This is a genomic window from Paenibacillus sp. CMM36, from assembly GCF_053570945.1.
This window is the reverse complement of record NZ_JBSEDY010000015.1, coordinates 1-115343: the sequence shown is the minus strand read 5'-3', so window position 1 is coordinate 115343 and position 115343 is coordinate 1. Positions and strand designations below refer to the sequence as shown.

Genomic DNA, 115343 nt, shown 5'->3' with positions numbered 1-115343 from the left:
TCTCTTTGCTTTCTTAATCATTATGGTAGATGGGTATACTCGGCGCTAGCTTTCAAAGGTAGTTTTAGTTAACGGAAGACGATAGTTCAAATAATATAGACTGCTGGCATGATTCGCCAGTCTATTTAGCTAACGGGCAGGTTAGTTCAAATATGCGTTAATATTGATTATTTATGTAAGACCAATAAATTAATACGGGCTAACCCAGGTGATTTGTATAAGTTTAACCCACGAATTTTTCCTTCTAAGCAACCATTTTGATTTGAATTACTGATATGAGATTATAGGGGTGTAAAAAACGCCGGTGACCTTAAGCAGGTGACCGGCGTTTTCATATTAGCGTTTCGGCATTTTGCTCTCATCCATGTACAGCAGGTTCCAGCGGTGACCATCCAGGTCGGCAAATCCTGCGCCGTACATCCAGCCGTCAATTTCACTCGGCTTGCCAAAGATGTTTCCTCCGGCAAACTCTACTTTTTGAATAAAGGCATCTACCTCTTCTCTGCTTTCAGCGCCAATGGAAAATATTACTTCTGCGGTATTGGAAGTATCTGCGGTTTTTGAACCTGTGAATTGCTCAAACGCCGCATCCGGGAACAGCAGAATCGTTGTTTGGCCTATGGCAAGCTTGGATCTCTCGTTACCAACGCTCACCGCATGGAATCCAATCTCATTGAAAAAGGCAGTTGACCTCTCAACATCTTTGACCGGCAGGTTAATCCAGATATCCTGTGACATGGCTGTAGCCTCCTGGAATATTTTTTCAACTACTCCTACTATACTCTACTTCTGGCAGCAGAAGCGAATCTTATAAAAGAAACTGCAAGGTATGACATTCCTGTCATGCATTCTGCGGTTTCCTTAGTAAACTTATTTACTTCTCTGTTCCAGCATCGTCTCCGTCAAGGTATCGATCTAGCCAAGAAATGGATTTCGCATCAAAGTAGAAATGCGTTTTGTAATCCAGTCTATAGATAAGCACCCTCAGCGCGAAACATATAATTACTGAAATTAAATTTTTGGGACTAAAGTAGAATTAAAACATTGAACTAACGAGAAACGATAGTTCAATGATAAAGTGGTGGTCTCGAAAGGTTGAAATCCTATAAAAATCGGTTGAAAATGTTGATTTCACCAGTGGACAAGGATTTGTACAATAGAGTTGTAACGCTTACATTTCCAAGGAGGTTGCGGCGAAATGAAGAGACTTCAGGTGATTGGCAAGCAAATCAGGACCCCGAAATCCAAAAGGAGGCCGTGTTGATGAAATTTAAGGGAATATTGGCGGCGTTTTTATTTTTAACCACAGCGTCTGTGTTGTTTGGAGTGCATACGGCAGAGGCCCATGAACTATCCAATGACAAGCTGACGATTCAGACAGGCGAGCATGGCGAAATTTCATCCATACGTATCAAGGGAGATGCTTTTCCGACAGAGTATGTCATGAACGCAACGGTAACACCTGAACAGAACACCGCAGATCATCAGTGGCTAGGGGAGCTGATGTTCACGTATCGATTGGATGGAGGTAGCTGGACGAAAGCATGGACGAACAAGTCGGCAGACGCACGCAAGATCACAATCAGTGGTAACCGTGTCACTGTCACGTACGAGAACTCTACTAATGCAGAAGGCATACGCAATTTTAAAGTCATCGAAACGTATTCGGCAGAGTCGAATGGTTCGGTGTTGTGGAATATACAGGTACAGAATACAAGTGGGAAAAAATTGGAGATTGGCGATTTCGGTTTGCCTCTGCCTTTTAATGAGCAATGGACTAATGGTGATGCGATCTACGAAACTAGAGTGGTGACGCATTCCTTTGTCGGCAATAACAGCTCCTATATTACAGCTGGGCGTCCCAGCGGCATTGGCTCTTCCCTTTTGCTGATTCCTGATTCGACAACAGGTGCGGGTTTTGAATATCAGGATCACTGGCGGGATGAGGAGCATCCGGGCAGCAAATGGGCCTGGAATCCGGCCAATGAAGGTAAATGGCTGGAAGGGCTGAATGTATTTTATATTCATTCCAATGTCATCAAGTCCACCAACCGGGGCTATTTGCCCAATACAAGCCTGATCCTGAATCCCGGTCAAAGCAAAAACTATGGCTTCAAGTTTCTGGCTGTGAAGGACGAGCATGATGTAAAAGATACGTTGTACCAAGAAAACTTGGTGGATACAACAGTCGTACCCGGCATGATCGTGCCTACGAATCAAAAGGCGAAGGTGGACCTGCGCTCCAAGCAGGCGATCAGCAAAGTAACCTATCCCGACGGAACCGTTATTCCAGAGACGGATAGCAAGGCTGGAGGACACCACATTTATGAATTGAAATTTACTAAATTGGGTCCGAATTTCATAACGGTAGAATACGGCAATGGCAGCAAAACGGTTCTACAATTTTATGCCATCGAGCCGATTGATCAAGCGCTGCAACGGCACGCTACATTTATGGTCGACAAAACCCAATGGAATGTACCGGGTGATCTGCGCGACAAGGTATTTGACGATTGGATGATGCATACCAAATCCAAACGGAACATTTTCAACGGCTACTGGGGCTGGGGAGACGATTGGGGTCTGACGCACGGACAGTTTCTGGCTGAGAAAAACACACTGTCTCCGGTCGCTAAAGAGGTGCGGGCCGTAGACGATTATTTGGAAACGGCGATCTGGACGAATCTGATGAACGGACATCATGAGGATTATTTAATTCATGATTTCTTGATGCCAGAGCCTAACGATACACCGACCTATCGAGGGTATGCTTATCCGCATGTATACAACACGTATTTCAGCATGTACAAGATTGCCAAGGAATACCCGGATCTTGTTACTTACAAGCATCCAAAGGAAACGTATTTGCTGCGGGCGTATAACATTTTCAAAGCATTGTATGAAGGGCCAGTCGCGTACAACTGGGAAACAGGTTTGATGGGCGAACTGACCACACCGGATATTATTCAGGCACTTCATGATGAAGGCTATGATGATGAAGCGAATGATCTTAAGGAAAAAATGGATCGTAAATATAACAATTTTAAAAATACAAAGTATCCTTATGGTTCTGAATATAGCTATGACAATACAGGGGAAGAAGCTGTATATACGTTAGCCAAGCAGAATATAGATACAGAGGGCGAGCAAAGTAAAGCCCTGGAAATGATGGGTAAAATCAATGCCAAAACCCGTGCGGCACGCGGTCATATGCCCGTATGGTACTACTACACCGATCCGGTGACGATTACCGGGGAGAACTGGTTTAACTTCCAGTACACGACTTCGCTTGCTGGATATGCGATGGATGACTGGATTCGCCATCATGAGGACAATCACCGTGAGGAACAACAACGGTTGTCCTATGCAGCTAAAATTGCCAATGTCGGAGCGATTAACTCCGGGCAAATCAGCTCGGACCCTGAAAACATCGGGGCGGTCGCATGGACGTATCAAGCGGAAAAAGGCAATAACGGCACGAACGGCACTGGCGGCGGTAAAAATGTTCCGCTCTTTAACGGCTGGCGCGGCATGAGTGGTGAGGCTGATCTCGGATTGTTCGGTGCGCTCAAAACCTTAAGCGCTGATATCGCGATGGATCCGATTTTTGGATTGACGGGCTACGGTGCAGAGGTGAGCAAAAGTGGCAACGTGTATACGATCAAGCCGCTGGACGGTTTGTTCAAGCGAATCAATCTGATTACGGAAAAGATGTATATCGAGCTGGAAAAGGATCAGTATACAGAAGCCAAGCTGGCAACTTCCAAGGATTATGTATGGCTTCAGTTGAAAAATCAAACGCCAGGCCAAGCTCATTCCACGTACATTACATTTGACGGTTTGAAGAAAGGAACGTATTTGGTTAAAGTAGGCGGTCAATCACAAGGGAAGTTTAATGCATATGCGCCTTCCAACAAGCTTAAATTGGAGATGGGTACAGCATCCTCCTACACGGTAGAGCTGACACCAACCACACCTGATCCGAACAAGGCACCTGTTGTAGACGCTGGCAAAGATTCGAAGGTGAAGCTGCCGGATCAAATTATTTTGAAAGGCACAGCTACGGATGATGGACTTCCGCAAGGAAAGGTGACGAGCGAGTGGAGTCTGGTCGAAGGACCACAGGACGCGAAGGTCACATTCAGCAGCAAAACATCGCTTCGCACGAAGGTGGACGTTTCCGAGCCAGGAACGTATGTGTTCAAGCTGACAGCCAGCGATTCTCAGTTGTCAGCGGAGGCTAAAGTAACGGTGGTAGCTGAACCGGCCGCTCCGTTACTTGAACAGCTTGCCGTTTACAAGTTTGATGAAACCAGCGGTTCTGTAGTTGCGGATTCTTCGGACAGTGGCAATGATGCTGCCGTGAAGGGAACGGCTGCATGGGCTGCGGGTAAAACAGGCAATGCTGTCAGCCTGAACGGCAAGGACAGCTACGTGCAGCTTCCGGCGGGTATTGTCAGTCGTGCACAGCAATTGACCGTATCCGGCTGGGTCAAAGCGAACAGCCTGAGCGATTATGTACGGATTTTTGACTTCGGCTCCGGGACGAATGAATATATGTTCCTGACGCCTAAAGCAGGAAATACCATGCTGTTTGCCATTACCAATCAAGGCAACGGGCAGGGACAGGAGCAGACGATTGAAGGCCCTGTACTGCCGACAGGCGTATGGAAGCATGTTGCGGTCACGCTTTCAGGTTCCACAGGTATTTTATACGTGGATGGAAAAGAAGTGGGACGCAATACCAACTTGACCCTGAATCCTACCAGTCTGGGACAGACCAAAAATAATTTTATCGGCAAATCTCAATACCCTGATCCTTATTTCAATGGTCTGGTGGATGAATTCCGGATCTACAGCCGTGCTTTGAATGCTTCTGAGGTAGCAGGTTTGGTCTCCGGTACAGCACAAAGCCTAACGGGAGTCGAGAAAATTACGGCTTTAAAAGAAGTAAACGTGACGACTCGTACGGGTGAAAAACCCGAACTGCCAAGCGTAGTGGAAGCTACGTATGGCGAAGGCTCCACTAAATGGGTGGCTGTGGAATGGGAGGATATAGACCCTGCACAATATGCTGCTCCAGGTTCGTTTGAGTTGAAGGGCAAAGTAGAAGGGACAGAGTTAAAGGCAATGGCGAAGGTAACCGTGATTGAGGTAGGGGCTGCGGTTCCATCGGTAACACCGGTTGGCCCGGAGAATTCAGTAACCCCGCCAACTACGACATCCCCGGTAACATCTGCCTTACCGCCTCGACCTGTCAGCTCCGCTAAATCAGCGGGGGTATTCTGAATGGGCGGCAACAACGCATAGTCATGACTAATTTTTCCCATCGTCACTTTCCTCCTATAAAGGGGAGAGTGGCGGTGGGTATCCTTGCATTTGGAGTGCAAAGCTGCGAACAAAATGTGAATGGGGGATAAAGTATGAGCAAGATTACATTTCTGGGTGCAGGCAGTACGGTATTTGCTAAAAATGTGCTTGGCGATTGTATGTTGACGCCTGCTTTGCAGGGCTTTGAACTAGCGTTGTTCGATATTGACCCCGTAAGGCTGAAAGATTCAGAAAATATTTTATCCAATTTGAAAAAAACAACAGGGAGCACCTGTGTGATCCGCTCCTACACTGACCGCAAGGAAGCACTGCGTGGAGCGACTTATGTGGTAAATGCCATCCAGGTGGGCGGCTATGATCCGTGTACAATTACGGATTTTGAAATTCCAAAAAAATACGGTCTGCGCCAAACGATTGCCGATACGGTCGGCATTGGTGGCATTTTCCGCAATTTACGCACGATTCCGGTAATGCTCGATTTTGCGGCAGACGTGCGTGAGGTGTGCCCGGATGCTTGGTTTCTCAACTACACCAATCCGATGGCAGTGCTGACGAATGTAATGAACGTTTATGGCGGTGTCCGTACGGTAGGGCTGTGTCATAGCGTGCAGACGTGTATACCGGAGCTGTTCAAAAGCCTTGGGCTGGAGCAGGAAGGTGTAAAGGCAAAAATCGCAGGCATCAATCATATGGCGTGGCTGCTCGAAGTGAGTAAGGATGGTGTAGATTTATATCCTGAGATTAAAAAACGAGCCGCCGCTAAACAGCAGGAAAAGCATCATGATATGGTACGCTTTGAAATGATGCTAAAATTCGGCTATTACATTACAGAATCGTCCGAGCATAATGCGGAATATCATCCGTATTTTATCAAACGGGCATACCCTGAGCTGATCGAGCGCTTCAATATTCCTTTGGATGAATACCCGCGCCGCTGTGTGAACCAGATTGCACGATGGGAAACGATGCGTGAGGAGCTTTTGGGCGATCAGGATTTGCGTCATGAACGGTCAAACGAGTATGCCTCTTATATATTTGAGGCGATCGAAACGAATCAGCCTTTTGCCATTGGTGGCAATGTGATGAACACAGGCTTAATTACCAATCTGCCGAAGGAAGCCTGTGTAGAGGTACCTTGTCTGGTGAATCGTAACGGGGTTACGCCAACCTTTGTCGGGGATTTGCCACCCCAATGTGCTGCACTGAACCGGACGAATATTAATACCCAGCTGTTAACGATTGAAGCTGCAATCACCGGGAAAAAGGAGCACATTTATCATGCTGCTATGTTGGACCCGCACACGTCCGCAGAGCTGTCCATAGATGATATCGTTTCTCTGTGTGATGACCTGATCGCAGCGCACGGGGAATGGCTCCCACCCTATGTGTAAGGGAGACAGATGAATGGGAGGCCGGGGTCGTCAAAAGTTCGCCGGGATTCCTACAATCCGTGGGAAATTTATTGTACTGACGCTGGTACTCACCGTCATTCCGATGGTGGTATTGACCTTTACCTTTTACCAGATCGCGGCCCATTCCATCGGTGAGAAATCAGAAGCATTAGCTATGCAGTCTCGGCAAATGAGTGAAAATTACGTCAATGCCACGCTTTCCGATTTGAATGACCTGACCAATGCCATTCTCAGCAATCCTGATGTGCAGTCCATGCTGGAGACCAAGCCGGAAGATGATTATGAATATTTACGGAACGATGAAACACTCAGTATGGTTGTCCGTACGCAAACCCAGACCAAGCCGTATATCACGTCCTCTCTCATATATGCCGCCAATGGCGGGCTCAAGCATTCTCTCTATCAGGGGAATGTTTCGGTCCGTTTTGGCGGCCTTCCTACATTAGAGGAAGCACGTGTGTACTATCGCCGCCTGCTCGCCGAACGGCCCATGATGTGGATGGCTCATTCGCCGTTTGAATCAGGACGCGGGATGGCGAGGGATCGCATCTATGTGGGGAAGCTACTTCGAAAAACGACTGGAGATTACGCACCCCTCGGATTTTTGCTGCTGGAAATCGACAAGGCTAGTCTGTTTCGGGGGCTTGCTTTTCATGAGACAGACGGCAATACCCAGATGTGGGTGCTGGATCAGGAGGGCGAGCCTGTATACCGATTGCCGGAGCAAAGCGTTGCGGATCAAGCGCTATTGCGGCAGATTGCTAAATCGGCTGTGGATAGGCCAGTGCTTACGAAGGACTGGAGAACATGGAACGGTCGCCAAACGATGATCTCTTACGGCCCGTTAAATGAAGGACAATGGACGCTGCTGCAAAAAGTCGATCAGTCTGTGCTGTTCGAGGATGCGCGGAAAATTGGTGCCTGGACCATCTGGACTTTTCTGGTTGCACTGATGCTGGGCTGGATGCTGTCTTATCGGCTGAGTGACACGATTCGTCGCCCCCTGCTTCAATTGAGCCGATTAATGGCGGTCGATGGGAGTGTGAATGCTACAGGCTCAGCCCAAGCTTTCGAAGCTCCTACTTCCGTTGTTTTTAATCCTAAGGATGAGGTAGGGCAGATCGGGGAGCGTTTTCTTCATATGATGCAAAAAAATCATGAACTGTACGATCAGGTCTACGAAGCGTTGCTGTCGCGTAAGCAGGCTGAGTTCCGCGCGCTTCAGGCGCAGATTAATCCGCATTTTTTGTACAACACGCTGGAGTCACTGAAGGGAATGGCATTGGCGAATGGGCAACGGGATATGGCAGAGGTAATCGGTGCCTTCGGTAAATGTTTTCGCATTTCACTAAGTTATGGCCGAGAGCAAATCAGTTTGGGACAGGAAGTTGAGCATGTAAGCGCCTATGTGAAGGTGCAGCAGTTCAGGTTTAGGAATTCGTTCGAGTGGATTTGCGAGGTAGAGGAGGATATTTGCGGATTTTATGTACCCAAACTAATCCTCCAGCCGCTCGTCGAAAATGCTATTTACCACGGTTTAAAAGGGCGCACCGACCATGGCTATATCATGTTATCCGGCACAAGGGAAGGGGATATGTTGCGTTTGACGGTCAGTGATGATGGGGGCGGTATTGGAGCCGAGCGTCTGGACGATATTCGGAAGTCGCTAGATGCCGAGCGGGGAAGTGCTATTGGCTTTGGACTGCGCAATGTACATGAACGTCTTGGGCATTATGGTCCGCAATATGGACTGTCCGTGACAAGCGAGCCGGGTCAGTACACCTCGGTTACCTTACTGGCACCCATTCGAACTGAATAAGAAAGGGGAGAATGGCATGTACCGGCTGCTGATTGTGGACGACGAATATCATATTCGGGAAGGACTGAAGCTGATGGTGGCGGAAAGTGGCCTATCAGTGGAAGTCAGTGATGTGGCGGGGGACGGCGCAACGGCATTACGTTTGTATACGGAGCAGCGACCGGACATGGTTTTACTGGATATTAATTTACCGGATATGAGTGGACTGGACGTAGCAAAAACCATTCGGGACAAGGATCAGCAGACCCCGTTATTATTCCTGACAGGGTACGAATCTATGACGTATATTCGTCAGGCAGTCTCGCTTCAAGCGGTCGATTATTTGCTCAAGCCGGTGACCAGCGAGGATTTCGAAGCGGCATTGAGCCGGGCTGAGGATCGTATTGCGCAATGGCGAAGAAGCGAGGAGGAAGCGATTCACCGCCATCGTTCATTGGAGCCATTGTACAGGGAGCATCTACTGCTGGATTTGCTCCAGCAGCGGCGTCCTGCAGCCGAGGTCATTCGGGAGATGGACGGGCTGAGATTTTTCGGCGAGACGAGTGGGCCGCCTTATACCGTGCTGTGTTGCGAGCTGGAGGAGGCGTCGCAGCAGGAAGCAGCCGCTAGCAAGTCACACGGTTCCATGCATAAAAACAGCCATGTATTCGCTGGACTGGCTGGGGAGGCTGCGGCAGCGACCGGAGCGAAGGCGCACAGTGCAGCGGTTTCCCGCGATCGGCGTGTTGTGCTGCTGGCGACGGCATCTTGCAGGGCGGCGGAGCGGGCGGCACAGCAGATTCGGCAGGCCGTGCAGGAACGATTGAGTCTGGGCGTGTCCATCGGGATTAGCCGTCCTGTACAACGGATGGAGCAACTTCCCGAGGCGTATGAGGAAGCCGTGCAAGCGGCGGAGCATCGGGGGTGGGTGGGCTATAGCCAGATCATCCCCTACGAGAGCATTCAGGCGGCCGAGCCAAACAGCAGTCAATTACTGGAGAAGGAACTGCTGATGATTACGGAAATTCGAGCCGGTAATGATGCTGCCGTACATGCGATTTTACAGGAATGGTCAGGACAGTTGGCAGGGTTGCCATTCAAGCAGGTGAAAATGATCGTCACCCAGCTCGTGCTGTTCGTCATGCGGATCGTTCAGAATGATGCATCTGTAGGACAAACGTCCATGCAGGAGCAGGACCCGTTGCTGGAACTGTCCCGATTACGACATGGGCCCGAGATGGTTGATTATGTATCGCGCTATTTTGTTCGGGTGGGTCGACATGTCCGAGAATCACGCGAGAAGGATATTCCCCGCAAATTCCAACGGGCCAAGGAATGGATTCGGGAGCATCTTCAGGAGGATGGAGGGCTGAACCGTCTGGCAGAGTACATGAATATGAGTCCCAAATATTTGAGTACCCGTTTCAAGCAGGTTACAGGTGAAAGCTTCGCCGACTACCAGACGCGTGTTCGCTTTGAGCGAGCCCGAGAACTGCTGCTGGACCCGAATCGCAAGGTGGCGGAGGTAGCGGAGCTTGTGGGATTCACAGATACGAACTATTTTAGCATTGCCTTTAAAAAGCATACTGGACTGACCCCGACGGAGTTTCGTAAAACATTTTTGTAAACGCGCTGTTAAAAAAATCATACCAAAACAAAGAGAGTCTGGAGTCGTTGGGTGGTCGGCTCTGGGCTCTCAGCGCATAATAGGCTTGTAAGGAGAAACCAGTTCAGGAAGGGGCCGGTTGATTTGCTGAAACGAAGGTTACGGACATGGATGGCTCTCGTGATGACGGTGATGTTGACAGGGCTGACGGCTTGCAGTGGTAACGCTGGCGAACCGGCTAATCCCAATGCGGTCGAACTCAAGTTCATGTACTGGGGAAGCAATGATGAGAAGCAGGCGATGGAAAAAATGATTCAAAGCTTTAATGCATTCCACCCGAACATCCGGGTGAAGGGCGAGCATGTCCCTGGTGACTACACGACGAAAATTAACACGTTAATGGCTGCCAATCAGCTTCCTGATATCGCCTACCTGGGTGATTCCCTCACAATGAAATGGGCAAGTGAAGGCAGACTCCTGGATTTATCCTCTTATTATGACGAATATCCCGAATTAAAAAACAAGCTCAAATCCTCCTATCTCTACAGCGAACCCGGCAAGTCTATCGGCAATTACACCGCATTGGAAGTGATGCAGTTATTTTACAACAAGGAGTTGTTTACAGAAGCAGGGGTACCCGTCCCTCCGGCTGATCCTGAAAAAGCGTGGACATGGGATGAATTCCTGGAAATTGCCAAAAAGCTGACCAAGGATCAGAACGGCAAGCATCCGGGAGACAGTGGATTTGATCCGAAAAATATTGTGCAGTACGGCTTTGCCTTCGGCAATGACCGCAGCTCCTGGGGACCGCTTTTAGCAAGCAACGGCGGAGGTTTGACTGACAAAACGGGCAAGAAGTACACCCTGAACAGTCCTGAGTCGGTGGAGGTTTTTCAGAAGCTGCAGGATCTGGTGTTCAAGGAGCATGTTTCTCCTGATTTGATCCAGCAGCAGGACATGCCGTCTAATACGATTCGTCTTCAGACGAGGAAGGTCGCGATGGTGGTGGACGGAACCTGGTCCCTGCTTGATTTTTCGAACAACAAGCAGCTGCAATGGAGTATCGGCGTTCTGCCGAAGCTAAAAGAGCCCAAAACGATGATTGTTGCGGGAGCCACGGTCATTTTCCAGAGCACCAAGCACCCAAAAGAAGCGCTCGAATTTTATTTATACCATAACAATCCCGAAAAGGTGGATCTGTTCAAGTCCGGTCTTTGGATGCCTATCGAGGAAAAATATTATACCGATGAGCAGGCTATCCAGTCATGGACGAACAATGCCGCACATCCACCGGAATTTCAAAAGGCTGGCATTGAGTATGCCAGAGATTATGCGATCAAGCCGACAACTTCGACCCTTCGCAACTGGCCTGATATCGGTTCCAAACTGACCCCGGGGCTGGATCTGATCTGGACGAACAAGAAGACGCCGCAGCAGGCGCTGGATGAACTGGAACCTATCATTCAGCCATTGCTTCAAGGCGTATACCCGGATGAATAATGCGGCGGGACAGCTGCGAAAGGAGAACAGCCCATGAAGCGACCAAAATCAGGAATGATGCGCATGGAGCGAAACTGGGGTCTGCTATTCGCGCTTCCTGCCATCCTCGGATTAATGATTTTTACAATTGGACCGATCGTGGCCTCGTTCGTATTCAGCTTAACCAATTGGACGATTGGTGGACAGATGACCTTTATAGGATTGGATAATTACCGAACCATTTTGACCGAGGATGCTACCTTTTCCCAATCCATGTTCGTGACCACATATTATGCACTGGGCAGCGTGCCTCTCGGCTTGGCGGCGGCTTTTATCATTGCGCTGTTATTAAATCAAAAGGTGAGGGGGTTGTCGGTGTTTCGTACGATTTATTATCTACCTACTATTGTACCGAGTATTGCTAACACGATGTTGTGGCTGTGGATGTTCAACCCGGATTTTGGTCTGTTAAATTCGCTGCTGGAGAGCGTTGGACTGCCGGGGAGCAAATGGATTTATGACGAGAACACTGCAATACCCTCCCTGATCATGATGAGCACCTGGGGGATCGGAAACACGGTCATTATCTTTTTGGCGGGACTTCAGTCGGTTCCCACCCATCTGTATGAAGCAGCTGAGGTAGACGGCGGTAATAGGTGGCATAAATTTTTTCATATTACCATTCCTTCGATGACACCAACCATTTTCTTCAATCTGGTCATGTCTTTAATCAGCACCTTTCAGGCCTTCAATCAGGCATATGTTATGACCAACGGGGGGCCGAATAATTCAACGCTGTTCTATGTGTTCTACTTGTGGCGTACGGCCTTTACGGAGACTAAAATCGGCTACGCCTCAGCGCTGGCCTGGATCTTATTTTTCGTCATCATGGTGCTAACGGTTCTGATTTTTTCCACTTCCAAAAAGTGGGTTCACTATGAAGGAGGGGAACGTTCATGAATCAGGTCACTTCTTCTGTCAATCCTTCAGAAACACCACAACATCCGTTGCCACAGCCTGAACGCTCCCGAAGTCCTGCTACCGCCACCCGTTCCAAACCATTCCCAATCAGCCGTGTTGTACTGTATGTCGTTTTAATTATAGGTAGTGTTTTAATGCTGTTGCCATTTGCATGGCTCATTCGCAGCTCTCTGATGGGGACATCCCAAATTTTCGTGTTCCCGCCGGAGTGGATACCCTCTCCTTTTCAATGGAGCAATTACCCGGAGGCGCTGACTTCAGTACCGTTCGGCAGGTATTTTATGAATACGTTCATGATTGAGGTGTGTGTGCTGGCAGGAGTGATGTTGACCTCAATTGTGTCGGCGTTTACCTTTGCCCGCCTGCGCTGGCCTGGACGTAATCTGATTTTTTCCCTGCTGATCGGGTCGATGATGTTGCCTTACGCGGTGACGCTCATTCCCACTTTCGTCATGTGGCGTGAGCTGGGCGGGCTGAATACATTTTTGCCACTCATTGTTCCTGCATGGTTCGGTGGAGGGGCGTTTAACATCTTCTTGATGCGACAATTCATGCTGACGGTTCCACGCGATCTGGACGAAGCGGCTTATATGGACGGAGGTACGCCTCTGACTGTACTATGGCGCGTCATTATTCCTTTATCTTCGCCTGCATTGATCGTGATCGGAATATTCACTTTTATTGATGTGTGGAACGATTTTTTGGGCCCAATTATTTATTTGAGTGACGAAAAGCATTTTACGCTAGCGCTGGGGCTGGCGACTTTCCGGGGATTAAACAATACCAACTGGCCTTACTTGATGGCGGCTTCCAGCACGATTTTGGCTCCGATCGTCCTGATATTTTTTATCGGACAGCGTTATTTTATCGAAGGCATCACATTGACAGGGATTAAAGGCTAAAAGGAAGCCGTGACGCGTTGGTGTATTTGAAAAAGAGACGGAGAATTGGACGCAGGACTTACGGGAAAGACGGCAGCGAGAAGAGTATACATGTGTTCAAAAGCAAGTGGAGAGTGTGGGCTAAGACATATGCCTTGAAAAGAGATGTGGAATAAGGAGGCGTACGAGTGAAAGAGGAAGACAGTCAAAAGACAAAACCGTTACAGGGTGTTCCTGGCAGACTGGCCCGGTTACGCTCGAAATTCACGGCTCTAGGGATAGATGCACTGCTTATTACACATGGGCCCAATCGAAGATATATGACCGGATTTACAGGCTCCGCTGGAATTGTGCTTGTTACGCAAGAAGAGGCTTTTTTAGTGACGGATTTCCGCTATATGATGCAGGCAACAGATCAGGCAGTGGAATATTCAGTGATTCGGCATGAGTCGCAAATCTTCCAGACCATCGCTGATCTCACAAGTAAGTTGGGGGTTCGTAGACTGGGTTTGGAGAGCAGGCATGTCTCACTTCAACAGTCGGGACAGCTTCAAGCCGCGCTGGGCTCGTTGGAGTACGTGCAAACGGAGGATGTAATTGAACGGCTGCGCGATGTGAAAGACGAAGAAGAGATTCGGACCATAAGTGAGGCAACGCGTATTACCGATGCTGCCTTTACGGAGGTGCTGAATTATATTCAGCCTGGGGTCACAGAGCGGCGGATTGCGGCGGAACTGGAATATCAGCTTCGGCTCGCAGGCGCGGAATCAGGCGGTTTTGCGTTCATTGTCGCTTCGGGTGAGCGCTCGGCATTGCCGCACGGACTGGCCAGTGACAAGGAAATTGGTCAGAACGAGTTTGTCACAATGGATTTTGGCGCAAATGTGCGTGGCTATCTATCCGATATCACGCGTACCGTATTCGTCGGCAATCCGTCGGAGCGGCACGAGGAACTGTATGCTATTGTGCTGGAAGCGAATATGACGACGATTGCTGGACTTCGCCCTGGCATGAGCGGTCGGGAGGGAGACAGTCTGGGGCGGGATGTGATTGCCTCCTATGGCTATGGGGAGCAGTTTGGTCACGGGCTGGGCCACGGCTTTGGCTTGGAGATTCATGAGCAGGTACGGCTTTCCCGCGAAAGTAAGTCGGTGCTCGTGCCGGGTCATGTCCTTACTGTGGAACCAGGCATTTATATTCCAGGCTTTGGCGGAGTTCGGATTGAGGACGATGTGCTGATCACAGATGTCGGTGTCAAGGTACTGACCTCTTCCCCTAAGGAGCTGCTTTTATTATAAAACGCAGTGGCGCTATAGGTAACTATCATCGTTTGCAAGTCATTCAAAAATGAGATGGAGGGGATCAAATGAACACGCATAAAAGACACACCAAAATATGGCTGACTGCGCTGACGGCTTCTCTCATTGTAGCTTTGACACCAGCTATTCCGGGTCAACAGGCTTATGCCGAGGCAAAATCGGGTGTAAAAGTCGTCGACATTTTTAGCCGGACGGTGAACGATTATGGTATAGATCTGGTTGATTGGCAAGGATATCTGGCGAACCCGTATGTAAAGCTAAAAGTGAAGCCGCCAGTGGATGCTGCTTTTCCGGTGACGGTTACGCTGAATGCGCGGGGCACGTCCCGGCTGATGATGGATCTGCCAAGTACGTTGTCGGCACAAGGAGCAAGCAAAACGTTGACTTTTGCCAATGCACAGGAGGAAAAAGATTTTCGGCTAGCCATCCATCCTGACCGGATTGGAGGAAACGGTGAAATAGAGAATTACACGCTGTCTATGTCTGTTGCTGGAAATGATGGTCACACGACCGCTCAGTCCATTCCGATTCGCGTGTTGGATCAGGACGATAATAAAGAGCCCACAGTTCCTCTCCATTTTGACTACAGATTCGATACGATCAAGCCTTATTTCAATGATGCAGCTACCAAAAAAGCCGCAGAGCTGGCGGTAAAGGACTGGTTCTATTTCTTTGATCTGGCTCCTTTCGATGAGGTTCCTGCCAAAGCGGAGGTAAACCATCTGCCAGGAGACGACTGGCAAAATGAAATACAGGTGACAAATGATAAGCCCTACAAAGGCATGTGGGTGTTTATGAGAGGGCTGAACGGGCCGTATTCTACGGGCTTTCCAGCCACGAACGGCAATTATCATACACGTAACGGTGTGACCGTCCCGGGGAACCTGAACCGTTCCTATAGTTTGATTTTGGATTTCTATGATGATGCGATTCCATTCACATCCGTAGACGATGAAGAATGGTATCAATCCGATCTGTCCAAGGTGACGGATGTGCATGGGCTGATCATGCATGAATTCGGTCATGCGATTGTGTTCAGCGACACATTCCCGGGTGTCAAAGCGCTGAAGGAAGCGGCGGGCAATGACCCTGATATTATGGCTTATCAGCACAGACCGGCTGCATTGGATGACAGCTATCATCTATCTGGAGAGCTCGCAGAAGTCGACAGATTGAGTGGACAAAATGGAGGCTGGCGCCATCTGTTCCCGACCCGGCGCTGGATGAACACGAAGCTTTCGCTACTGGTAGCAGAAAAAGCGGGCTGGCCGCTGCGTAAGGACCTGACTCCTTTCCTCGCGCCAGAAATCATGACGAAGGTATTGCCAGCACCCGTCAAAGGCAAAGCGTACATGGCTAAGCTGGAGGCCAAGGGAGGGGTTCCGTTTTACGATTGGATGGTGACAGGCGGTCAACTGCCCGCAGGGTTCACACTGGACCGTTTTACAGGAACGATTAGCGGAACAGCAGACAGCGGAGCAGGGAACAAGACGTATAACTTCACCGTACAGCTGCGGGATTATGATGAGCTGAGCAAGCCTGTGACACAAAGCTTTACGCTCAAGCTGTAAAGCATACCTCACAAGCAGATTAAAACGGTCGAAGGGAGGGAAGCGAATGAAACATGATGCCGCGGATCTGGTCATTGTAGGCGGCGGAATCATCGGTACAGCCATCGCTTATTATGCAGCTAAGTCCGGTATGAAGGTCTTGCTGGCTGAGCGAGGGGAGATTGCTGGAGGCACTTCGTCCCGTTGTGATGGCAATATATTGGCAATCGATAAAGAGCCCGGATTTGACAGTCGAATGTCGTTGGTATCGCAGGAGCTGGTGGCAGAGCTGGCTAGGGAACTGGAGGATGAGTTTGAGTATCGTGCGCCTGGCAGTATTCTGGTCTGTGAAAACGATCAGGAGATGCAAGCGGCTGAGCAGTGGGTAACCCGTCAGCAGCAGGAAGGACTTCCGTTTCGCATGCTGGATCAGCAGGATTTGCGACAGGAATGGCCGCATTTAGCGAAAGATTTGCCGGGCGGACTGGAGTGCGCGACAGATTCCACTGTGAATCCGGTGTTGATGACGTATGCACTGGCCGAGGCCGCGCGTCGAATGGGAGCCAAGTTATTACCGCGCATGCCGATACAGTCCATCCTTCAGGACGAAAGGGGGAACGTCCGCGGGGTGGAGACGCCTAATGGCGTTATCCATGCAGGTGCAGTGGTATTGGCGGCAGGTGTGTGGACACGCAGCATCGGTCATTCACTCGGTTTGGACCTTCCGATCATGCCGCGCAAAGGACATATACTGGTGTCTGCCCGAATGCCTCCCATTGGGAACCGCAAGGTAATGGAGTTCGGCTATCTGATGAGCAAGTTTGGCGGTCAGCGGTGTGTGGATGAGCTTTATGAAAAATACGGTGTCGCGTTGGTATTCGAGCCAACCGCATCTCAAAACATTCTGATCGGCAGCAGCCGTCAGTTTGTCGGTATGGACACACGTGTCGATCAGCAGGTGATTCGCTTAATCGCCCGCAGAGCCATTCGATTTTTCCCTGATTTAGCCAATGTACCACTGATGCGGGCGTATACCGGCTTGCGTCCATGGACACCTGATCATTTGCCAATTGTATCAGCGGTGGACGAAGTACTGGGGCTGTATATCGCTTCTGGTCATGAGGGGGACGGCATTAGTCTTGCGGCGGTTACGGGTAAGCTAGTGACCGAAATGGTACGCGGTGAATCCACTTGTATTCCGGTAGAGCCGCTACGTTATGACCGATTTGGAGAGGTTTTTACCAGCCACGAGGTTCATGGGGAGGTAACAGGATGATCGTAGCAGGCAGAATTACTACCATTGATACCCATACGGGGGGCAATCCGACGCGAACGGTCATTCACGGCGCGCCTAAGCTGGTAGGTCGTACGATGCTGGAAAAAATGACTTATATGGCAGCACATCATGATGATTTTCGCCGTTTGCTGATGTTCGAGCCGCGTGGTCATGAGGTGATGTCAGGCTGCATTTTAACAGAACCTTGTCATCCTGATGCAGATATTGGTGTGGTCTTTATAGAGACCGGTGGCTATTTACCGATGTGCGGTCACGATACGATTGGAGTATGTACGGCGCTGATGGAGGGCGGACTGATTGCTGCGGATAAAAAAGCAATATTGCTGGACACTCCGGCAGGCCCGGTTCAAGTGCAACTGGAGGTGGATGCGGGCAAGGTGCGACAAGTAACGTTCACAAACATCCCTTCTTTTGTGTACCGCCGTGAAGTGGAGATTCAGGTAGAGGGCATCGGGCAAGTCACGCTGGATATTGCGTATGGAGGCAACTTTTACGGCATTGTAGAGGCGGCTTCCATCGGTCTTGCACTGGAGCAGAGCCATGGGGCAAAAATTGTACGAACAGCGGTGCAGATTCGGGAGGCGGTGAATGCGGTTGTTGAGGTCGTACATCCTGAAAATCCGGTTATTCAAGGATTGACACATATTGAATTTTACGGGGAGCCTGTGGCTCCACAGGCCGATTGCCGCAATGTCGTTGTCATCCCACCGGGAGGTATCGATCGTTCTCCTTGTGGCACAGGAACCTCGGCCAAGGTAGCGGTGTTGCACGCCAAGGGAAAACTGGACTTCAATGAGCCGTTTGTACATGAAAGCATCACAGGTTCCATGTTTCGGGCTGAAATCGTGGGGGAGACGCAGATCGGTCCTTATCCGGCAGTCATCCCACAAATTACAGGCTCGGCTTGGGTGACGGGACATCATCAATTTGTGTTGGATCCTGAGGACCCGCTTAAAGAAGGTTTTTTGCTGATGTGAGCATTTTACATCATTCCCGAATGCTGAATATGAAAATAAAGATCGGAAAGGGTTGGTAAGCATATGGCACGTTTTGAAGGTGTATATGTGGCCTTGGTTACACCGTTCACGGCAGAGCTGGAGGTAGACCATAAGCGTCTTACCGAGCTATGCGAGCATCTGATTGCAAGTGGCATTAGCGGACTGGTTCCTACAGGATCGCTGGGAGAATATGCGGCTTTGTCCCCGGAGGAACGGTCGCAGGTTGTGCATACCGTAATTGACGCTGCGGCAGGGCGTGTCCCGGTTGTTGTCGGCTCGGCGGCTCCGTCCACCAAACAAGCGGTGCATTGGATTCAGCATGCGAAGGATGCTGGGGCTGCGGGTGTCATGGCACTGCCACCCATTAATTACAATCCACTGCCTCATGAGGTAACGGCCCATTATGAAGCATTGTCAAAGGTGGGCTTGCCGATCATTGCGTATAACAACCCCCATGATTACAAGGTTGACTTGACTCCAGATATTCTTGCGGACTTGTCGCGAATTGAAAATATCGTAGCAGTCAAGGAATTTTCCGGTGATGTACGGCGTATTCACGCTATTTTGGATCAGACAGAGCTGGAGGTCATGGTCGGAGTAGATAATCTAGCGATGGAGGGGGCATTGTTCGGCGCGACAGGCTGGATTTCGGGGGTGCCTAATGCGTTGCCCAAGGAAGGGGTAGAACTGTTCCGACTTGCGCAGGCGGGAAATATGGCAGAAGCGTCCGCGTTGTATCGCAAGCTGCTGCCGCTGTTCCACTATGATGCCAGCCCGCAATTGGTACAGTCCATCAAATATATGATGGAGCTGGCTGGATTTCCGGTCGGTCCGACACGTCCGCCCAGACTTGCGCTGCCGCAGGCGGATTATGACCGCATTCGCGAAGCATTTGAGGTGGCGGTTCGTCCAAGCGAAGTATCATCCTGAATGGAGGTGAAGACGATGGAGAGCCGAAATTGGATCGGTGGTGAGTGGCTGAGCCCTTCCGGCGAGGAAATGGTGGTTCACAATCCTTCGGACTTGAAGGAGGAGGTGGGAGTCGTCCATTTTTCAGAAACGAGCGATATTACACAGGCCGGGGATGCGGCACGGCTGGCTCAGGCGGGCTGGGCCGCTTTAAGTCCCGCAGCGCGGGGAGTTTATCTGTTCAAAGCAGCCGGTTTACTAGAGGCAGCATTACCTGAATTGGCTGAGCTGGCCAGTCGTGAGATGGGCAAGCCGATTACCGAGATGCGCGGAGAGGTCATGCGAGGTGTCCATCTGCTCCGCTACTATGCGGCAGAAGGCGTACGTTCCATCGGTACAGTCATTCCTTCGAATGAGCCGGGAGTGCTCCAATACACAAAGCGCATTGCGCTGGGGGTAACGGCTGTCATTACGCCGTGGAATTTTCCGGTAGCTATTCCGCTATGGAAAATCGCCCCTGCACTTTTGTGCGGAAACACGGTCATCTGGAAGCCTGCCGAACATGCTTCATTAACTGCAGTACGGGTCGCCAAGCTATTCGAGGCGGTGCAGCTTCCACCCGGTGTACTGAACTTAGTCATTGGGCAGGGGAACCGTATTGGCGATGCCTTATTGGAGCTTCCGGTACTAGATGCGGTCAGCTTCACGGGTTCCACCGCTACAGGTTTGGGCATTGCCGAGCGATGCGCGCGCCGTAACATGAAATACCAGACCGAGATGGGAGGTAAAAATGCCGCCATTGTGCTGAAAGACGCGGATGTAGCACAGGCGGTGGCGATGATTATCAGCGGAGCTTTACGTTCAGCCGGGCAGAAATGCACGGCCACCAGCCGGGTGATCGTGGAACAGTCTGTCTATGAGACGTTCACGGAAGCCTTACGCCAAGCGGTGGAAAAAATACAGATCGCTCCGGCGCTTGACCCCGGTGCGTATCTTGGACCTGTGGCATCCGCAGGTCAATACGAGAAGGTCATGTCCTATGTATCACTCGCACGTCGGGAAGCTCACATTTTGGCCGAAGGTGGAGCCGCCGCCGGGACAGAGAACGGATATTATGTGCGTCCACTGGTGGCGACTGGACTCAATTCATCCCATCCGTTGATTCAGGAGGAGATTTTTGGACCTGTGTTGGGGGTCGTGCAAGCGGACGACTTCGAGGATGCAATTCGACTGTGCAATGATTCTATTTATGGATTAAGCGCCTCTCTATTCACCCGCGATTTGCGGTTGGCTCATCGGTTTCTGGATGAGGCGAACGCCGGTATGGTTCGGGTTAATCAGGAGACGGCTGGTGTGGAATACCAGGCTCCGTTTGGCGGTCTGAAGCAATCCAGTTCACATACCCGGGAACAGGGCCAGGCGGCGCTGGATTTTTATTCAGCGATTAAAACCTGTGCGATCAGCTATGAGTAAGCGGGTGACGGGACGAAGTGAGACGGTGGGGAGCGCATCAGGTCATTTGCTCATATGTCGCTGTGAAGAAGTGAGTATCGCACAGATGGAGCAGGCTTGCCGCATGGGTATGGACACCGTGCGCCAGCTTAAAATGGCTACGCGGGTGACGATGGGGGCATGTCAGGGTAGGGTATGCCGACAATTGGTGGAGTCATGGTTTTACAATCAGGTTCCTGCTGCCCGCCGGGAGGCGGAGCTGTTATCGCAAAGGCCACCAGTGCGTCCCGTAACGTTCGGGCAGCTGGCAGAGGGAGGTTCTTTATGAGCCGCACGCGTATTGTAAATCATCCTATTTTGGGACCAAAGCCGGAGCGGCGGCAGGTATCTTTCTTTTTTGACGGTCGTCCCATGCAGGGATTGGCTGGAGAACCATTGGCAGCAGCGCTGCTGGCCAGCGGTGTCCGTTTGCTGAGAAGGCATGAGGAATCCGGTACGGCCAGAGGCGTATACTGCGCCATTGGGCATTGTAACGAATGCCGCCTGACGGTTCATCCGTTCGGTACCGTCCGTTCCTGCCTGACCAAGCTGGAAGAAGGTATGGTGGTGGAAACCGGGCGGCAGCTTTCGAATGAAATCACAGGGAGAATTGTGACATGAATGAAATGGCGCATCTTATCGTCATTGGGGCGGGTCCCGCCGGATTGTCCGCAGCGGTATCGGCTGCTGAGCAAGGATTGCCAGTCACGGTACTGGATGAGTTTACAGAGCCGGGTGGACGTATGCCCGGGCAATATCATGAGGAAGGCAGTCAAGGCTGGTGGGTTGGAAAACACGTTTCGGATGAGCTGATTACCCGTTGCGGGGAGCTTGGGGTGGACATTCGCTGCGGCGTTTCCGTGCATGGTATGGAATATACAACAACGTGGGAAATTTCCACTTCCTGTGGATTGTTCACTGCGGATTACGTATTGCTAGCGACTGGAGCTGCCGAAATTCCCGTTCCGCTGGATGGCTGGACGTTACCGGGCGTCATGTCTATCGGGGCCGCACAAGTAATGACTAATGTTCATTACGTTAAGCCGGGGGAACGCGGCATCATCGTAGGCATGAACGTATTGTCGATGGCGATTGCCCGCGAGCTGTCTGTCGCCGGGGTGAAGGTGGCGGCAATTACACTGCCGTGCGCTAATCCGCTGGCTGGTGCGGCGGCAGATCCGACAGCCTCCGCGAAGCTGCTGCTTCAGCTGTCGGGGCTAGCTCCTGCCGCCTGGATGCGTGCAGGCGGCAGGCTGGCAGCGGCGATGCGGATGGAGAAACTCATCGCGTGCTGCTATCCCCACAGAGGCTTCCGTCTGTGGGATATCCCGATCCGGTTGCGGACGGCGGTGCTGTCCGTCAACGGGCAGGACCGGGTCGAATCCGTGACCCTGGTCCACGTCAAACCGGACGGCTCGCCTATCCCTGGCAGCGAGCGCGTCGAACCCGCCGACTTCGTGGCGCTCAGCGGCGGCTTGTACCCGCTCGCTGAGCTGGCGGCGGTAGCTGGGTGCAAATTCGTGTACAGCCCTGAGCTAGGCGGGCATGTTCCACTGCACGGTGAGCGAATGGAAACCTCGCTCAAAGGGCTGTACGTTGCCGGCAATATTACCGGCATCGAAAGCGGGCTGGTCGCGATGGCTCAAGGTCGATTAGCCGCCGCTTCCATGCTGCATGCCGCTGGACTCGGTGGAGCAGGCGGGGAACAGCGGGTGCAGGAGGCGATCCGTGAGGTCCATTTTGCACGTAAGCATGCGCTGATTCAGTTTCATCCCGGCATTACAGAGGCGAGAACGCAGCTGTACCAGCAGTGGGGGCAAACCTTTGGCAGCGGCGCGTAACGGCTCGTTGTGTTTGATATGCGTTTTTTTGTCCCAAATTCGTCTTAAAGGAGGAACGGAAAGTGACTCTTAAAGCAAAAGCCCATATGAAAGCAAGACCGTTCGCACTGAACGAGGTGGTATTGGCTGAAGGTCCCTTCAAACAGGCGATGGAGCTGAACCGATCTTATCTGTTGGAGCTTCAACCAGACCGTCTGCTGGCGCGTTTTCGGGAATATGCCGGACTTACGCCCAAAGCGCCTCAATATGAGGGCTGGGAAGCGATGACTATTTCCGGTCATACACTGGGACATTATTTGTCCGCTTGCTCCATGATGTATGCTTCAACGGGCGATGAGCGTTTCAAAGAAATTGCACATTACATTACGGATGAGCTGGACGTTTGTCAGACGGCGCATGGTGACGGATATGTATCCGGTATTCCAGGGGGAAAGGAACTTTTTGAAGAGGTATCTGCCGGAAATATTCGTTCGAAGGGCTTTGACCTGAACGGTGCTTGGGCTCCTTTGTATACACTACACAAGTTGTTCGCTGGTCTGCGTGATGCGTATCATTTGACAGGCTGTGATAAGGCATTAACGGTAGAGCGTAAGCTGGCGGACTGGCTCGAAGGAATGATGAAGCCGATGAGCGATGAGCAGATGCAGCAGATGATGTTTTGCGAATATGGAGGCATGAATGAGGTATTGGCCGATTTGTATGCGGATACCGGGGAAGAGCGCTACTTGCGGCTGGCTGAGTGCTTCTGGCACAAGCTGGTGCTGGACCCGCTTAGCTCGCAGGAAGACTGTTTACAGGGCATTCACGCCAACACACAGATTCCGAAGCTGATCGGGCTTGCCAAGGAATATGAGCTGACTAATGATACGAAGCGCCGGGAGACGGTGGAGTTTTTTTGGGAGCGGGTGGTGGATCATCATTCGTATGTCATTGGCGGGAATAGCTTTGGAGAATATTTTGGAGCGCCGGATGGCTTGAATGATCGCATCGGGCCTCATACGACGGAGACGTGCAACACCTATAACATGCTCAAGCTGACAAATCATCTGTTTCAATGGAATGTTTCCGCCAAGGAAGTCGACTTTTATGAGCGAGGTCTATTCAATCATATTTTGGCCTCGCAGGACCCGGTTCACGGGGGCGTAACGTATTTTCTGTCGCTGGCGATGGGCGGGCACAAGCATTTTGAAAGCAAATTTGACGATTTCACATGCTGTGTTGGTACAGGGATGGAAAACCATGCGAGCTACGGCAGCGGTATTTATTTTCACGATCACGATAAGCTGTATGTCAATCAGTTCATTGCTTCCACGCTGGAATGGAAGGACAGAGGCGTTACGCTAAAACAAAACACTTCCTATCCAGATACAGATCATACGACGCTGGAGATTCAATGCGATCAACCTGCCTCATTTACGCTACTCATCCGCTATCCATATTGGGCTGAAAAAGGAATTACCATTCGTGTAAATGGCAAAGAACAGTCGGTTGTATCGGAACCGGGCAGCTTCATCTCTATCGCCAGAACGTGGATTGACGGGGATGTTGTAGAGGTGACGATTCCGATGTCGCTGAGGCTGGAGCAGATGCCGGATAATCCGGATCGGGCGGCTGTTATGTATGGACCGTTGGTGCTGGCAGGCGACCTTGGACCCTTAGAAGATCCTAAAGCCAAGGATTTCCTCTATACACCGGTATTTATCCCTCAAACGGAAAAGCTGGATGCCTGGATACAGTCTGTAGAGGATAAGACGAATACGTTCCGTACCTTGAATGCAGGGCATCCCCGGGATGTGGAATTGTCTCCTCTGTATAAAATGCATGACCGTACGTATTCCGTATACTGGGACATTTTTACGAAGGAAGCGTGGCAGGAAGCGGAACAGGAATACACAGCGGCACGCGAAAAGCTGGCGATTCTGGAGCAGTGTACGATTGATTTTGCCCAACCCGGAGAAATGCAGCCGGAGCGGGACCATAACTTCCAGGGAGATGCCTCGACTCGCACCGGATATGTGAATAACCGACCTTATCGGAATGCGGGAATTGACGGTTGGTTTTCTTTCGATTTGAAGACAAATCCGGTTGCTCCGATGCTGTTGGTTATTACCTACACGGCTACGCTGGAAATGCCAAACTGTGGTTTTGATATTTTGATTAACGGTCATCCGCTTGAGCATTTTAGTGAAGGTTTTGATGAAGCCGATAAATTTTACAACGTGAATGCCGCTATTCCGGCTGCATATCTGGAGGGTAAGGATCAAGCGACAGTGACTTTCAAGGCCAAGCCGGGACAGCGTATTCGCAGATGTTTTGGGCTGAGGATGGTCAACAAGGACGTATATGAGCAACTCTATCAAGCTGGAAGTTCAGGTATTCATGAATGATCTGTGGAATGTTTCGTGAGAAAAAAGTAACGTTTGATTTTTCGTCCGGTATGATTTATGATGTAAGGAATATTGGATGATGCTGGAATAATCCATATGGTGGTATGAGCTGATATATTCATAGTTTTGTTGCGCGTGAAGCACACGGGCTGTTTCTTCCTTCATAGGGGAGAGGCAGCCCTTTTTTGTTGGGATTTTCAGAAGTATAACTTTTTTAAGAGTCAGTTCTATGATTTAGGGGGAGGGATTGCTGATTGCTCAATAGAGTCTATTTGTTTGGAATACTTTGTATTAGAAGTTTTTCTTATAGATTTTGTAATAGGGAAACCCTATAATATATAAGTTGTATCCAGTATTTTCCGAAAGTGGGGATGCGATAAGTTTATGAGATTAGAGATGATATACATAGTTTAAAGTTTAAGCTGACAAAGGGGATAGAGAGATGAGTATGAAAAAATGGATGTTGAGTTTGACGGCAGCCACGTTGCTATGGGGCGCGACAAGTACGATTCCAACGACGGAGGCGGCAAGCAGCACCAAACCCATTGAAGTCTTGTTAAACGCCAAAAAAATACAGTTTCCAGATGCTAAACCTTTTCAGGATAGTAACGATTATGTGATGGTTCCGATTCGTTTTGTATCCGAAGCACTAGGGGCTAAGGTAGGCTGGGAGAAAACAGGCGGTCAATTGGCTGTGTCGATTAAAAATGATGCACATGCTGTTAACATGACAGTGGGTCAAAACACCGCTACCGTGGATGGGCAGACCAAAACGTATGAAACGAAGATTATTTTGAAGCAAAACCGTACTTTTGTGCCGCTGCGGTTGGTAAGTGAGGGTCTGGGGCAAACGGTAGAGTGGGATAAGGTCAGCCGCTGGGTCTGGATTGGGAAGAAGAAAATTGCTGCGTTGGAGGATACGGGGCATAAGGCGGTAAGTATCGAGCCGTATAAGAAGGCGATAAATACTACTCGAAGTCTCATCAATAACGTTGTAGGCAAGCCGTATGATAAAGTCGTGATTTTTAAACAATCCGATTTGCCTATCAAGTTACTGCATGACGTTTACACTGTTGAGCCGTACACGTCTCCGAAAGGTGTTCCTTACCTCAAAATGAGAGTGAAGACGAAGTCAACAGCGGGCAGTATTTTCTATCTGACCAAGAATAAAGATACACGTCTTCGTTACCCAATGGATGACTTGATGCAAGATAACGGTGATGGTACAAAGATAGTTTATTACCCAATTTATTCGTCTGGCGATGAACTCTTTCAAGGAATAAAGAATTATAAATCGTTTAAACTATCAGACATTGAATACATTGGTTTTGACCTTGCATCACAGGATTATATTCCGATGATGGTCAACCCGTGGAAGGGTAATTAAGCATATGAAAAAGACACAACGCGTTCTGGCCGTATTACTGGTGGGGGTACTGCTACTGTTGCAGCTCCCACCTTTTTCTTTTCCCATAAACAGGGCAGCTGCCGAAACGGAAATTACGCCGTTATCTTACTTTGCAGATAGGAACAATCGCTACTTTGTTGGTATGATGTATTTCGACATGTGGAAGAACACAGCTGGGGTTTGGGTCACGGACGGCGGCAAGGAGCCCGATAAGGACATGCAGGGTGAAGCCAAATTCACTTACAAGTTTCAGTTTCCAGGTAGAAAAATAAAAAGTGTGAAAGCATCACTTTATGACCCTAAGACGGATAATAATAAAAAGAATCTTGACTATTTCAAGTATTTCCAAGAGTCCCGATCTGATAGTTATACTGATTATGCGCGTGCAATCAGTAAAGGTACACAAGATTCAGACATTCGGCCTTTTGAGAAACAGGGCATTGGAACGGAAACCACCATCATTCCAATTACGGTAAATATGAGATTGAATGCGGTAGGTCGAGCGAAAAATATAAAAGAAGAGAGCTGCCCTACCTGTGCCAAAGAGGTAGAAGCCTGGCGCATCTACCAACCGATCCTGTTCAAGATTGAACTAGAGAGTGGTCTGATCGTCAAGCATTTTACCACTGATGGAAAATCTCTTAACAACAACGTATTTACACCAATAGAAGATGAACTAAAAGCTGATCAACTGTATGATTTCATCCCGCCAACCAACCCAAAATATGAGTATGTGGGCTACAAGAAAAGCACGACCGGTAAACCGCCGAGCGGAGATATTTTGCCGGGAATTGTATCCGGATTTACCTATGACGGTTCTTTTGAGCAGTTTACCGTCTATCTGTATTACAAAGAAGCTCAGGGCTGTCCTAAGCCTGGAGAAAGCCAAGAGGGAGCACCCTCAGATTGCCAAGATAATGAACAGCCAAATGGTGTTGTCTGCTCCCGTCCCGTTCCAGGACTGCGCTTGGAAACTGCTGAACTGGACCCGACGGTATCCGCCGTTATTAAAGCCGATCAGCGAGGCGCGTCACGTTTTGATGTAGCCAAGGGTATTCCAACTTCTGAAAGCCTGTACGGAAACGTGCTGGCCCGGAATTACCTGTTTCAAAACACCTACCAACAGCTCAAAGGCGAGTGCACCTACAACGTCAAGCTGAAGCGTACGTATGATCTGGAATGGGAAGATATCAACGATACCCGGCACATGAAGGTCGTGGAGTATTACAAATACGAAATTGTGAAACCGTACTCCTACTGGGTGATCGACAACCTTGAGGTGTACGGTATCAAGAACGCGCAGCTACGTAACTATGCACTGCCGGGAGGTAGTATTACGATTCCACCACGGAATTACACGCCGCCGTCTGTAGAATCAGCGACCAACGGAAAATATTATCCGGCTCCTTCTCCGGGCATCGTCGATGGGGGTTCACTTTATATTTATGGCGGCAAGAGTATGCCGAAGGTGCCCAATGAACAAAGATCACTGGAGCCTGTGGCCCAGAAGGCTACACCAGACGTGGAAGTGGAAAACGATACTGTGAAATTCAACGGTCAAACGATCATGGACCACCAGCGTGTCAAGGAAAAGGGGCCGACTCCTGGCAAAATCCCTGAACCCGTAAAAATCGGGCCGGATGTGCTGTACAGTCCGAATCATGTGATTGATAAGCATAAGATAAATAAGTCCAATACGCCCAGCAGCGGTGACATCACTTACGCTATTCTCAAGGGAAATATCAATGGAGGTGCGGATAAAACGTTCCCGATAAAGGGAATCAATACAGTGACTGTCCACACTCCCGTAGTGAATCTGTCTAGTGTGTCGGACGATGCTGCTCATAATCAGAAAACCCAACCTACGAAGGGACGATCCGCGCTTATTTTGGAGCGCCCTTTCCGGGTGACGATCTCGACAGCAGGTCCGCATTTGAACATTCCTGGCTATGGTGATCGGGAGTATGCCAAATATGTACGAACCAAGCAGGTGCGATTTCCGTTCGATGTGTACGACAAAGGAAAGACACTATTTTATCCACGAGGTACCTGGATCGACATTCCGGTGCTGCAGCTCGACACAGACTTTTATTTGCCCGTATGGGTGGATGAAGGCAACTATACAGTAGAGTTCCGTACCATTGCCGAAAATGCACCGGACGGGTTCACCGAACAGCACCATGCCAACACGGATATCGCCCACCATGTTGCCAATGATGTGGTAAATATAGAGGTCATCGGACGGATGTACGATTTTCATATCACGGATATTGCCGATTACCATTGGGAGCGGGTATTTCGGCAGCGAAAAGGAAGTCCAACGCATAGCGGCCTGTCCTATTGGACGGGGCTTGGCAATATTGATGGGTTGCCTAGAGGGAACCCGGAGCCATTCACCTTGCCCGTTCGCCCCGGCAGTCACCCATATGAAGGTTATGCAAATGTGGCGGTCAAGACAGGTTATCATTTCAAGTTTGACCTCAAGACCAAAGGCAATATGTTTAGCGCCAAGGACGGTATTCGCATCACGCCATCGTTCTATTGGGTGAGCAAAGATGGGCTACAGCGGGAAGAGGTAGATCTGTATACACATTCCGGCAGTCGAAAATTTATCCGTTTGGGATCGGCGGAGGATCGGGAAAAGCGCTATGTTATTTTGAATGAACGGCTACGCAATGTGCCGATGGAGGAAATGCAGGACGCGGCAGCCTACCAATACAAGCATGAGCTGAGTGAAGCACAGCAAAGCCAGTTGACACTGGAACGTTATGTTTCCCTGTATGCCCACCGTATTGCACGCAGCAAGACCTGGGTTGGACGCTACGACTGGCTGGTGCTGCCTGCGGCTGTGCGTACTTTAATCGGTCCAAAGACAGAACTGCCGGATGGGGTTAACGTAGATCGCGCTAATGCGTCGATTCAGCGCTGGTATGGTGAATATAGCCTGCCTGCTGATGTGTACGCAGTCACCAAAGGCACGGATTTGCGCGAGGTCAGTCGCCGTCAGGAGCTAAACGAGCATACAGATATATTCAAGAAAACGGGCTTTATCGTCGTCGGCTTTAATATAGAGTCACTGCGTCAGGGGGACGCTGAGCATCCGCATTTACAGTATATAAATGGCCCGCTACTGAACCAGTGGCAACTGGAGGGTTACCGCCGAGAGATAAAAGACCCGTACGGGCATACCTTTTATTTACAGGACGGGGATGTCGTGTTTTATCATACAGATCAGTCCAGCCGAGACGATTTGAGTTCATTTGTCCCTCACTAGGTTGCAGTAATCAAGACGAATCCTAATCCATAACTAGCGCGAAATATAAAAAAACGGACAATGGGAACAATCCACTGTCCGTTTTTTTATATTTCCTTTTGAGTTTATGCGAATATGATTTTGCCTACTTCCTCTGCCTTCATGGGGAGTTTGGCGGTGTTCAGCCCTTAGCATGCCGTTTTCATACAGGCTTGGTGGGGGCTGTTTTATTTGGAATGAGTAAACAACACGGATTTGTGTAGGGAAATCCTCGGATATTTAAACGCGTTTGAAGGAACGGCAAAACTATAATAATAGGGAATTTAATTTATGTAAGCGCAATCATTTTGGCGTACTTGCTTGTCATCACAATACAATTGAGGAGGACGACTTGAATGGCTCAAAGGAAAGGCGCATGGCGAAAGGGAACCTTGACCGCTGCGCTGGCAACCATGCTGGCGATGACGGGCACGACTGGAGGAGTGGCTGCGGAAGATTTGTCCGAACCGACACTACAGGCGGAATCAGCCATTGCAGTTGAACAGAACCGTAGCGGTAGCATTCAGCTGGAAAAGTTGGATCGCGGACTGGTAGCTGCGGTGACGCAGGAAGGGGTCTTTTTAAGCTGGCGGTTATTGGCTCAAGAAGTGAACGGTTACGGTTCAACGGGGCTGACAGGAGCGGACTTCAACGTATACCGTGACGGTAAGAAGATTGCGACAGTGACCGACAGTACCAACTATGTGGATAAGGAAGGGAATGGTAAATCAGTATACAGAGTGGCTTCAGTCGTTAATGGGCGGGAAAAGGATCGTAGCGCTAAAGTGAAGCCATGGCAGCAGGGTTACTATGAACTTCCTCTCCAAAAGCCTGCTGATGGAGTAACCCCGGCAGGTGAATCCTATACGTATTCGGCCAACGATATGAGTGTGGGGGATGTGGATGGAGACGGGCAATATGAGTTTTTTGTAAAATGGGACCCGTCGAACTCCAAAGATGTATCTCAGAAGGGGTATACCGGAAATACGTATGTTGATGCGTATACGGCCGAAGGCAAGCTGCTGTACCGGATCGACCTAGGCGTGAATATTCGATCAGGTGCGCATTATACACAGATGATGGTGTACGATTTTGACGGCGATGGTAAAGCCGAGCTGATGTTCAAAACGGCTCCAGGGACCAAAACGATTTCTTTTGATAAGAAGGGCAAGGCGAAAAAAGAAAAGTATATTACTCTGCCACGTGAGGATCGCAAAGCAGGGATTACACATGAGGACGATTACCGTTTGAGTCGTTCGGATTATTATGAGCATGTGGTGAACATGTTCATGAACTGGACGAAGCATGAAGAAGTGGTCAAGGGACAATGGCCTGCTACGCTGGAGGAATGCTTTGGCATCGCTCCGAAGTACAGTTATCCGTTATCCCGAAAGGATGCGGAAAGCCTGACAGACTACTTTATGGATGTATATGCACCATCACGGAGCGACAAAAACAAGCTGAGAGAGTTCGAGGGCTTTATTGTCGATGGACCAGAGTATTTGACAATTTTCAAGGGGAAAACGGGAGCTGAGCTGGATACCGTCCGCTATGAGCCGGAGCGTCATGACGATGGCCTCATGTGGGGCGACTACGCCATGGCCCGAATTGAACCCGCCAACCGTGTAGACCGCTTCCTGGCAGGTGTGGCCTATCTGGACGGCCGCAAGCCGTATGCCGTATTTGCACGCGGCTATTATACGCGTTCCACTTTGGCCACCTACACATGGGATGGTCGCCATCTCCAAAAACATTGGATGGTGGACAGTGGCTGGGCACCGATGACCAATCCATTTAACGATAGTCCGCACGGGCGTGATGGAACGGACCCGAAATTTGGCACCTTGACCACACAGGGAGCGCATTCTTTGAGCGTGGTGGATGTGGACGGTGACGGCAAGGACGAAATCGTATACGGTTCCGCCACGATTGACCATGATGGCAGCCTGTTGTACAGCTCATTTGATGTCATGCCTCCTGAAAGTGCAACTCCGGGTCAAACCGCCAGATTGGGGCACGGCGATGCACTGCATGTAACCGATATTGACCCGGATCGCCCCGGCAAAGAAATCTTTATGGTACATGAAGGTGGCACTTACGCTCCATATGGCTATTCTTTGCGGGATGCCAAAACAGGTGAAATCATTTACGGCGCATACTCCGGCAAGGATACTGGTCGGGGAATGGTCGGTGACATAGACCCGGATCAGCGAGGTCTGGAGACTTGGGCCATAGGCCTATGGACCGCAGCGGGTAAACAGCTGGATACGAAGATACCGGGTACCAATATGAGTATCAAATGGGCAGCCGATATGACCACACAAATCGTAAACGGCGCAATTGATGTAACCCCAACCATTGAAGATTGGAAACGAGGTACATTGTTGACCGCCACTGGAACCAAAACGAACAACTATACGAAAGGAACGCCATCGCTGGTAGCCGACATTTTCGGAGATTGGCGGGAGGAAATGCTCGTCCGTACAGCGGATAGCTCAGCCATCCGTATCTATCTGAGCACAGAACCTACGACGCATAAATTGTACACGTTGATGCATGATCCGCAGTATCGCACGGATGTGGCGCGTCAAAATACCGGGTATAACCAGCCGTCCTACACGAGCTTTTATTTTGCATCCGATATGGATTGGGCGAATGTGCCGATTCCCAAGCTCTACACGCCAAAAGCCTTAATAGAGGAAGAGAGCAGTGACGAAGCGGATGAAGTAGAGGCAGCAGAGGTAGATGAAAAAGAAGTCGATGGAACGATAGTCGATGGGACGAAAATAGATGTGAAGGAATGATAAGCGGAGACTATTTCCCAAAATATATAATAAAAAATTAAAGTTTCTTATCTCAAAAGGAGAGCCGTATTTACGGACTCTCTTTTTTTACGTCTTGATGTTATTGAGAATATAAAATGTAACCGCGCACATGTAAATGTTGTGATATCTTACCTAACGTGAAATTTGACACATATGTGAAATGAGGATAAATAACAGAGATTTCATGGAGAAGTGAATTGACTGTATTTGTCCCTGTCTCTAAGATGTAATTATATTCCAGACAAAATAGAGAATTATGTAAGGGAATATAACGTAGAGAGGAGGGAATGAATGGACTCTTTAGCTGATCTCTCGGAAACCCCCTTAGCATTAGAAACTCTCAGACGACATCCCTGTTATAACGAAGAGGCACATCGCTATTTTGCGCGCATTCATCTTCCAGTAGCCCCGGCATGCAATATTCAGTGCCATTATTGCAACCGCAAATTCGATTGCGTCAATGAAAGCCGTCCCGGCGTTGTTAGTGAACTGCTTACGCCGGAGCAGGCGGCGAGCAAGACCTATGGCGTAGCGGCACAGCTGATGCAGCTGTCCGTTGTCGGCATTGCGGGACCTGGAGATCCGCTGGCCAATGCGGAGGCAACCTTCGATACCTTCCGCCGGGTCCGTGAGACAGTTAAGGACGTCATATTCTGTCTCAGCACGAATGGCCTTACCTTGATCAGGCATATCGACAGGATTGTAGAGCTGGGCATTTCGCATGTCACGATCACGATCAATGCTGTAGATCCAGTGGTGGGGAGCCGCATTTATGGATGGGTCTACGATGAAGGAAAACGCTATACAGGTGAGGAGGCCGCACGGCTGTTGATTGACCGCCAGCTGGCAGGCTTGAAGATGCTGGCTTCGAGAGGCGTATTGTGCAAGGTGAACTCGGTGCTGATTCCCGAAGTCAATGATGCCCATCTGCCGGAGGTAGCCAGGGTGGTCAAGGAGCACGGCGCGGTGCTGCACAACATTATGCCGCTCATCATCGCACCTGGTAGCCGATATGAGCAGGAAGGGATGCGTGCCCCCCGTCCCCGCCTGGTCCGGCAGCTGCAGGAGAAATGTGCTGAAGCGGGAGCTGTCATTATGCGCCATTGCCGTCAGTGCAGGGCGGATGCGATTGGACTGCTGGGCGAGGATCGCAATCAGGATTTTACATGGGAGAACATTGCGGCTGCTCCTCCCATGGATGAAGAGGCAAGGGCACAATTTCAGAAAGAACTGGATGAGAAGGTGAGAGTGAGAATGGAACGCAAGGAGGGACAATCGCACCCCAAACAACCGTCAACCGGGGCTGGATGTAGCTGCCCGTTATCTGGGGATAAGCCTGAAGTGAGCTTTACCTCAAAGCCAGTCCTAATCGCTGTGGCCAGTCGTGGCGGAGGGAAGGTGAATCAGCATTTCGGCCGTGCCAAGGAATTTATGATCTATGAAAGCGACGGGATTATCGTAAATTTCATAGGCATTCGTAAGGTGCAATCCTACTGCCACGGGAAAGCCGATTGCAATGGAGACAAGGCCGAGACGATGAAGGAGATCCTTTCCATGGTGCATGACTGTGCATTGCTGCTGTCGGCCGGCATAGGCGAGGCCCCCAAAGAGGCATTGCAGGAAGCTGGCGTGCTGCCTATTGTATGCGGCGGGGATATTGAGGAATCCGTTCTGGAATATGTAAAATTTCTACGTTATATGTATCCTGTGCAGAGTAATAAGGGAAGTCAGCGTAATAAGGGAGTTAAGGGCAGTCATTCGGATTTACCCATTGAACATTTTGGAGGCTGAGAAAATATGAGACAAATTGCGTTTTACGGTAAAGGCGGTATCGGCAAATCGACAACCTCGCAGAATACACTGGCTCAACTCGCGACCAAATTCAAACAAAAAATTATGATCGTAGGCTGTGATCCCAAGGCAGACTCCACCCGTCTTATTTTGAATACGAAGGCCCAACAGACTGTGCTGCATCTGGCGGCTGAAAGGGGTACGGTGGAGGACCTGGAATTGGAGGACGTTGTCCAGAAGGGCTTCGGTGACATTCTGAACGTGGAATGCGGTGGGCCGGAGCCTGGTGTCGGCTGTGCAGGGCGCGGCATTATCACGGCCATTAATTTTCTGGAGGAAGAGGGGGCCTACGAAGGGCTGGATTTCGTATCCTACGATGTACTGGGGGACGTCGTGTGCGGGGGCTTCGCCATGCCGATCCGGGAGAAGAAGGCGCAGGAAATCTACATCGTATGCTCAGGCGAGATGATGGCTATGTACGCTGCCAACAATATTGCACGCGGGATCTTGAAGTATGCCAACAGCGGTGGGGTGCGTTTGGGCGGCTTAATCTGCAACAGCCGGAATACGGACCTGGAAGCGGAATTGATTACAGAGCTTGCAAGAAGACTGAACACGCAGATGATCCACTTTTTGCCGCGTGATAATGTTGTCCAGCACGCTGAGCTGCGCCGTATGACTGTAACTCAATACAACCCGGACCATAAGCAGGCTGCGGAGTATGAAGAGCTGGCAGGTAAAATTTTGAATAATGACATGCTAACGGTTCCCACCCCTATTTCCATGGAAGAGCTGGAGGATCTATTGATGGAATTCGGCATTATTGAGGATGAAGAAACCGCAATTAACAAAGCTGAGGCGTCCGGGCAGTAGGCTGTAGCCAGAAGGCTTAATGACGGAATCATCGTGTGATGATGGGAGGAGCTGAACGCGCAGCTCGCAGGAGGGAGGAATAGGTCAAATGAGCAGTATTGTGGATAAGGGTAAGCAGATCGTAGAGGAGATACTGGAGGTATATCCCAAGAAGGTCAAGAAGGACCGGACCAAGCATTTTGAGATCGCGGATGAGGAGCTTGTGAACTGCGGGACCTGTTCCATCAAGTCCAACATGAAATCACGACCCGGCGTCATGACAGCAAGGGGCTGTGCTTATGCAGGGTCCAAGGGTGTGGTATGGGGCCCGATTAAAGACATGGTGCACATTAGCCATGGTCCCATCGGCTGCGGGCAATACAGTTGGGGTACTCGACGTAATTATGCGAATGGGGTATTGGGAATCGATAATTTTACCGCCATGCAGATTACAAGCAATTTTCAGGAAAAGGATATCGTGTTCGGCGGAGATAAGAAGCTAGAGGTGATCTGTAGGGAAATTAAGGAGATGTTCCCGCTGGCTAAGGGCATCTCCGTGCAATCTGAATGTCCGGTCGGACTGATTGGTGATGATATCGGGGCTGTGGCCAAGAAGATGACAGAGGAGCTGGGCATTCCGGTTATTCCCGTACGCTGTGAGGGCTTTCGCGGGGTGAGTCAGTCTCTGGGCCATCACATTGCCAATGATGCTATCCGCGATTTTCTGATGGGGCGCCGGGAGCTAAAGGAGTGCGGGCCTTATGATGTCTCCATTATCGGGGACTACAATATCGGCGGTGATGCCTGGGCTTCGCGTATTTTGCTGGAGGAAATGGGACTGCGGGTCATAGCGCAGTGGTCGGGGGACGGTACGATCAATGAGCTGGGGATTGCGCACAAATCCAAGCTCAATCTGATCCATTGTCATCGTTCCATGAATTATATGTGCACAACGATGGAGCAGGAATACGGAATTCCTTGGATGGAATATAACTTCTTTGGCCCGACCAAGACAGTGGAGAGCTTAAGGGCGATTGCAGCTCGTTTTGACGAAACGATTCAGGAAAAATGTGAGCAGGTCATCGCCCAATATATGCCGCAGATGGAGGCAGTCATCCGTAAATACCGCCCACGTCTGGAAGGTAAAAAGGTGATGCTTCTGATTGGCGGGTTGCGGGCAAGGCATACCATCGGTGCCTATGAGGATCTGGGGATGGAAATTGTGGCTACAGGCTACGAATTTGCCCATAAGGATGATTACGAGAAGACATTTCCCGATGTAAAGGAAGGCACTATTCTGTACGATGATCCAACTGCCTATGAGCTGGAGGAACTGGCCCAGCGGCTGAATATTGACTTAATGGGCGCCGGAGTCAAGGAGAAATACGTGTATCACAAAATGGGCATTCCCTTCCGTCAAATGCACTCATGGGATTACAGCGGGCCTTATCATGGTTTTGACGGCTTCCAGATTTTTGCACGTGATATGGATATGACCATAAACAGTCCAGTTTGGAGCCTGCTGCCGTCCCGGCAGACTGCGGAGGTGTCGGTATGAGCGAGCGTCTGAATATTGTCGATCACAATCAGCTGTTTCGGCAGGATAAATATGTGCGCCAGCGTGAGGAGAAACGAGCCTTCGAGGCCCCTTGTTCGCCAGAGGAGGTTACCGACACCCTGGAGTACACCAAGACCAAGGAATACAAGGACAAGAATTTTGCCCGCACAGCCGTAGTCGTGAACCCGGCCAAGGCTTGTCAGCCGCTGGGAGCGGTTATGGCTGCACTGGGCTTTGAAAAAACGCTCCCGTTCATTCATGGCTCACAGGGCTGTACGGCTTATTTCCGCAGCCATCTTGCCCGCCACTTCAAGGAGCCTGTTCCTGCCGTCTCCACCTCGATGACCGAGGATGCCGCCGTATTCGGCGGCATGCGCAACCTCATTGACGGTATAGAGAACTGTATTGCCTTGTATCAGCCGGAGATGATTGCGGTATGCACGACCTGTATGGCAGAGGTGATCGGAGATGACCTGTCTGCCTTCCTGGCTAATGCCCGTCAGGAGGGAGCCCTTCCCGAGGATATGCCAGTTCCTTTTGCCAATACCCCCAGCTTCTCCGGTTCACATATTACAGGCTATGATGCCATGCTGCGCTCTGTGCTGGAGACGCTGTATAACAAGTCAGGCCGGACGCCGCAGCCTGGTCATGAATTGAAGCTGAATGTACTGCTCGGGTTTGACGGGTATACGGGAAATTTTGCGGAAATGCGGCGCATACTGGGGATGTTCGGCGCTACGTATACCATTTTGGGTGACCACAGCAGTAATTTTGATTCAGGAGCTACTGGAGAGTACAGCTACTATTACGGGGGAACGCCGCTTGAGGATGTGCCCAAGGCCGCAGATGCTGCCGGCACGTTGGCGATCCAGCAGTACTCTCTTCGTAAAACATTAGGTTATATGAAGCAAACCTGGGGGCAGCAGATGTTCTCCATCTCCACACCGCTGGGTATCCGGGCTACAGATCGCTTGCTTGAGGAGATTAGCCGCCTGTCCGGAAGAGAAATACCCGAGGCATTGAAGCAGGAGCGTGCTCGAGTTGTGGATGCCATGATGGATTCGCATGCTTATCTGCACGGCAAACGAGTGGCTATGGCAGGAGACCCGGACATGCTCATCGGCTTGATTGGCTTTTGTCTAGAGCTGGGCATGGAGCCGGTGCATATTGTTTGCTCCAATGGAGACCGGAAATTTGAGAAGGAAGCAGAGCTTCTGCTGAAGTCCAGCCCTTACGGTGCAGAAGCCACGGTTCATTCTGGTCAGGATTTGTGGCATATGCGTTCGCTGCTGTTCCAGGACCAGGTGGACCTGGCTATTGGCAGTTCCCATCTGAAGTTTGCGGCGAAAGAGGCGAAAATTCCTTTGCTCCGTGTGGGCTTTCCGATCTTCGACAGGCATCATCTACATCGTTATCCGATTATCGGCTACCAGGGTACGCTGAATCTGCTTACCCAATTCGTGAATACCGTACTGGATGTCATGGAAGAGCAGGCTCCGGATCATAGCTTTGATTTGGTGCGCTAATTGCTGTATCGCGTAGATGGAAGTTGGCAGCTTGGCTTGTGATTTCAATGGATTCTATCTGAAATAAGGGGGTGTGCGGATGGAGCCGGCTGTGTCTAACGGAAGGCTGGAGGTATCCTGCGGCAACAAAATTCCCAAAAGCACGCCCTGTCCCCGGCCTGTGCCGGGGGAGGCTTCGGGTGGCTGCTCCTTTGACGGGGCCCAGATTACACTGATCCCCATTGCAGATGCGGCTCATCTGGTGCACGGGCCGATTGCGTGTCTCGGCAATAGCTGGGAGAGCAGAGGCAGCCTGTCCAGCGGCCCGGGGCTGTCGGCATATGGCTTCACTACTGATCTTGGAGAACAGGATATCATTTTTGGTAGTGAACAGAAGCTGCATGAATCGATCCGCTACATTGTCAGCCGTTTTGCTCCTCCCGCTGTATTCGTCTATACCACATGCGTCACAGCCCTCACCGGTGAAGATATCGAGGGGGTCTGCAAGGCTGAATCGGAGCGGCTGGGGACGCCGATCATTCCGGTGAACAGTCCGGGATTTGTGGGCAGTAAGAATCTCGGGACTCGGCTGGCCGGAGATGTATTGTTCCAGCATATTATCGGCAGTACCGAGCCGGAACAGACAACCTCCCATGATATCAATCTCATCGGGGAATACAATATTGCGGGCGAGATGTGGCATATCGAGCGGCTGATGCAGCAGACGGGAATGACTATCCTGTCCCGAATTACCGGGGACGGTCGGTTCCGTGAGGTGGGATGGGCGCATCGTGCCAAGGCCAACATGGTCGTATGCAGCCGAGCTTTGCTGGGCCTAGCAGTCCAAATGGAGCGTAAATACGGCATTCCTTATTTTGAAGGTTCATTTTATGGAGCAAAGGAGACGAGTTATTCCTTGCGGCAGATGGCTTATCTGACCGGAGATCGTGATGTAGAGCGACGGGTGGATAAGCTGGCCGCACGGGAGGAAATGAGGCTATCGCTGGAGCTGGAGCCCTATCGCAAGCAGTTGAAAGGAAAGCGGGCAGTGCTCTATACCGGGGGTGTAAAGAGCTGGTCTGTCATTACGGCTTTGCAGGAGCTGGGCATAAAGGTGGTAGGTGTAGGCACGAGCAAGAGCACTGCCGAGGATGTATCCCGGATTGCTGACCGTATCGGGGATGATGCGGAATACATCCCGGAAGGCGGTGCCCGGCAGATTCTCAAAACCGTACGGAGCCGCAAGGCAGACATGGTCATTGCCGGGGGCCGGAATATGTATATGGCGCTTAAGGAACAGATTCCTTTTGTGGACATCAATCAGGAGCGGCACAAAGCCTATGCGGGCTATGACGGGCTGTTGTCTCTGGCGAAACAGCTTGTGCATACGCTGCAGCATCCGGTATGGGAGCTGACCGCCAAACCAGCTCCATGGGAGGAGGAGACGGAATTTGCCGATTAAATCCGCCATGAAGCCTGTCAGTATCAACCCGCTCAAGGTAGGACAGCCTTTGGGGGGCGTGCTGGCTCTGCAGGGGATGTATCGCTCAATGCCTCTGCTGCACGGCGCTCAGGGCTGCTCGGCCTTCTCCAAGGCGCTGCTGACTCGCCATTTTCGAGAGCCGATAGCCGTTCAGACCTCTGCACTGCAAGAGATGGACGTTATATTTGATGCAGACCGGAATTTGGAAGAGGCGCTGGATCATATCTGGTCCAAACACCATCCAGATGTCATCGGCGTTATCAGCACGGCCCTCACCGAGGTGGCAGGCGTTGATTTTCAGTCTAGGGTAAAGGCGTTCAAGCGAGAACGGGCCTTGAAAGACAGTCTGCTGTTTTCTGTATCGCTGCCTGATTTTCACGGCTCTCTGGAGACGGGCTACAGCAGTACAGTAGAGTCACTAATGGATGCCGTACTCGGGTTGGCCGGAGGCAAGTCCCCCAAAAAACAGCGCCGGACGCAGGTCAATCTGCTGCCGGCTTCTTATCTGACTGCCGGAGATGTTATGGAAATCAAGGATATTATCGCTTCCTTCGGCCTGGAGGTTATTACGCTCCCCGATATCTCCACTTCCTTGTCTGGTCACCTGCTGACAGGTTTCTCCCCTTTGACGAGAGGGGGGACTCCGCTGGATTCAGCCTGCCAGATGCTGGAGTCTTCCTGCACCATTGCCATTGGCGCGAGCATGGAGCGTCCAGCCCGCAGGCTGACTCATGCCGTAGGCATTCCCTACCACTTGTTCACGGGTCTGTCTGGCTTGGCCGCGAGCGATGCGTTCATACATTTTCTACAGAAGATCAGCCGCGAGCCAGCCCCTGTTCGCTTCCGCTGGCAGCGTGAAAATCTGTTGGACAGCATGCTGGATGCCCATTTCTATTATTCCGGCGCTTCGGCTGTAGTGGCGCTAGAGCCGGATCATATGCTGTCGACCGCAGCCTGGCTGGAGGAGATGGGAGTGGAACTGAAACGGTTAATTACACCCTGCAGCACGCCCGCACTGCAAAGGACAGAACGGGAAGTCTGGATCGGTGATCTGGATGATGCAGAGGAGAGCGCGCAGGGTGTTGATTTGTGGATCAGCAATTCACATGGAAGAAAGGGAGCGGCACGGGCTGGGGCCTCATTCGTACCGGCAGGCTTGCCGGTGTATGACGAGCTAGGCGCCCACACATCCGTAAGCGTCGGATACCGTGGAACCATGGAGTGGGTGAATAAGGTGGGCAATGTATTGCTTGCCGAGAGGGGGAGGGGAGGATGAAGGTTGCATTTGCGACGGAAGACGGCGTGCTTGTGAATGCTCATTTTGGGCAGAGTCCTATGTTCACTGTATTTGAAATCCGGCACTCAGGCGTCCAGTTCCTGGAGCATCGGCGGATAGCCCTGGGGAGCGATGAGAACGAGGCGGGCAAGATCGCCAGCCGAATTGGCTTGATCGAGGATTGTACCTTGATCTTCCTGGTACAGATTGGCGCTTCGGCCGCCGCACAGGTTACCAAACGGACCATTATGCCTGTGAAGGTGGCCTTCGGTAGCACCATTGAGGAGCAGGTCCAGCGTCTCCAGAATATGCTGGCTCGCAATCCGCCCATGTGGCTTGCCAAAATCCTGCATGCTGAGGAGGGCAGCGGCAAAGCCGAATCATGAGCTCTCCTGTAAGGAAGAGCAACCCTATAAGTTATCAAGATCCTGCGGACCGAATATCTTAAAGGCGGGAGCCGCACATGGAGGGGGTGGACGAATGGTACAGCTGCTGGAAGACAGTAGATACGGACGCCAGTTGAAGCTGTTGGGAGTGGAAGGTCAGAACAGGCTAAAGCAGGCTACTGTTATGGTTGCAGGCATCGGAGGATTGGGAGGGACAGCGGCCATGTACCTGGCCGCTGCCGGAGTAGGAAAGCTGATATTGGCCCATGAGGGCATAATCCATCTGCCCGATATGAACCGGCAGGTGCTGATGGACAGCGGACGAATCGGGGAGGAACGGATGGAGACGGCATTACAGCATTTGCATCGTATCAATCCGGAGACGGAGCTTGAGGGCCACGCCCACAGAATCACAGAAGAATCTTCTGGATCATGGGTAGAAGCGGCCGATATTGTGATAGATGCACGTTATGACTTTCCGGAAAGATATGCGCTGAACAGACTATGTGTTCGACATGGCAGACCGATGATAGAAGCGGCCATGTACGCCTATGAAGTATCATTGATGACCATTGAGCCCGGTAAGACGGCATGCCTGGAATGTCTTTACCCGGAAGGCGGACAGCCTTGGGAACCTCTGGGATTCCCGGTCCTGGGAGCCACCTCCGGCTTGATTGGCTGCATGGCTGCACTGGAAGCGGTCAAATGGATTACAGATGCGGGTAATCTGTTCACTGACCGCATGTACCGTATGAATGTGCTGGATATGAGCAGCTGTACCATAGCGGTCAAGCGCAACTCACGCTGTCTGTGTTGCGGAACGGGAGGGGATACAGATGAGTCAGTTGCATATTTGTGATACAACACTGCGTGACGGAGAACAGGCTCCGGGCGTTGCCTTTTCGGCCGAGGAGAAGACTGAAATTGCCATCATGCTGGACTCGGCGGGGGTGGAGCAGGCTGAGATCGGAATTCCGGCAATGGGAAAGGCGGAGTGCAGATCTATTGCCAGAATTGCTGCTCTTGGACTTCAGATGAAGCTAATGACCTGGAATCGCGCGGTGTTCACAGATATTGATGCAGCTGAATCGACAGGTGTCGGCTGGGCCCATATTTCGGTTCCCGTGTCGACGGTGCAGATGAAGGCCAAGCTGGGTATGAATCCTGAGCAGGTGACAGAACTGATCCGCAAGTCTGTCGATTACGGTCAGTGTAAAGGATTGACTATTTCCGTAGGCTTTGAGGATGCTTCAAGGGCAGATGACTTGTTCCTTGAACAGTTGGCGAATCAGCTCTACAGGGATGGTATCCGGCGCTTCAGATATGCCGACACGCTGTCCGTTCACCATCCTGCTGCCATAGCTGCCCGTATAGACAGGTTTGTATCGCGCGTGCCGCAGGATGTGGAGCTTGAGATTCACTGTCATAATGATTATGGCCTGGCGCTTGCCAATACTTTGGCAGCTTTGCAGGCGGGAGCTGTCTGGGCCAGTACCACGGTGTTGGGACTTGGGGAAAGGGCAGGTAATACGGCGCTGGAAGAGGTGGTGATGTCGTGGAGGGACCTATATCAAGGAACCTGCAGCGTCCGTCCCGAACTGCTGAACCCGCTGGCTGCACTGGTGTCCCAAGCCTCCAACCGAATCATTCCCGAAGGCAAGCCCATTGTGGGAGACATGGTATTTGCCCATGAATCCGGCATACATATCAACGGTCTGCTAAAGGAGTGCGCCGCCTACCAGGCGCTTGATCCGACCGAGCTGGGCACTGACCATTCGTTCGTACTCGGCAAGCATTCGGGCAGAAGTGCAGTTCAATATATGCTGGAGCAGGAAGGAATCGAGGCAGGCTCCGGTGAAATCAAGTTCCTGCTGGAGCGGCTTCGCCTAGTCGGTGAAGATCCCAAGCTTGTCATTCATAGCGCGGATTTAAGACGCTGGCTGCAGTATTATCCGGCTGAGCTGCCGAAATAACCGAAAAGGCGTTCCCGTCCGGTAAGTGTGACCGTGACTGGAATGCTTTTTTTGTATATTTGTTAATTCCTGCAACCGGAGTCTCCAATTTGCTGGTTAAACGAAGCCGTTCAGAAGGGTATAATAAAATATAGTACTGTATAAAGTGCGTATATATGGTTTTACAGCAGGCGGGTTCGAATCTTGTAACCATTACACGCTGATCTGGAAGGACGGCTATGGGCAATTGGAGGAATGCTTGTGGGGATGATGTTCTCTTTTCTAAAAAAATATCGCGTTCCAGCCATCGCGGCGCTCGTGATGATGTTGCTGGAATTGACGGTAGAGTTATCGCAGCCGTATTTGATCTCCAAAATCATAGATGAGGGCATTCGGCAACAGAATTTGTCCGTCGTCTGGTTATGGGGCAGTGTACTGGTGGGCAGTGCCGTTATCGCCTTTATGGCGGGTATATCCAGCTCTTTTTTTGCTTCACATGCAAGTCAGGGCTTCGGCTATGATTTGCGGGAAAAGCTGTACCGTAAAGTGCAATCCTTTTCGTATCCTGTGTTTAAACGTTTTGCCACTTCGTCGCTGATTACGCGCCTGACCGGGGATGTCACGCAAGTACAGGATACGGTGTTTATGAGCCTGCGGTTTATGACACGGGTTCCGCTTGTAGTCATCGGCAGTATTGTGATGGCACTGGTTGTACATTTCAGGCTTGGGCTGCTATTGGCGGTTATGGCCCCGGTGCTGTTCGTGTTTGTGCTGGTGATGATGCGGCGAACGGTCACTTTGTTTAAGGGTGTCCAGCGTCGCCTGGATGACGTTAACGGAGTGATTCAGGAGAACCTGACAGGAATCCGGCTCATCCGGGTTTTTGTACGGATGCGGCATGAAATCGAACGTTTCGCCCATTACGGAGGCGAATTGATGAAAGGGACGGTGTCCGCTCTACGCTGGACGGAAACGACGATGCCGTTCATTTTGTTTACGATGAATGCAGGGATTATTGCAGTACTTTGGTTCGGACGCGGCCAAATTTCCACTGGGGATGCCAGTGTAGGACAGGTGGTCGCAGTCGTCAATTATTCACTGCGGACGATTGGAGCCTTGTCTGCCTTATCAGGTATCGTTGTTGTGTTTTCCCGGGCAACTGCATCTACGGGGCGGATCCGAGAGATATTGGAAACTTCTAATGAAGATAGGCATGGGCTGGAGCCTGTTTCAACACATCATACACGGATTAAGGGACAGGTGGAAATGGACCGGGTGAGCTTTCATTATCCGGGCAGTGATCTGGCTGTCCTAAAGGAAATATCTTTTAAAGCGCAATCGGGCGAGCGGATAGCTATTATGGGGGCCACTGGCTCGGGAAAATCCTCACTTGTGCAGTTGATTACGCGTCTCTATGAAGAGGATGAAGGTCATGTGCGCTTTGACGGAAAGGACGCTCGTGAACTGGATGCGTCCATATTGCGAGAGGCCATTGGCTATGTCCCTCAGGAGGTACTGCTATTCACCGGCTCGATTCGGGATAATATTGCTTGGGGGCTGGAGAATGCCAGCCTGGAGGAAATTAAGGAAGCCGCACGCATGGCGCAAATCCATAGTATGATTGAACGCTTGCCGCAAGGCTATGATACGATGCTCGGGCAGCGTGGCGTCAATCTGTCTGGCGGACAGAAACAGCGACTTTCGATTGCCCGCGCGCTGGTACGCCAGCCGGCAGTGCTGATTTTGGACGACAGCACAAGTGCGCTGGATGTAGGGACGGAGGCAGCACTACTGAATGCACTCGATGGCCTGTCCTGTACGACATTTCTCATTACGCAGAAAATCAGCTCGACCGCATCGGCAGATCAGATTTTACTGCTGGATGAGGGTCGTCTGATGGCAAGCGGAAGTCATAAGCATCTCATGGATAGCTCGGATCTGTATCGACGTATCTATGGATCACAATATGGAAAGGAGGAGTCGCATGTTCAAGGAACTCATTGAACCGTTCTGTCAGCCTACACCGCCGTCCGGTGTGCTGCGAAATCCGGCGGGAGCTGAAGGACGCCGCAAGGCCAAAGCGAAAAACTGGTCTGGCACCTTAGGACGGATATGGGCTTATCTGGCTCGTCGTAAGGCCAAACTGATGCTGGTACTGTTCATGGTGCTGCTCAGCTCCGGGCTGGCTCTGCTGGGTCCATATCTGGTTGGTGTAGCGGTGGATGATTTTCTCGAAGGTCCGGGTGGACGCACGTGGATTTATTTTCTCATCGGATTAGGGGCTGTATATCTACTGAACTCGCTGACCTCCTGGCTGCAAAATATCTGGATGATTGAGATTGCCCAAGAGACGGTGTACCGTATGCGTTTCGATCTGTTTTCACATTTGCATCGACTACCGATTCCTTTCTATGGCAAACGTCAGCAGGGAGAGATCATGAGCCGTCTGACCAATGATATCGAAAATGTCAGTTCTACGCTCAACAGCTCCGCCATTCAGATTTTTTCGAGCATATTGACGCTAATCGGTACACTCACGGTGATGCTGTGGTTAAGCCCGCTGATGACCCTGCTGACCTTTATCGTGGTGCCGTTAATGGCTGCCGGGATGCGCTGGATTACACGTCGTACCGGGCCCTTATATAAGGAACGACAGAAAAATTTGGGCGAACTGAACGGATACATCGAAGAAACGCTGTCCGGGCAGCAGATTATTAAAGCATTTTCGCAGGAAAAGAGAGTCATCCATGGTTTTGGAGAGCGCAATGACCGTATTCGGCTGTCGGGCTTCTGGGCCCAAACGATTTCAGGCTTTATACCGAAGCTGATGAACGGACTGAATAATCTCAGCTTTGCTATTGTAGCGGGGATCGGTGGTATTTTGGCCATTCGCGGCTCCATCACTATAGGTACAATTATTGTATTCGTAGAATATGCCCGCCAGTTCACCAGACCGCTGAACGATTTGGCTAACCAGTGGAACACCCTGCTGTCCGCCATTGCCGGAGCTGAGCGTGTATTTGAAATATTGGATGAAGATGAAGAGTCCAAGGATGAACGCGGTGCAGTGGAAGTAGGGCATGTAGAGGGGGCGGTGCGGTTTACGGATGTTTCCTTCGGTTATGATGAGGGAAGCGCTACGCTGGAAGGTATCTCTTTTGAAGCCAAACCCGGTGAAATGATCGCGCTGGTCGGTCCGACCGGGGCAGGAAAAACGACACTGATCCAGCTCCTTTCTAGATTCTATAGCCCCGACAAGGGCACGATTACGCTGGACGGACGCGATATTACCACCATACAGCGTGAAAGCTTGCGCTCCCGCATGGCATTTGTGCTACAGGACTCCTTCCTGTTTCAGGGGACGATTCGTGAAAATATCCGCTTCGGCAGACTGGACGCCACCGATGAGGAGGTTGAACAAGCATCGAAACTGGCCAACGCCCATTCCTTTATCATGCGGATGAAGGACGGATACGACAAGGTGCTGGAAGCGAACGGCAGCGGCATCAGTCAAGGGCAAAAACAACTGCTGGCTATTGCCCGTGCTATTTTGGCCAACCCTTCCATTCTTGTACTCGACGAGGCAACCAGCAGCATCGACACCATTACTGAGATGAAGATACAAGAAGGACTGGAGCGGCTTATGCAGGGTCGAACAAGTTTCGTCATCGCACATCGGCTGAATACCATTCGTCTGGCTGACCGGATTCTGGTCTTGAAGGATGGCCGTCTGGAGGAGCAGGGTTCTCATGATGAGCTGCTGGCTCACAAAGGCTTTTACAGTGATTTATATTATGGTCAATTGAGTAAGCAAAGCTCTTAAGCCGGCTCTCGATTCACAGATTTGTAGGCAAGATGTAGAAGCTTTATGATGCTAAAAAGGACTACCCTGGGGGTAGCCCTTTTTAAGTATGCCTTTTGGTGACAAGAGATGTTTGAAATTAACATACCCCCTTGAGGGCAGAGGCTTTTACGCTGGTAAGCGTATTATTACTTCAAAAGGTCACTGTTCTGGTTGTGGGCAATATCGTCTATGAAGAAAGCCGAGCAGTGTTTTCACAAAATTAAATATACCCATACCCCGTATATGTATGTTAGTATGGGTGTGCAAGAATAAAATCCCACTTCAAAGGAGAGTCATCATGAAAATCGCAATCATGCTTTTCGATGGAATCACAGCATTAGATGCCATAGGTCCATATGATGTATTTGCTGCTACACTGAAATGTGAAGTGAAGTTTGTCGCTAAGAAAAAGGGGTTAGTCAAACTGGACTCAAATATGGGTTATTTGCATGCCGATTACAGTTTTTCTGAAGTACCTTCAGCTGATATTCTTGTTGTTCCAGGCTGCAGTCCGCCAAATTATAAAACTCCAATGAATGACGAAGAAACGTTAAACTGGATTCGCCAAATACATGAAACTACGAAATGGACCACGTCGGTTTGTAATGGCTCTCTGATTTTGAGCGCCGCAGGCTTGTTAAATGGAACCGTAGCCACCAGTCATTGGGGCTCCTTAGACCTGCTTCAATCTCTTGGAGCCATTCCAACAGATGAGAGAGTGGTTCGTCAGGGCAAAATCATTACAGCAGCCGGTGTCTCCTCTGGTATTGATATGGCACTCCAGCTAATAGCATGGGAATTGGGAGAAGACATGAGTAAAGGAGTCCAGCTGATTTTGGAATACGATCCTCAGCCTCCGTTTGACACGGGTTCACCCAAGAAAGCACCTGCTATATTGGTAGAACAAATAAGAGGTATGTTACAAGAGTTTGCAAAAAGGGAGCCTCATGTGTAAATCAAGAATAACAAGATCTCTTTTCGGTATTAGCTAGGCTCAATAGGTTTGTATTTTTATTTACAATGCCCCCTATTTCAACTAATATAGTTTACACATAGTAAAGGGTTACATAGTGTAAAGGGTTGGAGGGGGTTACAAACATGAGCAGCTTACCTAAGTCTGCTACATTTCCGCTTTTCATTCTGATGCTGAATTTGTTTATTGCTTTATTGGGTCAAGGCATGGTGATTCCCATTCTGCCTGAATATCTGAAACAATTTAATGCGGCAGGAGCTGCTGCGGGGTATCTTATTGCCGCATTTGGAGCAGCACAGTTTATTTTTTCGCCCCTAGGTGGGCAGCTTTCGGATAGATGGGGTCGAAAATCCATGATCATCACCGGTCTGTTTTTAACGGTCATTTCGGATCTCATGTTTGCTGTATCTACGACATTGCCCCTTTTATATATTGCCCGATTTATTGGGGGGATGGGTATTGGATTAATGGTTCCTTCCAATATGGCCTACGTTGCTGATATTACCACTCCTGAAACTCGCGCTAAAGGAATGGGGTACTTGGGTGCTTCCATGAATTTGGGGATGGTGCTTGGTCCGGGGTTAGGCGGTATGATCGCTGAGTTTGGCATAAGGGTGCCCTATTTTTTTGCTGGTGGACTTGGACTTGTTGCTACGCTGCTTAGCTTGTATATGCCAGAGACATTACCCAAGGAAAAACGAAAACCCGCTAGCCATTGGGTCCGCCGGGAACCCATTCGCAACCAAATCCTAAATTCATTTCGGACATCCTATTTTCGTTATCTTCTCCTCATTCTGATCATGACATTAGGTTTGATGAATTACGAAACAGTGTATGCTCTTTTTGTGGAACGAAAATATGGTTTTGATGCCACTAAAATCTCAATGATCATTACGGTTGGTGCAATTATAGGCATCGTTGTGCAGATATGGCTACTTGATTATCTCATCAAGAGACTTGGTGAGATGAAGCTTATACGTCTTTCTTTGATCATGACAGCCATCGCTTTACTGTTAATGATCATTAAGATTAATCTAGGTTATTTGCTGGCGGTATCTGCTCTGTTTTTTGCTTTTAATGCCTTCCTAAGACCAACGGTAAGTACAATGATCGCGAACTCAGCTGGTGATCGCCAAGGATATGCCGCTGGATTGAATACGACGTATACCAGCCTAGGCAATATATTGGGACCCATTTTAGCGGGCTTGTTGTTTGACAAACACATTCATATTCCTTATATTTTTGGTGCACTTATCCTTGCATCTGCCCTTTTCTTAACCTTACAAAAATCGAAAAATAAGAAACGGATGGTTGTGAATGACTGAGAACTGGCACCAGAATTTAAAAAACAAAAATCGGGAAGAACTCATTGCGGCTGCGAAGGAACTTTTTATGAAGCAAAGCTTTCTCAAAGTTAATATTAAGGATGTATGCAACGTGGCTGGTGTAAGTCGGGTCACATTCTATAAGCACTTTCAGTCCATGAACGAACTGATCTTTGAGGTCCAGATGGAAATTCTTGAGAGCATGACCGAATTTGTTAGAAGGGCACCTTCAGCTGAAATGAGCGGGAAGAAGATGCTTACTTCGATGCTTGATGCATGGATTAATTACGCTTGGCAACATCCGGAATACATCAAGTTTATTCTTTTATTCGATCTGCATTACGAAGCTTATGATTCAAATCAAGAACTCAAAGAACAGTACAACAATTTTGTTAGCCGGGAAAAGGAACGACATTTCCTGATGGATGCTCTGGAAGCTGGATTCCAAGATGGATCATTAAAGTCCGACACGGAGCCCTTGAAGACCGCTCATTTTATCTTCACGTCTATGATGGGTATACTCCAGAAAATGAGTCTGACGTCCAAGGACGAACGGAATAACGAACTTGAGGATATAGAAATTGCTAACCGATTTGTGGGGATGTTGATTCAGTATTTAAGTCCAGAAAGTGATGAATCCCCTACCTTTTAGGTAGAAGTCGCCTGCTACATTCCAAAGGATTATAGATCGTCCAATGGTGTGAAATAGAAGTACACGGCTCAGTCTGTTAAACTGTGAAAATAGAGCGATTTCAGATACGTTGTCGTGTTAGCCTTATCTATTTAGTGGAGGTGCGGGGATGAACGGAAGTCTGTTTGAGCCACGGCTACGTGACGGGGATTATATTCCCCGTTTTTTTGCTTACTATTACAAGCAATGGCATGACTATACCATGTCTTACCACGATCATCATTCCACTGAAATTATGTACATGATTTCCGGCTTTTGCAGGGTAGATGTACAAACGGGAGAGAACACGGAAGAAAGCATCACGCTGCGTAAAGGCGAGTTTATTATGCTGGACGCAGGTGTACCGCATCGACTGGTGGTGGAAGGAGAACAACCGTGCCGGATGCTAAATGTAGAGTTTGGTTTTACGGAAGGGGTGAGGGTAGGGCCGTCTATCCGACAAATCGCAACGGAGGAGCAGGAGGTCACGACTCTCATGTCACGTCCGTTCCCGTATCTGGTACTATCGGACCCGGAAGAGGTATATTATGCGCTGAAAAGTCTCGTGCTGGAGCTGGACCAACGAAAAGAACAGCCGGGTGCAATGGCAGAGATGCTTTTTATGCAATTGCTAGTACGAATTGCACGTCTACGGGAAGAGGCAGAGCGTAGCAACACGCAGCAAACGGATATGTACATCAAACGATGCATTGAATTTCTCCATCTGAACTATGATCGAGAGATTGTGGTCAAGGACATGGCGGCGGCCGTGAATCTGCACCCAGGTTATTTGCACCGTATTTTCAAAAAACATACGGGGCTAACACTCACCGCGTATTTAACAATGCTGCGAATGGACAAGGCCCGTATGCTTCTTCAGCAAACGGACATTCCCATTCAAGAAATTGCCGATTATGTAGGCGTAGCCAGCAGGCAGTATTTTCATATGCTGTTCAAAAAGCACACAGGCCAAACCCCTGTAGAATACCGCTCTGCTGTAGAGCGCAATGTGAGGAACTATGCGGAGGAGGAAGGGGACTGAATATATAGGAAGTTTTATGATTTATTCATATTCGCGTGGAGCTTACCTGATAAAAAGGTAGGCTTTTTTTGATTTTGAAAATAGGCAATTGGATTCAGGTTCAAAAGAATCATTTTTTGGGAATTGAAATTCATATGATTATTTTAAATTGAAGATGTTCATAGGCGAATTAACTTTATTTCTTTGAAAATGAAGACGTATTTTCACAAGTATGGATGCTTGTTTTGGGTAAAAAGAATCTGAATGATAGTAAATTTTTCATTTTTATGCATGATAATAGGTCTTATATCTTGATTGTTTTATAAGAGTTATAAATTGACAATAACAAAAACACTTCGTATGATACCTATAATGTAAGGTATAAATTGGAATTCAAATGGTTCTTTGGATTCAATTATGTTATAAAGTTCCATGAAATGAATATTGAGATTGAACATATAAAGGAGTTTTACCGTCGATGGGACATATGGATGAACAAATTGCAGACATGATTAATACTGCACGGAAGGAACAACAGGGTGCATCTGGTCTCCCGAAATCGGATTTACACAATTACATAGAATCTGAGAGCGGCTTGGAACTTTATCCACTTAAGATGCTGGACGGAGAACGAATCGCTTTTGCAGAACGTCCTTTGCTGAACGACAAAATTTCGATATGGTTGCCCCGGACTTTCACCGAGATGGGTGAGCGGGAGATTGAACTTAAATATCCTTCGAGTTATCGCCCACCGCTCGTTTTGACCGATCCAACAGGGGAGATCAATTTTTCTTTTAACCTGACACCAAGCGAACTGACGGATGAGGAGCTAGAGGCGTTCACCAGCGAGATGATCTACATTTTGCACCACACGCAAAAGTTGACGGAATGGTATGCAGACGGTGTGTGCAAGGTGTACGGACGACGGGTCGGATACTGTGAATTTATGACTCCGGCTTTGAATACGCGTCTGTATAATCTGACCTTTTTTGCAGCTCTGGAAGGGCATGCGCTTATATGCTCATTTAACTGTACGGAGGAACGTATGGATACATGGCGTCCGGTCGCTCAACGTATGATGACCACACTAAAAATCCTGCCTAGTGAGGCTGAAGGAGAAGGAACATGGAGCAGATAAGCACCACCTATTCTAATCTGAAAATCACGCCTTATCAGCTTATCAATGTACAGGAGTTCTACCTGGTCAAGCAGCTGAACGACCACACTCGGTTGCGTTTTACCGCTGTCGTGCCTGAGGAACTAAAAGATACTTATGTGGATATGACCAAATTTGACTCACCTGTCGGAATCTCGCAGCTGGCTGAGGATGGCACGGAGGTTCCCTTGTTTAGCGGAACAGTGCTGGCGATTGAAGTGAAGGCGGTACGAGATGTGTACTACCTGGAGGTAGAGGCTGTGTCGCATACCTACAGGCTGGATGTACGCCCCCAAAGTCGTTCTTTTCAGGACAAAAATATGAAGGTGGATGAACTGCTGCGTCGTATTTCGCTTCTTTATCCTAGCTTGGACATCATGGATTCGGCCACCGGAGGAGCGTCGATCGGGCGGATGTGGGTGCAGTACCGCGAGACTGATTGGGCTTTTCTCAAGCGGCTGGCTTCCTATTACCATACCTCCCTTATGCCCGCGGCCATATTTGATACCCCAAAGTTCTATTTTGGCATTGAGGAAAGTGGAACAGCCGTTCAACTGGACAATTATCATTACACGGTAAGCAAAAGAATCTCGGCATATCGCTACTTTGCAGGCAATGATACAGCTTCGGTGGACGAGCAGGATTTTCTCGATTATACCGTTGAAACAGAGCAGGTGCTGGAACTGGGCAATGAAATCCAATTCCGTGGCAAAACGCTATATGTATACGAGGCACAAACTCGTATGACGCAGGGAGTACTGCTGCACACATATACCTTGACGACACATAAGGGGTTGCGACAGAAAGCGTATTATAACGAGCAGTTGACGGGTCTGTCTCTGGAGGGAAAAGTGATCGCTGTCGAACGTGATCGGGTTAAAGTGCATCTGGATATCGACCCGGAGCAGGACAAAAATACAGCCCACTGGTTTCCATATGCAACAGGGTATAGTGCAGAGGGGCATAGTGGCTGGTATGTGATGCCTGAGCTGGGGGATAAAGTGCGTATTTATTTCCCGAACCAGCATGATGACGAGGGCATCGCGAGTAGCTCGGTCCGGCAGGATCGGGGGGATGGCGGCCACAATCATTTGAAGCATCCCGACGTAAAAATTTTCCGAACGCCACATGGTAAGGAAATCCGCTTGACACCGGACGAGGTGGTGATTACCGGCAAGGATGGCGCTGTTTTCATCAAGCTGAATCAGGGCGACGGTATTCATATGGTGAGCAACAAAGATATTCATTTTTCGGCAGGCGGTAACATCCACATGGAGGCGGGGCAAAAGGTGACTATTTCCGCCGGTCAGGAAATCAACCTGTCCAGCCGCAGCAGCCATATTACACTCGGTGGTGACACATCGGTCGTTGGCAGCGAAGTCAAAACGAATTGACGGAGGAAGCAGACCATGGCAAAAGAAAAAGCATCCATGACCATTCAGGCCGGATCAGGTGCAAAAAAAGGATATGTGGTTGCAGGGGCTATTTTGAAATGCAACCGTGGTACACAACCCACCCGGCTCAAGCGTCCGTTTAGCCACGGTGTTTACATCAAGGACAAGGCCCAGATGAATGTGGGGGATCACGAACCGGGAGTTCATATATCTGGGTTTGGTAACTGTTTTAGCTCGGCCAATCCGGCGGTTCAAAATAGCGAGATGGTGGACATTTTCGGTGTGAAGAAGGCGCCTTGTGTTCCGGTCATTCTTCGACCCTGGATTGGGGGCAAGCAGGATGTGCTCGTCGAGGGACAGCCTGCCTTGCTGGAGTATTGTACCAATGCCTGCCTGTATTGCGGAGCAATAACGATTGAAAATGACGGGCAGAATCTGGAATGATAGTGGGGGTTTCTCATCAAATGGACAAGGTGCAGGAAACATCCGGTTACCGTCATGTGGAATTACTGAGTAAAGTTCCGCTGCAAACCATGACAGACATTCGTATTGAGCGTAGATTGGGCGACCATGTGCGTTTGGTAGTAAGTGGTATCGTGCCGGAGGAAAATCAGGAACGGTTTATGGAGTTAGAGAATGAAGCCGAACCGGTTGAAGTCATCGAAAAGGACAAGGATGGCCAGCGGCTGCGTACGTTGTTTCATGGACAAATGACGCGTATCACGCTGAAGCAGGTACACGGTATTCATTACGTACAGTTAGAGGCCATATCGCATACGATTCGGCTCGATGTGAGGCCTGTGACCCGGTCTTTTCAAAATCATACCATGACGTATGGGCAGCTGCTGAAGCAGGTACTTACTGGTTATACAGGCGCAGATGTGATTGATACGGTCAGCGGGGGTGCTCAACTGGGCGCTTTGACATTGCAGTACAGAGAAACAGACTGGGCATTTTTGAAAAGGATGGCTTCCAGATTTGGAGCTGTGCTTGTGCCTGAGGCTGCCGCAGATGCCCCCAAGTTCTGGTTCGGTATTCCCGAGGGGCGACCCGCAACACTGGATGAGGTCCCGTATCGTTCAAGAAAAAGCTTTGTCGGCGCAGATGGGGCTTTTTCTGACGGGGACGGTTTGTCATGTGGAGCATCGTCGGTGTACGAAGCCGCAGCAATCCTTGGCGGCCCTCTTCCAGGATCGGGTCATGTGGACGACGGAATAAAATATTTTTGGAGTGATTCAAGCAGCAGTGAGCGACTATCTGCTGTCAGCGTGGATGGCTTCATGGGTAGAGCATTGCCTGGAGGAGCAGACCTTTGGCAAAGACAGCCGGGGATTCAAATCGGTATGCGCCATAACGAAGCCAACACCCCCTATGGTACGTTCTATACTGTGGAGAGTGCACGATATTTCCGCCCGGGAGATGTACTCTCTTTTCAAGGCAAGGAACTGCTCGTTGCGGATATCGTGTCCCGGATGGACCGGGGAATGTTTTTACATACCTATACACTGGTTTCTGAAGATGAAATTCGGCAAAAGCCGATCTGGAACCATTCAGTGAGAGGGGCCTCCCTAGAGGGCCAGGTACTGGAAGTTGAGCGGGATCAGGTACGTGTACATCTCACCATAGATGCTGTACAGGAACGGGAAAAGGCATGCTGGCTCCCCTATGCAACAGGCTATAGTGCAGAGGGCCATAGCGGCTGGTATGTGATGCCCGAAAAAGGAGACATGGTGCAGGTACAGTTCCCGACTTTGCAGGAGTCGGATAGTTTTGCAGCCAGGTCTGTGAGGCGCAGTGGCAAGCCTATACCCGAGTTAGGCAATCCGGACATTAAATACTGGGGCACTCCTCATGACAAGCTGGTTAAGCTAAGCGCGCAAGAGCTGCTGGTATCGGCTAAAACGAATAGCGTATATATTTCACTTGATGCAAAGGGAATACAGGTACACAGTGACCATATGCTTTCAATTGCGGCCAAACGGGAGCTGACGATCCATGCGGAGGACACAGTGGATATAGCGGCAGTCGAGGCCATTTATTTGCAAGCAGGCAGCAGCAGTATGGTGATGGATGGCGAGACGGATATTCGTGCATCCAGGGTTAAACTGGATGGATTTACAAAACGCCCTGTTTTCGTAGCGGATTTAGAGCCTGTACCGGAGCCGCCGCTGATGTCCATTCAGGCTTATCAGGCTGCTCATGCGCCCAAAAGTACTGGCGGATCTGGAGCGGGCTCACCTAACGGAGGAAACTCAAGTGGTGGCCAGGCGAGGAAGACAGGTGCTTCACCCACCACACCTGCATCGCCGAAGGCAAACCTGCTTGGGGGGATACTAAACGTAGCTCAGAAGGCGCTGAGTATCATCGGTACGGTTCCCGTATTGGGGACGCCTGCCCGGATGGCGAACAGCAAGCTCACTTCGATTCGCCGTGACGTTGCCAAGGGAGGGCCAACCCGTGCCTTGAAGTATGCGGCCGCTGGTTTATCCATGCTGGCAGGCGTGCCATCAGGAGGCTGGGCTGTGCTGGGCGGAAGGAATCTGGCGCGGGAAGCCGCAGCCTTTAGCCGCCGGGTAGCTGCTTATAAAAAGAACGGCGTCGGACAACGCTACGCCTCCGCTTACAGGGGCAAAGTATGGACAGCAGCCCGCAACGTCGCTAGTTCCAGATCATTAGGGGAGCTAGCGAAAAATCTAGCCCATAATATGGACAAGCTGAACACGGAGTATCACAAAATTCCGCTTGAAGTGAGAAAAGGTTGGCGGAATAAGGAAGTTGAACAGTTACAACCCTTAGATGCCACCGGAGCGAAGAAAATTCTTGATGAGAAATTTGGTTCCATTAATCAAAATGACCAAAATAGAAATCTTGAATTTGAGGAATATGTTAAGAATGTAATGGTGATGCGTGAAGGAGAAACAGGTTTTTTAGAAGAAAAAGAAAGATTAAGGAATGAGTATGAAAGATATTATAAGTTTAATCCAAATAGGGATTTTGAAACTTGGTTTGCAAGGCTAACACAAACGAGTAAAGTAGAAAGTAACTCGGAGACAAAAGCCCAGTGGGCCTTCGTAGAGCTGATTTTAAATAAAAAGGATCCGTACCCTAGGCCAGTAAATCCCGAGCTAAAAGGAAAAACAGAGCCAGATGTTCGTTTAGAAACTGTGATGAATGCAGGAGCCAAAAAAGCGGAAAAAGAACAAGCTGAAGCTGATCTAAGGCGATGGTATCAAAATTTATACAAGGGTAAGCAACAACAGACTTTTGAAGAATGGTTTGCCCATCTTACAAGTAGTGATAAGATGGAAGCCGAGCAGGCACTAAGTGAATTCCGTGGGAAGATAGCATTAGAGAGCGCAATTTCTCAAGCACAGTTCGAACTCATAATTTCCACCGCATCTATTTTCCAATCAAGACAGAGCACCCGCCCGACTCTTGGTATTGTTTCTCGCGGCATGTCAAAAGGAACAGGGGCTATTAAGGGGAATTCTAAGATACTAGAGGAAACTGATATTGGTTCAACAATCAAGAATAAATTTCCTGATGAAGGGTTACCCAAAGACGGGAAAATACTAACATATACTTTAGAGAATGGAAGGATTAAAGGAATTAACGGCAGGACGCAAGTGGATTTTGTTATAGATAAAAATGGGAAATTAGTAATTGGGAAAAGGCATCATACCCTAGGCAATCGAGATGAGGTTCTTGCGGCAGGGCAATTGAAAATAAATGGACAAGGAGAAGTAAGACGAATTGACAATAAGTCAGGTCATTATCGGCCGACAGTAGCTGAAGCATCAAAGTATCCAGAACTCTTTGAAAAGGCTGGAGTAAAAGTAAAAGGAGGATGGATTGAATTATATAAATTTGAGATAAATAAATCGGGTTATCTTACAGAAGCTGAAAAAGTGGTAAGCAAAAAAATAAAATAATAGGAGTATGTTAAATTGGAAAATATAACACAAATGAATAAGCAACTTTTTAGAGAAAACTTATTAAAGACTGTTGATGAAATCAGAATACAAAAAGAATTAATAAATCAGGAGATTAGGTTTATTGTTGAACCTGTGGAGGAGCGTAGCAAAAACTTAAATTCAACAGATGAATGGATCAAATTAACACTTCTGAGTAAAGAGAATACTAATGGGAGGTATCTAGAATTAGAAGAAGTTATAAAACTACTTACTGGTTTAATTCCTTTAGTACCGATTTGGTTGAATATTTCTTTTGAAGAGATAAAAGATGATGTAGCAATTTTTAAAATTCAAACAAGCTTAAGATTCCGCAAACCTAGCATATTACAAAATCAAGAGACAGGTCATCCTCCGTTCAAAGCAGTATTTTAGACAAGTTGAATTCCTTGAATTCGAATAAAATAATAGGGTTTATATAGGTGTTTAAAGTGTCCAAAAGCCCCTAATGAGAATAAATATATTCAAACTGAAAAAAATGTTGATTTATGAATAATTAGTAATATGAAAAGACGATCGAAATCTAAGATGATCAGTGAGAAAAGATTAAAGACGCGTTACCACCGGAATGAAAAAACACAGAGCGACCTGAAACAGACAATCGGGTGATGCTCAAAGCGATATCGTGAGTCACCCGCACAGGAATGCCATGGCACAATATGCTAGACTATTATCCTTCCTGGTCCTCGTTATACACCTGGTTCCGCCGCTGGAAAATCGCTGGCATCTGGGAACGGGTTTTAGAGCATATTTCAATGGGCAACGAATTTTAGGGGGCAGTTCGCCTCGGGTCCATCCATAGGAAATACTCCCCCCTTTTGCCCTGGTTCCATGCTGATAGACAAGAACAATAGTCGCATCGTATCTTCCCTGGACATTCCCAGATGCTGAATAAGCTTCTCACTGGCGACGGCTTTGTGAATACCGGGAACCATGACCCGCTGTCCTTGCCGAGAGCAGATATGGTATATTGAATAACTGCAAAATTCCCCTGAAATTCTTTTTTTTGTTCAAAAGGATTTCCAAAAACACTCCTTGTTCAAATCTCTACGATACAGATTGTCTTCTCCTACAATTAGGCCAGTGATAAAAGGATACGAACGCTCTTCCTTTCTATCTGGCTGCGGGAACATTGTCCACATCACCCATAGATAAGCCGCTCCACATGGGGGAAAAAGTTTTTACTCGCAACGAGTCCCCCGTTCGATTCCAAATAAAAGTCCATTCCATGCAGATCAAAGTAGTCGATCATATGCTTTACATCTTCATCCGATACTTTGTGATGATATAGCATTTTGCCTTCCGTTTCTAAAAAGTCCCCGCCAGCGCCAATGATCCCGTCGAAACCAACCTCCATGTTAAAATCATAAATCTCCGCTTTGGATCGGCCTGTGTATAAATAAATGAGCTGCTCGTTCTTTATGGACTGGATACATGCTGTTTTCGCAGATTCGGGAATCATGCTGTCGTCATCCACCAGTGTTCCATCTATTCTATATCTAAAAAGATGATCTTTTTGTTCATCTCAGGTGTTCTATGCTCTCGAATGTTTTCTCTTATGTTACTAATATGTTTATATTAGGTATATATTGAATTTGAAAAATATAACAAGGAAAAGAGGGAATCGGGAATTAGAAGATGGATAAGTAGCTCCTGTCAATGTGACTAGAAAAATAGCTATCCGGGGGATTTTTTGATTTTATCGAATAAAGAAGGCATATCTAAGTAGAGCAAAGGTGGATGTCATTAACTAACCTGACTGAAGGTCCTTGTGTGTTCGATGGACGGGGCGGAGGTGGTGGCCCTAGCATAGCAGAATTCAAACAATATTTCTCACAGGTGGGAAAACAACAAATCTCCGTGAAAATATCTTCCAATAGTGTCTCAGTGAAACAACAGTCTGGGAAAATTGGGACTTAGGGAACTTGTTATGCTAAACCAACTGACCTATTCAAAGAAGATACCTTTGCCCCAAATGGGCAGAGGATCGCACCTAAAAATTTGTATCGAGAACTGAATAAGTCAAATGTAGGAAAAGAAACAGTAGACTTAATAAAACGGAATAATATAAAAATCAAACTGGATTATGGTGAAATTCCTTTTAGATGACTTTGGAAATCAAATCTTGGGATTTGCAAATGTCAATACAAACACTATAAGAATATATATAAAAGGAACAGAGTCTGTTACTAGGACTACTCAAACAATTATCCATGAAGTTACACATAATTCATTAAAAAATCCTACTTATACTCAACGCGAAGAGGTTATTGCGTTTTTAAGAGAAGCAAAGCATATAAAAGAAGATCTTTCATATAGTGAATTCCGTGCTATCCTCAAAGAAGTGAAACTTCTTTATCCTAATTTACCGTATCGTTGACTTTAAGGAGGAAAATATGGATAACAATAATAAAGATAAGAATGATATTGATAGAAAGGTCTTGAATGGTGAAAAAGTTCCCTGTCCAAATTGTGGGAAAATCCTTCTTTATCAAAAAGCAGAAAGTGGTATGCATCCAAGTATTATATGTCCATCTGGAGACTACCATGTGCGATTAAATGTTAATAAAAGCGATATATTAGACAGGTTGGGTTTAACAAAACGGAACAAGGGTAATAAATAGGATCACATTGTTTGGTTATAGATATATTTTATTATAATTGTATTGTAATATTGTCAACAACAAGAACGTACAATACAATCAACAAACAACTTAATAAACTTTCAAAAGCTCTTTCCAACTTGAACCATGAGTAGGAATGAGCTTTTTTGCATGCAGAAAATGAGCTGAGGTACTGAACTATATGACAAAACGTGAACAATTCATTCAACAGATGAGGCTGCTTACATAGGCACATAAAACATATGAACAGCTTATGAATGAAATTGGCGGTTACTGCCAGCAAGCCAAGGAATTGCCCGAACAGGCGGCAGAGTTGCAGCGCTCAGGACGTATAGACTTTCAAATAAGAGCTGAAATTAAACAGTTACTGAATTAGGCGGAACATTTGAGGGATGTAGCAGATCAGAAAGACGGCCTGATGCGGTCAGCAAGGACTTTAATGGATTGATGATTTAGAGCGTCAAACATCTGAAGCTTGGATTTTATCCTCTAAATAATGCTATGAGAACACATTGGACATTACGGCAGGCAAGGTCATCTATTTGCAAAGAGGCAGCAGTAGTATGGTGATGGATGGCGAGACGGATATTCGTGCATCCCGAGTTAAGCTGGATGAACTTACGAAACGCCCTGTTTTCGTAGTAGATCTGGAGCCCGTTCCGGAGCCGCCGCTGATGTCAATTCAGGCTTATCAGGCGGCGTTAGTCAACGATACGCTGCCGCTATCCATTAATCAAAAACAGCCCATTCATAATTTCAAGCGATTTAAGGAGAAACGGGAGGGTAAATTATAAATGAGCAATAAAAAGCCTCTGAACCATTGCCGATTTAGGTCGGTATGACTCAGAGGGCGTGTATTTTAAAGCATTATAACATGTGTCGGGGCTTCTTGAGAGCTAAAGTTGGGTCATTTCCCAAGCCACATATTTTCCATCTGTTCAAGTGATCTCCCCTTGGTTTCGGGAACCTTGCGCCATATAAAGACTACGACGAATAACGAGATGGCTCCGAATAACCAGAAGGTATTGGACGGACCGGCTGAACTCAGCAGAGGAGGGAATGCCTGCGATACCAGATAATCACCGGCCCATAGTGCCATCGAAGCGATGGCTACAGCTTTGCCGCGAATGCGGTTCGGAAAGATCTCAGAGATCATGACCCATACGATTGGCCCAAGCGATATAGCGTAGGAGGCCACGTAGATCAATATCATGATGAGTACGAGCGGTCCGGTGGTCAAACCCATTTTGAATGCGGCTCCAATAATGACCAAACAGCAGGTCATCAACGAGGTGCCGATTATCAGCAGGATTTTTCGTCCCGCTTTGTCGATCAGCCATACAGATACGATGGTAAACAACACATTGATCAACCCGATCCAGATGGTCTGGGTCAAAGAAGCGTCCGTACCGAGTCCCATTCCTTTAAAGATAACCGGCGCGTAGTACAAAATGGCATTGATGCCGGTAATATGCTGCATAATGGCAAGCATGACACCGATAAAGAGAGCGACCCGAATACCGGGAGCGAACAATTGTTTCAATGAGTTGTTCTCATTTTTGAATGATTCCTTGATATCAAGCACTTCCTGCTTAGCGGCTTCTTCACCGTGAATTTTCAGCAATATCGGCAACGCTTCATAAGGCCGATTCTGTTTAATAAGCCATCTCGGGCTTTCGGGTATGAAGAGCATCAAGAGCATAAAGATCAGTCCTGGAACAGCTCCCACTCCGAACATCCAGCGCCAGGCTGTTGAGACACCCCAGGCTTCATCCCCCAGGCTGACGATCCACGAATTCTGAAAATAAACCAGGAAAATGCCCGTTACGATCGCCAGCTGATTTAAAGCAACCAAACGGCCGCGGTATTTGGCAGGAGCGATCTCCGCGTTGTACACCGGACAAACGGTGGAAGTGATGCCTATGCCAATGCCGCCGATCATGCGAAAGATAACATACCCGGTGAACGAGTCTTGAAGCGCAGAGCAGATCGAGCCGACGACGAATAAAAATCCGGCGGCCAGTAATACCTTTTTTCTACCGATCCTTTCACTCATGTAGCCAGAGAGAGCCGCTCCCGTGATACTCCCTACAATCAGACTCGACACCGCCCAACCAACCTGAAATTCGCTCAGCGAAAAACGCTGCTGTAGGAATTCAACTGCTCCCGAAACGACCGCGATATCAAAACCGAACAGTATCCCTCCAAGCGCAGCTACGATGGATACTAGCGTCACAAAAAGCATATTGGGTTTTTCCGATTGAAGCGCTTTCTGTTGAGCGCTTTCATTATGAATGATTACTCCCATATAATCATCTCCCCTCCAGATTCCTAAAACCTCATTCCGTTCTTCGAGGAGAAGTATAACATGCGCTTATAAAAGAAAGGCCGGTTATCGTCTTCAATAAACGGACCTTTTCACGCACGATTTTGGCTTCGGTTCCCGAATTGGAGACGGAGGGGCTAAATCTAGCATTACCTTGTCATTCGAGCTTAAAAAAATCCATGCCGATGGCCGGCATGGATGAATTTCTACTATTTTTGGCCTTTGAACTCAGTGGGAGGAACGCCCGTTATCTTCTTAAAGACACGGCTAAAATAGTTTGGGTCCTTATAACCCACTTCAAAGCTGATTTCCTTCAGAGCAAGGTTACCCTCCTTGATCAGAGAAATAGCTTTATCAATCCGTAGCCGGGTTACGAAGTCGATGAACGTCTCTCCGTATTCCTGTTTGAAAATTTTACTGAAGTAGTGGGGATTCAAATGGACAAAATCAGCCACTTCTTCCAGCGAAAGCTCATCGTTGAATCGTTCCTCGATATACATTTTCGCTCTGCCCAGCATAGTCAGTGTTTGAACCTCCCGCTGTTCGCGTATCCGTTGCAGTGCTGACATGACGTACGTCTGCTGAAGCATTCCATTCTCCGCTTTGACGGCAAGCACAGAAGCGTTTCCAGCCTCTGACGACTTCAGTTCGTCAAAGTGGCAGTAACCTCCATCCCGCTTGCGTAGGGTGGAGGCAAAAACGGCTTCGAAATAGGACTTGCGAAGTCCTTCCTCGCCGCTATGCAGCGATCCGATTCCAATGGCCGTCTTAATGCCAAGTTGCTGGTGGGCAAGCTCGGAGAGCTGCTGAACGAGGTGTTTAACCAACTGGCGCCAGTCGTTTTCGCTGGTGGCAGGCGGCTTGCATAAAAAAGTGGCTACATGATGGTCGATCAGGGAGCTTACAATGGCATTCGGGCCATGTGTTTTTACATAGCTTCGGAAATGCTCGTAAATTTTCTTTTTATCCTGCTCGTCCGTATATCCGTCAAAGGCGGCAATGATGGCGCTTCCCTGATCAAGAGGAAAGTCCAGCCATTCTGATAGCTGGGAAGCGCTCGAATCCACTGTCTGGTCGACCATGAGCATTAAAGCCAGCTCATTTTCTGCGAGCGGCATCAGCTGTGAGATTTTGTGCCTAAGCTCCAATTCTTCCGTACGTGCTCGCTTCTCGCACTCAATTTCTTCAATCAGTCGTTTCAGTGTGCCGATGATCAGTTCTCGCTTCGCCGGCTTCAGAATATATTCTTTTACGCCCAAAGAGAGCGCCTTCTGGGCATAGGCAAAATAATCGTAGGCAGTGACGAGCACGAATCGGGTATCGGGAAGCCGCTCCTTTAATTCACGAAGCGCTGCAAGCCCGTCGATTCCGGGCATATTGATATCCAGAATCGCAATATGGGGACGGTGCTCTTCCGCACATTCAATCGCCATGCGACCGTTGCCAGCATGAATAAACCGGAATATCCCCGGCATCGCCCGTTCCACTGTCAATTCCAGTCCTTCTCTCTCTAAAGCCTCGTCATCCGCGATTAACAACCGATACATCAGTCTACTCACTCTCCTTCTTGACTGGAATTCGTATGGTTATGGTAGTACCTCGTCCGGTACTGCTACTGATTTCAACCATTCCTTCTTTTCCGTAGAACAACTGCAGCCGCCTAAACACATTTTGCATTCCAAGTCCTGTTGAACTGCCACTTTCGACTTCGCCTTCAAGACGGAGCACGGACAGTCGGGTTTCCTCCGTCATACCCTTTCCGTTGTCCGAGATTTCAATTTGTACATCCTCGTTCGCTCGCGACAACGTCAACGTGATAATGGCTCCATCCTCCATATCTGCCACACCATGAAGAAAAGCGTTTTCAATAAATGGCTGGATCGTCAAGGCCGGAATTTGCTGCTGAAGAACGGAAGCGTCAAAGTGCAGATTAAAGAGAATTCTGTCCCGGAAGCGCGCCTGCTGAATGGTCACGTATTCGCGAATATGATCCAGTTCCTCCTGGAGAGTTACGGGTTTGTCCAGCTTTTGCAGACTGTACCGTAGTAGATTGGACAGCGAAACGATCAGGTCGCTGGTTTTCTCCGCCCCTTCCAGGATCGCCAGCTTGGAGAGCACATTTAAGGTATTGAATAAAAAATGCGGATTAATTTGATTTTGCAGAGCCAGAAGCTCCAGTTCCTTCACAAGCCGCCGCATTTCCAGACTCTGTTTATCCTTCTCAATGAGGATACTCAAATCGGCGGACATTTGCGAAATGGCGTCCGACAGTACGCCTAGCTCGTCATCCCGTCGCGGTGGGGGCTTGATATTCAGATCACCTGTAGCGATTCGCTTCGCCAGTCCGACAAGTCTGCCGACAGGGCCAGTAATGCTGCGCGAGATCCAGATTGCAAGCAAAACCCCCATCAGCGCGTTCATGCCGAACAATGCCACTCCTAAAACGTTCATTCGCTCATTTTTGTTCCGAATGTTCTCGATGATCGGCCGGTAATAGGCCAGTTCAGCATCGATCAGTCGCTGTCCCTCCTCATGAATATAGCTGACGGTTTTCTCCGCTTCAATATAATGTTCAAAAGCCGATTGAGGATCTTGTGTATTTGCATCCAGAACTGCGGCTTGTTTCTGTTCAAGAAATGTGGTCAACAAATTCACGTAGTCCTCCTCGGCGAAGGAAGGGTCGGTCGAGTCGGAGACTTCTTGGATTTTGCCTTTCAACTGCATTAATTGGTATTCTGTCGGACCCTGCATAGCCTTATCGTCCCTTGGATTAAGCAGATAGGCATATAGGAGCTTTAAGTTGCTCTCCGCCGATTCGGAGGTTTGCTCGATGAGGAGAATGCGGCCAAGCATTTCATCGTAGCTCTGTTGTACGACCTTTCCGCTTTGGAATACAAAATAAGCGATGATATTGGCGAACACAACTAGAAGAGGGATGAACAGAAGCAGCTTCGTTCTGATCGTCATCGTCTGTCATCTCCGGACATGTTGTCGGGAGTGTCCGCATGCACTTCATATATCCTGGTGTATGTTAGTTGCTGGGGATCATTCCCCTTTAGATAATCATTCAGCAATTTTATGGCCTTAGCCCCCATTTCCTCTGGCTGTTGAACAAGGGTCAGTTCGATTTTGCGATCTTTGATTGCTTTCAACGTCTCAGCCATATCGTCAAAAGCAAAAATCTGCAAATTCCGCGCGCCGCGCCGCTCCGAGGCTTCCAGAATGCCAAGGCCGTCCAGCGCACTGAATCCGACCATGTAGCGGATCTGCGGATACCGGGTGAGCATGTTTTGGGCTTGCTGGGCTGCCTGAAGCCGTGAAATATTTGAGGAGCGAATCTCCACAATGTGGAGATTGGGATAGCGGCTGATCACGGAGCGAAATCCGGCAAGCCTAAGTCGCTGATTCTCGACGTGCTCGCTACTGATCATAACTCCAATGTCGCCACGCTCTCCAGAGGCTTTCGCTAACAGCGCGCCCATCTGTTTTCCTGCTCCTTCGTTATCCGTTCCGACGTAAGCCAGCCTTCGGGAGTCCGGTTCGTCCGTATCGATCGCGATGACAGGTATGCCAAGTCCGGCTGCTTTGTCGATTAATCGTCGATACTCCGGATCATTTATCCCTTGAACCAGAATTGCATCCGCCTTGGCAGCGATCGCTTTATCAAGCAGTTTGATCTGCTCGGACGGATTAATGCGGTCTGGACCGATATAATCGAGCCGCATACCGTACTGTTCCGCTTCTTTTCGGGCTCCTTGTTCAATGGACCGCCAGTAATAATTGTCTAGCTCTTGCGATATCAATACCACTTTTGTATCGGAACCCCCGTCGTTTGGTGAAACCGTCTTCAATTGTTCTGCAAATTGGTGGATTTGAAAGGAAGACAGAGTGAACTGAAAGAGCAGCCAGGCAAATAGCAGGAAGACTGGGATAAGGATAAATGTCCATTTACGGTTTGACATGTCTTGCTCCTTTGTAAATATTTAGAGACTTAACTCATTATACAGTAACCAAAGAAGCGTAGGCAGCTATCGCCAGCATAAGCGCGATTATTGAGGAGATGGAAGTCGAGCAGGCACTAAATGAATTCCGTGGAAAGATAGCATTGGAGATAGGCCCCTACCAGTAGGATTAGGACATTTTTAAGTCCAGAAACTGCTGCAGGGGCTTAAGTATATAAAAATAACCTCACTAAATCAGACCATGCTTTTTAAAGCTGTGAAACAGTCCATCTTCATCCACAGCATCCGTAATGTCATCTGCAATGGCTTTGAGGCCCGGTTTGGCATTTCCCATGGCAATTCCTAGTGCACAATATTCAATCATTTCAGCATCGTTCATCCCGTCTCCGATAGCAATGGTGTCTTCTTGGGATCTTCCCAAATGCTCAATAAGCTTTTCAATAGCTACGGCTTTGTGAATACCGGGAACCATTAGCTCACCACTGTCTTGCCCGAAAGCAGATACAGTACATTGAATAACCTCAAATTTCCCTGCGAATTCCTTTTTGATTTGTTCAAAAGGAACATTTTTATTTTCCAAAAAACATGCTTTGTTCACGTCACTACGGTACAGGTTGTCCTCTCCTATAGTTAGGCCGGTGATAAAAGGATGCGGGCGTTGTTCTTTTTTTTCTCTGGCTACGGGATCATTGTCCACATCTCCGTAGATAAGCCGTTCCACATGGGGCAGAAAGTTTTTACTCGCAAACAGTCCCCCGTTCGATTCCAAATAAAAGTCCAAATCATGTTCATCAAAGTAATCGACCATATGTCTAACATCTTCATCCGATACTTTGTGGTGATATAACATCTCGCCTTCGATTTCTACAAAGCCCCCGCCAGCTCCGATGATCCCGTCAAAACCGACCTCCATGATAAAATCATAAATCTCCGCTTTGGATCGGCCAGTGCATAAATAAATCAGATGTCCGTTCTTTCTCGCTTCGATACATGCTGTTTTTGCAGATTCGGGAATCATACCATCATCATTCACTAGCGTTCCATCTATATCTAAAAAGATAATCTTTTTGTTCATCTTAGGCTGCTCCTTGCTCTCCAATGTTTCCTTTTATGTTACTACATTTACCGCACTTAAAGTACATATTGAACTGAAAAAACACTAGATAGAAAGAGAGAAGTGGGATGGATCAAAATGGAAATGGGAAACCCTCTGATCACGCGAAAGTTAGGATTTTTGACACCTAAATACGAAACTAGTCATGATTTTGATAACGCTTTCCACAGGCCTATTGCTACAATGACGGTATATACCCATTCTAATTACCGGAGGTTGAATGCCGTGTCATTTAAAGTAGCTTTTATTGGAGCAGGAAGCATCGGTTTTACCCGTGGAATTTTGCGAGATCTGTTATCGGTGCCGGAATTTAATGATATTGAAGTGGCTTTTACGGATATCAGTCAGCACAATCTGGATATGGTTACTGAGCTGTGCCAGCGGGATATTCGCGAGAATGGTTTGTCCATACAAATACAGTCCTCTACGGACCGTAAGATAGCTTTAAAGGATGCCAAATACGTCATTTGTACGATCCGGGTTGGCGGGCTGGAGGGCTTTGCAACCGATGTGGATATTCCACTGAAATATGGCGTGGATCAATGCGTGGGCGATACACTGTGTGCAGGAGGGATTATGTACGGTCAGCGTGGTATTGCTGAAATGCTGGCCATCTGCAAGGATATCCGCGAGCTAAGTGCACCGGATGTATTGCTGCTGAACTACTCGAACCCCATGGCAATGATGACGTGGGCCTGTAATAAATACAGCGGTGTGCGTACAATCGGTCTATGTCACGGCGTACAGCATGGGCATCACCAAATTGCCGAGGTGTATGGTCTGGAGAAGCAGGATGTGGACATTGTGTGCGCCGGAATCAATCACCAGACGTGGTACATTCAGGCGTCACATGAAGGCAAGGATCTGACAGCCGGGCTGCTGGAGGCTTTTGAAAAACATCCCGAATATAGCCGTACCGAAAAGGTGCGCATCGACATGCTTCGCCGTTTTGGCTATTACAGCACAGAGTCGAATGGTCATCTAAGTGAATATGTACCTTGGTACCGGAAGCGTCCGAATGAAATTATGGACTGGATTGATCTAGGCAGCTGGATCAACGGAGAAACAGGCGGCTATCTGCGTGTATGTACAGAAGGACGTAATTGGTTTGAAACAGATTTCCCTAACTGGATGAAAGAAGAGCCATTGGAGTACAAGGCGGAAAATCGCGGTGAAGAGCATGGTTCATACATTATCGAAGGTCTGGAAACCGGACGTGTATACCGGGGGCATTTTAATGTCGTTAATAACGGTGTGATTTCCAATTTGCCGGACGATGCGATTATTGAAGCGCCTGGATATGTGGATCGGAATGGTATCTCCATGCCACATGTAGGAGACCTTCCGCTCGGTCCTGCTGCCGTCTGCAATGTAAGTATTTCCGTCCAGCGTTTGGCTGTCGAAGCAGCTGTACATGGTGACGACATGCTACTTCGGCAAGCGTTTATGATGGACCCGTTAGTGGGCGCGGTGTGTAATCCCAAAGAAATTTGGCAGATGGTCGATGAGATGCTAGTGGCACAGGAAGCATGGCTGCCGCAATACGGAGCAGCGATTGCCGAGGCGCGCCAACGTTTGGCTGCAGGCGATCTGATTCCAACCCAGCCTTATGAGGGAGCAGCACGACTTAAGGCGAAGACGGTTGAAGAAATGCAACTGGATCGGGATGCCGCCAATAAAAATGCAGGACAATCCGACAAGGGCAAGGATCGCGAAAAAGTGTAGAACAACAAGGGCAGAGATTGACTTCACAACAATAAAAGGGTGTTTTCACGGTCATGAGGGCCTGAAAACACCCTTTTGCTGTCGATAGATATAACGATTTGGCATAGTTGGCGTGCTGGAGTTTATCATTGTCGATTTAGGCTGACGGAAATTAAAGAATACGGTCTTGCTTTTTATGAATTTGCTCTTTTGCCGTCGATCCTAAATCTCCCGAAAGCTTGTTATAGCAGGGATGTTCAACAAATGAAGAAACCGACTTCAGAAAAAGAGGGGCCGTGATGAACCACTAGGGTGGCAATTCATATGCCTAATTAATAATGTAGTCCTTAATTTATTCAATTTACAGCAGATTTCCAGCTCACTATAATCTAACATAGGAGGTGACAAAAAGGGGAAAATGTGAGCGCATGCACAAATAGAAAGCGCTTACCTTTCGCAACTATGAACGCCACTTTTTTTGGAGAGAGTAGAGTAGGCGTAACTCACAATTAATCATGTAACAATCAGGTGCCGACATAGGAAGATTCAACAAAATCCACGGAAAGATAGGTGAAGCAATTGAAAACAAAGCAAGTGCTTCGTAAAGGAATGAAGTATGCTTTTGCGCTATCACTCGTCGCAAGCAGCTTTCTACCAGGTGCAGGATTTACGGATAAAATACATGCAGAATCCCATGTCGATAATCCTTACCAAGGAGCGACAAAATATGTTAACCCTGATTATGCGGCTAGTGTCGACACATCGATTGCCAAGATTACAGATGCGAACCTGAAGGCAAAAATGCAAACGGTCAAAACGTTCCCGACAGCCGTATGGCTTGATCGTATCGCTGCTATTAACGGCGGTGGAGGCAAGCTTGGCCTGGAAGCGCATTTGGACCAAGTATTGGCGCAAAAGAAAGGCAACATGCCGATTACGGCGGAATTCATTGTGTATGATCTGCCCGGACGAGATTGTCATGCCTTGGCTTCCAATGGTGAATTGCCGTTGACTCAGGCAGGTCTGGAAACGTACAAAAAGGATTATATTGACAAAATCGCTTCTATTTTTGCGAATCCCAAATATAAGGATATTCGCATCGTAGCGATCATTGAACCGGACAGTTTGCCAAATCTGGTAACCAATCTGGATACTCCCCAATGTGGACAAGCCAAATCTACAGGAATTTATGAGGCTGGCGTTAAATACACAATGAATAAGCTGAACGAGATTCCGAATGTGTACAAATACGTGGATATCGGTCACTCTGGTTGGTTAGGTTGGGATAACAACCGTACAGCAACGGTATCTCTGTTTACAACTATCTTCAAAGATACTAGCAAAGGTTTGTCCAGTGTGGATGGCTTTATCACGAATACAGCCAATACTTCACCGTTGACAGAACCGAATCTGCCTGATCCCAACCTGAATATTGGCGGGCAGCCGATCAAATCATCCAAATTCTACGAATGGAATCCTAATTTCGATGAATCGGATTTCGCTGAGTCCTTGCATAGAGATTTTGTCAATGCAGGCTGGCCAAGCTCGCTCGGCATGTTAATTGATACCGGCCGTAATGGATGGGGAGGACCTAACCGTCCGACTTCCGCAGTCGGCAATGATATTAACTCCTATGTAAACTCAGGTCGTGTGGACAAACGTTCGCACCGTGGTAACTGGTGTAATAGCAGCGGAGCAGGGATGGGAACACCGCCACAAACGGCTCCAGCTGGCCATATCGATGCCTATGTCTGGGCGAAACCTCCAGGGGATTCCGATGGTTCCAGTTCACTCATTCCGAACGATGAGGGCAAAGGCTTTGACCGTATGTGTGATCCTACCTATACAACCAAGGATGGCACATTAACAGATGCTTTGCCGAATGCACCTATTTCAGGAGCATGGTTCCATGATCAGTTTGTGATGCTGGTACAAAATGCGTACCCTGCAATCGTGCCTTCCACTGGTGGTGTGGACCCAGCGCCTACAGCTCCAGCTGTACCGTCTGGCTTAAAGGCCGTAGCTGGTAATGCTCAAGTGACGCTGACTTGGAGTGCGTCTACTGGTGCCGATAGCTACACGGTAAAACGTGCCACTAGCGAAGCAGGTCCTTTTACAGCCGTTGCCCCTCTTGTAACAGAAAGAGAGTACACAGATAAGGGACTGACGAACGGAACAACTTACTTCTATGTTGTAAGTGCTACGAATGCGAAAGGAACAAGTAAGGATTCTGCAACGGTAAGTGCTGAACCTAAAGGTACACCGACTGATCCAACAGAACCAGCGGGTGATCTGGTTGTAATGTACCGGGCCGGGGACACCGACCCAGCGAATAACGCAGTTAAGCCTTTCCTTAACCTGAAAAATAAAGGCACAACACCCGTGAAGCTGAGTGAGCTGAAAATACGTTACTATTTTACGAAGGATGGCAGCCAAGAGCTGCAATCCGTAGTAGACTATGCGCAAGTAGGCAATGATAACGTGCTGCGTACCATTACAGACAACTATATTGAAATTGGTTTCAGTGCTGCTGCCGGCACGCTTGCTGCTGGAGCGCAAACAGGTGATATTCAGATCCGCATGAACAATAGCGACTGGTCTAACCTGAACGAATCCAATGATTATTCCTTTGATCCAACTAAAACCTCTTATGCAGAATGGAACAAAGTAACGTTGTTCCACAATGATAAGCTGGTGTGGGGAATCGAACCTTAGGATTTGGCCAGAACATGTGCCCTTGAGTGATTGAAAAGTAGTAAAAGAAGGCTACGGCATAACTGTCGTAGCCTTCTTTTACGTCTTCGAATAAAGAATTTGATGACCAAGGGAATAAGCATTGAAATTGTGTATAATGAAAAAAAGAATGCTTTTTCTACTGTGGAGGGTCATCATGAGCAAAAAGTTAATCTTAGATGTAGATACGGGCATTGACGACGCGCTTGCTATTGCGTACGCGGTCCATTCGCCGGAATTGGAGCTACTCGGTATTACAACCACCTTTGGCAATATCTCGGTGGAGGAGGCAACACGTAACTCACTGATTCTGCTGGAAAAACTGGGGGTAGAGGCTCCGGTCGTGTCTGGGGCTCACAAGCCGTATGCTCGGGAGCTGTTCAAACCTTATTCTCGGCATATTCACGGTGAAGACGGTATTGGCAATCAGTTGAAAGGAGCGCCCTCCCGTCAGGCTGCGTCTGGGGATGCCGCTGATTTTATAATCGGACAGGCTCGTCGCTATGAGGGCAAACTTACCCTGGTAGCTGTGGGACCGCTGACCAATCTTGCATTTGCATTGGATCGCTGTCCCGAATTGCCCCAATTGCTTGAGCGTCTGATCATCATGGGCGGCGCGGTCACAGTGAAAGGGAATGTAACTCCAACGGCTGAAGCGAATATTTACGCCGATCCAGAAGCCGCAGCCTATGTGCTGGGAGCGGGCTTTTCGCTTACGCTCGTCGGGCTGGACGTCACGATGCAGACACTGCTTCCCCAGCAGGATGTGGACAAATGGCGTGAGCAAGGGACCGAGCTGGGCGCGTTTATGGCAGATATGACAGACTTTTATATGGAAGCCTATCGCAATTTCAGACCTGGCATTGCAGGCTGTGCTTTGCATGACCCTTTAGCCGTAGGGTTGGCTATTGACTCCAGTTTTGTGGAGACGCGTCCAATGCACATTGCCGTCGAGGTGGGCGATTCCACCGAGGTTGGTCGCACCCGTGAGATGCAAAATGAGAACGAAGCTCAAGCACTGACTACGGTTGATGTGGCACTTGAAGTCGATGCGGAGCGATTTTTGCGTCATTTTCTTAGCCGGGTGGTATAAATTAGCCGGGTGGTATAAAAAAATAATTCAAAGATTGCCGATGAATCTGCATCGGCAATCTTTTGTGCATACATGTTTAAGGGCTTTCATCTAGAGGTGGACTCACCGCTATAAAAATCCCACGTCATGGTATAATATGTGCAATTGGATAAAAATGCCAGACTACAAAGGAGGAGATTGATTGTGTTTTCTGCTGCTCGACGACTACCTTTGCTGGAACATATGTATAATCATGCCCCGACAGGAATCGTGATTTTGTCGAGGGAAGGGAAGTGCCTGTACGTCAATCCCGCCTTTTGCAAAATGGTCGGATATGAGCAGGAGGAATTACTGGATATCCGATATTACCATCTCTTGTATAAAGAGGCTCAGGATCAGCGAGGGTTGAGGGAGGCTTACGCAGGTTGGCTACAGGCTACGGATCAAGTCTATAAGACAGAGCTACGTTTGAAACATAAACGGGGAACATCCGTCTGGCTATCGCTGGAATTAACCATATTTGATGATGAGGCTACCGAGCAATCATATTTGATTGCGTATGCAATGGATATCACGGAGAAAAAGGACATGGAGCAGGTGCTCTCGGATAATGAGGATTTGTATATGCTGATTACGGAAAATACGCCGGATGTTATCTCATATAGCACGGCGGACGGCATACTCCAATATATCTCTCCTTCGGTGGAAAAACTCCTAGGCTATACGAAACAGGAGATGCTTGGGAAAAAACGATTGCAATTTTACCATGTCGAAGATGCCGATTACATGCGTGTACATGGAATGTTCAAGGAAACAGGCATCATGAAGCGGCGTGTTCGTCATAAGGACGGGCACTATTTGTGGCTAGAAGTATCGTACCGCATTATTCGGGATGAACGGGGCAGAATCAAGCGAGTTCTATCCATCGGACGAAATATCACAGAGCGCCAGAAGAGCGAGGAGAACCTGGCAAAAGCTCAACAGTTGGCGATGTTCGGCTCATGGGACTGGGATCTGGTCAACAATGTTATGCATTTTTCCAAGGAATTTCGCAGCATATTTGGCTATTGTGTCAAGCCGGTTGAAACAAGTATTGACGCGTTCATGGCGGCTGTTCATCCAGAAGATACAGAGCGCATGAAACAGATTATCACCAACGTTATATTGAAGGGAATACACGAAGAGACCTTTTACCGAATTGTATTGCCGAATGGGGAACAAAAGGTACTGCGTTCAATCTGGGAAGCTGAAATGGACGAGCATGCAGGCAAGCCCGTTCAAGTGGTGGGTATGATCCAGGATGTTACAGAGCACCGGGAAATGGAGCAGTGCCTGCGTGAAAGTGAAAACCGCTATAAGTCACTATTTCAGCATAATCCACTCGGGATATGCGCCGTGAATATGGAAGGTCATATCTTAAGTGTGAATCCGAGCTTGGAGGAGCTTACGGGTTATACGAAGGATGAGTTGCTTGGGGCTGACATACTTATCATGGCTTCCTCTGAGGAACAGGATAAAATCAAGCGTCACATGGAGCTGGCCAAGCAGGGTGAGACGCAAACCTATGAATCGGAATTTATACATAAGGAGGGGGAGCGTCTATTTATCAAGATGACGAATATCCCGATTTTCGTGCAAGAGGAAATTGTAGGCTGCTACGGGATTATAGAAAATGTTACCCCTCTCAAAAGCTACATTGCTCAAATTGAGAAGCTCAGTAATGAGCATTCGCTTATTTTGAATGCTGTATCCGAAGGAATTGTGGGTTTAAGTACCGAAGGACATGTCCGCTTTATGAACCCGGCAGCTGTCGAGATGTTCGGCGTAGGATCGGCCAAACCGCTGAATGGCGCATGCATAGACATGATCCGCCATGCTGACGAAATTGGCAGTCATTTTCCGGACGAACAGTCCTCTATTCTTCAAGCGATTCGAAGCGGAGCCTCTTATCAGGCAGAGGAAGCAGTATTTTGGAAAAAAGGCGGGTCCAGCTTTCTGGCCTCCTATCGAATCAGCCCTTTGATGGATAATGGCGAGCGAAAAGGGGCTGTGATGGTTTTTGTAGACAGGACGAATGAAAAGGAGATCATTCGGGCCAAGGAGTCTGCCGAACGCGCCGATCGGGCCAAGTCAGAGTTTCTCTCTGTGATGAGTCATGAGCTCCGTACACCGATGAACGGCATTATAGGTATGGCGGGGTTACTCGCAGATACTGAATTGGATGAGGAGCAGCGTAGCTATATAGATATTATTACCAGTAGCAGTGGTGCTTTAATGCAGATATTGAACGAGATACTGGATTTGAGCAAAATCGAAGCTGGTAAAATGTCTTTGCTGCACGAATCCTTTGTGCTAGATGACGTGGTCGGCAGTGTGGCTGACCTATTCATGACGCAGGCTATGGAAAAAGGCATTGAGCTGGAATGGCATGTGGATCAGGAAATGCCGGGGATGCTGGTCGGTGATCATGTGCGTATCCGGCAGGTGCTGGTGAATTTGGTGAGCAATGCGATCAAATTTACGGAGCGAGGGCGTGTAAATATCTTTGTGGAGAGAAAGGCTTACAGCCGTCGTAAAAATAGATGCCTGATTGAGTTCAGTGTTACTGATACTGGAATCGGTATTCCAGCAGACCGCCAACATCTATTGTTTCAGCCTTTTTCCCAGCTTCATCCGGCATTGAACCGGAAATATGGAGGGACAGGCCTAGGCTTGTCCATCTGCAAAAACCTGGTCAAGCTAATGGGAGGTTCCATTGGTGTGGATAGCGACGAGGCCAAAGGAGCAACATTCCGGTTCCAGCTGGATCTTAAACTGCCGGAAGGGCAAACGCTTGCCAATATATGCCGTGATCAGCCTTATGATTCAAAGGAAGGCTAAAAAGACATAGCCGTGATGCAGGATGCATCACGGCTATTTTTGTAAGAAATGTTCAAAGAAAAGATTGACAAACTGTTCTAACTGTACTATTAATAATAGTACAGTTAGAACAGTTGAACATGTATAAATGAATTTGAGCCAGTGTTGAAAGGAGGAAGTCCATGTGTTCGAGCTGGATATCCGCAGCCGTAAGCCGATCTACGAACAGCTTATGGAGAAGGTCAAGGAAATGATCATGTACGGATCGCTTCAGCCGGATGAGCAATTGCCTTCTGTACGGGCATTGTCCGCTCAACTTACGGTGAATCCGAATACGATTCAGAAGGCGTATCGCGAGCTGGAACGCGAAGGATATATCTATTCCGTTCAGGGCAAAGGCAGCTTTGTCACGCCTACCCAGCAGCAGCCGCAACAAATGAAGCGGGATGAGATTCGGGTGGCATTGTTAAAACAGATGATCGAAGCTGTCCATTTCGGTTTTACACAGCAGGAAGTGGACGACATATACGTGGAAGCTATGCAAACAAAGGAAAGGGGGATGTCCCTTGATTGAATTAAGGGAAGTCACAAAGACATTTACAGAAGAAAAGGCTGTCGATCAGCTTGCCCTTACGGTAAAGAAGGGCTCCATTTTTGGACTGCTGGGCTCGAACGGGGCAGGGAAAACGACCTTGCTCAAAATCATTGCCGGAATTTACCGACCGGATACTGGCAAGGTGCTAATCGGTGGTCAGCCAGTGTATGAGCAGCCTGAAGTCAAGCAGCACATTCTGTTTTTACCGGATACCCCTTATTTTTTCCCGCAAGCGACAATTCGTCAGATGGCCCGGTTTTACCGCTCCATTTATCCAAGTTGGAGTGAGGAACGCTACACACAGCTTACGGATATTTTCAAGCTGGACCCGAAGCGCAAACTTCACCGTTTTTCCAAAGGGATGAAGCGCCAAGCCGCTTTTTTGCTTGCCTTGAGCTGCATGCCTGAGCTGCTGGTTTTGGATGAACCCATTGATGGTCTGGACCCAGTGATGCGTAGAATGATCAAAAATCTCTTGTTCCAAGAAACCGCTGCACGTGAGATGACCGTCGTGATCTCATCTCATAATTTGCGTGAGATTGAAGACATGTGTGATCATGTCGGCATTATGCACCAAGGTCGGATGCTATTGGAAAAAGAGGTCGATGACCTCAAATCCGATACGCATAAGGTGCAGGTTGCTTTTCGGGACAGCATGCATGAGGAAGCTGTCTGTAGCCAACTTTCGGTCGTACATAAGGAGCGAAGGGGCAGTGTTCTGCTGCTTATTATCCGGGGTGAGCGAGAGCGGATTGCGGAGACGATTGAAGCATACGAGCCGCATGTGTTCGATTTGCTGCCGTTGACGCTTGAAGAAATTTTCATTTATGAAATGGAGGACGCAGGTTATGACATCCAACCGATTCTTCTGTAGCGGCGGCGTAATTCGCCAATGCCTGAGACAGCATGGCTGGATCGGTCTACTGTACTTGGCGGGATTACTGTTTACAGTACCGCTGTCATTGTTTATGAGCATTGGTGATGAACAACCACGAGTGGTTTTAAAAAGCTTGTTCGATAGTACAAACTCGGGTAATGAATTGCAAAAATTGATTTTAATGACTGTACCGGTGCTGGCAGGTGTGATGCTGCTTCGTTTTGTTCAGCGACAGGGGCCATCCGATTTGTATCACAGCCTACCTTTGCGTAGAGAGCATCTATTAACGTCACATTTAATTAGCGGTCTTATTCTTTTACTTGTACCTGTATGGCTGACTGCGGGAGTAACTGCTTGGGTTAACACGTCAGTCGAACTGCCTTATATTTTTCAAATTAATGATGTTGGATCGTGGGCTTTGGTCGTGTCCGTCCTTACGATTTTCTTGTTTACTTTTACTGTGTTTGTAGGGATTTGTGTGGGACAATCGTTGCTACAGACCGTAGTAGTGTATGTTTTGCTGCTATTGCCTCAGTTTCTATTCATGATGATAGGGCGTTTTCTAGAACGTAATTTATACGGATATGTGCGGGTGCGAGAAACCGTTGTTCAATATATTAATGGTGGGGAGTTTCGCAGCAATAATAATGTTTGGGAAAACTTATCGCCGTTTGTACGCATTATGGACAACTTGCCACAGTGCGCCTTTTCCTACATGGAGTTACTTGCCTATTTAGGTATCTCTCTGCTGTTTGTCGCCTTGAGTTATGGTTTGTATCGTAAACGCTTGGTCGAAAAGGCGACTCAGGCCATAGCATTTCCTTTCTTACAGCCTTTGTTCAAGGCAGGAGTCATACTATGCGCCATGCTTATACTAGGCGATTATTTTAATAATGCAGGTACAAGAGGAGCTAATTGGTCGATTTTTGGGTATGCACTTGGAGCTATTTTAGGCTATATCGTTGTAGAGATGGTCATTCGCAAGACGTGGCAAATTATGCGTGTTCGTGCTTTAGTGGAAATGGTCGTGTACGGTGTGATCATGGGGCTGGTACTATATATCCCGGTTTCAGGTTGGTTGGGTTATGAGGGGCGGATTCCAACAGCACACTCCGTAGAAAAAGTTTATGTCGGGCGAGAGGAGCCTCTAGGGGGAGATGCAGAAAAAGAAGCGTATTACTCCCAAGACAGGGCCTATATCACCTCTGTGCTGAATTTACATCGAGAACTCGTACGTGCACATGCAGCTGGCGAGAAAATGTTGTCCAAAAACCTGGCCGTCGAATCGGCATTCATAGTCTACCGTTTGGATGATGGTTCCACCATGACTCGCCGCTATACATTCCCGGAGAAGCCTTTCCGGACAGAACTGACTAAAGTGATGGAAGCAGAGCCTTATAAAACGGTAAGATACAGGCTGGATAAGCTGCAAGGAAAAGCAGAGACGATTAATATCCAATCCGTAGATGATAGTGAAAGACGAGTGGTTTTAACCAATCCAAAAGAAACTCGTGAATTTGAAGATATACTCAGAGAAGAAGTATTAAATATGAGCTATAGCGAGATGCAATCAGAGAAATATCCATTGGGGAGTGTTTCTATTACAAATAAAGAGTCATCCTCTATCAATAACGAACCGAGCTGGCATCGTGAATTTTCATTTGAATGGCCGGCTTCCTATCACAAGCTTACAGGTTGGCTAGAGCAAAAAGGTTATGCGGATAAGGTGATCATTGATTCCAAGGATATTTTTTCGATACGGGCTGTTCCTATTATTGCTGAAGAGCTTGAACCTTATCAATCCAATCAGTATATTGAAGACTATAAGCTATTTAAAAGCATCCAACAGAAGCATAAAGCAATAACGATTGAAGATCCGAAGCTCTGGAGCACTGTACTGGAAAAGCGCAGACCCTATAGCTATACTCCAAATATGGCGAAAGGCACTTACCTGGTTCAGGTCAAGATCAAACCTTTATTTAGTTCAGACCCCCATACACGCTATTGCTATTTTACTCCGAACGATATGACACCGGAGCTTGCTAAGGCATTACCGACAGTTCCTTAAGTGGGACAGCATCTGGTTTGGATGGCATATGGACGGAGGTAGATAAACATGGGATGGTTCCGACACGACATATAACAACCTCACCGACGGGCAAGAGCTCCTCCACATTAGAGCTGACATAAAATAGATGTACAGAGAGATACAACGTAGAACATACAGAGAGAAGAGTTCAATAACGTACAGCTCAATGGTGGAGGAGCAAAAATAATATGAAATATACAGAAGATCGTGAATTTCTACAGTTCTTGGAGAATTATAAGCAGTCATTTTCCGGATGGGATTTTTCATTCATCTCGGATACGGGACGTGTGGCGAGCGAGCCCTTGGAATGGTCTTATGTCAGCAAGGCTATGAAGTTTATTCATTCATCCAAGGCGATGCTGGATATGGGAACAGGCGGGGGAGAGCTATTATCTCGGCTACGCCCTTTTCCAGAGATCGTATGTGCGACAGAAGCGTATGCACCGAATGTTCCTATCGCCAAGGAAAGATTGGAGCCGCTGGGTGTGCGCGTTATGGCTATACAGGATGACGATTCCCTTCCGTTTGGCGATGCCGGGTTCGACCTCGTGCTGAATAAGCATGAGTCATTTTCGCCAACGGAGGTACGGCGTATTTTGCGACCAGGTGGGACGTTCTTGACTCAACAGGTAGGGGGCCTAGATTGTGCGGGCATCAACGACCGTTTGGGAGCACCTGAATACGAGTATGCGGACTGGACCCTTTCTCAAGCACTTGCAGGTTTGAAAAGCAATGGCTTCGAAATTTTAGAGCAGCAGGAACAGTTTCCGATACAGCGCTTTTACGATATTGGAGCGATTGTATATTACTTAAAAGCAATCGAATGGCAGATTACAGACTTTCAGCCGGAGAAATATATAGAACAGCTATATGGTCTGTATTTAGATATTAAACATGATGGCTATTGGGACGTGAAGCAGCACCGTTTTTTGATCCATGCCAGAGCGATATAAAGAAGATTCGATGACAAAAAGGCCTTTCCCGTGGGGGAGGCCTTTTTTGCCATACGCAGCTTGAGTAATCCATCGCTAGGAAGATCGGATAAGGACATTTTTATCCTCCTCTCGTATACTAATCTTTACCATAATTGTACAATGAAGAAGCAATGGCTTACAGTCTTATTTCATTCATTAGTTATAGGGGGATGTACATGTCTGATCCAAAGGAAGTTATAACCAAGCCGGAAAAGGACGAGTCTGTGCGGATAGCATGGTTTTGGCCATGGTTGGGCGGTACGTTTATGTTTGGATTGTTTTCAGTCATGTTTAATGTAGTTTGGAGTATGGTTGTGGCACCCCAAGTGCAGCTTCTGCTGAGGCATGAAGGTGTAACGGATACAACTGTGATTGTAATACTGCTTCTATATGCATGGATTATCGGTCTCATCTTTGCAGCTTATGGTGCCTTGAGTGCGCGTATGTCCAGCATGGGCAAGCTTTCGCTGATGCTGACCGGGCTATTATCATTATTATGTGGGCTGTGGTTGTGGATTGTAGGAATACAAGGGTCTGGTGGTCAACCTGCTGAAGTGTCGGGAGGGGCGTGGGGGCTCTTTTCACTCTATCATGCTTGGGCGGAGCCTGTGTTAGAGGTATTGGGTCCATATACACAGCATGGTGAAATCTGGTTTCTACTGGCTGCACTGCTGCCGATAGTTGGCATGGTAGTAGGAGTTGGGGTAAATCGTTATCCAGCGCTAACCGACAAGAATGGTAAGGTGGATCATAGATGGCAATGGATTGTTGCCGCGATATCTGCTGCGCTCGTCATTGTGCTGACGATTACACTGATGCTTCCTCAACGCCCATACATTGCAGAGAGAGATTTTCCGGTAGTTGACGGGGCTACAGCGGCCATTCCGTTTGCGCAGGATATGCTGCATGAACTGACCGGAATGAGCAAGGCGCGAGCAGCGCACGAACTGAGATTCAACACGACCCATCAGGCATATGTCAATTTGATCAAAAAGAAGGCGGATCTGATTCTGGTGGCTGGTCCTTCCGATGAGGAACTGCGGCTGGCGAAAAGTCGGGGAATACAAATGAAGCTCACACCCATTGGGTGGGATGCGTTTATTTTCCTCGTACATCAAGACAATCCGGTTAGAGGACTTTCTTCGGAGCAGGTTCGCCGTATATATGAAGGGGCTATCCGCAATTGGAATGAGGTAGGGGGCAAGGATCAGCCGATCATTGCTTATCAGCGAGAAGAAAATTCAGGCAGTCAGACATATATGCAAAAGAAAGTGATGGCAGGCCATGAAATGGCTGACCCGCCACGTGAACTACAAATTGGCATTATGGGTGGTATGATTAATGCAGTCGCAGATTTTAACAAGGATCACAACGCGCTCGGTTATTCATTTTATTATTTTGCAAATGTGATGCATAATCGTCAAGAGGTCAAATTTTTGTCTATTGATGGAGTGGAGCCGAACAAAGAGCACATCCGCTCGAAGCAATATCCATTCACAGCTCAACTGTTTGTAGTCACACGGGAAGGCGAGGAACCAAGCCCTTCGATGCAACGATTACTCGAATGGCTGCAAAGTGAAGAAGGAACTCGGGCCATCGAAAAAGGCGGCTTTGTTCCTGTAAACTCGTAATCCTGTAACGCTGGTTTGCATTCAGTCCATTCCATATATTCACCTTAAGAGTGAAACGAAGACAGCAGGGTAATACATAGAATATACATGGCTGTGAATACAATACCCGCACAGCCATGTATATCACCAACATAAGGGGATGAACGAAAATGAAGAAAAAAACATCGGTCTGGGTGCTTTTACTCGCCGTAGCCATAGTGACAGCGGGGTGTGAAACAGGCTCACAAACAAGTTCGCAAACAGGACAAACGGCTCAAAATGAGCAAAAGGGTGCCGTCTCGGCACAAGCGAATGGTTCGGGAGCGACTGTAGATACACCGAAAACAGGAGGACAAGCAACCACAGACACTACTATAGCGAAAGTCCGCATGGACAATATTACCGCGTTGCGTTTGATCGACGGCCAATCCGGCTGGATCGGCGGAAATGGCTGGATTGCCCGAACGGACGCGTCTGCATCCGGTTCAGTCGGATCGACGTGGAATGTGCAATATCAGGGCCAAGGTACGGTTCAGCAGATTTTTGCCTTGAACGGGCAGCAAGGCTGGACTGTTATGGCAGACAGCGGATCGCTGCTGGCCACTCGCGATGGCGGCAAACGCTGGGAGGTTGTTGGGACTGTACCTGAGCAAGGGCAAACGGGCTTTTTACACTTTGTATCATCCAAGGAAGGGTTCAGTGGCAACCAATATACGAAGGATGGCGGGCAAAGCTGGTCTTCGCTCCCCGTGCCTGGCCACATGGTAGGACAGCCATATTACCATGATCGGCAAAACGGCTGGGCGGTTACGCAGGACACAAACCGTTCATTCCAGATTTTACATACCGTTAACGGGGGCCAAAAGTGGACTACTGTCATGTCCCGGACAACGGAGGCGCCTCTAAATGGAGCCATTATTCGTTCGGTAGAACGTGGCAACGCATGGATCGAGCTGGTTGGAGATACGGGGATGAATCAGACGTCGTATTCGCTTTGGCATACTGCCGATAGTGGACAAAGCTGGCGTCCTGTACTGGCGAATGCCACCGCTGGCGGTGGCCCGGCACCAGGTATTAGCCAGCAAGACAATCAGGTTCCTAAAAATGAAGGGGCGGCACCAGGTATGCTCTATGCGGTTAATAGCAGTACCGCATGGATGGGCGGTTATTGCGCACCGTGCGACAAGCCCAATACGATTGGCTGGACGACTGACGGCGGCAAGACGTGGAACAATGGAAAGCAAGGCTTTGACGGTTATGGCGGTCAGCAAATCGGGATGGCAAATGCCAAAGAAGGCTGGGCTATTTTTTCGGACTCAGAGCAGGCCCCAGTTATGTACACTACCTCGGATGGTGGACAGCATTGGACGCAGAGCCATGTATTTGATAAGCCTGTGACACCAGGCTCCTAAGGAGGGAATGCATATGAGCCAACATAAGAAAAGTGTGATCACATGGACGGACGGTCGTGAAGTACCGTTCATCGGGCAGGGCACGTGGAATATGGGCGAAAAAGCCTCACTTCGGCAGGAGGAGGTGCGTGCGCTTCAACTTGGCTTCGAGCTGGGCATGTTGCTGGTGGACACGGCTGAAATGTATGCGGAGGGCGGCGCAGAAGAGATCGTCGGAGAGGCCATTCAGGGGCGCCGGGACGATGTCTATCTTGTCAGCAAGGCTTACCCTCATCATGCGGACCGCCAAGGACTGGCTCAAGCGTGCGAAGCGAGCTTAACCCGCATGGGAACGGATTACATGGATATGTATTTGTTGCATTGGCGAGGGAATATTCCACTGGAAGAGACAATAGAAGGTATGGAAAAACTGCGTGAGCAGGGCAAAATCCGCAGCTGGGGAGTGTCCAATCTGGACAAGTCCGACATGGAGGAGCTATGGAGCCTGAGTGGAGGCGAAGCCTGCGCTGTCAATCAAGTGCTGTATCACGCGGCTTCGCGGGGCATCGAATATGATCTGCTACCTTGGAGCCGTGCGAATGGAGTGCCTGTGATGGCCTATTGCCCGATTGCCCAAGGTGGTCGCCTGCGACGGGGCCTGCTGGAGCATCCTGTTATGGTAGACATTGCTGCCAGCCACGGGGTAACTCCATCGCAAATTGCGCTTGCGTGGGTCATACGGGACGGGGATGTCTGGGCCATTCCGAAGGCGGTACAGGAATCGCATGTACGAGAAAATGCAGCGGCAGCAAGTATTCGGCTCACCCCTGAACAACTTCAACAAATAGACGAAGCTTTTCCTCCGCCGACGCGGAAGCAGCCGCTGGATATGGTTTGAGGAAGGAGGAGCCCATGACAGAGCGAGAGACAGAACTGCATGAGGTAGATGATCATCTGGATTATGGATTATCCGTTGTATTCATCGGCTTTAATCCCAGCCTGAAATCAGGCGAGGTAGGACATCATTATGCGAATCCGCGCAACCGCTTTTGGCGCATACTTGAGGGAGCAGGCTTGACACCTCGCTTGTACAATCCATCGGAAGATCGGGAGCTGCTGAAGCTGGGCTTCGGTTTTACGAACATTGTTTCCCGTCCCACGAGGGGAATGGAGGACATTGCACGCGAGGAATACGCCGAAGGACGTCTGAAGCTATACGAGAAGCTAAAGGAATATCGCCCGAAGGTTGCTTGCTTTGTCGGCAAAGGCGTGTACACCGAATACAGTAAAAGATCCAAAGTAGATTGGGGATTTCAGCCTGAACCGCTAATTCCTGAGATGCATGAATTTGTGGCACCTTCGTCTAGCGGACTGGTGCGCATGTCGCTGGAAGAAATCACAGATATTTATCGCCGTCTTCAAACGTTACTTTCGTCAGAAATATCTGAAATGCAGTAAGTACGGTGAATATAGCTAGTACAAAAAGAACCACACGCTTCGGTCCCTGCTGGGAAGAGCATGTGGTTCTTTGAGCTGTTTCTATTGTAAGGCTTTCGCCTGCCATGCCTGTTCCACGGGAACATAAGGATATCCCAGATCACGTGCGACCGCTTCGTAGGTAATATGTCCATTCAGGACATTGGTGCCACTAAGCAGTGGTTTGCTTCTGCGAAGCGCCTCCTGCACACCCAAATCTGCGAGCTGGAGAGCAAAGGGGAGCGTCGCGTTCGTCAGGGCCAGCGTCGAGGTTTGCGGTACCGCGCCCGGCATGTTTGCTACCGCATAGTGAATGACGCCATGCTTCACATAGGTAGGCTGGTCGTGTGTCGTAATGTGGTCAATCGTCTCGACAATGCCGCCTTGGTCGATGGCGACATCCACAATCACAGAACCGGGCTGCATCGTCTGTACCATGGCTTCCGTTACGAGCCGCGGAGCTTTGGCACCAGTGATTAGGACAGCGCCGATCAGCAAATCACTTTGCGCCACGGCTTCAGCAATGTTGGACGGGGTGGACACTAGCGTATGGAGCTGATTGCCAAAAATATCATCCAGTTGGCGCAGTCTTGGCAGGCTTAGGTCGATTAGTGTCACATCTGCCCCGAGACCGATGGCGACCTTGGCAGCATTGGTACCGACCACCCCTCCGCCAATAATGGTCACTTTACCGCGTTTGACCCCCGGCACACCTGCCAGCAGGATGCCTTTGCCACCCTTTGGTTTTTCCAGCAGTTGTGCTCCAATTTGTACAGCCATTCGACCGGCAACCTCACTCATCGGAGTAAGCAGCGGGAGGCTGCCCTCAACATCTAGTGTCTCATAGGAAATAGCGGCTACACCGTTGTCTGTTAAAGCGCGGGCCAGTGCTGGCTCGGCGGCCAAATGCAGATAGGTGAATAAAATCAATCCTGGTCGGAAATATCCGTATTCAGAGGAGAGCGGCTCTTTTACCTTGATGATCAGATCCGCCTGGGACCACACGTCCGCAGCTTGCTGCACAAGAGTCGCACCCGCAGTGGCATAATCTCCATCCGTAAAGCCGCTTTCAACACCTGCGTGGCTTTCCACAAACACATGATGTCCGTGTTGGATCATTTGAGCTGCACCTGCGGGCGTTAGAGCGACACGATTCTCATTGTTTTTAATCTCTTTCGGAACCCCAATTTTCATTTCATTCACCTCTCCTAAAAATAATGGTTAAGAAAATTTCACTATCATTTTTATGCAGCCTGCTGATTAGTTACATGGACTCAAGCCGATAAATGCAATTCATGTTAGATTAGGTACAGTTTACAAGGGGTGAAGCTCCTTGACATCATACATTTTGTCGGATTATCTGACTTAAAGGCTCGACTTTTTGATGAATATATGTCATGTAAAATGACATAAAGACATATACATAAGGAGAATGCCGATGAACGGTAAAAAAACATTTACCATTGCGGATGTGCTGGAACGTCCCGTTTTCCGGCGGGCGAAGCTGGCGGCGGGGGAACAGGGCGTACATCGCCGTGTGGGTTGGGTCCATGTGCTAGAAATCACAAATGTCTCTCCGTTTGTGAGCCGGCATGACTTGATTTTGACGACCGGCCTGTGGCTCACCCGGAAGGGGGAAGAGCGCGCCGAGTATATGGAGCAACTGATCCGCTCGGAAGCCGCGGGATTGTGTGTGGAGCTGGGCACGAGCATTCATGAAATCCCTTCTGAAATCCTGGAGTTGGCGGAACGACATCACTTCCCGGTCATCGTATTTGAGCAGCCAGTGCGTTTTGTTGAAATTACACAAGATATTCATTCCCTACTTATTAACCGACATCATGAACTCCTAAAAGATCTGGAACGATTTTCACGTCAACTTCAGCAGGAAACCCTGCGCAGTACTGATATGAGCGCCCTCTTGCGTGTGCTCCATGACTATGCAGCCCGGCAGGTCATCTACATGTCTTCCATTGATACCAATCGATTCGTACCTTCCGTCCAGCCGGATCTAGCGGACCGTATTGCAGATTTTTATGCCCATGAAGTGGAATCTAGTATGACCGCCGATCGGGAGGGGCATCTGCTATTTCACCTGAATGAATCCACTGCTGTGTTGTTTCAGCCCGTTGTATGCTTCGGTCAGGTGTTTTCCGCAGTAGGTTTGGTGCTGCATGGTGAAATGCCGACAGAAGAAATGTCGCTGCTGCTCGATTACACGGCCAAGGCGGCCGCTACATTGGTGCTGAGAACACAGTTTCTTGAAGACCGATTGCTGCGTAATCAAAATGAATTGATTCAGGATGTGCTGAGCGGGCAGCTTCCCAGTGAAGAGCAGGCCCAGACCCGAATGGGCCTGCGATTGTTATCGAAGGGACAGTATTTATTTTGGGCAGGGGTCATTGAGGTGGAACATCAGGACAAAGATGCCAGTCAGGTGCGCAAGGAGTCCATCAATCAGGATGTGCTAGTGCTACTTCGTTCATTGTTGAAAAAAGAAACGTTGCACAATCTGTTGATGATGAAGGGGAGTCAGTGTTACATCCTTTGTGCCAAGGAGGAATTAACACTGCGTTCCGCAGCGCAAATGAAAAAAGTGCTTGCCCATACAGTTCAATATATTCAGAACTATGCCGCAGGACAGCTTGATAAGGTGCGCATTCATGCAGGCTTTGGTAAGGTAAGGCATCGCATGACGGGGACGGATCGCAGTTTTGAAGAGGCATATGAGGTCATTGAAGTGGCACGAAGCGTCCCAGTCATGAAGGATCGGTTATTTTACGACAGCATCGGAATCTATCAGTTGTTGAAGGCGGTGCCCCGCATTCCTTTTCTACAAGAGTTCGTAGAGGACCATTTGGGTGGGCTGATTGCGCATGATCGTGAGCACCATATGCAGCTTCTGGATACACTGGATGCCTATTTTCAATCCCATGGTTCCAAGCGTGATACCGCCGGAATTTTGTACATTCACAGACAGACCCTTTATAATCGGCTGGATAAAATTAATGAAATCATAGAGGGAAATCTGGCAGACCCTGACAAACGTCGTTGCCTGGAAATGGCACTACTGGCTTACCGGATGCTTCAGGCTGAAAATTGATCCTAAATAACTAGTTCCATTTTCCATTCTACTCATTTACAATGCGTGTTAACACTGAGATAATAGAAGAGATTACGGAAATATCTTGAAAGGGGATTAATATGAATATAAAAAAATGGATCGCCGTCCCTCTTATTCTGTTAATGGTAGCTTTGACAGGTTGCCAGGCAGTAGGTGGATTTGATGTAAGTAAAAATTTATTGGGAACACTAGATGTGAAATCCCAGCAGACAACAGAGAAAATCTCTCTTAAGTTGACTCCCAAAGAAGGAATCACGCAAGGAGATAAAGAAATCGTAGATTTGATTAATTCGATTTCCGTTACTGTGGATGAAGCCAAAGTACAATCGGAGGAACTTGCTTCTGCCAAAGGTACATTGCACATCGATAAGTATAATTTGCCGTTTGAACTTGCTTTAGACCGCCAAGGTTTGGCTATTCAACTGGAAGGTGCCAAAAAACCTTATTACATATCTCTGAACTCGCAAGAGAGTTTGAGCGGTCTGCCTGCTGGATTTGATCCATATGTATATTCCAAAGACGTGAGAGAACTGACGAAAACAGCCGCTGCACTTATGCTCAAGCATGCGCCTAACCCTTCGACCATTTCTGCAACGTCTGTAACCGAGGAAGTATACGGTGAAAAAGACAAAGTGAAACTGACCCATCTGCATGCTGAACTTCGTGGTGATGAGCTGGTAACATTGGTAAAACCGTTCCTGGCGAATCTGGCCAAGGACGAAGCAGGCTTGAAAGAGCTGATCGGGCAAGCCATTGATATGACGAAGACGATTGCTTCCGGCATGAATATTGAAGATAGTGATAAAGTAACAGCGGAACTGAGTGCTAACAAAGAAAAAATGGTCAATGAGGCTTATACCGAAGTTAAAAAATATTTGGATCTAGCTGTTGATCAATATGATGTAGGCGTTAGCACCATGTATGCACAGTCCCCTGAAATCAAAACGGTCCTGAGTGCTAACACGGTTCTGAAAAGCGACATGTATTTTGATGAAAAAGGAAATGTTCGCAAAGCGGCAACAGACCTGACGGTTGCTTTGCCAGATGTGGATGGTCTTCCGGTGAAGTCCTTCACAATTCTGACCGAAACTCAATCTTGGAACGTCAATGGTAGTGTGACGGCTGATAAAGTGGATATTTCTAACGGTGTTATTGACTTGAATAAACAAGCTGAATTAACTCCGGGAGCGACGCTGCGCAATTTTGAAGCGAATTCTCCGATCTACAACATTTTAAAAAATGATTTGGAAATTACAAAAGTAGAAACAACTTTCGATCCTAAAGACGATTACTACGTCTTGGAGAATCGTGGTGGTACTGCCTTTATTCCATTGCGTGAACTGACGAGCGAACTGAACTCCGAGTTAAAATGGGATGCAGCTGCCAAACAGACTACTGTAATTGATGATATTACAGGTAAGACGATTAAGCTGAAAAGTGGCTCTAAACAAGCTGTATTGGAAGGAAGCACATTGACGTTGCCACAAGCTCCATATACGGATGAATATGGCACATTGTATGTTCCTTTCAAATCAGTTGCCGAGGCGCTTGGCGCCACAGTAACTCGTAACAGTGATGGAGAATATGTACTGAAACGCGACTAAAAAGAAATTCAAGGAACCAGCCCAGTTAGGGGCTGGTTCTTTTTTAGTTATATTGGTAAAATGCTCAGTAAAGCGATTAAAATAAGCGCTTACAAATTTTAAAAGTGCCATACTTTCATACAGGGAAAATTGAGATAATGATAGTATCATTCCAGCATAGGAAAACACATACAATTAGGGGGATATACGATGAAAGATATGGAACTATTGAATTCCAGAGAGGGACAAATAGTGCTTGCCCGAATGTACGGTCAACAGCAAATCTCTGAGCAAACGACTCGATATGAATCACTTATACAGGCGTATCGGGAGCATTTTGGTGTAGGGGATATTGAACTGTTTAGTGCTCCGGGGCGCTGCGAAATTGGTGGAAATCATACAGACCACAATCACGGGAAGGTGCTGGCAGGCAGTATTACACTTGATACCATCGCTGTAGCTTCTAAAGTGGAGGAGTCTGTAATTACATTCTTTTCTGAAGGCTACAAGACGAAGTACGTCATCGATTTAACTGACTTGTCGCCAAAACCGGAGGATGACAGTACGATGCTGCTGGTCCGTGGTATTGCCGCTGGTCTACTTGAATTCGGATACCGTATCGGGGGATTCCAAGCTTATATATCAAGTAATGTATTCTCTGCTTCAGGTTTAAGCTCTTCCGCTTCTTTTGAAATGTTGATATGTACGATATTAAATCATTTTTATAACGAGGGAGCGTTAGATGCTGTTGCTAAATCCAAAATTGGTCAGTATGCAGAAAATGGCTATTGGAACAAGCCGTCGGGGCTGCTCGATCAGATGGCTTGTGCGTATGGCGGCTTGATTTCCATTGACTTTGAAAATCCCAAGGAACCGATCATAAATCCTGTTCATTGGAATTTTGAACAAAACGGATATTCCCTCGTTATTGTAAATACAGGTGGAAATCATGCCGATTTAACGGACGATTACGCGGCAGTGCCCAACGAAATGCGTGCAGTGGCACAATCTTTAGGCGCAACGGTTTGCCGTGACTTATTGCCGGAGGATCTATATGCCAACCTCAAGATGGTCAGGGAAAAAGCAGGAGACCGTGCAGTGCTGCGGGCGTTGCATTTTTTTGAAGAAAATAGACGTGTGGATGAACAGGTGAAATCACTGGAGGAAGGGCGCTTTACTGATTTCCTGAGGCTCGTTACTGAATCTGGTAATTCCTCATGGAAATGGCTCCAAAACGTATATAGAAGTGGGATTGCGCGGGAACAAGACGTATCGGTTGCACTGGCTTTAACCGAAATGTATTTAAAGTCAATAGATAACAGCGCATGCAGAGTACATGGTGGTGGCTTTGCTGGTGTCATCTTGACGATTCTTCCGAATGATCATGTGGATGATTATAAGGAGTGGATCAGCGGCATGCTGGGAACTCCGGTACTTGTTGTCAACGTCCGTGAGGACGGTGCCGTTAATGTTAGTAATTTGATCAATGTTGAACGGACTCATTGCGAGTCTACAAACTAGTCAGTCAGTAGAAGACTTTAACCCATGGGTTAAGGTCTTCGTCCTTTTTATCGCCGATACAGCTTGGGTTTGCGTTATAATAAAGAGATGATAGTTTTAATGAAGGAGGGCCTGTCATGGCTATATACCCGTCCTGGTCCTATTCGCAATCGAGGGCTCAAACGTTCGATGAATGCTTACGCAAATACTATTATCATTATTACGGCTCGCATAATGGCTGGAATTCGGCACAGGGCACTGAAGAGCAAGTTACATTGTATCGGCTCAAGCAACTGAGCAACTTATATATTTTATTCGGGAATATTACGCATCAAATGTGTGAATCCGTCATACGTGGATGGATGGAAAAAGGGGCTATCCCGCGCACAGCATACCTTGAGACAGCTATGAAGAACATGTTGAATAACAGCTACAAGGAATCGCTACACCGTGAGCTATGGCTACAAGATCCGAAAAATCGCGTCATGCTGGCGGAGGTTTATTACGACGACGAGGTGCTTCCAGAACGGATCGCCCTTATTAAGGAGCGGCAGCACGCGGTGATACACAATTTGTACCGTACTGCGGTTTGGCGTGAACTGCAACAGGGAAAGGCCCGAATTGTAGAAGTGGAGAAGTGGGATACGATGCTCCTTCATGAGACGAAGGTGTATGTCAAAATGGATTTGCTCTACCGTAGAGACAATGGAGACATGGTCATCGTGGATTGGAAAACAGGCAAGGAAGGCGATTTTTCCGACCAGCTTTTTTTGTATGCTTCCTATGTGCAGGAGCACTATCAGCTTCCTTTGGAGAAGATTGAGGTACGTGTGGAGTATTTGATGACAGGAGAGCATGAGGTATATCGTCCCGCGCAAGAAGATATCGACAAAGTGGTTGGTAATGTAGGACGATACATCGATGAAATGAAGTCCTGTCTCGATGACGATTACTATAACCGCCCCAAGTCCGAGTCTTTCTTCACTCCGATGCCTTCACGCAGAGCGTGCGGAGGCTGTAATTTTCGTGAGGTGTGTAAGTACCGAGCGGTGTGAAATGACTTGATCGCCTTTGCCACCGGATTCCTACCCTAATTAAAGCTAGTGAATCCGGCCATATGGCAAATCTATAATTCTTCTATATTTTGAAACCGCTTTATAATTTAGATGACGCGAGGTATGATAAGGGTATTATTGGAAAATGTGAAGGAGGAAGTTAGGAAGATGACGAGTACAGAACACGCACGTATTCTATTTCAGGGAGATTCTATAACAGACGGAGGAAGGGGACGAAATGAGGATGCGAACCATTGGCTGGGTCAGAGTTATGTGTATCTGATCGCAGGTGCATTGGGGAGCCGTTTGACGACCACACAGCCAGAATTTGTGAACCGGGGAATTTCGGGGGATCGAGTTTCAGATTTGTATGCACGCTGGAATGAGGACATGTTTAGCCTGAAGCCGGATCTGCTCAGTATTCTAATCGGAGTGAACGACGCCTGGCGTATCGTCGAGCAGGAACCGTCCGGGGTGACGGACCGATTTGAACGAGCGTATCGCCACCTTCTGGAGGAAACGCGTGAAGTGATGCCTGATCTGGGACTCGTGCTGTGCGAGCCGTTTATTTTGAAAACAGGAGCTACCGAAGCGCGATGGAACATTTGGCAAGAAAAAATAACGGGGTATCAGCGTATTGTACGTCAGCTAGCGGACGAATTTGGTGCTGTATTTGTGCCGCTCCAGAGCATGTTGAACGAAGCCGCTACCCAGGCGGACGCCTCCTATTGGCTGCATGACGGGGTTCATCCGACAGCGGTTGGGCATCAGTTGATAGCTGATCAATGGATAGATATCGTGCAAAAGAGTCCGCTGGCGATTCGCTAACAGGGTCATACATAGTCTACTCCTTGTCATTTTTGGGTAATACACGATTATGGACATCATTACTTATGTTATGGTTCCATCCAAAAATGAATGTCAAAGGGGGTGCTTCTTGCTTCATCATGAACGGAGCAAGAGAGGGCTATGGAAACGATAAATATCATTCTGGTTATATTACTTATCGCATTAACTGCTTTTTTTGTGGCCTCGGAGTATTCCATTATTCGTGTGCGGGTATCTCGCATCAATCAATTGGCCTCAGAAGGCAACAAAAATGCGAAAGCTGTTAAAAACATTCTGTCTCGGCTGGACGAGTATTTATCTGCTTGTCAGCTCGGAACGACATTAACCTCAATGGCGCTAGGCTGGCTAGGGGAATCTACTGTTGAACATCTGCTACACCCCCTGTTTGTGCTGGCTCATATTCCGGCAGGCCTGACGGGAGTGCTCTCCTTTTTGCTGGCTTTTCTGATCTTGACCTATTTTGAGGTGGTCATTGGGGAGCTGGTACCGAAAACATTCGCCATACAGATTGCGGAACCGATGGCATTGTTTTTTGCCCGTCCGATCACGATATTTTATAAAATGACCTATCCTCTGAATTGGGTTCTTAGTCGTTCATCGCGTGTCATTACAGGTCTCTTTGGGCTCAAAAAAGTATCTGAAGAAGATGCAGCACTTAGTGAAGCTGAGCTTCGTTTGGCATTATCTGAAGGTTTTCGTAGTGGTGAAATTACACCGACAGAATATCGATATCTGAACAATGTATTTGATTTTGACGACCGTGCAGCGCAGGAAATTATGGTACCGCGCATCCACATCCGCTCCATCTCCCACCAGGCAACAGTGGCCGAGTTTATGGAGCTGATCGAGGACAAAGTTTATAATTTTCTACCTGTAGCTGAACATGGCGACCGGGATCGTATTATCGGGATGATTCGCGTTAAGGAAGCCCTGCATGATTTGGCACGTGGGCACAGCACAGGGAATACGACGATGGCTTCTTATATTCATCCGGTGCTTCAGGTTATCGAGACGGTTCAGGCTCGGGATCTGCTGATTCAGATGCAAAAACGGCGCATTCCAGTAGCGGTGCTGGTGGACGAATATGGTGGAACATCTGGACTTGTCACACTGGAGGATATTATGGAGGAGATTGTTGGAGACATTCCTTCCTATACCGACACCGAAACCCCCGCAGCGTTAACTCCACTCATTACAAAAACAGATGATCATCGTTACATACTCAAATCACAGGCGCTCATTCATGAGGTCAATCGGCGCTTGGAGACGGATATTGAGGCCGGGGACGTATATACGATTGGTGGATGGATGCTTTCAGAGCGTTTTGATATCCAGCAAGGAGACAAGCTGACCATCGGTTTATGGGAGTTTACTGTACTGGAAAAAAACAGTCACCAAATAGACACAATTGAAGCGATGAAGAAAGCAGTCGTTGAACAGAAAAATGACAATGATTTTTAATAATGGAAAATGGCTTTGTCGAGTAACAGCTTGCTTAAGATGTGACGAATAGCCTGTAAAGCTTGTGGCAACGCAATTTGTCCATCTTAAGATGCAAGCTGCTACCTGGTAACATATTGTTTTTTGTAATTAGGATAGGGGACTTAAGACTCTGTATCTTTATGCTCATAAATATATCTGTCTGTGAAAAATTCTACTAGAAATGTAGCAATTTTATGGTAAAATGGAATCAAATTTGAGTTTTTTGGGGTGGGCTACAGTACATGAAGATGTCACTAGGTACGAAAATGGTTACTGCATTTGTCTCAATTTCTGCAATAACCTATGGAACAAGCGCTTTTTTTATTTTTGTACTCAAGGACTGGCTTGCTCAAGGTACACAAGAATGGGTGTACACTTCGATCATTCTGTTATTGGGTGTCCTGTGGAGTGGCATTTTGGGCTGGTTGATCTCAAAATTACTCACGCGGCCCATTGTTAGGTTGGCGAAGGCGGCAGAGGAAGCTTCGGCGGGGAACCTGTCTGTTGTGATTCCTGAACGTCGCTCGGAGGATGAAATCAAAGTTCTGTATGATGCATTTCGACACATGATGCTGAACATTAAAGATATGTTCAATGAGATCTCGTACAGCACCAGAACCACTTCGCAAAGTGCGGAAAATCTGAGCTTGGCTATTGTACAGGCTACCACACAAATTGAGTCCATGTCTTCGGTGGTAGAAGATATTTTGAATGGCGTGGAGCAGCAAAAGCAAGCATCTGCCCAATCGATTAAAACAGCAGACCGAATGCTGGGCGATTTTAAAATGATGCGTAGCAAATCGGGACATATGCTGGAACTGTCAGGCCATATGGAGCATTCAGTAGATTCGACGCAGACCGTATTTTCATCCCTGATGGATGGAATGGGAGAGCTGACAGCATCACATGGTCGTTCGCAGCAGGTAATTGCACGACTGGAAAAAGAAGCTTCCCAAATTGAAGCGATTACAAGCACCGTGAAGGATATTGCTGAACAAACCCATTTGCTGGCGTTGAATGCTTCCATAGAAGCGGCGCGTGCGGGAGAAGAAGGGAACGGGTTTGCGGTAGTGGCTCACCAAATTCGCGCACTTGCCGCCCAAAGTACGGAGTCTGTGCAGCAAATAAATGCCATCGTTAGCCGTGTGCAGTCACAAATCGTAGAGACAGTGCAGTTGATGCATCAGCAAACGTCATTGGTCAGTGCCGAGGCGGAACGGACAAGCTCTGTGGATCAGACGCTGAACCATTTGAACGCTATTGTACGTGAATTTGTCGAGAGCATCCGTTTAATGGAAGAGGCCGTGACGGAGCAGACGAATCGGGTAGATCAAACCTTTGAGCAGATCCATCGTATTCAGCAAATGTCTGGGGCCTTCTCTGAAGGGGCTCACAAAATTTATACAGCTGCTCATGAGGAGACAGCAATTATGCAGGAAATTTCGTCTTCTTCCGAGGATTTGAAAGTGCTTACGAATAAACTCATGATGAAAACACGTGGAATGCAACTATAATCAGAAATCGTCATGTGAGGCATGATATATACGAACAAAATGTAGCCGCTATACACCGGAAAACGCAGCAAAATGGTTTCCCGGTGTGTAGCGGCTATTTTTTAATTTCAAAAAACTCACATTGTTTTCTAGGGTGGTAAGCCAGATCACTGACGCTGGATTGCACGACGATGGTTTGATCGTCAAAACGGATTATGATTCCGCCAGAGCCAATCAATTGGTCATCCTGAAATACTCGGACACGAAGATGACGTTCCAGTGCCTCATTGAAATCCTGATCTGTAATTAATCGGCGATTAATGGCCATGAGGGTTCTCCTTTGAATATAATATCTTTTATCATAAAGGTAAGGTATTGAACAAGCAAGAAACGCGGCTAGAACATAATTGGCTATTGGTTATAAAATAGAATGCAATGAAGCGAGAAAGAGATCGAGAAAGAGATCGAGAAAGAGATCAAAGGGGGCTAGCTATGGATAGGTCGTGGTCAGGGCCTTGGTTTGATGCCAACGCGCCAGAAGGGTTCGAGGCTTTTTCTCCGTCACATGGGTTGGCTGTATTGGGACTCATTGTTTGCGCTTTGCTGCTGTGGCTGACTAGGGGATGGATTCGGTCGAACAAGCCTGTAAGTGAGGGAATTCGCTGGTTGTTAATTACAGTCCTCATTCTGTCAGAGGTGACTCTGAATATTTGGTATGTGATGCAGCATATTTGGGATGTCCAGACTTCATTGCCATTAGAACTGTGTAGTGTGACACTGCTGTTGTCTATCCTGATGCTCATTTTTCGAAGCCGCTGGTTATATCCGATCATCCTTTTGCCGGAATTGGAGGGGCGCTCCAAGCAGTACTCACGCCTAATTTGGCATATGCCTTTCCGCATTATCGTTTTATCCATTTTTTCGTAGCTCATAGTGCTATTATTTTGGCAGCCTTGTATATGACCTGGATAGAAGGACTCAAACCGACATGGAAGAGTGTGGGGGGAGCTATGCTTTTTCTGAATGGCTTGGCGCTGATAGTGTGGATCGTAGACGATGCTCTCGGTGCTAACTACATGTTTCTAGCCGGAAAGCCGTCGACACCGTCGATATTGGATGTTTTGGGGCCATATCCTCTGTACATTCTGGCAGAAGAAGCCATTGCACTGCTGTTCTTTTCGCTTCTGATGCTGTTGTTCGAGGTGCTCCCGGGAGGCAGGCTGTATGTCCGCTTTCGCAAAGGAGCTGTGCATGGTGCTGATAGGTCGACATCAAAGCCGTTGTAAAGCCATATGAAAGCAGCCTTCTCCACAAGTATCTGACCAAGGATAAGGCTGCTAAGAATGCTAAGAATGCCTAAACAATAGTACGCCTGGGGATAACGTTCTCCATTCTAATACTTAACGCAGTAGTGATTCTGCTCCGTCTACATAAATTTCCGTACCCGATACATGAGATGACTCGTCTGAGGCGAGAAACAGGACCAGATTGGCAACCTGCTCTGGTTCACCAGGGGCATCCTCTAGCGGATGCTCTCCGCCCTTCGGAAATTCGACTGGAATTTGTACCTTCTTCAAGTCTTCCGAAGGGTATGTGTTATTGTCAATTTGCGTGTCGATGGCTCCCGGGCATATCGCGTTGACCCGAATTTTGTAACGTGCCAGCTCCAGCGCTGCCATTTTCATAAACGCAACCTGAGCTGCCTTGGTGGAGGCGTAGGCTGAGAATCCAATACCCGAAAAGGTTCGATTACCGTTGATGGAGCTGGTAATGATAATGCTGCCGCCGCGTTCTTTCAGGTAAGGAACGGCATATTTAACAGTAGCAAAGGTGCCGCGAAGATTAATGTTCATCGTGCGGTCCCATTCCTCTAGCTCCAGTGTCTCGATAGGGGCCATGGTGCCGTTAATGCCTGCGTTGGCGAACACGATATCCAACTTTCCGTACGTTTCCACGACTTTAGCGAACCCCTGCTGAATCATATCTGGCTTGGAAATATCACATTCCAGCACAAGTGCTTCACCGCCAGCCTGCTCAATAATTGCTTGGGTCTCCTCTGCATGCTTGGGTGTCCGATCCAGCATGACCACCTTGGCGCCTTGTTCTGCAAAACGGATCGCGGTCGCCTTGCCGATTCCTGAACCTCCACCACTGACCACTGCTATCTTTCCTTGCAATCTCTGCTCTGCCATTGACTATTCCTCCCATTCCGTTCATAAACTAAACCTGACTCGTTATTCCATACCTCTGTACGTTGATGGTGAAACAGTCACCGCTGGATTTCACCCCATTTGCGAAATATGGTAACATAGGGAACCAGCAGGAACTTATAGCAGGAACACGTATCGGGGAAGACCGGGTGACGGAGGTGGATCGAATTGAGCTATAACGCAAATGACCAACCCGAATCGACAGACGCTATAGCACTGACCGGAAAAGTGAAACCGTGGGCACTGAGCGGCCCCAGTATTCAAATCGATCCGTTGTTTCCCTATTACGCGAACCGTTCGCGGGACAGTATAGCAGATGAGATCGCCCTTGCGGGCTACCAGACCGTTCATTATTTTGTCGTGCGTGAAAATGAAGTGGATGGAGCGCTTGTTGCTGCTTTTCAACGCAGAGGCATAGCGGTGTGGGCGATGGTGCTAGGCAACGGTTCTTTTGGCGTGTCCCAGCTGCCGCCGGAGTGGAAAGGATGGCGCATGGAGCTGCTGCGCGAACCGAACGACGGGTTTCAGCGGCTTTCGCATTTTGCCCAGGAGTATGTGGAATGGAAAAAGAAAGCTGCTGCCCGGCTCGTCACCGACATTCCGTTCGACGGGTTCGAGGTGGCGGAGCCTTATTTCCCCGAATGGAACGGGCTGCGCAGTGGAGTGTACGGGGATATTGGGCCACATGCACAGCGCGCCTTTCGCGAGCGTAGCGGTGAGGACATTCCGGATTTTCGCGACAAGCATGCGCGGAATTATTACCGGAAGGTTCCGAAGCTGTACGCGCAGTGGGTTGATCTGCGTGTGGACGCCGTGAATGGCCTGATCAGCGAGCTGGTAAACGGTGCGGGTGGTGTGCGAGATGTCCGACCGGACATCTGTGTGGCGACATGGTCGCTTGCTGTGAGCGGACGCGGCGATGTCCCCGGCCAGCTACGGGAATGGCAGGGTCTTGACGCGGTAGCCATGATCGGGTGCGTAGCCCCGGATATGCACGTGCTCCAGACCCATTGGCCGGACTGGATGCGTCGCCGTCTGCCGCCGCAGTATACCCACGGCTACGCCCGCATCGCGCAGTCGATACGGGCCGCTTATCCGGGTCTGCCCCTCGGGGTGCAGGCGGATATCGGTTCTCTCGCGCGTATGGTTCGGGACCGTGAGTGGACGCGGCGGTTTGGCGCTGCCGCCTTGGATGGCGGGTACGACGCCTGGACCGCCTATGAATACCATTTGGGTGGTTACATGTACGATGAGCCGCCCAAACCGCTTAAGGCGGAACGATCAGCTGAAGATGAGGTGGTTATTTCTTTCAGCAAGCGGATTGCTACACCGTCTGTAGATGAGCTGCGTATATGGAGCCGGGAGGACAGAGCAGGTACAACACGTGACCTGAGCCGCCACCTAAGGAAGGATTCACTAACGTTGTTGGAGCTTGTGGATGCCGTAGCAGACGGAAACCGTCTATTGCTGCGTATACGCAATTTACCAGCGGGGGCGTTCAGCTTGCGCCTTGATGGTGTACAGGATACACCGGAGTTGTGGCTGCTTAAGGGGAGAAAGGTACATCGCAATCTGCCAGAGCATGAAGTGAAGATACCTTAAAATTTGGGTAATAACAAAATAACAGCTGTATAAACGGCTCATTTGCCGTAGCATTATTGAGTTGTATATATTAAGGCAACATCTTTTCAAAACATAAATAAATAGTGGAGTGAAAAAAGTATGTGGGATTGGGATTATCTGATTCGGGTCATGTTCGCTGGCTTGTGCGGTGCGTTAATCGGCTATGAACGGAAGAGTCGGATGAAGGAGGCAGGCATTCGCACGCATTTCATTGTCGGTATTGGCGCAGCGCTCATGATGGTGGTATCCAAATATGGTTTCCAGGATCAAGCCGCCTGGACTAACCTGTCGCTGGACCCTTCCAGAATAGCAGCGCAGGTTATAAGTGGAGTCGGCTTTATCGGCGCAGGGATGATTTTCACACAAAAAAATAGAATCAAAGGATTGACCACTGCCGCAGGCATCTGGACTACCGCCGGAATCGGTATAGCCGTAGGTGCAGGAATGTATGGACTTGGTGCAGGTGTGACGCTGTTTATTTTAGCGGCTCAGTCCTTGCTCCATAGTCGGTTTTATCAGATGGCTACCCCGTCTACGCGACAAGTGGTTGTTCAGGTCGACAATGAGCCGGGCGTACTGAATCGGATCAAAGAACTGCTGGAACATAAGAAGCTGACGATTCACAGCTTTCACGCCGAGCGCATCAATAACGGTGAACAGTTGGTTATTCATATGCTTCTAAAGCTGTCCCGGTCAGAGGGAGTGGAGGAATTGCTGTCACTGCTGCAAGAGATGGAAGGTATTCGTTCAGTCGAGGCCAAGTCCAATTAGACGAATATTTACTGCTCATACAGTAGTTTTTTTTGTCGAACGCTGGCGGCTCTTATAACGGAAAAAAAACTTTAAAAATAATGATTGAAAACGCTTCCTTTTGTGTATATACTCTTACTACATCATAGAGGCAGCAGCTTAGAGAGCATCAAGGGATAAGCAAAAACGACCTCACGCGTATGCGCAAGGTCGTTGCTGTTATCCCGTTTTGAAAGAATAATTTGAATGTCTTACTTTACTTTGACTGGAGCTGGATATTTTTTACCCAGCGTATCCACAGTTACTTTTTTCATCGTAGCCGGTTGGATCGGTTTGTCATTGCTATCCCGTTTGGAATTGACGATAGCATCGACCACGTCCAGCCCGGACGTTACTTTACCGAAAGCAGCATATTGACCGTCGAGGTAGTCCGCATCGGCAACCATGATGAAAAATTGCGATCCGGCCGAATCCAGATCCGCTGAGCGGGCCATGGATAATACGCCACGTGTATGTTTGAGTGTATTGTTAACACCATTGCTCTTGAATTCGCCTTTGATACTGTAGCCGGGGCCACCTGTACCGTTACCTTGCGGATCACCACCCTGAATCATAAAGCCTGGGATCACACGGTGGAAAATGGTGCCGTTATAGGCTCCCTTTTGTACCAAAGAAATGAAATTGTTAACCGTGTTCGGTGCTACTTCCGGATACAGCTCAAGCTTAATTTTCTTGCCATCATTCATGACAATCGTGACAATCGGATGGGAAACAGCCTTGTTCTTGTCTTTAGTCGCAGCAGGAGTTGAAGTGCTTGTCCGGCTGGCAGCTTCCACATCGGCCGCTTTTGTACCGCATCCAGCAACCAGCACGAGCATGATGGCCAGTAGGCACAGCGTGTACCATGGGCGTATCGTTTTTCGGTTCATTGATATTCCTCCTGAAAGGTTGGATGGTGTAACATCCTAATTTAAAGTTTGGGGGCAGCGCAGAACACTTTTCCATTTTCTATCATACCTTTTTTGCTGGGGATAAGGAAATACGGGTTTGAAAGCCGTATTCTTGACCCATACTGCTGCTATTCCCAAGGAAAGGGGCAGGATCATGATGGAGGTAGACAAAAAGCTGGCAAAAGGTCTCATATGGGGTATGGCGTTCAGTCTGCCGGTTTGGGTAGGGGTGCTGTACTCAGTACAACATATTCGTGACTGGCTATAACATAAAGCGTAAAGATAGGCCAAAACCGTTATGGTTTTGGCTTATTTGTATTTGTGCCAGTCCAAATTGCTGTTATTCAGCAGATGCTCAAAGTTGTTATCTAGCTTCTTCTGTTCAGCTTTTTTTGCTTCGACGGCACGCTGCCGTTCGTCTTCTTTACGCTTGTCCTGTTCTGCTTGGGCTTCATTGGCTTGAGCCTTAAGCTTATTCAGCACATCCTGACTCAACAGATCCTTTAACGTAGCAGGTTTGTCCTGAGGCGCAGGAGCAGGGGAAGACGAATTTCTTTTCTTAGCCATGTCATCATCTCCATTCCATTCGATTATATCAGCTTCTTCACGGTTGTTCCACGATGGAAGGATGAGGGGGGCGGTAGACTTTTCTAATTGAGGGGGTAATAATGGAATGAGCAGAAGGGACGTGTGGCATCATGCATCTATATTGGAAGCGAAACCTGGTCATTTTGTGGATTGGCGTGTTGTTTTGCAGCATGGCCTATTCCGTGTCTATTCCGTTTTTACCTATTTTTCTGAATACGGAAATGGGCGTAAATGATCATTTGGAACTGTGGTCGGGGACTGCCTTTGGAGTCACTTTTTTAGCCAGTGCGCTGATTGCCCCATTTTGGGGTTCGCTTGCAGATAAATATGGACGTAAGCCGATGCTGATTCGTTCAGGCTTTAGCCTGGCGGTGTTGTACCTGATATGTGCCTTTGTGACAGATCCATATGTGTTCGTAGGAGTACGACTGTTTCAAGGTCTTCTATCCGGGTTTATTCCTGCTGCGATTGCGCTGGTCGGAACGGGTTCGCCAGAAGAGAAAACGGGCTATGCGCTCGGTATAATGGCGACCGCTGGGGCGACAGGCAGCATTATAGGCCCGTTGATCGGTGGTGTAGTGAGCCATTATTATGGCAATCGGAATGCCTTTTTTTTCTCTGCAGCTCTTGTACTGGTATCTGCATTAATTGCGACCTTTGGCGCTAGAGAGGACAGCTTTAAGGGAACCCGTACCCGCTCGCATGTTCGTGATGATATCAAGGAGGCTATTGCTAATCGGCCTTTGTATTTTTTGCTTATTTTGGCGGGATTAAGCACCTTTTCTGTTATGATACTGGAACCATTAATTACGGTATACGTGCTTGAGATGGGAGTTGACCGCAGCCAAGCGTCTCTAAGTTCCGGAATTGTATTCTCAGCCGTAGGTATTGCGGCCGTGCTGATGGCCCCCCGGTGGGGACGGATTGGAGGACGGACCGGATTTGCACACGTGCTGCTGATTGGGCTGATCGGTTCGGGAATCGGGAATATTCTACAATTTTATGTAACCAACTTCGTTGGTTTTGGTGCGCTTCGGTTTGGATATGGATTGTTTTATGCGTCCGTTATGCCTGCTATCAACGCAATGACTGTGGAGGTCACCAAGCCGGAGTTTCGCGGACGAGCCTTTAGCTTGAATCAATCAGCCACCCAACTCGCGACCATGGCAGGGCCGTTGATTGGCGGCATGCTTGGCAGCTGGATGCCAATCCGCTGGATCTTTGTGTTAAACGGTGGCATATTGCTGCTTGCAGCGTTGTTGCTATGGGCCAAGGGAAAAAACGTTTTTCCGGTTTCAGCCAAGAAGAACGTCACGGATCAGGATATTCATTCTGCCGGATAGGAGAATGACAGCAGATTGTCTAATGGCATAAGCTTAAGGCTCCTAGAGCAGGTCTTTTTTTGCGCGATTAGATAATTATCCCAAACCTTTACTTTTAGTATACTTATTCATAACCCTCTACACTGATAATATGACAAGGAGGGATATATTATGATAAGAGACGACATTTTGCGTCAACAGCTTGAGAATGCTCGTCAAAAGCTGTATATTTTGCAAGCAAAACATGGTTTTAATCATGCCAGTGTGCTCAGACAGTCTGTAATTATGGATAACCTCATCAATCAATATAACCACCTTTTTTATATAAAAGAAAAAAAACCGACGGCATAAATGTAACCGATGGGCGAGAAACTTTTGGTAAGGTCACTCGCCCTTGTATTGTAGCGCTGATACTTATAACAACGATGCTTGTCTTAACTTTTCTAACTAGTGTGCAATCTATCATTTTAGGTACGGTTTGTTTGATGGGCACTTAGTAAAACACCGATAATAACGACCAAACCGCCGATGATTTGGCGCCATGTAATCGTTTCTTGCAAAAGCAACACAGAAAATAAGACTCCAAATATCGGAACCAAATTCATCAGAGAAACGGAACTGCTCGGTGACAGCTTGATTAATCCGTAATTATAAAGCAAAAACGCGATAACGGAGCAGAATACACCCAGATATACTAACAACATAAACGATCCTGTTGTTGGAACCTGCCAACGATCCTCTTCTAATAGAGCCAACGGTATAAAAAAGATACTCCCTGCAACGGTTTGGTAAAAAGATAACGTCACGGGTGGATATTTGTCCACAACCTTACGCGTCATGAAAGTGTAAAACGCCCACGCAAAACCCGTCCCGATTAATATTAAATTTCCGATGAGTTGATTCTTACTATCCGAACTTTCGCCAACTGAAGTCAAGAAATATACCCCGATCATGGCCAGTGCTATGCCGCAAATTTTATATTTGGATATTTTCACTTTATACAAAATAAGCTCAAGCAGCGACGTAATTGCGGGATATGATGCAACAATCAATGCTGCGTTGGAAGCGGTAGTCAGGCTAACCCCTATATTCTCCATTGAAAAATATAAAGTGATTCCCAAAACACCACTAAACGAAATCGTAGCCAAATCCTTTGGCTTTACTTTGACATGTTCTTTTTTAATCAGCAAAACGATACCTAGCACTACGGAAGCTATAATAAATCTGGATAGACCCAAGGTAAGCGGGGGGAACGTCGTGTAGGCTGCTTTGGTGGCAATAAACGATGTACTCCAGATCAATAGGGCCAGGATCGTAGAACCGTAGTAAATCCTGTTGCTTTCGCTGTGATGAGCTATGACTTTGTTCAAGTTAAATCCTCCCTGAGGTAATCCCCTGTGAAATACAATAGTTGCTACTATAGTGACTACTATAAAAACGTTACTAAAAAGATAGTGTGTATATCAGTTTTTGTCAAGGGGAAGTGATATAGTAAGGATGAACACGAATTGAGGAGAAGACGTCATGAAACCAAAACCAAATATATTAGAAATTCTACGGGATTTGAATTTTAGTGAATATGAAGCCAAGGCTTATGTGACCTTATTGGAAAGCTCTCCGCTTTCGGGATACGCCGTTTCATTGAATTCCGGGGTACCGAGATCCAAAATTTACGAGGTTTTGTCTGGAATGGTCAACCGTGGGGACATCATGGTCAGTCAAGAAAATACGCCTCTGTATGTGCCGCTTCCGCCACATGAATTGATTGCCCAGAGAAAACGCAAAGCAGAGCAGATTTTCAATGTGGCGCAAGAGAGTTTGGAGCAGTACACGGCATCATTTCAAAATAGAGAGAATATTTGGAATATTTCGGGGTATGAAGCCATTATCAATCGTATAAATGAAGGGGTAAAAGGAGCTAAACACCGAATTTTATTGGAAATTTGGAAAGAGGATGCCGAGGTGTTCCGAGATGCCTTAGAGCAAGTAGCCCAACAAGGAATTGAAGTGATCATTGTAGCGTATGGGGAGCTTAACTTTGATTTCGCTACTGTTTACCGCCATGATATGAGTGAAGAGATTACGTCCGAAATTGGGGGGCGGTGGATTGTACTTAGCATAGACGACCGGGAGGTCGTAGCTGGCATACTTTCACTAGGAGATGACAGCCGCGCTGCATGGACGTTGCATCCGGGTCTGGTGATGCCGATTACGGAAGTGATTATTCATGATATTTATATCATGGAAATCCTATATGAGTTCCGTGAACAATTAGAAGAGAAATTCGGCCCTAATCTAATCCATCTCCGCAATAAATTTGCTATGGGTCCGAATGGCAAAGGATATTATATTCCTTTGACTGAAAAAAGCATGAAACGTGTATAGAGATTGTCTGAGGTCCGATGTGCAAAAATAAACAGGCCCATGGAGTGTTATTCCATGAGCCTAATTTTATTGGATGTTGTGTTCTATTATTTTACGGTTACAATCACACGTTGATAATGCTTTAAAGGATGTTTTCCATTGTCCTGTACTTCTGCAATGATATGAAGCGTATTCCCTGACTTAGCATCTGCGGGAACTGTGAAACTAACTGCATTCGTATCACTACCTTGCAAGTCAATCGTGTTTACTTTCTCTCATTTTTGTTCCCCACTCTGAACGCTCCTATGATGTTTTTTAGGATTATGACCATGTAAGTATTCTTTTTATTCAAGATTTAGGCATAAAAAAAACCTAAACATATATATGTCTCAACAATAGTTGAGCATATATACATTTAGGTTTTGCCTGCATGATCAGTCACAATCCTGATCCGATTTTACATCAATGTCCGAGAAAATGAAAGCGGTTTACAAGTCCCAGCATAAAATTAGTTTTACGCTTTGAATAAACCGGATTCTTTGACTTCAGATAGGAAGTTGTGGAACTCAGGAATGTTCAGCTGTTGCTGAGCATCGGACAAAGCGACTGCCGGGTTCGGATGGACCTCCACCATGATACCGTCGGCTCCAGCAGCCAGGGCAGCTTTGGCGCAAGGGGCCAGGATGTCCTTACGGCCTGTCGAGTGAGTCACGTCCACCAATACAGGCAGATGACTTTCCTTTTTCAAAATCGGAACAGCGGAAATATCCAGCGTGTTACGCGTCCATTTTTCGTACGTACGGATACCGCGTTCAATCAGCATGACTTGCGTGTTACCACGGGAAACGATGTATTCAGCAGCATGAAGGAACTCTTCCATTGTTGCAGCCAGTCCGCGTTTGAGCAGAACCGGAGTTCTTGTTTCACCCGCAGCTTTGAGCAATTCAAAGTTGTGCATGTTACGCGCACCAATTTGAATAATGTCGATGTATTGGATCGCTTCCTCCAAATGTCTTGGATCGACGATTTCACTGATTGTAGCCAGCCCGAACTCATCACCTACACGTTTGAGAATTTGCAGTCCTTCCACGCCCAGTCCTTGGAAATCGTACGGAGACGTACGTGGTTTAAACGCGCCACCACGAAGAATCGGCACACCGGCTTCCTTGAGAGCCGCACCTACTTCACGAGTTTGCTGGTAGCTTTCCACCGAGCATGGACCTGCGACCATGATGGAGGCTTTGCCGCCTACCAGCGTATCTTTAACCTTAATAATTGTGCTATCTGGTTGATTTTTGCGGCTGACGATCAGATGTTTTTTGTGTTCTTCTTTTTGATAGTTCAAAGAAGCCTTGAAAATATTTTTGAACAGTTGGCGAATCGTAGCATCGTCAAAAGGCCCACGGTTAGCCGCGATCAGCTTGTCCAGCATTTGTTGCTCACGTACCGGATCAAAGTCAGGTACCCCTTGAGCTTCCTTCAATTTTCCAAGTTGTCCGGCCAGTTCAGCGCGTTGGGACAGCAGCTCCAGCAATTGCAAATTTGTAGCATCGAGTTGTTCACGCAGCAGCTCCAAAGAATTTTCATTTGTAGACATACAGTACTACACCCTTCCCGAATTTAATTTGTTTTTTCTGTCAGTCCATGGACTTTTTTGCAGAAAATAACACAAAAAGGCACTCGCCGCAAGGGACGAATGCCGTGGTACCACCCTAATTACAGAAGTATACATACGAATCGTCAACGTCGTTCAGTCGACAGCAGTAACTTCTGAGCTTGATGCCCGTAACGGGGGCTTCCGGAAACCTCTACTCGGACAAAGGAATGAATCCTTCTGTCGGTTCAAGGCTCGACTCGGGAGTGAATTTCAACGCGGGATTGCGGTACGCTCTCAGCAATTCGTACCTTTCTGTGGGAATCCGTTAGACGTTTACTTGTCTCCGTCGATGTCTTTGTTCATGGTATTCAAAAGATTTGACCTTATTTTAAACAAAGTAGGTACAGAAGGCAAGCCCTGATTATCAGGTTCAAGTTTTTGCCCTTGAATTGCTGCCCTTTTATTTTCCTTGATCCCTGGGTTCGGGATTCGCAGATGCGACTCCTCGTGGGTTATCTTCGGTCGAGGTATCGTCCGTATTCGTCTTGTCCGCAGTCCTACGGTCGTCTGCTTCCACAGGATTCAAGGCTTTATACCGTTTGTATTCCATATCGGCCTGAGACATCGGATCTTTATACATAGGAGATCAGTCAACTCCTTTCTGTTATACACTACATTACCCGCATAGCAGAATGGGTAACCGTTTTCTTTCACTCGATAAAATGAAGTGGTTAATCCAGCATATCGTCGCTTTCCAGTTGATCTTCTTCATCCCCATCGGTACCATTCAGCAAATCGGTACCATGCAGGAATTCGGCAGGAGCAGAAGGATCAACGGGACTGTTCGGTGTCAGTTCATCGGCATCTGGTACGTCCTCCAGAGGAGTATCCGGCCCTTCGGTCAGATTCTCCCAGTTGGTTTCTGCATTTTGCAGAGAAGGCTCAAAATCATTGTCATGTAGCTCAGTAGTTCGATCGTCACGATTTGCCATGTTGCTCAGCTCCTTTACTTTTTGTTGCTTATTCCGACCTTACCCAAACAGCGGAACGGCTAAACCTTCAGTTAGTGTGTCTGTAGGAAGTTAAAATCATGCGAATAGGGAGATGCCCATTCTCAATTAGCGTTTTTTTGGTAACTGCTGTGATATGATAAAGAAGATAGGGAGGGATATGAATTGGAATGGTACATGTTTGGTCCGATGATTAGTCGTATCCGCGTAGGACAAAAGGCATCTACCCCGGGATTTTCCCGCACCCTCATTCGACGCCCGGAAGGCTTATACTGGACAGATGGCGGACAGGCCGGAAAAATAGTAGAAATACGCGATTATTTATTTTCCGATATTTGGACGATCTATGAAGATGAAGATTGTGAACCATGGTTGGGGCTTAGAGAGCAGAAAGAGCGGCGCGAACAGGAAATGATCATTAATCAATATGAAGATTTTACAAAAAATGAGTAAAAAGAACATGATATCCTTCTTGTGAAGAAGGTATGCACATCATCGTATAGAATAATATAATTTCAGGACGTAAAAAATGTTAAAACGTATACAAACTTGTAAATCCTACTATGTAACTTTGAGGTGCTTAATATGAGGCATGTGCCCAAAGCTGTCGCCGCCCTGCTAGCGGTCATTGTGATGCTGTTGTCGCTGGGTCACTCCGCCTATGCGGCCAAAATGACCCCGGAAGGGGATTATAAAATACCCTCCTGGGATATGAGATGGGGAGAGGTAGACGAGGATGGCTCTTTAGATGAGGTAAAGAATCCCAGCAAGATCTGGATGCATATTGAAGATGATACACAACTGCTTAGGCAGCCCGGCAATATAGGCTCCGCCTGGATTCGTATTAAGTTACCTTCGCTAAATGATGAAACGCCAGCGATCCTTTTTGAAAATATTTATGGCAGGCATATTACGCTGTATAAGGATGGAACCAATTTTTACGAATCCTACCGTGGGTACAATTATGAGAATAATCGTATTCTGATTCCGCTGAAGCCGGAAGACAGCGGTAAAACATTATACATATGGACGGAAAGCAGTAAGAATAGACTGGGCATCATCGGTAATGTGATGACCGGTGATTATCGTGATTTGTTAGGGACCTTGGTCAGAATGGATGTTTTAGATATTGTACTGGGCAGTACGTTTATCTTTATCGCCCTGGTGCTACTGATCTGCTCGTTTTTCCTGTTCCGTCCGAGTATGGCCATGTGGCTTTCCCTAAGTGCGATTGTATTGTCTATTGGTCTGATGATCGTAACGTATTCACCATTCTTGTATACATTCTATCGCGGCTACGGCAAGCTGTACTTACAACTTTTTGATGTGGCACTATTTATTCTGCTGCCCTCATTAGCCTTCTTTTTTGAGCAAAACATCAATTCGATTATACTGATTCGCAAATTCAGAAAGTTGTTAACCGCCTACTCTTTGTTCTGCTTTACCATGATGATTGTGAATTTAGGAGCACAGGAGCGGTTGAACAACATATATTATTTTTTTAGTGTAGTCATTCTGGGTATATTACTCGTCGCCTTAATGATACTGCTGGTATTTGCTTCGGTTCGCATGGCACTTAAGGGTGATCACGAAGCGATCATCTTATCGACAGGCTTTGCATTTTTTGCAGTTATCTCTATCGGGGAGCTGAGCTGGTTTTTCATTCTGGACGGACACTACAATATGTTTTTGTGGAAATGGGGCGTGTTCGGCTTTGTACTGGCGTTGATCGCGATTTTGGGCAGAAGGCTGGCAGAAAAGCACAAACAGGTGGTTCGGTATTCCAGAGAACTGGAGATGTTCAATAATGAGCTTCAACGTTCGGAGAAAATGGAGATTATTAGCGATCTGGCTGCATCTGTAGCTCATGAGGTACGTAATCCCCTTCAAGTTACACGTGGATTTCTTCAGTTGATGAGCAAGCAGGAGGATGGTAAGAACAAAGACTATCTACATATCGCTCTGGAGGAGCTGGATCGAGCTTCCGCGATTATTACTGATTTTCTGACCTTTGCCAAGCCAGAATTTGACCAAACCAAAACGTTGACCATATTGGACGAATTCAAGCATATTGAAGGAATCATCAGTCCAATGGCTAATTTGCAAGGTGGGAAAATTTCGCTGGATATTCCCCAGGAAATCAAAGTACGCGGGAATTCCTCCAAGTTCAAGCAGGCGTTCATCAATATCATCAAAAACAGTATTGAAGCGTTGGGAGACCAGGGGCTTATTCATATATGGGCTTATGTGGATAACGGAGAAGCTGTCATTCATATTCGGGATAATGGTGAAGGGATGGATGCTCAGACTTTATCCAGACTAGGTGAGCCTTATTTTTCGAATAAGACAAAAGGCACGGGTTTAGGAATGATGGTGACTTTTCGGATTATTGAAACGATGAATGGAAAAATAACTTTTACAAGTGCAAAAGGGGTGGGAACAGAAGCGACCATCCGCTTCCCCGTAGCCGGATAATATCCGGCTTTTTTTGCGTTCGGAGAAAACGGAGGGAAGCTTGCTGAGCCCACCCCTATGAGGTTAAGGAATCTAGATTAAATAAGCATTAACAATCATTCTACCACATTGAGCGAGGTTTCTGGGATGCAGCGAGCACGCCGGAGGGGTCTGGAGGAATTACCAGAAAAAACTGATCAGGCGTTTCTTCTAATGTTTTGATTTGGATATGATCGGGGATCACGACTCCTAACACATCACGAATTGCAGATTTGGGATCAGTCATCAGTTTCTCTCTGAAACTGGCATCCTCCCAAGCTTTTTGAATGACTTGTGTTTGAAGAACTTCAGTAGCCATCAAAAATCACCCTCTCATTCAATTGGTTATATTTACCTAGTCAGTATACCACGAAGGGCTCAGAAAAATCTAGCATTATTTCATATTTTTGGAGAGCCAGTAGTCAAGTCCGCCTCTTCTCAAATGCGAGCGTCCGCCTTCAATTTCTGCCGCCACTTCGCCCAGCTCAGCTGCGATAGAATGTGCAAAGCTATGTAGGCCGTGGATAGAAGGCTCCAGGGTCTCTAACTGTTGGACTGCTTGATCGGCAATGTTCACATAGCTGGCAAGCGCACCGCGTACATAAATCGCTTCCTGAATCTGTTTGGGTCCCAATCCTTCACAGTAAGCCGTCTTTTGCTCGGCACTGATATGGGACAAAAGACAGTTATAGCTATGTTCGACCAAATCTTCTGACCAATCCGCCCAATCATCCGACATTTGAAGCACGAGTAGCGCCAAGTCCGTCATATTTGTAATGTTTTGAATCAGATCAGCACGGCCTGCGAGCAGCAAAGCACCCGTTCCGGCCATTTTTAATGGACTTGCTTTCAGCGCGACCTTATTTTTTTCTCCTTGAAAATAGTCCTCTGTTCCTTCGGATATCACACTAACGGCCCATTCATCAACATACGTTCGGGCATATGACCAAAAAGGAGAGGTTGCCGGAAAAAGGTCCCGATATACGCTTAGACACTCGGTATAGAATAGTTGACTTAAAGCGAGTTGCGTTTTACGGTTGTCTGCTGCTGTGTCCATCACATCGTCTTGAATTAAATAGTGAGCCATGACGAACACGTTGCCAAGTGACAGCCTGCGGCATGTTTCGGGGGGCAGTCCTGTGAGTTCTTGCAGCCAAAATGGAAGCAAATAGCATATGTAATTACGCGTGCTGTCTTCCCGCAACGGATTAAAACGCGCCAGATAGTCCAAACCCTCTTGCTGAAAGGGAGCTGGAAACGTGGACGTCCGTTCCTCCGCTTGACGAAATACTTTTTCCAATTCGTCTTTGTATGCAAAATACCATTCCATCGCCATCACCTGCATCTCTTATGAATATTTTTATAGCGACTTCTAGTTGTTACCCGCCATTATACAACAGATTGCAATTTTCAAGATTTTGTTATTTTTACATTGAGAATGTTGTAAAAAGGATATCGACAAAAATCCCGGTTGGGAAGATCCCGCCGGGATTTTGTTTTTTTAAATTAGATGATCTCTAAATAGTCAATATAAGCATCCCATGTCCCATTATCGGCTGTTACAACAAGCTCAATCTCTTGATTTCCGGTTCCATGGCTGACATTGTTTAAAGTATAGACCGCAGGACTGTTCCCGCCGTAGTAGAAGGTACCCTTCGTTTGTCCACCAATTTTCAAGTCAACTTTGGCCATGTTGGAATTATTTGAAGCACCACGGAGTGAAAAACTATGGGTGCCGCTGGTAAAATTCTGTGTGAATTTCACTGAATCATTGTTGGAGTATAAAGCCACTCCGTTGAACGGCGAGCTGATATTTGAAGTATACTGACCGCCTTTGGTCATATTCTCTGCTTCCACTTTTGTACCTTTGTTTGGCGGCGTTTCGCCGTTTCCGCCATCAGGCGCTACCGCCCGGCCATTGCTTGGTGAGATCATACCAGAGCAAAGGTTACGATTTTTGAGGTTCTGTGCAATTTGTGGAATAGCTTGGAGTGTAGTCTGGTACTGATCATGCATCAGGATCACATCGCCGTTTTTAAGTTTGCCCGCAGCAGCTACGATCTGTGCGGTGGAGGCGCCGTTCCAGTCTTGGGAGTCAACGTTCCACAATACTTCGGTAAGACCGTTTTGGGTCTCAATGGATTTGAGGGTTGCGTTGGTCTCGCCATACGGAGGACGGAACAACTTTGGTGCCGTGCCAGTAATGGACTGTATCGTTTGCTGCGTGCGTGTAATTTCCGATGACATCTGCGATGTGCTCAGTTGTGTCATATGCGGATGTGACCATGAATGATTACCGATCCACATGCCTGCTGCTTGCTGGTCACGTACAAGCGAAGGATTATTCTGCGCGTTTTGTCCAAGATTAAAGAGCGTCGCGCGTAAACCGTTTTGCTTCAGAGCACTAAGAAGCGCTTTGGTGTTAGAGGGATTGGGACCATCGTCGAAGGTTAACGCTACATAACCGCTCGAGCAATCAGCCGCAAGCGCCTGGTTGCTCGAGATCACCAGCGAGCCTGTGAATAAAGACAAGGTGATTGACATAATCGCCGTCCATTTTCCTGCTTTAGCTATAAACATGGGTCTACCTCCTAGCTATTTTAATATAGTATGGATGTTCCGATAACTCCGAACCGATTCAACTCTTTACTAGATTTGAAATTTTATTCGATCTCCAAATAGTTAATATAAGCATCCCATGTCCCGTCATCGGCTGTTACAACGAGCTCGATCTCTTGGTTTCTGGTGCCATTATTGCCGCCAATCGTAATTGTATTACTAGTTACATTGGCACTCCGACTGCTTTGGTATCCCTCTACAGTAAGTAAATATTCATACATCTTGTCCATGTCTTCCCACTTTTTGAAGTGCTCGCTGACCGATATGGTTTTGCTCGTGCGTTTGGATGTCCATAAAAATAACCTTATTTTTTTGTTTCATTGGACTTTCTTCCTGTAGCCTCACTATGATGCAGTGCATTCTGTAGTAGCTTGATGAAACATGTCTTTCCAAAAATAAAATTGTAAACGTTTACAATTTTATTTTATCATATTTTCCTTAATATATAACTTGAAAAATTTCAAGTTATATTGTAGAAAGTATAGTTATTCATTCTTGCTCACTCTACAGGATAGGGTTCCCAAGGAGCGCGTGTAGATCGAAGGTTGGGTGTAATTGTGATAGCAATGTTCATAATTTCTTTTTTCCCGTCTTATGGTTACTTAACAGGCGAAAATATGAATAAAAATAGCGGGAAAAGAAAATATTATTTTAAAAAGGATGAAAGAAGGGTCTGCAACATGAAAAAACAATGGAAATTGACCGCTGCTATCCTGTATGGAGGAGTGATGATGTATGGCACTGCGGGTGCAGCTGGAGCTTCCGGGACGGAACCGAGTAATTCGTTGCAAACTCTCACTCCCAACGACTCTATCCAAGGGGCAACCCGCCAATGGAATGCTGAACCACAGGACGAACACGGGCATGTTCACAGACATAGGCACGGCAAAAGGCCTGGCGGCTTGAATCACCATCTCAACGAGAAAGTAGCCAAGCTGCTGGGCATCACTCCTGTCCAGTTAGAGAAAGAGCTGGGACAAGGGAAGTCGTTGGCCGAGGTTGCTAAAAGCAAAGGCATCAAAGAGGAACAGCTCATTGATAAGTTGAAGAATGAAATGACCGTGGACTTGAAACGGCTTGTGAACCGTAAAGGCCCGATTACATTCGATCGTAAGTCCGGCGCTTCGAATGAAGCTCAATTGAAGCGTTAGCCGGGGATACCGTGGTATATCTGCTCTTGAATAAGTCGAGGAGTAGATCGTTTGACAATAAAAAAAGGATGGGGGAAACCCATCCTCAGATTGTCGAGAAACCCCGTCATTTTGAGACGTGGGTTTCTTTTTCACATCATAATGCTCTGGTCTCTGGAGAAGCAGGGGGGGGTTACCCCTGTTTCTCCAGGCGATCTAGGTGGATCGCCATC

91 protein-coding genes, 4 pseudogenes and 1 other annotated feature are annotated in these 115343 nt (G+C 48.0%); of the genes and pseudogenes, 74 read left to right on the top strand and 21 right to left on the bottom strand.

Going from position 1 to position 115343, the window contains the following annotated elements:
* Positions 1–336: 336 nt before the first annotated feature.
* On the bottom strand, positions 337–738 hold the full coding sequence (locus tag ACWA2B_RS23185; RefSeq protein ID WP_029514787.1) for a VOC family protein: 402 nt from the start codon (positions 736–738) through the stop codon (positions 337–339).
* 525 nt (positions 739–1263) lie between these two features.
* Here ACWA2B_RS23185 and ACWA2B_RS23180 point away from each other — a divergent pair.
* The 41 genes and pseudogenes from ACWA2B_RS23180 to ACWA2B_RS22980 all read left to right on the top strand — a co-directional run.
* Complete coding sequence (locus tag ACWA2B_RS23180) at positions 1264–5289, top strand: DUF5695 domain-containing protein (RefSeq protein WP_449292662.1); 4026 nt, start codon at positions 1264–1266, stop codon at positions 5287–5289.
* Positions 5290–5423: 134 nt separating this feature from the next.
* Positions 5424–6722, top strand: a complete 1299-nt coding sequence (gene melA / locus ACWA2B_RS23175; RefSeq protein ID WP_069010315.1) for an alpha-glucosidase/alpha-galactosidase — start codon at positions 5424–5426, stop codon at positions 6720–6722.
* A 13-nt stretch (positions 6723–6735) separates the two neighbouring features.
* Complete coding sequence (locus ACWA2B_RS23170; RefSeq protein ID WP_069010316.1) at positions 6736–8562, top strand: sensor histidine kinase; 1827 nt, start codon at positions 6736–6738, stop codon at positions 8560–8562.
* A gap of 16 nt (positions 8563–8578) precedes the next feature.
* Positions 8579–10168, top strand: a complete 1590-nt coding sequence (locus ACWA2B_RS23165) for a response regulator (RefSeq protein WP_069010317.1) — start codon at positions 8579–8581, stop codon at positions 10166–10168.
* Positions 10169–10318: 150 nt separating this feature from the next.
* Positions 10319–11647 (top strand): ABC transporter substrate-binding protein, encoded by a 1329-nt coding sequence (locus ACWA2B_RS23160; RefSeq protein WP_449292661.1) that lies wholly within the window; start codon positions 10319–10321, stop codon positions 11645–11647.
* 33 nt (positions 11648–11680) lie between these two features.
* Positions 11681–12586 carry a carbohydrate ABC transporter permease gene (locus ACWA2B_RS23155; protein ID WP_069010319.1) on the top strand — a complete coding sequence of 302 codons (906 nt, stop codon included), beginning with the start codon at positions 11681–11683 and terminating at the stop codon, positions 12584–12586.
* Complete coding sequence (locus ACWA2B_RS23150; protein WP_449292660.1) at positions 12583–13509, top strand: carbohydrate ABC transporter permease; 927 nt, start codon at positions 12583–12585, stop codon at positions 13507–13509. Before ACWA2B_RS23155 ends, ACWA2B_RS23150 begins: the two co-directional genes overlap by 4 nt.
* A gap of 167 nt (positions 13510–13676) precedes the next feature.
* Positions 13677–14786, top strand: a complete 1110-nt coding sequence (locus ACWA2B_RS23145; protein ID WP_449292659.1) for a M24 family metallopeptidase — start codon at positions 13677–13679, stop codon at positions 14784–14786.
* 68 nt (positions 14787–14854) lie between these two features.
* A complete protein-coding gene (locus tag ACWA2B_RS23140) occupies positions 14855–16378 on the top strand; it encodes an Ig domain-containing protein (protein ID WP_209950064.1) in 1524 nt (507 codons plus the stop codon).
* 46 nt (positions 16379–16424) lie between these two features.
* Positions 16425–17633, top strand: coding sequence for an NAD(P)/FAD-dependent oxidoreductase (locus ACWA2B_RS23135; protein ID WP_209950063.1), 1209 nt, complete (start codon positions 16425–16427; stop codon positions 17631–17633).
* Positions 17630–18631, top strand: coding sequence for a proline racemase family protein (locus ACWA2B_RS23130; protein ID WP_209950062.1), 1002 nt, complete (start codon positions 17630–17632; stop codon positions 18629–18631). The genes ACWA2B_RS23135 and ACWA2B_RS23130 overlap by 4 nt, the downstream gene beginning before the upstream one ends.
* 63 nt (positions 18632–18694) lie before the next feature.
* Positions 18695–19582, top strand: a complete 888-nt coding sequence (locus ACWA2B_RS23125; protein WP_069010324.1) for a dihydrodipicolinate synthase family protein — start codon at positions 18695–18697, stop codon at positions 19580–19582.
* A 15-nt stretch (positions 19583–19597) separates the two neighbouring features.
* A complete protein-coding gene (locus tag ACWA2B_RS23120; protein ID WP_449292658.1) occupies positions 19598–21034 on the top strand; it encodes an aldehyde dehydrogenase family protein in 1437 nt (478 codons plus the stop codon).
* Positions 21027–21341 (top strand): (2Fe-2S)-binding protein, encoded by a 315-nt coding sequence (locus tag ACWA2B_RS23115; RefSeq protein ID WP_029516054.1) that lies wholly within the window; start codon positions 21027–21029, stop codon positions 21339–21341. Before ACWA2B_RS23120 ends, ACWA2B_RS23115 begins: the two co-directional genes overlap by 8 nt.
* On the top strand, positions 21338–21673 hold the full coding sequence (locus ACWA2B_RS23110) for a (2Fe-2S)-binding protein (RefSeq protein WP_029516055.1): 336 nt from the start codon (positions 21338–21340) through the stop codon (positions 21671–21673). The genes ACWA2B_RS23115 and ACWA2B_RS23110 overlap by 4 nt, the downstream gene beginning before the upstream one ends.
* A complete protein-coding gene (locus ACWA2B_RS23105; RefSeq protein ID WP_449292657.1) occupies positions 21670–22893 on the top strand; it encodes an NAD(P)/FAD-dependent oxidoreductase in 1224 nt (407 codons plus the stop codon). Before ACWA2B_RS23110 ends, ACWA2B_RS23105 begins: the two co-directional genes overlap by 4 nt.
* Before the next feature lie 86 nt (positions 22894–22979).
* A complete protein-coding gene (locus ACWA2B_RS23100; RefSeq protein ID WP_449292666.1) occupies positions 22980–25280 on the top strand; it encodes a beta-L-arabinofuranosidase domain-containing protein in 2301 nt (766 codons plus the stop codon).
* 442 nt (positions 25281–25722) lie between these two features.
* Positions 25723–26667, top strand: coding sequence for a copper amine oxidase N-terminal domain-containing protein (locus ACWA2B_RS23095; protein ID WP_449292656.1), 945 nt, complete (start codon positions 25723–25725; stop codon positions 26665–26667).
* A 4-nt stretch (positions 26668–26671) separates the two neighbouring features.
* Positions 26672–29962: a DUF5704 domain-containing protein gene (locus ACWA2B_RS23090; RefSeq protein ID WP_449292655.1), complete on the top strand. Its 3291-nt coding sequence runs from the start codon at positions 26672–26674 to the stop codon at positions 29960–29962.
* Positions 29963–30336: 374 nt separating this feature from the next.
* The gene (locus ACWA2B_RS23085; protein ID WP_449292654.1) at positions 30337–32784 is read left to right on the top strand and encodes a rhamnogalacturonan lyase; all 2448 of its coding nucleotides are present in this window, start codon (positions 30337–30339) and stop codon (positions 32782–32784) included.
* 312 nt (positions 32785–33096) lie between these two features.
* A complete protein-coding gene (nifB, locus tag ACWA2B_RS23080) occupies positions 33097–34596 on the top strand; it encodes a nitrogenase cofactor biosynthesis protein NifB (protein ID WP_341038874.1) in 1500 nt (499 codons plus the stop codon).
* Between the two features lie 6 nt (positions 34597–34602).
* Positions 34603–35469: a nitrogenase iron protein gene (gene nifH, locus ACWA2B_RS23075; protein WP_069010331.1), complete on the top strand. Its 867-nt coding sequence runs from the start codon at positions 34603–34605 to the stop codon at positions 35467–35469.
* Positions 35470–35557: 88 nt separating this feature from the next.
* Entirely contained in the window at positions 35558–37006 is a 1449-nt protein-coding gene (gene nifD, locus ACWA2B_RS23070; RefSeq protein ID WP_449292653.1) for a nitrogenase molybdenum-iron protein alpha chain, read from the top strand.
* On the top strand, positions 37003–38532 hold the full coding sequence (gene nifK / locus ACWA2B_RS23065) for a nitrogenase molybdenum-iron protein subunit beta (RefSeq protein ID WP_069010333.1): 1530 nt from the start codon (positions 37003–37005) through the stop codon (positions 38530–38532). The genes nifD and nifK overlap by 4 nt, the downstream gene beginning before the upstream one ends.
* A 79-nt stretch (positions 38533–38611) precedes the next feature.
* Positions 38612–39973 (top strand): nitrogenase iron-molybdenum cofactor biosynthesis protein NifE, encoded by a 1362-nt coding sequence (gene nifE, locus ACWA2B_RS23060; RefSeq protein WP_165144423.1) that lies wholly within the window; start codon positions 38612–38614, stop codon positions 39971–39973.
* Positions 39963–41270: a nitrogenase iron-molybdenum cofactor biosynthesis protein NifN gene (gene nifN, locus ACWA2B_RS23055; RefSeq protein ID WP_165144425.1), complete on the top strand. Its 1308-nt coding sequence runs from the start codon at positions 39963–39965 to the stop codon at positions 41268–41270. The genes nifE and nifN overlap by 11 nt, the downstream gene beginning before the upstream one ends.
* Entirely contained in the window at positions 41267–41656 is a 390-nt protein-coding gene (locus ACWA2B_RS23050) for a NifB/NifX family molybdenum-iron cluster-binding protein (protein WP_069010336.1), read from the top strand. Before nifN ends, ACWA2B_RS23050 begins: the two co-directional genes overlap by 4 nt.
* Positions 41657–41750: 94 nt before the next feature.
* On the top strand, positions 41751–42515 hold the full coding sequence (locus ACWA2B_RS23045) for a HesA/MoeB/ThiF family protein (protein ID WP_069010337.1): 765 nt from the start codon (positions 41751–41753) through the stop codon (positions 42513–42515).
* The gene (locus ACWA2B_RS23040) at positions 42493–43629 is read left to right on the top strand and encodes a homocitrate synthase/isopropylmalate synthase family protein (protein ID WP_449292652.1); all 1137 of its coding nucleotides are present in this window, start codon (positions 42493–42495) and stop codon (positions 43627–43629) included. Before ACWA2B_RS23045 ends, ACWA2B_RS23040 begins: the two co-directional genes overlap by 23 nt.
* Positions 43630–43875: 246 nt before the next feature.
* Positions 43876–45612, top strand: a complete 1737-nt coding sequence (locus ACWA2B_RS23035; protein ID WP_340933870.1) for an ABC transporter ATP-binding protein — start codon at positions 43876–43878, stop codon at positions 45610–45612.
* Positions 45593–47431, top strand: a complete 1839-nt coding sequence (locus ACWA2B_RS23030; protein ID WP_340931491.1) for an ABC transporter ATP-binding protein — start codon at positions 45593–45595, stop codon at positions 47429–47431. Before ACWA2B_RS23035 ends, ACWA2B_RS23030 begins: the two co-directional genes overlap by 20 nt.
* Positions 47432–47750: 319 nt before the next feature.
* Positions 47751–48407 (top strand): DJ-1/PfpI family protein, encoded by a 657-nt coding sequence (locus ACWA2B_RS23025; protein WP_039269397.1) that lies wholly within the window; start codon positions 47751–47753, stop codon positions 48405–48407.
* A gap of 143 nt (positions 48408–48550) precedes the next feature.
* On the top strand, positions 48551–49750 hold the full coding sequence (locus ACWA2B_RS23020; RefSeq protein ID WP_069010341.1) for an MFS transporter: 1200 nt from the start codon (positions 48551–48553) through the stop codon (positions 49748–49750).
* Complete coding sequence (locus ACWA2B_RS23015; RefSeq protein ID WP_069010342.1) at positions 49743–50402, top strand: TetR/AcrR family transcriptional regulator; 660 nt, start codon at positions 49743–49745, stop codon at positions 50400–50402. The genes ACWA2B_RS23020 and ACWA2B_RS23015 overlap by 8 nt, the downstream gene beginning before the upstream one ends.
* Before the next feature lie 148 nt (positions 50403–50550).
* Positions 50551–51462, top strand: a complete 912-nt coding sequence (locus tag ACWA2B_RS23010) for an AraC family transcriptional regulator (protein WP_069010343.1) — start codon at positions 50551–50553, stop codon at positions 51460–51462.
* 457 nt (positions 51463–51919) lie between these two features.
* The gene (locus ACWA2B_RS23005; protein ID WP_449292651.1) at positions 51920–52579 is read left to right on the top strand and encodes a hypothetical protein; all 660 of its coding nucleotides are present in this window, start codon (positions 51920–51922) and stop codon (positions 52577–52579) included.
* Positions 52567–53991, top strand: a complete 1425-nt coding sequence (locus ACWA2B_RS23000) for a hypothetical protein (RefSeq protein WP_341071741.1) — start codon at positions 52567–52569, stop codon at positions 53989–53991. The genes ACWA2B_RS23005 and ACWA2B_RS23000 overlap by 13 nt, the downstream gene beginning before the upstream one ends.
* A 15-nt stretch (positions 53992–54006) precedes the next feature.
* The gene (locus tag ACWA2B_RS22995) at positions 54007–54435 is read left to right on the top strand and encodes a DUF4280 domain-containing protein (RefSeq protein ID WP_341071742.1); all 429 of its coding nucleotides are present in this window, start codon (positions 54007–54009) and stop codon (positions 54433–54435) included.
* Between the two features lie 20 nt (positions 54436–54455).
* Complete coding sequence (locus ACWA2B_RS22990) at positions 54456–57923, top strand: phage baseplate assembly protein V (protein ID WP_449292650.1); 3468 nt, start codon at positions 54456–54458, stop codon at positions 57921–57923.
* 15 nt (positions 57924–57938) lie between these two features.
* On the top strand, positions 57939–58337 hold the full coding sequence (locus tag ACWA2B_RS22985) for a hypothetical protein (RefSeq protein ID WP_264454097.1): 399 nt from the start codon (positions 57939–57941) through the stop codon (positions 58335–58337).
* A 266-nt stretch (positions 58338–58603) separates the two neighbouring features.
* Positions 58604–58735, top strand: a pseudogene (locus ACWA2B_RS22980) (hypothetical protein); the annotation flags it as partial.
* 368 nt (positions 58736–59103) lie between these two features.
* Here the strand turns inward: ACWA2B_RS22980 and ACWA2B_RS22975 are convergent.
* Positions 59104–59439, bottom strand: coding sequence for an HAD hydrolase family protein (locus ACWA2B_RS22975; protein ID WP_342425741.1), 336 nt, complete (start codon positions 59437–59439; stop codon positions 59104–59106).
* A gap of 609 nt (positions 59440–60048) precedes the next feature.
* Here ACWA2B_RS22975 and ACWA2B_RS22970 point away from each other — a divergent pair.
* The 4 genes from ACWA2B_RS22970 to ACWA2B_RS22955 all read left to right on the top strand — a co-directional run bounded on the left by ACWA2B_RS22970 (position 60049) and on the right by ACWA2B_RS22955 (position 61380).
* Positions 60049–60342 carry a hypothetical protein gene (locus ACWA2B_RS22970; RefSeq protein WP_449292649.1) on the top strand — a complete coding sequence of 98 codons (294 nt, stop codon included), beginning with the start codon at positions 60049–60051 and terminating at the stop codon, positions 60340–60342.
* A 16-nt stretch (positions 60343–60358) separates the two neighbouring features.
* A complete protein-coding gene (locus ACWA2B_RS22965; protein ID WP_318627042.1) occupies positions 60359–60586 on the top strand; it encodes a hypothetical protein in 228 nt (75 codons plus the stop codon).
* A 253-nt stretch (positions 60587–60839) separates the two neighbouring features.
* Entirely contained in the window at positions 60840–60962 is a 123-nt protein-coding gene (locus ACWA2B_RS22960; RefSeq protein WP_318627041.1) for a hypothetical protein, read from the top strand.
* 136 nt (positions 60963–61098) lie between these two features.
* Positions 61099–61380 (top strand): hypothetical protein, encoded by a 282-nt coding sequence (locus ACWA2B_RS22955; RefSeq protein ID WP_318627040.1) that lies wholly within the window; start codon positions 61099–61101, stop codon positions 61378–61380.
* Positions 61381–61493: 113 nt separating this feature from the next.
* On the opposite strand, the gene ACWA2B_RS22950 is transcribed toward ACWA2B_RS22955, so the two are convergent.
* The 5 genes from ACWA2B_RS22950 to ACWA2B_RS22930 form a co-directional block, all read right to left on the bottom strand.
* The gene (locus tag ACWA2B_RS22950; RefSeq protein WP_029516079.1) at positions 61494–62894 is read right to left on the bottom strand and encodes a sugar porter family MFS transporter; all 1401 of its coding nucleotides are present in this window, start codon (positions 62892–62894) and stop codon (positions 61494–61496) included.
* Positions 62895–63121: 227 nt separating this feature from the next.
* Positions 63122–64459 (bottom strand): AraC family transcriptional regulator, encoded by a 1338-nt coding sequence (locus ACWA2B_RS22945; protein WP_318627039.1) that lies wholly within the window; start codon positions 64457–64459, stop codon positions 63122–63124.
* 4 nt (positions 64460–64463) lie between these two features.
* Positions 64464–65879, bottom strand: a complete 1416-nt coding sequence (locus tag ACWA2B_RS22940) for a sensor histidine kinase (RefSeq protein WP_318627038.1) — start codon at positions 65877–65879, stop codon at positions 64464–64466.
* Positions 65876–66874, bottom strand: a complete 999-nt coding sequence (locus tag ACWA2B_RS22935; RefSeq protein WP_318627037.1) for a substrate-binding domain-containing protein — start codon at positions 66872–66874, stop codon at positions 65876–65878. Before ACWA2B_RS22935 ends, ACWA2B_RS22940 begins: the two co-directional genes overlap by 4 nt.
* A 229-nt stretch (positions 66875–67103) precedes the next feature.
* Positions 67104–67949: a Cof-type HAD-IIB family hydrolase gene (locus tag ACWA2B_RS22930; RefSeq protein ID WP_069010348.1), complete on the bottom strand. Its 846-nt coding sequence runs from the start codon at positions 67947–67949 to the stop codon at positions 67104–67106.
* A 264-nt stretch (positions 67950–68213) separates the two neighbouring features.
* On the opposite strand from ACWA2B_RS22930, the gene melA (ACWA2B_RS22925) reads away from it, so the two are divergent.
* The 12 genes from melA (ACWA2B_RS22925) to ACWA2B_RS22870 all read left to right on the top strand — a co-directional run bounded on the left by melA (ACWA2B_RS22925) (position 68214) and on the right by ACWA2B_RS22870 (position 85350).
* Entirely contained in the window at positions 68214–69713 is a 1500-nt protein-coding gene (gene melA / locus ACWA2B_RS22925) for an alpha-glucosidase/alpha-galactosidase (protein WP_318627036.1), read from the top strand.
* A 549-nt stretch (positions 69714–70262) separates the two neighbouring features.
* Entirely contained in the window at positions 70263–72407 is a 2145-nt protein-coding gene (locus ACWA2B_RS22920; RefSeq protein ID WP_165144453.1) for a glycoside hydrolase family 6 protein, read from the top strand.
* A 175-nt stretch (positions 72408–72582) separates the two neighbouring features.
* Positions 72583–73518 (top strand): nucleoside hydrolase, encoded by a 936-nt coding sequence (locus ACWA2B_RS22915; protein ID WP_069010349.1) that lies wholly within the window; start codon positions 72583–72585, stop codon positions 73516–73518.
* A 183-nt stretch (positions 73519–73701) separates the two neighbouring features.
* Positions 73702–76377 (top strand): PAS domain S-box protein, encoded by a 2676-nt coding sequence (locus ACWA2B_RS22910; RefSeq protein ID WP_449292648.1) that lies wholly within the window; start codon positions 73702–73704, stop codon positions 76375–76377.
* Positions 76378–76540: 163 nt separating this feature from the next.
* Complete coding sequence (locus tag ACWA2B_RS22905) at positions 76541–76930, top strand: GntR family transcriptional regulator (protein WP_029516087.1); 390 nt, start codon at positions 76541–76543, stop codon at positions 76928–76930.
* Positions 76923–77825, top strand: a complete 903-nt coding sequence (locus ACWA2B_RS22900; protein ID WP_029516088.1) for an ABC transporter ATP-binding protein — start codon at positions 76923–76925, stop codon at positions 77823–77825. Before ACWA2B_RS22905 ends, ACWA2B_RS22900 begins: the two co-directional genes overlap by 8 nt.
* Positions 77800–79896 carry a DUF6449 domain-containing protein gene (locus ACWA2B_RS22895; protein WP_029516089.1) on the top strand — a complete coding sequence of 699 codons (2097 nt, stop codon included), beginning with the start codon at positions 77800–77802 and terminating at the stop codon, positions 79894–79896. The genes ACWA2B_RS22900 and ACWA2B_RS22895 overlap by 26 nt, the downstream gene beginning before the upstream one ends.
* A 209-nt stretch (positions 79897–80105) precedes the next feature.
* The gene (locus tag ACWA2B_RS22890) at positions 80106–80870 is read left to right on the top strand and encodes a methyltransferase domain-containing protein (protein WP_449292647.1); all 765 of its coding nucleotides are present in this window, start codon (positions 80106–80108) and stop codon (positions 80868–80870) included.
* Between the two features lie 197 nt (positions 80871–81067).
* Complete coding sequence (locus ACWA2B_RS22885) at positions 81068–82522, top strand: PstS family phosphate ABC transporter substrate-binding protein (protein ID WP_029516091.1); 1455 nt, start codon at positions 81068–81070, stop codon at positions 82520–82522.
* Positions 82523–82671: 149 nt separating this feature from the next.
* Entirely contained in the window at positions 82672–83913 is a 1242-nt protein-coding gene (locus tag ACWA2B_RS22880; protein WP_318627033.1) for a WD40/YVTN/BNR-like repeat-containing protein, read from the top strand.
* Positions 83914–83926: 13 nt separating this feature from the next.
* Positions 83927–84790 carry an aldo/keto reductase gene (locus ACWA2B_RS22875; RefSeq protein WP_449292646.1) on the top strand — a complete coding sequence of 288 codons (864 nt, stop codon included), beginning with the start codon at positions 83927–83929 and terminating at the stop codon, positions 84788–84790.
* 14 nt (positions 84791–84804) lie between these two features.
* A complete protein-coding gene (locus ACWA2B_RS22870) occupies positions 84805–85350 on the top strand; it encodes a mismatch-specific DNA-glycosylase (protein ID WP_449292645.1) in 546 nt (181 codons plus the stop codon).
* 81 nt (positions 85351–85431) lie between these two features.
* Here the strand turns inward: ACWA2B_RS22870 and ald are convergent, their stop codons facing one another.
* Positions 85432–86562, bottom strand: coding sequence for an alanine dehydrogenase (gene ald / locus ACWA2B_RS22865; RefSeq protein WP_069010357.1), 1131 nt, complete (start codon positions 86560–86562; stop codon positions 85432–85434).
* A 244-nt stretch (positions 86563–86806) separates the two neighbouring features.
* Here ald and ACWA2B_RS22860 point away from each other — a divergent pair, with 244 nt between their 5' ends.
* From ACWA2B_RS22860 to ACWA2B_RS22830, 7 genes are all read left to right on the top strand, one after another.
* Positions 86807–88471, top strand: a complete 1665-nt coding sequence (locus tag ACWA2B_RS22860) for a PucR family transcriptional regulator (RefSeq protein WP_340884569.1) — start codon at positions 86807–86809, stop codon at positions 88469–88471.
* Positions 88472–88572: 101 nt separating this feature from the next.
* A complete protein-coding gene (locus ACWA2B_RS22855; protein WP_029516098.1) occupies positions 88573–90096 on the top strand; it encodes a copper amine oxidase N-terminal domain-containing protein in 1524 nt (507 codons plus the stop codon).
* A gap of 189 nt (positions 90097–90285) precedes the next feature.
* Positions 90286–91596, top strand: coding sequence for a galactokinase (locus tag ACWA2B_RS22850; RefSeq protein WP_029516099.1), 1311 nt, complete (start codon positions 90286–90288; stop codon positions 91594–91596).
* A gap of 116 nt (positions 91597–91712) precedes the next feature.
* Positions 91713–92630, top strand: coding sequence for a PD-(D/E)XK nuclease family protein (locus tag ACWA2B_RS22845; protein WP_029516100.1), 918 nt, complete (start codon positions 91713–91715; stop codon positions 92628–92630).
* Between the two features lie 168 nt (positions 92631–92798).
* Positions 92799–93458: an SGNH/GDSL hydrolase family protein gene (locus ACWA2B_RS22840; protein WP_318627026.1), complete on the top strand. Its 660-nt coding sequence runs from the start codon at positions 92799–92801 to the stop codon at positions 93456–93458.
* Between the two features lie 141 nt (positions 93459–93599).
* A complete protein-coding gene (locus tag ACWA2B_RS22835) occupies positions 93600–94940 on the top strand; it encodes a hemolysin family protein (RefSeq protein ID WP_341038914.1) in 1341 nt (446 codons plus the stop codon).
* Between the two features lie 263 nt (positions 94941–95203).
* Positions 95204–96475, top strand: a complete 1272-nt coding sequence (locus tag ACWA2B_RS22830; RefSeq protein ID WP_029516103.1) for a methyl-accepting chemotaxis protein — start codon at positions 95204–95206, stop codon at positions 96473–96475.
* A gap of 94 nt (positions 96476–96569) precedes the next feature.
* Here ACWA2B_RS22830 and ACWA2B_RS22825 read toward each other — a convergent pair whose 3' ends face one another.
* The gene (locus ACWA2B_RS22825) at positions 96570–96782 is read right to left on the bottom strand and encodes a hypothetical protein (RefSeq protein WP_013309048.1); all 213 of its coding nucleotides are present in this window, start codon (positions 96780–96782) and stop codon (positions 96570–96572) included.
* A 164-nt stretch (positions 96783–96946) separates the two neighbouring features.
* Between ACWA2B_RS22825 and ACWA2B_RS22820 the strand changes: the two are divergent.
* A pseudogene (locus ACWA2B_RS22820) lies at positions 96947–97740 on the top strand (YwaF family protein).
* 114 nt (positions 97741–97854) lie between these two features.
* On the opposite strand, the gene ACWA2B_RS22815 reads toward ACWA2B_RS22820, so the two are convergent.
* A complete protein-coding gene (locus ACWA2B_RS22815; protein ID WP_165144479.1) occupies positions 97855–98646 on the bottom strand; it encodes an SDR family oxidoreductase in 792 nt (263 codons plus the stop codon).
* Positions 98647–98711: 65 nt separating this feature from the next.
* Here ACWA2B_RS22815 and ACWA2B_RS22810 point away from each other — a divergent pair, with 65 nt between their 5' ends.
* The 3 genes from ACWA2B_RS22810 (at position 98712) to ACWA2B_RS22800 (ending at position 101058) form a co-directional block, all read left to right on the top strand.
* Positions 98712–98843 (top strand): hypothetical protein, encoded by a 132-nt coding sequence (locus ACWA2B_RS22810; RefSeq protein WP_275041130.1) that lies wholly within the window; start codon positions 98712–98714, stop codon positions 98841–98843.
* The gene (locus ACWA2B_RS22805; RefSeq protein WP_449292644.1) at positions 98833–100266 is read left to right on the top strand and encodes an N-acyl-D-glucosamine 2-epimerase; all 1434 of its coding nucleotides are present in this window, start codon (positions 98833–98835) and stop codon (positions 100264–100266) included. The genes ACWA2B_RS22810 and ACWA2B_RS22805 overlap by 11 nt, the downstream gene beginning before the upstream one ends.
* A 120-nt stretch (positions 100267–100386) precedes the next feature.
* Positions 100387–101058: an MgtC/SapB family protein gene (locus ACWA2B_RS22800; RefSeq protein ID WP_029516107.1), complete on the top strand. Its 672-nt coding sequence runs from the start codon at positions 100387–100389 to the stop codon at positions 101056–101058.
* A 230-nt stretch (positions 101059–101288) separates the two neighbouring features.
* On the opposite strand, the gene ACWA2B_RS22795 is transcribed toward ACWA2B_RS22800, so the two are convergent.
* Both ACWA2B_RS22795 and ACWA2B_RS22790 read right to left on the bottom strand, forming a co-directional pair.
* Positions 101289–101966, bottom strand: coding sequence for a peptidylprolyl isomerase (locus ACWA2B_RS22795; protein WP_029516108.1), 678 nt, complete (start codon positions 101964–101966; stop codon positions 101289–101291).
* A 330-nt stretch (positions 101967–102296) separates the two neighbouring features.
* The gene (locus ACWA2B_RS22790; RefSeq protein ID WP_029516109.1) at positions 102297–102554 is read right to left on the bottom strand and encodes a YqkE family protein; all 258 of its coding nucleotides are present in this window, start codon (positions 102552–102554) and stop codon (positions 102297–102299) included.
* 131 nt (positions 102555–102685) lie between these two features.
* Here ACWA2B_RS22790 and ACWA2B_RS22785 point away from each other — a divergent pair, with 131 nt between their 5' ends.
* Both ACWA2B_RS22785 and ACWA2B_RS22780 read left to right on the top strand, forming a co-directional pair.
* Positions 102686–103918: an MFS transporter gene (locus ACWA2B_RS22785; protein ID WP_069010364.1), complete on the top strand. Its 1233-nt coding sequence runs from the start codon at positions 102686–102688 to the stop codon at positions 103916–103918.
* 150 nt (positions 103919–104068) lie between these two features.
* Entirely contained in the window at positions 104069–104248 is a 180-nt protein-coding gene (locus ACWA2B_RS22780) for an aspartyl-phosphate phosphatase Spo0E family protein (protein WP_023987319.1), read from the top strand.
* Between the two features lie 116 nt (positions 104249–104364).
* Here the strand turns inward: ACWA2B_RS22780 and ACWA2B_RS22775 are convergent, their stop codons facing one another.
* Entirely contained in the window at positions 104365–105267 is a 903-nt protein-coding gene (locus ACWA2B_RS22775) for a DMT family transporter (RefSeq protein ID WP_449292643.1), read from the bottom strand.
* Positions 105268–105421: 154 nt separating this feature from the next.
* Between ACWA2B_RS22775 and ACWA2B_RS22770 the strand changes: the two genes are divergently transcribed.
* Positions 105422–106282, top strand: coding sequence for a TrmB family transcriptional regulator (locus tag ACWA2B_RS22770; protein ID WP_029516112.1), 861 nt, complete (start codon positions 105422–105424; stop codon positions 106280–106282).
* An 86-nt stretch (positions 106283–106368) separates the two neighbouring features.
* On the opposite strand, the pseudogene ACWA2B_RS22765 reads toward ACWA2B_RS22770, so the two are convergent.
* The 4 genes and pseudogenes from ACWA2B_RS22765 to ACWA2B_RS22750 all read right to left on the bottom strand — a co-directional run.
* Positions 106369–106536, bottom strand: a pseudogene (locus ACWA2B_RS22765) (hypothetical protein); the annotation flags it as partial.
* A 239-nt stretch (positions 106537–106775) separates the two neighbouring features.
* Positions 106776–107858 (bottom strand): bifunctional 3-deoxy-7-phosphoheptulonate synthase/chorismate mutase, encoded by a 1083-nt coding sequence (locus tag ACWA2B_RS22760; protein ID WP_029516113.1) that lies wholly within the window; start codon positions 107856–107858, stop codon positions 106776–106778.
* Positions 107859–107946: 88 nt separating this feature from the next.
* Positions 107947–108217, bottom strand: a binding site (T-box leader).
* A 101-nt stretch (positions 108218–108318) separates the two neighbouring features.
* Entirely contained in the window at positions 108319–108483 is a 165-nt protein-coding gene (locus tag ACWA2B_RS22755; protein ID WP_239645146.1) for a hypothetical protein, read from the bottom strand.
* Positions 108484–108589: 106 nt separating this feature from the next.
* Positions 108590–108850, bottom strand: a complete 261-nt coding sequence (locus tag ACWA2B_RS22750) for a hypothetical protein (RefSeq protein ID WP_029516115.1) — start codon at positions 108848–108850, stop codon at positions 108590–108592.
* A gap of 183 nt (positions 108851–109033) precedes the next feature.
* On the opposite strand from ACWA2B_RS22750, the gene ACWA2B_RS22745 reads away from it, so the two are divergent.
* A complete protein-coding gene (locus tag ACWA2B_RS22745) occupies positions 109034–109321 on the top strand; it encodes a hypothetical protein (RefSeq protein WP_023987328.1) in 288 nt (95 codons plus the stop codon).
* Positions 109322–109453: 132 nt separating this feature from the next.
* The gene (locus tag ACWA2B_RS22740) at positions 109454–111343 is read left to right on the top strand and encodes an ATP-binding protein (RefSeq protein ID WP_449292642.1); all 1890 of its coding nucleotides are present in this window, start codon (positions 109454–109456) and stop codon (positions 111341–111343) included.
* Between the two features lie 100 nt (positions 111344–111443).
* Here ACWA2B_RS22740 and ACWA2B_RS22735 read toward each other — a convergent pair whose 3' ends face one another.
* The 4 genes and pseudogenes from ACWA2B_RS22735 to ACWA2B_RS22720 form a co-directional block, all read right to left on the bottom strand.
* Positions 111444–111680 (bottom strand): NHLP leader peptide family RiPP precursor, encoded by a 237-nt coding sequence (locus ACWA2B_RS22735; protein ID WP_013309068.1) that lies wholly within the window; start codon positions 111678–111680, stop codon positions 111444–111446.
* Between the two features lie 75 nt (positions 111681–111755).
* Positions 111756–112691, bottom strand: a complete 936-nt coding sequence (locus ACWA2B_RS22730; RefSeq protein ID WP_029516118.1) for a hypothetical protein — start codon at positions 112689–112691, stop codon at positions 111756–111758.
* A 176-nt stretch (positions 112692–112867) separates the two neighbouring features.
* Entirely contained in the window at positions 112868–113941 is a 1074-nt protein-coding gene (locus ACWA2B_RS22725; RefSeq protein ID WP_029516119.1) for a polysaccharide deacetylase family protein, read from the bottom strand.
* Positions 113942–114024: 83 nt separating this feature from the next.
* Positions 114025–114267 (bottom strand): annotated as a pseudogene (locus tag ACWA2B_RS22720) (hypothetical protein); the annotation flags it as partial.
* 393 nt (positions 114268–114660) lie between these two features.
* Between ACWA2B_RS22720 and ACWA2B_RS22715 the strand changes: the two are divergent.
* A complete protein-coding gene (locus tag ACWA2B_RS22715; protein ID WP_342434922.1) occupies positions 114661–115131 on the top strand; it encodes a hypothetical protein in 471 nt (156 codons plus the stop codon).
* Positions 115132–115343 lie beyond the last annotated feature (212 nt).

Excerpts from the sequence above, each read along its gene's own strand:
- ACWA2B_RS23185 (WP_029514787.1), bottom strand. The coding sequence starts at position 738 with ATGTCACAGGATATCTGGATTAACCTGCCGGTCAAAGATGTTGAGAGG.
- ACWA2B_RS23180 (WP_449292662.1), top strand. The coding sequence starts at position 1,264 with ATGAAATTTAAGGGAATATTGGCGGCGTTTTTATTTTTAACCACAGCG.
- melA (WP_069010315.1), top strand. The coding sequence starts at position 5,424 with ATGAGCAAGATTACATTTCTGGGTGCAGGCAGTACGGTATTTGCTAAA.
- ACWA2B_RS23170 (WP_069010316.1), top strand. The coding sequence starts at position 6,736 with ATGGGAGGCCGGGGTCGTCAAAAGTTCGCCGGGATTCCTACAATCCGT.
- ACWA2B_RS23165 (WP_069010317.1), top strand. The coding sequence starts at position 8,579 with ATGTACCGGCTGCTGATTGTGGACGACGAATATCATATTCGGGAAGGA.
- ACWA2B_RS23160 (WP_449292661.1), top strand. The coding sequence starts at position 10,319 with ATGGCTCTCGTGATGACGGTGATGTTGACAGGGCTGACGGCTTGCAGT.
- ACWA2B_RS23155 (WP_069010319.1), top strand. The coding sequence starts at position 11,681 with ATGAAGCGACCAAAATCAGGAATGATGCGCATGGAGCGAAACTGGGGT.
- ACWA2B_RS23150 (WP_449292660.1), top strand. The coding sequence starts at position 12,583 with ATGAATCAGGTCACTTCTTCTGTCAATCCTTCAGAAACACCACAACAT.
- ACWA2B_RS23140 (WP_209950064.1), top strand. The coding sequence starts at position 14,855 with ATGAACACGCATAAAAGACACACCAAAATATGGCTGACTGCGCTGACG.
- ACWA2B_RS23135 (WP_209950063.1), top strand. The coding sequence starts at position 16,425 with ATGAAACATGATGCCGCGGATCTGGTCATTGTAGGCGGCGGAATCATC.
- ACWA2B_RS23130 (WP_209950062.1), top strand. The coding sequence starts at position 17,630 with ATGATCGTAGCAGGCAGAATTACTACCATTGATACCCATACGGGGGGC.
- ACWA2B_RS23125 (WP_069010324.1), top strand. The coding sequence starts at position 18,695 with ATGGCACGTTTTGAAGGTGTATATGTGGCCTTGGTTACACCGTTCACG.
- ACWA2B_RS23120 (WP_449292658.1), top strand. The coding sequence starts at position 19,598 with ATGGAGAGCCGAAATTGGATCGGTGGTGAGTGGCTGAGCCCTTCCGGC.
- ACWA2B_RS23115 (WP_029516054.1), top strand. The coding sequence starts at position 21,027 with ATGAGTAAGCGGGTGACGGGACGAAGTGAGACGGTGGGGAGCGCATCA.
- ACWA2B_RS23110 (WP_029516055.1), top strand. The coding sequence starts at position 21,338 with ATGAGCCGCACGCGTATTGTAAATCATCCTATTTTGGGACCAAAGCCG.
- ACWA2B_RS23105 (WP_449292657.1), top strand. The coding sequence starts at position 21,670 with ATGAATGAAATGGCGCATCTTATCGTCATTGGGGCGGGTCCCGCCGGA.
- ACWA2B_RS23100 (WP_449292666.1), top strand. The coding sequence starts at position 22,980 with ATGAAAGCAAGACCGTTCGCACTGAACGAGGTGGTATTGGCTGAAGGT.
- ACWA2B_RS23095 (WP_449292656.1), top strand. The coding sequence starts at position 25,723 with ATGAGTATGAAAAAATGGATGTTGAGTTTGACGGCAGCCACGTTGCTA.
- ACWA2B_RS23090 (WP_449292655.1), top strand. The coding sequence starts at position 26,672 with ATGAAAAAGACACAACGCGTTCTGGCCGTATTACTGGTGGGGGTACTG.
- ACWA2B_RS23085 (WP_449292654.1), top strand. The coding sequence starts at position 30,337 with ATGGCTCAAAGGAAAGGCGCATGGCGAAAGGGAACCTTGACCGCTGCG.
- nifB (WP_341038874.1), top strand. The coding sequence starts at position 33,097 with ATGGACTCTTTAGCTGATCTCTCGGAAACCCCCTTAGCATTAGAAACT.
- nifH (WP_069010331.1), top strand. The coding sequence starts at position 34,603 with ATGAGACAAATTGCGTTTTACGGTAAAGGCGGTATCGGCAAATCGACA.
- nifD (WP_449292653.1), top strand. The coding sequence starts at position 35,558 with ATGAGCAGTATTGTGGATAAGGGTAAGCAGATCGTAGAGGAGATACTG.
- nifK (WP_069010333.1), top strand. The coding sequence starts at position 37,003 with ATGAGCGAGCGTCTGAATATTGTCGATCACAATCAGCTGTTTCGGCAG.
- nifE (WP_165144423.1), top strand. The coding sequence starts at position 38,612 with ATGGAGCCGGCTGTGTCTAACGGAAGGCTGGAGGTATCCTGCGGCAAC.
- ACWA2B_RS23050 (WP_069010336.1), top strand. The coding sequence starts at position 41,267 with ATGAAGGTTGCATTTGCGACGGAAGACGGCGTGCTTGTGAATGCTCAT.
- ACWA2B_RS23045 (WP_069010337.1), top strand. The coding sequence starts at position 41,751 with ATGGTACAGCTGCTGGAAGACAGTAGATACGGACGCCAGTTGAAGCTG.
- ACWA2B_RS23040 (WP_449292652.1), top strand. The coding sequence starts at position 42,493 with ATGAGTCAGTTGCATATTTGTGATACAACACTGCGTGACGGAGAACAG.
- ACWA2B_RS23035 (WP_340933870.1), top strand. The coding sequence starts at position 43,876 with ATGATGTTCTCTTTTCTAAAAAAATATCGCGTTCCAGCCATCGCGGCG.
- ACWA2B_RS23030 (WP_340931491.1), top strand. The coding sequence starts at position 45,593 with ATGTTCAAGGAACTCATTGAACCGTTCTGTCAGCCTACACCGCCGTCC.
- ACWA2B_RS23025 (WP_039269397.1), top strand. The coding sequence starts at position 47,751 with ATGAAAATCGCAATCATGCTTTTCGATGGAATCACAGCATTAGATGCC.
- ACWA2B_RS23020 (WP_069010341.1), top strand. The coding sequence starts at position 48,551 with ATGAGCAGCTTACCTAAGTCTGCTACATTTCCGCTTTTCATTCTGATG.
- ACWA2B_RS23015 (WP_069010342.1), top strand. The coding sequence starts at position 49,743 with ATGACTGAGAACTGGCACCAGAATTTAAAAAACAAAAATCGGGAAGAA.
- ACWA2B_RS23010 (WP_069010343.1), top strand. The coding sequence starts at position 50,551 with ATGAACGGAAGTCTGTTTGAGCCACGGCTACGTGACGGGGATTATATT.
- ACWA2B_RS23005 (WP_449292651.1), top strand. The coding sequence starts at position 51,920 with ATGGGACATATGGATGAACAAATTGCAGACATGATTAATACTGCACGG.
- ACWA2B_RS23000 (WP_341071741.1), top strand. The coding sequence starts at position 52,567 with ATGGAGCAGATAAGCACCACCTATTCTAATCTGAAAATCACGCCTTAT.
- ACWA2B_RS22995 (WP_341071742.1), top strand. The coding sequence starts at position 54,007 with ATGGCAAAAGAAAAAGCATCCATGACCATTCAGGCCGGATCAGGTGCA.
- ACWA2B_RS22990 (WP_449292650.1), top strand. The coding sequence starts at position 54,456 with ATGGACAAGGTGCAGGAAACATCCGGTTACCGTCATGTGGAATTACTG.
- ACWA2B_RS22970 (WP_449292649.1), top strand. The coding sequence starts at position 60,049 with ATGGTGAAATTCCTTTTAGATGACTTTGGAAATCAAATCTTGGGATTT.
- ACWA2B_RS22965 (WP_318627042.1), top strand. The coding sequence starts at position 60,359 with ATGGATAACAATAATAAAGATAAGAATGATATTGATAGAAAGGTCTTG.
- ACWA2B_RS22960 (WP_318627041.1), top strand. The coding sequence starts at position 60,840 with ATGAATGAAATTGGCGGTTACTGCCAGCAAGCCAAGGAATTGCCCGAA.
- ACWA2B_RS22950 (WP_029516079.1), bottom strand. The coding sequence starts at position 62,894 with ATGGGAGTAATCATTCATAATGAAAGCGCTCAACAGAAAGCGCTTCAA.
- ACWA2B_RS22945 (WP_318627039.1), bottom strand. The coding sequence starts at position 64,459 with ATGTATCGGTTGTTAATCGCGGATGACGAGGCTTTAGAGAGAGAAGGA.
- ACWA2B_RS22940 (WP_318627038.1), bottom strand. The coding sequence starts at position 65,879 with ATGACGATCAGAACGAAGCTGCTTCTGTTCATCCCTCTTCTAGTTGTG.
- ACWA2B_RS22935 (WP_318627037.1), bottom strand. The coding sequence starts at position 66,874 with ATGTCAAACCGTAAATGGACATTTATCCTTATCCCAGTCTTCCTGCTA.
- ACWA2B_RS22930 (WP_069010348.1), bottom strand. The coding sequence starts at position 67,949 with ATGAACAAAAAGATTATCTTTTTAGATATAGATGGAACGCTAGTGAAT.
- ACWA2B_RS22915 (WP_069010349.1), top strand. The coding sequence starts at position 72,583 with ATGAGCAAAAAGTTAATCTTAGATGTAGATACGGGCATTGACGACGCG.
- ACWA2B_RS22895 (WP_029516089.1), top strand. The coding sequence starts at position 77,800 with ATGACATCCAACCGATTCTTCTGTAGCGGCGGCGTAATTCGCCAATGC.
- ACWA2B_RS22890 (WP_449292647.1), top strand. The coding sequence starts at position 80,106 with ATGAAATATACAGAAGATCGTGAATTTCTACAGTTCTTGGAGAATTAT.
- ACWA2B_RS22885 (WP_029516091.1), top strand. The coding sequence starts at position 81,068 with ATGTCTGATCCAAAGGAAGTTATAACCAAGCCGGAAAAGGACGAGTCT.
- ACWA2B_RS22880 (WP_318627033.1), top strand. The coding sequence starts at position 82,672 with ATGAAGAAAAAAACATCGGTCTGGGTGCTTTTACTCGCCGTAGCCATA.
- ACWA2B_RS22875 (WP_449292646.1), top strand. The coding sequence starts at position 83,927 with ATGAGCCAACATAAGAAAAGTGTGATCACATGGACGGACGGTCGTGAA.
- ACWA2B_RS22870 (WP_449292645.1), top strand. The coding sequence starts at position 84,805 with ATGACAGAGCGAGAGACAGAACTGCATGAGGTAGATGATCATCTGGAT.
- ald (WP_069010357.1), bottom strand. The coding sequence starts at position 86,562 with ATGAAAATTGGGGTTCCGAAAGAGATTAAAAACAATGAGAATCGTGTC.
- ACWA2B_RS22860 (WP_340884569.1), top strand. The coding sequence starts at position 86,807 with ATGAACGGTAAAAAAACATTTACCATTGCGGATGTGCTGGAACGTCCC.
- ACWA2B_RS22855 (WP_029516098.1), top strand. The coding sequence starts at position 88,573 with ATGAATATAAAAAAATGGATCGCCGTCCCTCTTATTCTGTTAATGGTA.
- ACWA2B_RS22850 (WP_029516099.1), top strand. The coding sequence starts at position 90,286 with ATGAAAGATATGGAACTATTGAATTCCAGAGAGGGACAAATAGTGCTT.
- ACWA2B_RS22845 (WP_029516100.1), top strand. The coding sequence starts at position 91,713 with ATGGCTATATACCCGTCCTGGTCCTATTCGCAATCGAGGGCTCAAACG.
- ACWA2B_RS22840 (WP_318627026.1), top strand. The coding sequence starts at position 92,799 with ATGACGAGTACAGAACACGCACGTATTCTATTTCAGGGAGATTCTATA.
- ACWA2B_RS22835 (WP_341038914.1), top strand. The coding sequence starts at position 93,600 with ATGGAAACGATAAATATCATTCTGGTTATATTACTTATCGCATTAACT.
- ACWA2B_RS22830 (WP_029516103.1), top strand. The coding sequence starts at position 95,204 with ATGAAGATGTCACTAGGTACGAAAATGGTTACTGCATTTGTCTCAATT.
- ACWA2B_RS22825 (WP_013309048.1), bottom strand. The coding sequence starts at position 96,782 with ATGGCCATTAATCGCCGATTAATTACAGATCAGGATTTCAATGAGGCA.
- ACWA2B_RS22815 (WP_165144479.1), bottom strand. The coding sequence starts at position 98,646 with ATGGCAGAGCAGAGATTGCAAGGAAAGATAGCAGTGGTCAGTGGTGGA.
- ACWA2B_RS22810 (WP_275041130.1), top strand. The coding sequence starts at position 98,712 with ATGGTGAAACAGTCACCGCTGGATTTCACCCCATTTGCGAAATATGGT.
- ACWA2B_RS22800 (WP_029516107.1), top strand. The coding sequence starts at position 100,387 with ATGTGGGATTGGGATTATCTGATTCGGGTCATGTTCGCTGGCTTGTGC.
- ACWA2B_RS22795 (WP_029516108.1), bottom strand. The coding sequence starts at position 101,966 with ATGAACCGAAAAACGATACGCCCATGGTACACGCTGTGCCTACTGGCC.
- ACWA2B_RS22790 (WP_029516109.1), bottom strand. The coding sequence starts at position 102,554 with ATGGCTAAGAAAAGAAATTCGTCTTCCCCTGCTCCTGCGCCTCAGGAC.
- ACWA2B_RS22785 (WP_069010364.1), top strand. The coding sequence starts at position 102,686 with ATGCATCTATATTGGAAGCGAAACCTGGTCATTTTGTGGATTGGCGTG.
- ACWA2B_RS22780 (WP_023987319.1), top strand. The coding sequence starts at position 104,069 with ATGATAAGAGACGACATTTTGCGTCAACAGCTTGAGAATGCTCGTCAA.
- ACWA2B_RS22770 (WP_029516112.1), top strand. The coding sequence starts at position 105,422 with ATGAAACCAAAACCAAATATATTAGAAATTCTACGGGATTTGAATTTT.
- ACWA2B_RS22760 (WP_029516113.1), bottom strand. The coding sequence starts at position 107,858 with ATGTCTACAAATGAAAATTCTTTGGAGCTGCTGCGTGAACAACTCGAT.
- ACWA2B_RS22755 (WP_239645146.1), bottom strand. The coding sequence starts at position 108,483 with ATGTCTCAGGCCGATATGGAATACAAACGGTATAAAGCCTTGAATCCT.
- ACWA2B_RS22750 (WP_029516115.1), bottom strand. The coding sequence starts at position 108,850 with ATGGCAAATCGTGACGATCGAACTACTGAGCTACATGACAATGATTTT.
- ACWA2B_RS22740 (WP_449292642.1), top strand. The coding sequence starts at position 109,454 with ATGAGGCATGTGCCCAAAGCTGTCGCCGCCCTGCTAGCGGTCATTGTG.
- ACWA2B_RS22735 (WP_013309068.1), bottom strand. The coding sequence starts at position 111,680 with ATGGCTACTGAAGTTCTTCAAACACAAGTCATTCAAAAAGCTTGGGAG.
- ACWA2B_RS22730 (WP_029516118.1), bottom strand. The coding sequence starts at position 112,691 with ATGGAATGGTATTTTGCATACAAAGACGAATTGGAAAAAGTATTTCGT.
- ACWA2B_RS22725 (WP_029516119.1), bottom strand. The coding sequence starts at position 113,941 with ATGTTTATAGCTAAAGCAGGAAAATGGACGGCGATTATGTCAATCACC.
- ACWA2B_RS22715 (WP_342434922.1), top strand. The coding sequence starts at position 114,661 with ATGAAAAAACAATGGAAATTGACCGCTGCTATCCTGTATGGAGGAGTG.